At 63.3% G+C, this 113,994-nt stretch carries 106 protein-coding genes, 2 tRNA genes and 1 riboswitch (1 of these 109 only partly in view); of the genes, 53 read left to right on the top strand and 55 right to left on the bottom strand.

Annotation, left to right across the window (positions count from 1 at the left end):
• The 5 genes from OQZ28_RS10325 to OQZ28_RS10305 all read right to left on the bottom strand — a co-directional run.
• A protein-coding gene (locus tag OQZ28_RS10325; RefSeq protein ID WP_458136042.1) for an EAL domain-containing protein crosses the window boundary here: on the bottom strand, positions 1–1,942 show its 5' portion. It extends 281 nt beyond the left edge of the window; the window shows 1,942 of its 2,223 coding nt (coding positions 1–1,942); its start codon is at positions 1,940–1,942; its stop codon lies beyond the left edge, outside the window.
• A 74-nt stretch (positions 1,943–2,016) separates the two neighbouring features.
• A complete protein-coding gene (locus OQZ28_RS10320; protein WP_458136041.1) occupies positions 2,017–4,215 on the bottom strand; it encodes a sensor domain-containing protein in 2,199 nt (732 codons plus the stop codon).
• Between the two features lie 98 nt (positions 4,216–4,313).
• A complete protein-coding gene (locus OQZ28_RS10315; protein WP_458136040.1) occupies positions 4,314–6,389 on the bottom strand; it encodes a putative bifunctional diguanylate cyclase/phosphodiesterase in 2,076 nt (691 codons plus the stop codon).
• Between the two features lie 398 nt (positions 6,390–6,787).
• A complete protein-coding gene (locus OQZ28_RS10310; RefSeq protein WP_458136039.1) occupies positions 6,788–7,339 on the bottom strand; it encodes a cytochrome b in 552 nt (183 codons plus the stop codon).
• A gap of 61 nt (positions 7,340–7,400) precedes the next feature.
• Positions 7,401–7,769: a hypothetical protein gene (locus OQZ28_RS10305; protein ID WP_130730669.1), complete on the bottom strand. Its 369-nt coding sequence runs from the start codon at positions 7,767–7,769 to the stop codon at positions 7,401–7,403.
• Between the two features lie 246 nt (positions 7,770–8,015).
• On the opposite strand from OQZ28_RS10305, the gene OQZ28_RS10300 reads away from it, so the two are divergent.
• A complete protein-coding gene (locus OQZ28_RS10300; protein ID WP_130730670.1) occupies positions 8,016–8,537 on the top strand; it encodes a hypothetical protein in 522 nt (173 codons plus the stop codon).
• A gap of 48 nt (positions 8,538–8,585) precedes the next feature.
• Here OQZ28_RS10300 and OQZ28_RS10295 read toward each other — a convergent pair whose 3' ends face one another.
• Positions 8,586–9,590 (bottom strand): ferritin-like domain-containing protein, encoded by a 1,005-nt coding sequence (locus OQZ28_RS10295; RefSeq protein WP_130730671.1) that lies wholly within the window; start codon positions 9,588–9,590, stop codon positions 8,586–8,588.
• Between the two features lie 214 nt (positions 9,591–9,804).
• The gene (locus tag OQZ28_RS10290; RefSeq protein ID WP_130730752.1) at positions 9,805–10,479 is read right to left on the bottom strand and encodes an ATP-dependent Clp protease proteolytic subunit; all 675 of its coding nucleotides are present in this window, start codon (positions 10,477–10,479) and stop codon (positions 9,805–9,807) included.
• A 211-nt stretch (positions 10,480–10,690) separates the two neighbouring features.
• Between OQZ28_RS10290 and OQZ28_RS10285 the strand changes: the two genes are divergently transcribed.
• The 12 genes from OQZ28_RS10285 to OQZ28_RS10230 all read left to right on the top strand — a co-directional run bounded on the left by OQZ28_RS10285 (position 10,691) and on the right by OQZ28_RS10230 (position 23,243).
• Positions 10,691–11,713, top strand: a complete 1,023-nt coding sequence (locus tag OQZ28_RS10285) for an OmpA family protein (protein WP_458136038.1) — start codon at positions 10,691–10,693, stop codon at positions 11,711–11,713.
• Between the two features lie 88 nt (positions 11,714–11,801).
• Positions 11,802–13,043, top strand: coding sequence for an LL-diaminopimelate aminotransferase (locus tag OQZ28_RS10280; protein ID WP_458136037.1), 1,242 nt, complete (start codon positions 11,802–11,804; stop codon positions 13,041–13,043).
• A 26-nt stretch (positions 13,044–13,069) separates the two neighbouring features.
• Entirely contained in the window at positions 13,070–14,410 is a 1,341-nt protein-coding gene (locus OQZ28_RS10275; RefSeq protein ID WP_458136036.1) for a homoserine dehydrogenase, read from the top strand.
• A gap of 64 nt (positions 14,411–14,474) precedes the next feature.
• The gene (gene recJ / locus OQZ28_RS10270) at positions 14,475–16,325 is read left to right on the top strand and encodes a single-stranded-DNA-specific exonuclease RecJ (RefSeq protein ID WP_458136079.1); all 1,851 of its coding nucleotides are present in this window, start codon (positions 14,475–14,477) and stop codon (positions 16,323–16,325) included.
• 73 nt (positions 16,326–16,398) lie between these two features.
• Positions 16,399–16,474 (top strand) — tRNA-Glu (locus OQZ28_RS10265).
• A gap of 389 nt (positions 16,475–16,863) precedes the next feature.
• Complete coding sequence (locus OQZ28_RS10260) at positions 16,864–17,868, top strand: hypothetical protein (RefSeq protein ID WP_458136035.1); 1,005 nt, start codon at positions 16,864–16,866, stop codon at positions 17,866–17,868.
• On the top strand, positions 17,861–18,463 hold the full coding sequence (locus tag OQZ28_RS10255) for a class I SAM-dependent methyltransferase (RefSeq protein WP_458136034.1): 603 nt from the start codon (positions 17,861–17,863) through the stop codon (positions 18,461–18,463). Before OQZ28_RS10260 ends, OQZ28_RS10255 begins: the two co-directional genes overlap by 8 nt.
• 247 nt (positions 18,464–18,710) lie before the next feature.
• Positions 18,711–19,040, top strand: coding sequence for a hypothetical protein (locus OQZ28_RS10250; protein ID WP_130730678.1), 330 nt, complete (start codon positions 18,711–18,713; stop codon positions 19,038–19,040).
• 87 nt (positions 19,041–19,127) lie between these two features.
• Positions 19,128–20,525, top strand: coding sequence for an amidohydrolase family protein (locus OQZ28_RS10245; RefSeq protein WP_458136033.1), 1,398 nt, complete (start codon positions 19,128–19,130; stop codon positions 20,523–20,525).
• 14 nt (positions 20,526–20,539) lie between these two features.
• On the top strand, positions 20,540–20,791 hold the full coding sequence (locus OQZ28_RS10240) for a hypothetical protein (RefSeq protein WP_458136032.1): 252 nt from the start codon (positions 20,540–20,542) through the stop codon (positions 20,789–20,791).
• A gap of 212 nt (positions 20,792–21,003) precedes the next feature.
• Positions 21,004–22,029 carry a UDP-glucose 4-epimerase GalE gene (gene galE / locus OQZ28_RS10235; protein ID WP_458136031.1) on the top strand — a complete coding sequence of 342 codons (1,026 nt, stop codon included), beginning with the start codon at positions 21,004–21,006 and terminating at the stop codon, positions 22,027–22,029.
• 86 nt (positions 22,030–22,115) lie between these two features.
• Positions 22,116–23,243, top strand: coding sequence for a hypothetical protein (locus tag OQZ28_RS10230; protein ID WP_458136030.1), 1,128 nt, complete (start codon positions 22,116–22,118; stop codon positions 23,241–23,243).
• Positions 23,244–23,628: 385 nt separating this feature from the next.
• Here the strand turns inward: OQZ28_RS10230 and OQZ28_RS10225 are convergent, their stop codons facing one another.
• Entirely contained in the window at positions 23,629–25,284 is a 1,656-nt protein-coding gene (locus OQZ28_RS10225; protein ID WP_458136029.1) for a glucosyltransferase domain-containing protein, read from the bottom strand.
• A 128-nt stretch (positions 25,285–25,412) separates the two neighbouring features.
• A complete protein-coding gene (locus OQZ28_RS10220) occupies positions 25,413–26,243 on the bottom strand; it encodes an IS5-like element IS1032 family transposase (protein WP_035366909.1) in 831 nt (276 codons plus the stop codon).
• Positions 26,244–26,503: 260 nt separating this feature from the next.
• Here OQZ28_RS10220 and OQZ28_RS10215 point away from each other — a divergent pair, with 260 nt between their 5' ends.
• The gene (locus OQZ28_RS10215) at positions 26,504–27,475 is read left to right on the top strand and encodes a glycosyltransferase family 2 protein (protein ID WP_458136028.1); all 972 of its coding nucleotides are present in this window, start codon (positions 26,504–26,506) and stop codon (positions 27,473–27,475) included.
• A 17-nt stretch (positions 27,476–27,492) separates the two neighbouring features.
• Here the strand turns inward: OQZ28_RS10215 and OQZ28_RS10210 are convergent, their stop codons facing one another.
• Positions 27,493–28,392, bottom strand: a complete 900-nt coding sequence (locus OQZ28_RS10210) for a 3'-5' exonuclease (RefSeq protein WP_458136027.1) — start codon at positions 28,390–28,392, stop codon at positions 27,493–27,495.
• Positions 28,393–28,547: 155 nt separating this feature from the next.
• Here OQZ28_RS10210 and OQZ28_RS10205 point away from each other — a divergent pair, with 155 nt between their 5' ends.
• A complete protein-coding gene (locus OQZ28_RS10205) occupies positions 28,548–29,519 on the top strand; it encodes an ion channel (RefSeq protein ID WP_130730686.1) in 972 nt (323 codons plus the stop codon).
• Complete coding sequence (locus OQZ28_RS10200) at positions 29,479–30,624, top strand: retropepsin-like aspartic protease (RefSeq protein WP_458136026.1); 1,146 nt, start codon at positions 29,479–29,481, stop codon at positions 30,622–30,624. Before OQZ28_RS10205 ends, OQZ28_RS10200 begins: the two co-directional genes overlap by 41 nt.
• A gap of 171 nt (positions 30,625–30,795) precedes the next feature.
• On the opposite strand, the gene OQZ28_RS10195 is transcribed toward OQZ28_RS10200, so the two are convergent.
• The 6 genes from OQZ28_RS10195 to OQZ28_RS10170 all read right to left on the bottom strand — a co-directional run bounded on the left by OQZ28_RS10195 (position 30,796) and on the right by OQZ28_RS10170 (position 36,717).
• Positions 30,796–31,266 carry a GAF domain-containing protein gene (locus OQZ28_RS10195; RefSeq protein ID WP_458136025.1) on the bottom strand — a complete coding sequence of 157 codons (471 nt, stop codon included), beginning with the start codon at positions 31,264–31,266 and terminating at the stop codon, positions 30,796–30,798.
• 109 nt (positions 31,267–31,375) lie between these two features.
• Entirely contained in the window at positions 31,376–33,205 is a 1,830-nt protein-coding gene (locus tag OQZ28_RS10190; RefSeq protein ID WP_458136024.1) for an ABC transporter ATP-binding protein, read from the bottom strand.
• A gap of 92 nt (positions 33,206–33,297) precedes the next feature.
• Positions 33,298–34,635: a DUF763 domain-containing protein gene (locus tag OQZ28_RS10185; RefSeq protein ID WP_458136023.1), complete on the bottom strand. Its 1,338-nt coding sequence runs from the start codon at positions 34,633–34,635 to the stop codon at positions 33,298–33,300.
• A gap of 24 nt (positions 34,636–34,659) precedes the next feature.
• A complete protein-coding gene (mntR, locus tag OQZ28_RS10180; RefSeq protein WP_130730691.1) occupies positions 34,660–35,151 on the bottom strand; it encodes a manganese-binding transcriptional regulator MntR in 492 nt (163 codons plus the stop codon).
• Entirely contained in the window at positions 35,151–36,032 is an 882-nt protein-coding gene (gene purU / locus OQZ28_RS10175; RefSeq protein WP_130730692.1) for a formyltetrahydrofolate deformylase, read from the bottom strand. The genes mntR and purU overlap by 1 nt, the downstream gene beginning before the upstream one ends.
• 4 nt (positions 36,033–36,036) lie before the next feature.
• On the bottom strand, positions 36,037–36,717 hold the full coding sequence (locus OQZ28_RS10170; RefSeq protein ID WP_458136022.1) for a peroxiredoxin: 681 nt from the start codon (positions 36,715–36,717) through the stop codon (positions 36,037–36,039).
• Between the two features lie 90 nt (positions 36,718–36,807).
• Here OQZ28_RS10170 and OQZ28_RS10165 point away from each other — a divergent pair, with 90 nt between their 5' ends.
• The 3 genes from OQZ28_RS10165 (at position 36,808) to OQZ28_RS10155 (ending at position 39,711) form a co-directional block, all read left to right on the top strand.
• The gene (locus tag OQZ28_RS10165) at positions 36,808–37,731 is read left to right on the top strand and encodes an MBL fold metallo-hydrolase (protein ID WP_458136021.1); all 924 of its coding nucleotides are present in this window, start codon (positions 36,808–36,810) and stop codon (positions 37,729–37,731) included.
• A gap of 49 nt (positions 37,732–37,780) precedes the next feature.
• Positions 37,781–39,067: an NAD(P)/FAD-dependent oxidoreductase gene (locus tag OQZ28_RS10160; RefSeq protein ID WP_458136020.1), complete on the top strand. Its 1,287-nt coding sequence runs from the start codon at positions 37,781–37,783 to the stop codon at positions 39,065–39,067.
• 74 nt (positions 39,068–39,141) lie between these two features.
• Positions 39,142–39,711 (top strand): DUF1643 domain-containing protein, encoded by a 570-nt coding sequence (locus OQZ28_RS10155; RefSeq protein ID WP_207303411.1) that lies wholly within the window; start codon positions 39,142–39,144, stop codon positions 39,709–39,711.
• 96 nt (positions 39,712–39,807) lie between these two features.
• On the opposite strand, the gene OQZ28_RS10150 is transcribed toward OQZ28_RS10155, so the two are convergent.
• Positions 39,808–40,197 (bottom strand): immunity protein YezG family protein, encoded by a 390-nt coding sequence (locus OQZ28_RS10150; RefSeq protein WP_458136019.1) that lies wholly within the window; start codon positions 40,195–40,197, stop codon positions 39,808–39,810.
• A gap of 154 nt (positions 40,198–40,351) precedes the next feature.
• Positions 40,352–41,434: a DNA polymerase IV gene (dinB, locus tag OQZ28_RS10145; protein WP_458136018.1), complete on the bottom strand. Its 1,083-nt coding sequence runs from the start codon at positions 41,432–41,434 to the stop codon at positions 40,352–40,354.
• 393 nt (positions 41,435–41,827) lie between these two features.
• Here dinB and OQZ28_RS10140 point away from each other — a divergent pair, with 393 nt between their 5' ends.
• The 3 genes from OQZ28_RS10140 (at position 41,828) to OQZ28_RS10130 (ending at position 43,929) form a co-directional block, all read left to right on the top strand.
• Positions 41,828–42,514 (top strand): YfdX family protein, encoded by a 687-nt coding sequence (locus tag OQZ28_RS10140; RefSeq protein ID WP_130730698.1) that lies wholly within the window; start codon positions 41,828–41,830, stop codon positions 42,512–42,514.
• Between the two features lie 112 nt (positions 42,515–42,626).
• Complete coding sequence (locus OQZ28_RS10135; RefSeq protein ID WP_458136078.1) at positions 42,627–43,226, top strand: hypothetical protein; 600 nt, start codon at positions 42,627–42,629, stop codon at positions 43,224–43,226.
• A 448-nt stretch (positions 43,227–43,674) separates the two neighbouring features.
• Entirely contained in the window at positions 43,675–43,929 is a 255-nt protein-coding gene (locus OQZ28_RS10130) for a hypothetical protein (protein ID WP_130730700.1), read from the top strand.
• A 76-nt stretch (positions 43,930–44,005) separates the two neighbouring features.
• Here the strand turns inward: OQZ28_RS10130 and OQZ28_RS10125 are convergent, their stop codons facing one another.
• The 19 genes from OQZ28_RS10125 to secA form a co-directional block, all read right to left on the bottom strand.
• Positions 44,006–44,449 carry a hypothetical protein gene (locus OQZ28_RS10125; protein ID WP_242621721.1) on the bottom strand — a complete coding sequence of 148 codons (444 nt, stop codon included), beginning with the start codon at positions 44,447–44,449 and terminating at the stop codon, positions 44,006–44,008.
• Between the two features lie 296 nt (positions 44,450–44,745).
• Complete coding sequence (locus tag OQZ28_RS10120; RefSeq protein ID WP_458136017.1) at positions 44,746–45,474, bottom strand: response regulator transcription factor; 729 nt, start codon at positions 45,472–45,474, stop codon at positions 44,746–44,748.
• 146 nt (positions 45,475–45,620) lie between these two features.
• Positions 45,621–46,415: a bifunctional hydroxymethylpyrimidine kinase/phosphomethylpyrimidine kinase gene (gene thiD, locus OQZ28_RS10115; RefSeq protein WP_130730701.1), complete on the bottom strand. Its 795-nt coding sequence runs from the start codon at positions 46,413–46,415 to the stop codon at positions 45,621–45,623.
• 3 nt (positions 46,416–46,418) lie between these two features.
• Positions 46,419–47,777: a phosphoglucosamine mutase gene (gene glmM / locus OQZ28_RS10110; RefSeq protein ID WP_458136016.1), complete on the bottom strand. Its 1,359-nt coding sequence runs from the start codon at positions 47,775–47,777 to the stop codon at positions 46,419–46,421.
• 51 nt (positions 47,778–47,828) lie between these two features.
• Complete coding sequence (gene folP, locus OQZ28_RS10105) at positions 47,829–48,878, bottom strand: dihydropteroate synthase (protein WP_458136015.1); 1,050 nt, start codon at positions 48,876–48,878, stop codon at positions 47,829–47,831.
• Positions 48,879–49,124: 246 nt separating this feature from the next.
• On the bottom strand, positions 49,125–51,065 hold the full coding sequence (gene ftsH, locus OQZ28_RS10100) for an ATP-dependent zinc metalloprotease FtsH (RefSeq protein WP_130730704.1): 1,941 nt from the start codon (positions 51,063–51,065) through the stop codon (positions 49,125–49,127).
• Between the two features lie 132 nt (positions 51,066–51,197).
• A complete protein-coding gene (gene tilS / locus OQZ28_RS10095) occupies positions 51,198–52,475 on the bottom strand; it encodes a tRNA lysidine(34) synthetase TilS (protein WP_458136014.1) in 1,278 nt (425 codons plus the stop codon).
• A gap of 23 nt (positions 52,476–52,498) precedes the next feature.
• On the bottom strand, positions 52,499–53,260 hold the full coding sequence (locus OQZ28_RS10090; RefSeq protein WP_458136013.1) for a hypothetical protein: 762 nt from the start codon (positions 53,258–53,260) through the stop codon (positions 52,499–52,501).
• A 113-nt stretch (positions 53,261–53,373) separates the two neighbouring features.
• Positions 53,374–53,847: a peptidoglycan-associated lipoprotein Pal gene (gene pal / locus OQZ28_RS10085; protein ID WP_130730707.1), complete on the bottom strand. Its 474-nt coding sequence runs from the start codon at positions 53,845–53,847 to the stop codon at positions 53,374–53,376.
• Between the two features lie 248 nt (positions 53,848–54,095).
• Positions 54,096–55,463: a Tol-Pal system beta propeller repeat protein TolB gene (gene tolB, locus OQZ28_RS10080; protein ID WP_130730708.1), complete on the bottom strand. Its 1,368-nt coding sequence runs from the start codon at positions 55,461–55,463 to the stop codon at positions 54,096–54,098.
• 30 nt (positions 55,464–55,493) lie between these two features.
• A complete protein-coding gene (locus OQZ28_RS10075; RefSeq protein ID WP_130730709.1) occupies positions 55,494–56,486 on the bottom strand; it encodes an energy transducer TonB in 993 nt (330 codons plus the stop codon).
• Positions 56,487–56,516: 30 nt separating this feature from the next.
• The gene (gene tolR, locus OQZ28_RS10070) at positions 56,517–56,948 is read right to left on the bottom strand and encodes a protein TolR (protein ID WP_078524994.1); all 432 of its coding nucleotides are present in this window, start codon (positions 56,946–56,948) and stop codon (positions 56,517–56,519) included.
• A gap of 1 nt (position 56,949) precedes the next feature.
• Entirely contained in the window at positions 56,950–57,615 is a 666-nt protein-coding gene (tolQ, locus tag OQZ28_RS10065) for a protein TolQ (protein ID WP_130730755.1), read from the bottom strand.
• Between the two features lie 201 nt (positions 57,616–57,816).
• Positions 57,817–58,236, bottom strand: coding sequence for a YbgC/FadM family acyl-CoA thioesterase (locus OQZ28_RS10060; protein ID WP_130730710.1), 420 nt, complete (start codon positions 58,234–58,236; stop codon positions 57,817–57,819).
• Complete coding sequence (gene ruvB / locus OQZ28_RS10055; protein ID WP_458136012.1) at positions 58,223–59,284, bottom strand: Holliday junction branch migration DNA helicase RuvB; 1,062 nt, start codon at positions 59,282–59,284, stop codon at positions 58,223–58,225. The genes OQZ28_RS10060 and ruvB overlap by 14 nt, the downstream gene beginning before the upstream one ends.
• Complete coding sequence (ruvA, locus tag OQZ28_RS10050) at positions 59,281–59,901, bottom strand: Holliday junction branch migration protein RuvA (protein WP_130730712.1); 621 nt, start codon at positions 59,899–59,901, stop codon at positions 59,281–59,283. Before ruvA ends, ruvB begins: the two co-directional genes overlap by 4 nt.
• A complete protein-coding gene (gene ruvC / locus OQZ28_RS10045; protein WP_110569030.1) occupies positions 59,898–60,404 on the bottom strand; it encodes a crossover junction endodeoxyribonuclease RuvC in 507 nt (168 codons plus the stop codon). Before ruvC ends, ruvA begins: the two co-directional genes overlap by 4 nt.
• Positions 60,405–60,412: 8 nt before the next feature.
• Entirely contained in the window at positions 60,413–61,162 is a 750-nt protein-coding gene (locus OQZ28_RS10040; protein ID WP_130730713.1) for a YebC/PmpR family DNA-binding transcriptional regulator, read from the bottom strand.
• Positions 61,163–61,227: 65 nt separating this feature from the next.
• Complete coding sequence (secA, locus tag OQZ28_RS10035; protein ID WP_458136011.1) at positions 61,228–63,969, bottom strand: preprotein translocase subunit SecA; 2,742 nt, start codon at positions 63,967–63,969, stop codon at positions 61,228–61,230.
• Between the two features lie 285 nt (positions 63,970–64,254).
• On the opposite strand from secA, the gene OQZ28_RS10030 reads away from it, so the two are divergent.
• The 10 genes from OQZ28_RS10030 (at position 64,255) to OQZ28_RS09985 (ending at position 75,637) form a co-directional block, all read left to right on the top strand.
• Entirely contained in the window at positions 64,255–65,118 is an 864-nt protein-coding gene (locus OQZ28_RS10030) for a peptidylprolyl isomerase (protein ID WP_458136010.1), read from the top strand.
• A 93-nt stretch (positions 65,119–65,211) separates the two neighbouring features.
• Positions 65,212–66,447 (top strand): bifunctional glutamate N-acetyltransferase/amino-acid acetyltransferase ArgJ, encoded by a 1,236-nt coding sequence (gene argJ, locus OQZ28_RS10025; RefSeq protein ID WP_130730716.1) that lies wholly within the window; start codon positions 65,212–65,214, stop codon positions 66,445–66,447.
• A 223-nt stretch (positions 66,448–66,670) separates the two neighbouring features.
• A complete protein-coding gene (locus tag OQZ28_RS10020; RefSeq protein WP_130730717.1) occupies positions 66,671–67,273 on the top strand; it encodes an RDD family protein in 603 nt (200 codons plus the stop codon).
• A gap of 191 nt (positions 67,274–67,464) precedes the next feature.
• Positions 67,465–70,062, top strand: coding sequence for a mechanosensitive ion channel domain-containing protein (locus OQZ28_RS10015; RefSeq protein ID WP_207303412.1), 2,598 nt, complete (start codon positions 67,465–67,467; stop codon positions 70,060–70,062).
• Positions 70,055–70,789, top strand: a complete 735-nt coding sequence (locus OQZ28_RS10010) for a 2OG-Fe dioxygenase family protein (protein ID WP_130730718.1) — start codon at positions 70,055–70,057, stop codon at positions 70,787–70,789. The genes OQZ28_RS10015 and OQZ28_RS10010 overlap by 8 nt, the downstream gene beginning before the upstream one ends.
• Before the next feature lie 8 nt (positions 70,790–70,797).
• The gene (locus OQZ28_RS10005; protein ID WP_458136009.1) at positions 70,798–71,847 is read left to right on the top strand and encodes a hypothetical protein; all 1,050 of its coding nucleotides are present in this window, start codon (positions 70,798–70,800) and stop codon (positions 71,845–71,847) included.
• A gap of 160 nt (positions 71,848–72,007) precedes the next feature.
• A complete protein-coding gene (locus tag OQZ28_RS10000) occupies positions 72,008–73,198 on the top strand; it encodes an ABC transporter permease (protein ID WP_408884448.1) in 1,191 nt (396 codons plus the stop codon).
• A gap of 5 nt (positions 73,199–73,203) precedes the next feature.
• Entirely contained in the window at positions 73,204–74,007 is an 804-nt protein-coding gene (locus OQZ28_RS09995; protein ID WP_458136008.1) for an ABC transporter ATP-binding protein, read from the top strand.
• Positions 74,008–74,012: 5 nt separating this feature from the next.
• A complete protein-coding gene (locus tag OQZ28_RS09990) occupies positions 74,013–74,966 on the top strand; it encodes an MlaD family protein (RefSeq protein WP_458136007.1) in 954 nt (317 codons plus the stop codon).
• Positions 74,963–75,637, top strand: coding sequence for a PqiC family protein (locus OQZ28_RS09985; protein WP_458136006.1), 675 nt, complete (start codon positions 74,963–74,965; stop codon positions 75,635–75,637). Before OQZ28_RS09990 ends, OQZ28_RS09985 begins: the two co-directional genes overlap by 4 nt.
• A 177-nt stretch (positions 75,638–75,814) precedes the next feature.
• Here the strand turns inward: OQZ28_RS09985 and OQZ28_RS09980 are convergent, their stop codons facing one another.
• A complete protein-coding gene (locus OQZ28_RS09980) occupies positions 75,815–75,991 on the bottom strand; it encodes a hypothetical protein (RefSeq protein ID WP_458136005.1) in 177 nt (58 codons plus the stop codon).
• Positions 75,992–76,040: 49 nt separating this feature from the next.
• Between OQZ28_RS09980 and OQZ28_RS09975 the strand changes: the two genes are divergently transcribed.
• Positions 76,041–76,478, top strand: coding sequence for a hypothetical protein (locus OQZ28_RS09975; protein WP_458136077.1), 438 nt, complete (start codon positions 76,041–76,043; stop codon positions 76,476–76,478).
• Positions 76,479–76,586: 108 nt separating this feature from the next.
• Here the strand turns inward: OQZ28_RS09975 and OQZ28_RS09970 are convergent, their stop codons facing one another.
• Positions 76,587–77,045, bottom strand: coding sequence for a hypothetical protein (locus OQZ28_RS09970; RefSeq protein ID WP_458136004.1), 459 nt, complete (start codon positions 77,043–77,045; stop codon positions 76,587–76,589).
• Between the two features lie 73 nt (positions 77,046–77,118).
• Here OQZ28_RS09970 and OQZ28_RS09965 point away from each other — a divergent pair, with 73 nt between their 5' ends.
• Positions 77,119–77,430: a hypothetical protein gene (locus OQZ28_RS09965; protein ID WP_458136003.1), complete on the top strand. Its 312-nt coding sequence runs from the start codon at positions 77,119–77,121 to the stop codon at positions 77,428–77,430.
• 120 nt (positions 77,431–77,550) lie between these two features.
• Here the strand turns inward: OQZ28_RS09965 and OQZ28_RS09960 are convergent.
• Positions 77,551–77,624 (bottom strand) — tRNA-Gly (locus OQZ28_RS09960).
• A 118-nt stretch (positions 77,625–77,742) separates the two neighbouring features.
• Positions 77,743–77,823, top strand: a riboswitch (SAM riboswitch).
• A gap of 120 nt (positions 77,824–77,943) precedes the next feature.
• Here OQZ28_RS09960 and metZ point away from each other — a divergent pair.
• The 3 genes from metZ (at position 77,944) to folE (ending at position 80,305) form a co-directional block, all read left to right on the top strand.
• Positions 77,944–79,146, top strand: coding sequence for an O-succinylhomoserine sulfhydrylase (metZ, locus tag OQZ28_RS09955; RefSeq protein ID WP_458136002.1), 1,203 nt, complete (start codon positions 77,944–77,946; stop codon positions 79,144–79,146).
• Positions 79,147–79,231: 85 nt separating this feature from the next.
• Positions 79,232–79,642: a Co2+/Mg2+ efflux protein ApaG gene (gene apaG, locus OQZ28_RS09950; protein WP_110569993.1), complete on the top strand. Its 411-nt coding sequence runs from the start codon at positions 79,232–79,234 to the stop codon at positions 79,640–79,642.
• 57 nt (positions 79,643–79,699) lie between these two features.
• The gene (folE, locus tag OQZ28_RS09945; RefSeq protein ID WP_130730725.1) at positions 79,700–80,305 is read left to right on the top strand and encodes a GTP cyclohydrolase I FolE; all 606 of its coding nucleotides are present in this window, start codon (positions 79,700–79,702) and stop codon (positions 80,303–80,305) included.
• Positions 80,306–80,404: 99 nt separating this feature from the next.
• Here the strand turns inward: folE and OQZ28_RS09940 are convergent, their stop codons facing one another.
• Positions 80,405–80,986, bottom strand: coding sequence for a DJ-1/PfpI family protein (locus OQZ28_RS09940; protein ID WP_458136001.1), 582 nt, complete (start codon positions 80,984–80,986; stop codon positions 80,405–80,407).
• 93 nt (positions 80,987–81,079) lie between these two features.
• Positions 81,080–81,631: a molybdenum cofactor biosynthesis protein B gene (gene moaB, locus OQZ28_RS09935; protein ID WP_130730759.1), complete on the bottom strand. Its 552-nt coding sequence runs from the start codon at positions 81,629–81,631 to the stop codon at positions 81,080–81,082.
• Positions 81,632–81,893: 262 nt separating this feature from the next.
• Between moaB and OQZ28_RS09930 the strand changes: the two genes are divergently transcribed.
• The 3 genes from OQZ28_RS09930 (at position 81,894) to OQZ28_RS09920 (ending at position 84,885) form a co-directional block, all read left to right on the top strand.
• Complete coding sequence (locus tag OQZ28_RS09930; protein WP_130730727.1) at positions 81,894–83,372, top strand: carbohydrate porin; 1,479 nt, start codon at positions 81,894–81,896, stop codon at positions 83,370–83,372.
• Between the two features lie 45 nt (positions 83,373–83,417).
• Positions 83,418–84,401, top strand: a complete 984-nt coding sequence (locus OQZ28_RS09925) for a phosphotransferase enzyme family protein (protein WP_458136000.1) — start codon at positions 83,418–83,420, stop codon at positions 84,399–84,401.
• Between the two features lie 298 nt (positions 84,402–84,699).
• Positions 84,700–84,885: a hypothetical protein gene (locus OQZ28_RS09920; RefSeq protein WP_130730729.1), complete on the top strand. Its 186-nt coding sequence runs from the start codon at positions 84,700–84,702 to the stop codon at positions 84,883–84,885.
• 58 nt (positions 84,886–84,943) lie between these two features.
• On the opposite strand, the gene OQZ28_RS09915 is transcribed toward OQZ28_RS09920, so the two are convergent.
• The 5 genes from OQZ28_RS09915 to budA form a co-directional block, all read right to left on the bottom strand.
• On the bottom strand, positions 84,944–85,375 hold the full coding sequence (locus OQZ28_RS09915; RefSeq protein WP_130730730.1) for an NUDIX domain-containing protein: 432 nt from the start codon (positions 85,373–85,375) through the stop codon (positions 84,944–84,946).
• 91 nt (positions 85,376–85,466) lie between these two features.
• Positions 85,467–87,161, bottom strand: coding sequence for an alpha-keto acid decarboxylase family protein (locus OQZ28_RS09910; RefSeq protein ID WP_458135999.1), 1,695 nt, complete (start codon positions 87,159–87,161; stop codon positions 85,467–85,469).
• A 129-nt stretch (positions 87,162–87,290) separates the two neighbouring features.
• A complete protein-coding gene (dld, locus tag OQZ28_RS09905; protein WP_458135998.1) occupies positions 87,291–89,024 on the bottom strand; it encodes a D-lactate dehydrogenase in 1,734 nt (577 codons plus the stop codon).
• A 200-nt stretch (positions 89,025–89,224) separates the two neighbouring features.
• A complete protein-coding gene (gene alsS / locus OQZ28_RS09900; protein WP_130730733.1) occupies positions 89,225–90,916 on the bottom strand; it encodes an acetolactate synthase AlsS in 1,692 nt (563 codons plus the stop codon).
• Positions 90,917–90,992: 76 nt separating this feature from the next.
• Positions 90,993–91,796 (bottom strand): acetolactate decarboxylase, encoded by an 804-nt coding sequence (gene budA, locus OQZ28_RS09895; protein WP_408884450.1) that lies wholly within the window; start codon positions 91,794–91,796, stop codon positions 90,993–90,995.
• A gap of 226 nt (positions 91,797–92,022) precedes the next feature.
• Here budA and OQZ28_RS09890 point away from each other — a divergent pair, with 226 nt between their 5' ends.
• A complete protein-coding gene (locus OQZ28_RS09890; RefSeq protein WP_242621724.1) occupies positions 92,023–92,430 on the top strand; it encodes a hypothetical protein in 408 nt (135 codons plus the stop codon).
• A gap of 50 nt (positions 92,431–92,480) precedes the next feature.
• Here the strand turns inward: OQZ28_RS09890 and OQZ28_RS09885 are convergent, their stop codons facing one another.
• Complete coding sequence (locus OQZ28_RS09885; protein ID WP_130730734.1) at positions 92,481–92,810, bottom strand: chaperone modulator CbpM; 330 nt, start codon at positions 92,808–92,810, stop codon at positions 92,481–92,483.
• Positions 92,807–93,724 (bottom strand): DnaJ C-terminal domain-containing protein, encoded by a 918-nt coding sequence (locus tag OQZ28_RS09880; protein ID WP_458135997.1) that lies wholly within the window; start codon positions 93,722–93,724, stop codon positions 92,807–92,809. The genes OQZ28_RS09885 and OQZ28_RS09880 overlap by 4 nt, the downstream gene beginning before the upstream one ends.
• Before the next feature lie 279 nt (positions 93,725–94,003).
• On the opposite strand from OQZ28_RS09880, the gene OQZ28_RS09875 reads away from it, so the two are divergent.
• Both OQZ28_RS09875 and OQZ28_RS09870 read left to right on the top strand, forming a co-directional pair.
• A complete protein-coding gene (locus OQZ28_RS09875) occupies positions 94,004–95,773 on the top strand; it encodes a Na+/H+ antiporter (RefSeq protein ID WP_458135996.1) in 1,770 nt (589 codons plus the stop codon).
• 57 nt (positions 95,774–95,830) lie between these two features.
• On the top strand, positions 95,831–96,187 hold the full coding sequence (locus OQZ28_RS09870; RefSeq protein ID WP_458135995.1) for a hypothetical protein: 357 nt from the start codon (positions 95,831–95,833) through the stop codon (positions 96,185–96,187).
• 36 nt (positions 96,188–96,223) lie between these two features.
• Here OQZ28_RS09870 and OQZ28_RS09865 read toward each other — a convergent pair whose 3' ends face one another.
• A complete protein-coding gene (locus OQZ28_RS09865) occupies positions 96,224–97,222 on the bottom strand; it encodes an aldo/keto reductase (protein WP_458135994.1) in 999 nt (332 codons plus the stop codon).
• A 219-nt stretch (positions 97,223–97,441) separates the two neighbouring features.
• Here OQZ28_RS09865 and OQZ28_RS09860 point away from each other — a divergent pair, with 219 nt between their 5' ends.
• Positions 97,442–98,371: a DUF2272 domain-containing protein gene (locus OQZ28_RS09860; protein ID WP_130730738.1), complete on the top strand. Its 930-nt coding sequence runs from the start codon at positions 97,442–97,444 to the stop codon at positions 98,369–98,371.
• Positions 98,372–98,463: 92 nt separating this feature from the next.
• Here the strand turns inward: OQZ28_RS09860 and OQZ28_RS09855 are convergent, their stop codons facing one another.
• Positions 98,464–98,874, bottom strand: coding sequence for a rhodanese-like domain-containing protein (locus OQZ28_RS09855; protein WP_130730762.1), 411 nt, complete (start codon positions 98,872–98,874; stop codon positions 98,464–98,466).
• Positions 98,875–99,026: 152 nt separating this feature from the next.
• Between OQZ28_RS09855 and OQZ28_RS09850 the strand changes: the two genes are divergently transcribed.
• The 6 genes from OQZ28_RS09850 (at position 99,027) to OQZ28_RS09825 (ending at position 104,683) form a co-directional block, all read left to right on the top strand.
• Positions 99,027–100,049: a cysteine synthase A gene (locus tag OQZ28_RS09850; protein WP_130730763.1), complete on the top strand. Its 1,023-nt coding sequence runs from the start codon at positions 99,027–99,029 to the stop codon at positions 100,047–100,049.
• A 77-nt stretch (positions 100,050–100,126) separates the two neighbouring features.
• On the top strand, positions 100,127–100,846 hold the full coding sequence (locus OQZ28_RS09845; protein WP_130730739.1) for a response regulator: 720 nt from the start codon (positions 100,127–100,129) through the stop codon (positions 100,844–100,846).
• Positions 100,847–100,854: 8 nt separating this feature from the next.
• Positions 100,855–102,432, top strand: coding sequence for an ATP-binding protein (locus OQZ28_RS09840; RefSeq protein ID WP_130730740.1), 1,578 nt, complete (start codon positions 100,855–100,857; stop codon positions 102,430–102,432).
• Positions 102,433–102,472: 40 nt separating this feature from the next.
• Positions 102,473–102,952 (top strand): OsmC family protein, encoded by a 480-nt coding sequence (locus tag OQZ28_RS09835; protein ID WP_110569971.1) that lies wholly within the window; start codon positions 102,473–102,475, stop codon positions 102,950–102,952.
• A gap of 40 nt (positions 102,953–102,992) precedes the next feature.
• Positions 102,993–103,571 (top strand): YqaA family protein, encoded by a 579-nt coding sequence (locus OQZ28_RS09830; RefSeq protein WP_130730741.1) that lies wholly within the window; start codon positions 102,993–102,995, stop codon positions 103,569–103,571.
• Positions 103,572–103,696: 125 nt separating this feature from the next.
• A complete protein-coding gene (locus tag OQZ28_RS09825) occupies positions 103,697–104,683 on the top strand; it encodes an SDR family oxidoreductase (protein ID WP_458135993.1) in 987 nt (328 codons plus the stop codon).
• 110 nt (positions 104,684–104,793) lie between these two features.
• On the opposite strand, the gene OQZ28_RS09820 is transcribed toward OQZ28_RS09825, so the two are convergent.
• Entirely contained in the window at positions 104,794–105,723 is a 930-nt protein-coding gene (locus OQZ28_RS09820) for a 4-(cytidine 5'-diphospho)-2-C-methyl-D-erythritol kinase (protein ID WP_458135992.1), read from the bottom strand.
• Positions 105,723–107,555 (bottom strand): tetratricopeptide repeat protein, encoded by a 1,833-nt coding sequence (locus tag OQZ28_RS09815; protein WP_458135991.1) that lies wholly within the window; start codon positions 107,553–107,555, stop codon positions 105,723–105,725. Before OQZ28_RS09815 ends, OQZ28_RS09820 begins: the two co-directional genes overlap by 1 nt.
• Before the next feature lie 18 nt (positions 107,556–107,573).
• Here OQZ28_RS09815 and OQZ28_RS09810 point away from each other — a divergent pair, with 18 nt between their 5' ends.
• Together OQZ28_RS09810 and OQZ28_RS09805 are read left to right on the top strand one after the other, a co-directional pair.
• The gene (locus OQZ28_RS09810) at positions 107,574–108,515 is read left to right on the top strand and encodes a uracil-DNA glycosylase (protein ID WP_458135990.1); all 942 of its coding nucleotides are present in this window, start codon (positions 107,574–107,576) and stop codon (positions 108,513–108,515) included.
• A gap of 181 nt (positions 108,516–108,696) precedes the next feature.
• Positions 108,697–110,682: a lytic transglycosylase domain-containing protein gene (locus OQZ28_RS09805; RefSeq protein WP_458135989.1), complete on the top strand. Its 1,986-nt coding sequence runs from the start codon at positions 108,697–108,699 to the stop codon at positions 110,680–110,682.
• Positions 110,683–110,777: 95 nt separating this feature from the next.
• Here OQZ28_RS09805 and OQZ28_RS09800 read toward each other — a convergent pair whose 3' ends face one another.
• Positions 110,778–112,067, bottom strand: a complete 1,290-nt coding sequence (locus OQZ28_RS09800) for a hemolysin family protein (protein WP_130732956.1) — start codon at positions 112,065–112,067, stop codon at positions 110,778–110,780.
• A gap of 131 nt (positions 112,068–112,198) precedes the next feature.
• On the bottom strand, positions 112,199–113,380 hold the full coding sequence (hpnH, locus tag OQZ28_RS09795; RefSeq protein WP_130732957.1) for an adenosyl-hopene transferase HpnH: 1,182 nt from the start codon (positions 113,378–113,380) through the stop codon (positions 112,199–112,201).
• A 445-nt stretch (positions 113,381–113,825) separates the two neighbouring features.
• Between hpnH and OQZ28_RS09790 the strand changes: the two genes are divergently transcribed.
• On the top strand, positions 113,826–113,994 hold a 169-nt coding region (locus OQZ28_RS09790), incomplete at its 3' end, for a 1-deoxy-D-xylulose-5-phosphate synthase N-terminal domain-containing protein (protein WP_458136076.1).

Raw genomic sequence — 113,994 nt, 5'->3', positions numbered from 1 at the left:
CGATCTTGATCTCGGTCAGCGGCAGGCGCGTCAGCCTTGAAAGCGACGAATACCCCGTGCCGAAATCATCCATCGACAGCGCCACGCCAAGGTTGCGGATGGACTGGAGGACCATGTTCGTGTCCTCGTTTTCAGTCATCATCACGCTCTCGGTAATCTCGACCGTCAGGCGATGGGGCTCGAGCTTGCTGTCACTGAGCAGGCGGGCAATGAAGCCGGGCAGGTTGCGGTTGCGGAAATGACCGGCGGAAAGGTTGACCGCCACCGTGGGCACGTAAATGCCGTGGGCGTCCCATTCCAGTATCTGCCGCACGGCGCGCTCGAGCGACCAGGTGCCGATGGCCTCGATCTGCCCGGTTTCCTCCGCCACGGCAATGAAGCGCGAGGGGTAAATGTTGCCCAGCGTGGGGTGGTTCCACCGCGACAGCGCCTCAACGCCATACAGCGTGTTGTTGCGCACGTCGACCTGCGGCTGGTACTGCAGGTTGAGCAGGCCCTGCGCCAGCGATTCACGCAGCGCCGAGCCCAGCAGCAGCCGGTCCTGCGCGGCCTTGTTGTCTTCCGAGCGGGCAAGGTGGGTCATGCCCAGCCCCGAGCGCTTGGCCTGCCGCATGGCCTGCTCGGCATAGCTGAGCAGGGATTCACCATCCGGCCCGTTCTCGGGGAACAGGCTGATGCCGATGCCCAGCGTCGGCACGATCATGTTGCCGCCGATCTCGATGGGCTGCTTGACGCAGCCATGCAGGATATCGGCAAATTTGAGCGCATCTTCCTGGCGCGTGTTGGGCACGATGATCAGGAACTCGTTCGGACCGGAACGGCTGAGCACGTAATTGCTGCGCGAAGCACCCTTGAGCCGCTCGGAAACGGATTTCAGGAAGCCATCGCCATTGATATGGCCCAGCGCATCGTTAATATCGCGGAAGCGGTCGATATCGATCATGTACAGCGCGAAATGATTGTCACCCGGCTGGCCGATCAGCGAGCGGATGACCTTGTGCACCGCCGTGCGGTTGAGGAAGCCGGTCAGCGGATCGTAGTTCGACAGCTGCGAGATGTGCTGGCGCGCCTCATGCTGCTCGATCAGCACGCCACAGAACGGCACGCAGCTGTTCACGATCTGCGCGGGCCAGCCGCCCCGGTTGCGCTCGGAGCGCGAATACAGCGCGAAGATGCCGGTAATGCGCCCGTTGCGCGTGCGGATGGCCGAAGCCCAGCAATGGTGCAGCCCCAGCGAGATGCCAACCGAGCGGTAGCTGTCCCACACGATGGTCGTCGCCTCGTTCAGGTCATTGGCGAGGGCGGCAATATCGGCCTCGGTCAGGCGCATGTCTTCCAGGGCCGCGGCAAAGCGGCGCGGCATGCCCGGGCCCGAGAGGATGCGCAGGCGGCTCTGCTCATCGAGCAGGATCAGCACGGCAACCGTATTGGGCACCAGCGTCTCGACCTCGCGGCAGACCATGTCGGCCACGTCCTGGATCTGGATCTCGCTCGACAGCGAGCGGAACACCGTATTCTGCAGTTCCACCACCCGGCTGCGATGGCCCGCGCCGGTAATGCCGCGCACCATCATCAGGCGGTAGCGGCGCCCGTCGGCCCCCACGCGCGCCGCGGTCAGGCTGACCTCGGCGGAGATGTAGTCGCCGCTGCGGTTCTCGAACGTGACCTCCCCCGACACCGGCTCAATCGCCTGGATCGAGGCATTGATGTCAAAGGGTGCCGCCCCATTCTCCACCGATGCGGCCATGAGTTCCCCCACGGGTCGCCCCGTGAGCTGGCCCGGGTCATAGCCCCATAACGTCTCGGCTGCCGGGTTGGCATAGAGGATCGTGTTATGGTCATCGATGATGACCATGCCATCTTGCGCCTGATGCAACAGTTCAAAACTGATCTCAGGAATGGCCACAACAGCTGGCGAAGGGGTGGGATTCTGCGTTTTCATAGGGATCCAAGGTTAAGCAGGCCTGTTTCCAACCAGGCATGGAGACAGCGAACAAGCCAGAAATTGTGGCGAGCCTATTTCTTCGTTTTGCTTTCGGACTCTTCAGAGGCGATCAGTTCGAGCGCAAGGGTCTTGGCTGGCCCCTGCGACCATTCAAGCAGTTCCGCCGGCGGCATCGGCCGTGCGAACAGATAGCCCTGCACCACATCGCAGTTCAGGTCCTGCAGCAGCTTGAGCTGGGCCTCGGTCTCGACGCCCTCGGTCACGACGGTCATGCCCAGGCGGTTGCCGATGCCGATCACCGCCGTGGTCACGGCCTGGGCGTTGGGGTCATGATCAAGGTTCATGATGAAGCTGCGATCGATCTTGATCTCGGTCAGCGGCAGGCGCGTCAGCCGCGAGAGCGACGAATACCCGGTGCCGAAATCATCCATCGACAGGCCAACGCCAAGGTTACGGATGGCGGCGAGGCCTTCCATCGTATCCTCGTTCTCGTCCATCATCACGCTTTCCGTAATTTCCACGCACAGGCGGTCCGGCGAGATCTGGCGCTCCTTGAGGATGCGCTCGATCAGAGCGGGCAGCCCGCGATTGCGGAAATGGGCAGCCGACAGGTTGACCGAAACGGTCGGCACGTAAAGCCCGGCGCGCTCCCAGTCGATGATCTGTTTTGTCGCCTCTTCGAGCGACCAGGTGCCGATCGTCTCGATCTGCCCGGTATCCTCCGCCACCGCGATGAAGCGCGAGGGGTAGATGTTGCCCAGCGTCGGATGCTTCCACCGCGAGAGCGCTTCCACGCCATACAGCTTGCCGGTCTTGATATCGACCTGCGGCTGGTAGTGCAGGTTGAGCATGCCCTTGGCCAGTGAGTCCCGCAGCGCCGAGCCCAGCAGCAGCCGGTCCTGGGCGGCGCGGTTATCAGCCGTGCTGGACACGCAGTAGCCGCCGCGCGCCTCCTTCTTGCACCGGCGCATGGCAATCTCGGCATGGCCAAGCAGAGATTCGCTATCCGGCCCGTTCTCGGGAAACAGGCTGATGCCGATGCCAAGGGAGACGACGAGCAGGTTCCCCGCGATCTCGATGGGTTCCTGCATGGCCTTGATCAGCGTTTCGGCAAAGGCCACGGCCTTGGCTTCATCACTGTCGGGCATGACGATGACGAACTCGTCCCCGCCCGATCGGCTGAGGATGTAATTGCTGCGCGACAGCTCCTTGAGCCGCTGGGCCACCGCCTTGAGGAAGGCATCGCCATTCATGTGGCCAAGCGTGTCGTTGATATCGCGGAAACGGTCGATATCGATCATGAACACCGCGAATTCGTTGTCACCCGGGCGGTCGATCATCGACTTGATGACCGTGTGGATGGCGGTGCGGTTATGGAAGCCGGTCAGCGAATCATGGTTGGCGAGCTGGGCGATATGCTGCTGCGCCTCATAGTTCTCGATCACCACGCTACAGAAGGGCACGCAGCCCGACACGATCTTCTGCGGCCAGTCGCTCAGCTTGTACTGGTTGCGCGAATACAGCGCGAAAATGCCCGAAATGCGCCCGTTGCGCGATTTGATGGCCGAGGCCCAGCAGTTGTGCAGCCCCAGCGAGATGCCGAGCGAGCGGTAGCTGTCCCACACGATGCTGTTGGCTTCCGACAGGTCATTGCCCAGCGCCGCAAGGTCGCCTTCGGTCAAGGACATATTCTCGAGTGCCGCGGCATAACGGCGCGGCAGGCCGGGACCGGACAGGATGCTCAGGCGGTTGTTCTCATCAAGCAGGATGATGACCGAGACCGTGTTGGGCACGAAGCTTTCCACCTCGCGGCACACCAGATCGGCCACGTCTTCGACCAGCATGTCGTTGGAGATGGCCTGGAACACCGTATTCTGCAGGTCAAGCAGCTTGCGGCGGTGGCTCTCCTCGGTCACGCCTTTCATGAAGGCCATGTAATAGCGCTTTTTTTCCGGCCCGAGCAGCGCGGTCGAGATCGACATCTCGCCCGAGATGTAGTCACCCGCCTTGTTCTCGAACGTCACCTCGCGCGAGGTGCCGACAATGCGGTTCACGCCCGTCTTGCGGTTCTTGTAGATATAGCTGTCATGATCGCCACGATAGACCGAAGGCACGAGGCAGCTCACGTTGCGGCCCAGCACCTCGTCCTCGGAATAGCCCCAGAGTTTCTCGGCCGCCGGATTGAAAAAAACCACCTCGTTGCGTTCGTTGATGATGACCACGCCATCGGTCGCCTGCTCGAGCAGCTGGAGGCTGACATCAGCATTCATGTCAAGTTCGCGCTTCGGAGTTTGGGCAGACGTCATTGCGGGGGCATCGTGAGGGTTCATTACATGCTCTTGCTGTTTCATGAGAAAATTCGCGCCTCTCAGGTACAGGGACTGGCTACGGGAGAAGAGACGGCGCGTATGGAACGGGCGGGAGCCCCCGCCCCTGTCATGGCTGCTGCCTGGGCCGACTGCGCGGGGTGGCCGATCAGGTAGCCCTGGCCTTCGTCACACCCTTCGGCGGAGGCGATGCTGAACTGGCCTGTGGTTTCGATTCCCTGTGCCAGAACCGATATGCGCAGCGCGTGACCCATGAGCAGGATGGAGCGCACAAGCTGCGCCGCCACCGGGTCGGTATCGACCTGCTGCATGAGCGAACGATCGATCTTGAGCTTGGTGAAGGGGAACACACGCAGCATGTGCAGCACCGACTGGGCGCCCCCAAACTCATCAAGGGCGAGGCGCACCCCAAGGGCCTGCAGGCTGTTGGCCATGGCCAGCGCACGGTCGGGATTGCGCTGCACGGTTTCTTCCGTGATCTCGATGACAAGTCGGTCAGGCGCCAGCCCGCTACTGGCAAGGTTTTCCTGCACGGCCACGACAAAGCGCGGCTGGAGGAACTGGGCGGCGGACATGTTGACCGCGATGCGGATGTTTTCATCCCACCCTGCCGCGGCCTTGCAGGCTGTCTGCAACACCCATTCGCCGAGCTTGATGATCAGGCCGCTCTCATCGGCAAGCTGCAGGATCTCGCGGGGGGCTATGGCGCCACGCTCGGGGTGCTCCCAGCGCAGCAGCGCCTCGTAACCCGAGATCTCGCCCGTGGCCACCACGGTCTGCACCTGGTAGAACAGCGAAAGCGCCCCGTTGGCCATGGCGGTCTTCAGGTCCTCGCCCAGCGCACGGCGTTCGCGCATGTTCTGGTCGAGCGTGCTTTCATAATACCAGATGGTGTGGTGCGGGTCGGTTTTGGCGCGATACATGGCCATGTCCGCGCGCGAGATCAGGGTCTCGCTGTCGGTCGCATCCACGGGGTAGACCGCAACGCCAATGCTGCCGCCACTGGTCACCACGTAATCCTCGATGGGGATCGGCTGGTTGAGCGCCTGCTGGATCCGCTCGACAAAACCGTGCAGCTCGGCGCTGTCGGACGTGCGGTGGATGGCAATGAACTCGTCACCGCCAAGGCGGGCCACGAACTCGCCATCCGCAAGCAGGGCACTGAAGCGCTCGGCCAGCGTGGTCAGCACGATATCGCCTGCGGCATGGCCACGGGTATCGTTGATTTCCTTGAACTTGTTCAGGTCGATGCCAATGACGGCAAACTGCTCGCCATCGCGGTTGGCCCGGCTGACCTCGTTTTGCAGCCGCTCGTTGAAGCTGATGCGGTTGGGCAGGCCGGTCAGGCCGTCCGACATGGCCATGCGATGCAGTTCCTCATAGGATTCCTGCCGCACGCTGCCATCAATGACGAACGAGGCGATACCGGCAATGAGCATGAGCATCGTGCCCCCGATAACCGAGAGCCCCAGCACCAGGAACTGCCCGTTATCATGCGCGGCCAGCATGTGCTGCGGCATGGCCACCACATGCATGGCCTCCATGCCGGTAAAATGCAGCCCGGCAACCGCGCCCACCAGAGCCAGCGTCGTCTCGACCTCGCGGCGCGGATTGACCGGCCGCAACGCCAGCAGCAGGGCGGTGGCGGACAGGGCAATGCCGATTGCGATCGACACCGCCACAAGCAGGCCGCTCCACGCCACGGGTGCTTCGAGCCGGTAGGCAGCCATGCCGATATAGTGCATGCCAGCGATGCCTAGCCCGAGCACGACACCACCCAGCATGCAGCCACCGCGCCCATACAGGCGCACGGCCAGCATCATGGCAAGCGGCATGGCGCCCAGCACGACCAGCAGCGAAAGCCCCGTGCGCAGCGGGTCCAGATGCACCTGGGCATTGCAGTGATAGGCCAGCATGGCGGCAAAATGCGTGCACCACACGAAACTCGCCCCGGCCATGCTGGCAAGGCAGTACCAGCCCAGCCGCTGGCGGCCGTGGGTCTGCGCTACCCGCGTTACCAGCCGCATTGTAATCCACGCGCCTGTTACGCAAACGATCAGCGCACCAGCGAGCAGGAAGGGATCATACACCCTCAGTTCATAGATATGATTGCTCATGACTTCCATTTTTGAGCGCCGATACCATGCGTTTACGAAAACAGGTTCCAACAAACACCTGGCTCCACACGGAGCATTGTGGAAACCTTCTGGCATCAACCGCTTGCAATAAGGGCATCCAACGGGAAATCAGCCATTTGTTTTTATATTTGCTGAGATTAATCAGATATTAGTAAACATTCATTGATAATGCAACAAAAAATTATCCTAAGGAAATTTAATGAATACCTTGGAGCATCCACAGCTCTGACAGTTAAAGATATTTCATATTTTAAAATCGTAACAGACGAATTCCAGAATAAGAAAATATAGGCTTATATTCCTATTTTTTTATTTGCAGAGAGGTAATCTCTACCATTACCGGACATCATCAGGACAAACATCCTTGCCCATGTCCGTCAGGGTAACATCCGCTGAAAAATTCGGTCACGATAAACGAACAGGTGGTAAAACCCTGCAAAGCCATGAAAGAGCGCCACGCAAAACAGTAACCATGCATTCCAGTGATGTAATCCTGAAAAAAAGGAATGCGTTCCACGCATAAGCATGGGCAGGGGGGAGTTGATCGGCACGCCAAACGCCATGACGGGCCGCCCGGTTGACCAGCGCGCCATGTAGCCAAACACGATCTCGCCACCGAGCAGCATATAGAGCAGGCGATGCACGCTGCGCGCCACGCGATCCTGCATTGTCACGATAGGGAAACGAATGGCCCGGCCGCCGGTCAGGGCCCATACCACGCGGATGATGAACACCGTGGCCAGCACCACGCCAAGCGAGGTATGAGTCGCGACCAGAAAAGGCCGCCATGCCGCCGTGCGGGCCATGAGATGCCAGCCGACCTGCCCCACAATGAACTGCTCGAGCACCAGCACGGCGGTCAGCCAGTGCAGCCACCGTGTCTCCCAGCTGTAATGCGCAGGCGGCGAGGGAAGAGAAGATGCTGTCATCCGGCGGTCTCTAATCAAAATTACCTATAAGTAAGGCCGTGGTTTACACCCCGACCCGCCGTCAGTTGACGCCTGGCAGAATCGCGCTGTCCTCGCCACCAATGTTCATATTGGTGTAGCTGCCATCGGTCATGCCGGGCGCGGCACTGCCGGATGCGGAGCCGGGCATCATCATCGCGCCGCTCATCTGGTCGGATTCCGCATTATCGTTGCGGAACTGCGGCACGCCACCACCGGTGCCGGTCTCGGGCGCGCTATAGGCAGGCGGCATGTCCGCCCCCGCACCATCATCCTGGCCTGCCGCATAGTCGCCCCCGCCTGAAGCGGCACCTGCCGGGTGGCTACGCGCATGGGCCGCACCTGCCGGTGCGCAGGCCAGCAACATGCCAAACGCCGCAACCGCCAGCCCCTTCGTGATATGACCTGCCATGTGGTTACCCTCCCTTTATGGAGCATGGAGCTGTTTCCATGGCCCCCTTTCAAATTGGGGCAATGACCCCATATTACCAATGTTTATCACGCATGCATGAACGGCGGAACATTCGTGCCACGCATGGGGCATGCGCGTACCATGTAGCATGTAACAACCGCAGGGCTGCATGGTTGTCATGAAACGTAACGGGGCGCACAGTCCTTCCCCGTCATCCCCTGGCAACTGCCGCGATGGAGAATGAAAATGACCAGACTCGCCACCCTTCCCCTGTCAGACCTCATCGTGGTGCCTGACCTGCTGGCCGCGCCGCCTGGCACCGTCATGCTCGCCTCGGAAGTTTCGCGCGATGACCAGAAGATCGTCATCCGCAGCCGCCTTGTCGGCCCCGATGGCGCAACGCCGGGCCTGATCCTGATGACGGCGGATGCCCGCGGCTACTTTGCGCCAGATGATGCCTGCACCGCCTTCGTGCGGACGGCCATTGACGTCACTGCCGCCATGCCGCTGCTCCTGACGAAAATCGTGCCCGGCTTCCGCTACAAATACGATGCCGTGGTGCGCGGCGATGTGTGGCAGCTCAAGGATGCGCAGGGCAAGCCTTTCACCGGCCTCGCCATTGGCTCGTCGGATGAGGAGGAAAGCAAGGTCTTCGCCTATGCGCGCATCGAAGGCGGCCGGATTGGCGATATCGTGCCCGGCGAGCGCGTGGCCTATCTGGGGCAGCTTGATTTCGGGGCAGGCCCCGTCGCGCCCACGTTGGGCTGACCCCTTCCCCGCCCGCCTGCAGCGGGCGGGGAAAACCACAAGCGCGGGTCATGCCGCGCCGGGCTGGCTTTCAAGGCTGGCCGAATTGGGCGTGCGCGGCAGGAAGAAGCGGATCATGCGCGCAAGATTGGGCGCAAGCTTCGGCCGCACAAGGCGCGGGTCATAGCCCGAGAAGCGGCGCTCGTTCTCGATCAGGCAGATATCGATCATGTCGCGCAGCTTCACATCGACATCGGCCACTTCCTTGGTGCCGTTGACGGTGAAGTTGTTGTCCTGCTCGTGCTTGTTGCCATCGGCATCAAAGGTGGTGACCATGCCCAGCCGTTCATAGAGCAGGAAGAACCATACGCCGATCACGCGCGCCTCGAACCACGGGCGCTTCCACCACGGCATGGTGGCGCGGTGCCAGGCCAGCCAGTTGGCGAACAAAAGGATGTGGCGGCATTCCTCCTGCATCACCGGCTCGAACGTGTCGATCAGTGCAGGCGGGAAGAAGGCGGATTTCTGGGCAATGGCAAACAGGCCAAACGCGAAGAAGCTGTCCACGCATTCCGAAAACCCGGTGACCATATAGGCCCATTCCACATCGCGCGGCTCGATGTAGGGCGGCTCGGATGCGAGCGGAATGTTGTAGGCCGCCACCATCTTGGACAGCACTTCCTTGTGCCGGTTCTCCTCCCACGCATTGCGTGACAGGGCGTCCTTCATGTCCGGGTCATCGATCAGGCGGGCGTAGGCTGCCATGCGCAGGCGGGCCTTGCCTTCGGTCTGGACCGCGATGTCCCAGATCGGCAGGGAGGTGACGCGCTGCAGCGTCTCGGCATCGAGTTCGGGCCACTCGATGACGGATGGCTTGTAGGGGTTGAAGGTCTCGCGGAACATGTCCGCCACGGCCTTCTTGTGCGCGGCCGAACCCGGCTTGAGCGGGCCGGCAACCGGGCTGGACCAGTGCCGGGCGTTGAAATCGGCCTTCGCCACGGCATCCGGCGTGGCGGCACCCGGGTCGCGGGCTTCAGGCAGGGATGTATAAATGTCGGAAAGTGATTTCGTCATGTCGGCTCGCTGTTCGGAACGGTGTCGCGTGAATACGCCGGCCGATGAGGCGTTCATTCAAACTGCCTGACACCCTCGTTGCCGGTTCCCATATCATAAGTCCATGCAAAGTGCAGAACTGTTATCTGAAATCCGCAGAAGAGGTTTTTTACCCTCTCCTGCGGAACGGAACGCCAGCATTATGGGCGAGCCCGAAACCTTGCCTTGCCCTAGATCAATGCAGGTCCGAGATCTTGTCGATCACGCGCGTCACCAGGCCATAGGCAATCGCTTCGTCAGCGGACATCCAGTAGTTGCGATCGGTGTCCTTGCACACCTTCTCGTAAGGCTGGCCGGTCTCGCGGGCGAACAGGTGGTTGAGCCGCGCGCGCATCTTGACGATCTCGCGGGCCTCGATGTCGATATCGGTTGCAGGCCCGCGCACGCCGCCCATGGGCTGGTGCAGCAGGAAGCGCGTGTTGGGCAGGCAGTAGCGCCGTTCCTTGTTGCCGGCGGCAAAGATGAGCGCGCCAGCGGAGGCGACCCAGCCGGTGCCGATCATGTTCACCGGCGCCATCGAATCGACAAAGCGGATCATGTCGTGAATGGTGTCGCCGCTCTCCACATGGCCGCCGGGCGAGTTGACGTACACATCGATCGGCTTGTCGGATGCACCGGCAAGGGCGAGCAGGCGGCCGGTCACGTCACGGGCGATCTTGTCGTTGATCGGGCCGAACACCAGCACCTTGCGCTGGTCGAACAGGCGGCTTTCAAGCTCGCCAATGGGCGAGGACAGCGTGCGGTTCTTGTCGGGCTCCTCGGTTTCCGGGCCCTGGGGTTCGGGGATATCGGGATCTCTCGGGTCTTCATCATCCATGCGGATGCGGTAGTTCGGCTGCATGCCGTTCATCGGGTTCTCCCTCTTCTCCGGGACTGTCCTGGTCATGCCCTTATCCTGCGCTGCCTTGCGCCCGGTGCCAAGTCCCGACCTTGCAATCGGGTGGAGAGGGCGCCCGCGTCATGACGCAAGTGACGCAACCCCTCTCGCTAAGAGCGGCATAGCAGGCTAGTTTGCCCCGGTCATGTCGTGTGCAGGCCACAAGGGCCATGGGAGCTAGAGATTGGGAAAGCGGGTACCATCGCCAAGTCCCGGAAGATTTTTTTTTCCGCCATCATGCAGCGCGCGTGCCGCACGGCCCGCCATCGTGGCCCTGTGCGCGGCGGCGCTCGCGGGCTGCGTGCACCACCAGGACACGGTCGATACCGTGGCGCAGTGGTACCACCATTACCAGGGTGGCGTGATCAGCCACCAGCGCCCCCCGCCGCCGGGCACCCACCAGCCCTACCCCAAAATCGGGCTTGGCCCGCGCAAGGCGCCTGAACTCCCCTCACCCGACCTGCGCGAGGACATTACCGCCGACCTCGAGGCCCAGCACGAGCTCAACGAGCGCCAGGACGCGATCATGGGCACCATGCCCAGCATAGCGGATATTCCGCCCATTCCCTCGCGCACGCAGTTCGGCACGCAGTCCGCCTCGCTCAAGGCGGCGGACAGCCCCGACACGCCTGCCACCAGCGGCACTGGTACTGGCACCACGCCTACGGCCACCGAGGCGCCGGACAGCACCACCCCCCAGACCGGCCCGGACGGCCGCCCGCTTTATGGCAGCAACGGCCAGCTGCTCATGCCCGAGGTCTCGACAATGGTGAGCGAACACCCCGAGGCCATTCCCGCCAACCTGCCCCCCATAGCCCAGGAAGCGCCCGCCCTGCCCCAGGTTGGCGGCATCAGCCTGCCTGACAACGCGGCGCGTGACGGGCTGGACCTGCCAAGCTACCACCTTGCCAGCGCCGATGACGGACCAACGGTGCACTTCCTCCCCGGATCGGACCACATTGCCGATGGCGAGGATGAGGTGGTGGACAACGCCGTGAAGGAACGCGGCGACAATTTCGTAATCGTGAACGGCTACGGCAACGCCACCAGCGCCACGGCGGAAGGGCAGACCGCCGCCCTCAACCTGGCCATCCTGCGCACCCGCACCATCACCACCATGCTCGTGGCGCGCGGCGTGCCTGCCAGCCACATCGTGGTGCGCGCCCATGCCTTTGGCAATGGTGCAAGAATTGCCGTGCTGCGCTAGAGTGCCATCCGCAGGCCCGGTACGCGGGCCTGCATGAGCTGATTCGCAACCCGGCGCGCCTTCCCGCGTGCCCGTAACAGAGCGTCCCATGACCGAAGAATTCCATCGTATCCGCCGCCTGCCGCCCTATGTCTTCGCTGAAGTCAACAAGGCCAAGGCCGCCGCCCGAGCGCGGGGGGAGGATATTATCGATCTCGGCATGGGCAATCCCGACACGCCCACGCCGCCGCATATCGTGCAGAAGCTGGTCGAAACCGTGTCGGACCCGCGCGCGCACCGCTATTCGGTCAGCCGGGGCATTCCCGGCCTGCGCCGGGCGCTGGCTGGGTATTACGAGCGCCGCTTCAACGTGAAGCTCGACCCCGAGACCGAGGTGATCGCAACCCTTGGCTCAAAGGAAGGGCTGGCCAACCTCGCCTCCGCCATCACCAGCCCGGGCGACACCATCCTGGTGCCCAACCCGTCCTACCCCATCCACCAGTTCGGCTTCATCATCGCGGGCGCCTCCGTGCGCTCGATTCCGGCCACGCCGGATGATGAAATGCTCGAGGCCCTCGACCGCGCGGTGCGCCATTCGGTGCCCAAGCCCACGGCGCTGATCGTCAATTTTCCGTCAAACCCGACCGCGTACCTGGCTGATCTCGATTTCTACCGCAAGCTCGTGGCATTCGCCTGCAAGCACGAGATCTGGATCCTGTCCGACCTGGCCTATGCCGAGATCTATTTTGGCGACAACGTGCCCCCCTCGATCCTTGAAGTGCCGGGAGCGAAGGATATCGCGGTCGAGTTCACCTCGCTGTCCAAGACCTATTCCATGGCGGGCTGGCGCATGGGCTTTGCCGCGGGCAACCCCAAGCTGATCTCGGCGCTGACGCGCATCAAGTCCTACCTTGATTACGGCGCGTTCACCCCCATCCAGGTGGCGGCGGTGGCGGCCCTGAGCGGCCCGCAGGACTGTGTTGCCGAAATCCGCGACATCTACCGCAAGCGCCGCGACGTGCTGATCCAGGGCCTGCACGCGGCAGGGTGGGACGTACCCTCGCCCGAGGGCTCGATGTTCGCCTGGGCGCCAATTCCCGAGCGGTTCCGCGAACTCGGCAGCGTCGGCTTCTCCAAGCTGCTGCTCAGGGAGGCAGGCGTTGCCGTGGCGCCGGGCCTTGGCTTTGGCGAGCATGGCGAAGGCTTTGTGCGCATCGGCCTGGTGGAAAACACCCAACGCCTGCGGCAGGCCTGCCGCTCCATCCGCCATTTCATGACGGAACATGGCGGCCTTGCCCCCACCAGCCAGCAGGCCACCCCCCTGCCGGATGAACAGCCCGCCCATTCATGACTGACCCTTCGCTTGACGGAAAACAGATGACTTCTACCCCTTGTTGCACGCCCGCCCCCAAACCGCCCCTGCGCATCGGCATTGCAGGGCTGGGCACGGTTGGCGCCGGCGTTGTCAAGCTGCTGCGCGAGAATGCGGCCCTGATCCGCGCCCGCGCGGGGCGCGAACTGGTGGTGACCGCCGTGAGCGCGCGCGACCGCACGCGTGACCGCGGGGTCGACCTGTCGGGTATTGCATGGTGCGACACGCCCGAGGAACTGGCCACCCACCCGGACGTGGACGTGGTGGCCGAACTGATTGGCGGCGCCGAGGGCGCTGCCCGCCTGACCGTGACCCGCGCACTGGAAAACCGCAGGCCGGTAGTGACCGCCAACAAGGCGCTGATCGCCATCCACGGCGCGGAACTGGCCTGCACGGCACAGGCGGCGGGCGTGCCGCTGATGTTCGAGGCGGCGGTGGCCGGTGGCATTCCCGCCATCAAGACCGTGCGCGAGGGGCTGGCGGCGGACCGCATCCTTAAAATCGGCGGCATCCTCAACGGCACGTGCAACTACATCCTGAGCGTGATGCACGAGACCGGCCGCGACTTTGCCGAGATCCTGGCCGATGCCCAGAAGCTGGGCTACGCCGAGGCCGATCCCTCCACCGATGTCGATGGCATCGACACCGCCCACAAGCTGGCCATCCTGGCGGGGCTGGCCTTCGGGCGGCCGGTGGTGTTCGCCTCCGTCTTCATCGAGGGCATCCGCCGCATTGGCGCGCTTGACCTGCAGTTCGCGCGCAAGATGGGCTACCGCATCAAGCTGCTGGGCCTTGCCCGCCAGCATGAAAACGGCATCGAGGCCCGCGTGCATCCGTGCCTCGTGCCGCAGGATGCTCCGATCGCGCAGGTCAATGGCGTATTCAACGCCGTGGTGGCGGAAGGCGCGTTTGTCGGCCGCCTCATGCTTGAGGGCCGGGGCGCAGGCGAAGGGCCAACGGCCACCGCCGTATGCGCCGACCTGATCGACATCGCGCGCGGGGCCGCCATTCCCGTATGGGGCTGCGATGCCGACAGCCTGACGCAGGCCGTGGCCCTGCCCGCCAAATCGTTCGTGGGCGAATACTACCTGCGCCTGAACGTGGAAGACCGCCCCGGCGTGATTGCGGACATTACCGCCGTGCTGCGTGACAATGGCGTCTCGCTGCGCAGCATGCTCCAGCATGCCGATGCGCATGAAACCCGCCCCGACGGCACCCATGCCGTGCCGCTGGTGCTGCTGACCCACAAGACCGACGAGGCAGCCATGCAGCACGCCCTGCATCACATTGCCGAACTGACCGCCGTGCTGGACGAGCCTGCCCTGATCCGCATCGACGCGGGCTAGGAACGGCGCGGGTGGGCGCCCGTCCATCCGCGCCCCGTCGCTGCCCCGGCCCCCGCACAAGGACCTGCCCGTGCCCGTTACCGACCTGACATCGCCCGCCCCTGCCACGCAACTGGCAAAAAACGGGGCAACGCCCGCCGTGCTGGGGGTCACCCGCAGCGTGACAGGGCGGCGATGGACATGGCGCGCGGGCAGCCAGGCCAGCCATGCCGACCGCATGGGCATGGCCATTGCCCAGCAGACCGGCCTGCCCGAGATCGTGGGCCGGATGCTGGCGCTGCGCCATATCAGCCCCGAACAGGTGGCGGACTACCTCAGGCCCGCCATGGGCCAGATGCTGCCCGACCCCTTGACGCTGGTGGACATGGACGTGGCCGCCGGGCGGATGGCGCGCGCCATCCGCAATGGCGAAACCGTCGGGCTGTTTGGCGATTACGACGTGGATGGCGCGTGCTCGACCGCACTCCTGACCACATTCCTGCGCACGCAGGGCTGCACGGTGCTCACCCACATCCCCGACCGCATGACGGAGGGCTACGGCCCCAACATCCCTGCCATCGAAGCCATGCAGGAGCAGGGTGCGAGCCTGATCATCTGCCTCGACTGCGGCACGGCGGCAGTCGATGTGCTCGAGCATGTCAGCCAGCGCTGCGATGTGATCGTGCTCGACCACCACCAGGTGCAGGGCGCGCTGCCCCGCGTGCTGGCCACGGTCAACCCCAACCGGCCCGACTGCCCCTCCGGCCTGCGCAACATCTGCGCCGCAGCGGTGACCTTCCTGGCCGCAGGGGCCACCACGCGCCTGCTCCGCAGCGAAGGGTGGTTTGGCACCCATCCCGACCCGCAGCTCAAGCACAGCCTCGACCTGGTGGCGCTGGCCACCGTGTGCGACGTGATGCCGCTGACCGGGCTGAACCGCGCCTTCGTGATTCATGGGCTGAACATCATGGCGCAGCGCGGGCGCACGGGGCTTGCCGCCCTGCTTGAGGCTGCGGGCGCGCGTGACCCGCTCTCCGCCTTTACCTGCGGGTTTGCGCTGGGGCCACGCATCAATGCCGGGGGGCGCATTGCCGATTCCGGGCTGGGGCTGCGCCTGCTGCTGTCAGATGATGCGGCCGAGGCACAGGCGCTGGCCGACAAGCTCAATTCCGTCAACCACAACCGCCAGAGCGTGGAGGCGGGCATTCTGGACCGCGCCATGGAACTTGCCGCCGCCCAGCGCGAACAGGGCCATGCCGTGCTGGTGCTGAGCGGGCGCGACTGGCATCCCGGCGTGGTGGGCATCGTAGCCGGGCGCATAAAGGAAAAATTCAACCGCCCCGTGCTGGTGGGCGCGGAACTTGATGATGGCAGCGTGAAAGGCTCGGCCCGCTCCGTGCCGGGGCAGGATCTGGGGGGCGCCATCATTGCCGCGCGCCAGGCAGGGCTGCTGACATCGGGCGGCGGCCACGCCATGGCGGCGGGCTTTGGCCTGCCCGCCGAAGGGGTTCCCGCACTGCACGACTTTCTTGACCGGTACTTGGCCTCCGCCGCCGACCTGCCCGATGCGGTCGACCTGACCATCGATGCCGTGGTGAACGTAGCCGCAGCCGACGTGGCGCTTGCAACCGACATGGACCGCCTCGCCCCCTTTGGCGCGGGCAATGACGAGCCGCTCATCGCCCTGCCCCGCGTGCGCGTGGCCTATGCCGAGCGGATCGGGCGCGAGGGCAACACCCTGCGCCTGACACTCCAGGGTGAAGGCCGGGGCCCACGGCTCAAGGCGCTGGTATTCCGCGCCAATGAAAGCCCGATCGCCCCGGTGCTGGAAGATCGCGACGCGCCCCCGCTACACCTTGCAGGCTGGCTGCGGGCCGAGAGCTGGAACGGGCGGACATCGGCCACGTTCTTCATCCGCGACGTGGCGATCGCTTAATAATTTCAGTCTTTTTTGCATCAGGGGGGTTGACCCGCACCCCGTGGCGGGATAGTTACCGCTCACGCCTTTAGTCCCGTTCGTCTAGAGGCCTAGGACACCGCCCTTTCACGGCGGCAACACGGGTTCGAATCCCGTACGGGACGCCAGCTACTTTACCGCAGTTTACTGCAGGTCTTGGCTGATTACAGGCACTTTCCTGATTTCCAGTTTGTTGGACTCTGAGCCAATTCTGAACCGGACGGATTTCCGTCAGGCAGGAATGGCGCGGTGATATCAGGGTTTCGCATGCGCGAATCACAGAAAACAAATATTGATCCCGCCACGGGCAGGCCGCTGCCCAAGGGTGTGTGGCATCGCGGCCCATCGCCATGATGCCAGATGGCGTAACCAGACACACTCAGGACCGCATCAGAACAATCAGGATGATGACCGTCACCTTGCGTGGCGGTTACTGGCCGGGCAAAACTGGCCCAATGCGCTGGCCACATCATCACCCCTGCACTGTCCGGCCTTCTTCCCTGTCTGGTTGCGCAGCATGACCCCTTTTCTATCCGATCGCCCGAAACCGGATACATCATGGCGTGCGGTCGTGCTGTTCGGGCGCAATGTCGCGTCCTATAAATTCGCGCTCGCGCAAAGCCTGCTGGAAATGGCGGAGCGGCCTACGACCAGAGTCCTGCTGAGCGATCTGGCGGAACCGTTTTCGCGGCATCTGTGCCAGCATCTGGCTCGTGTGGACCGGCAGGGCACATCGCGATCCAGTCGGTTTCTGGATACCTGCCGCGCATTCAACCGCGACGAAATTACCGCAACGCAACTGCGCGATGCCACGATCAAGCTGGGGTTTGTCAACGTGATCGATGCCTTCCACATGGTCGGCAAGGGTCCAGTGCCGCACCGCTTTTTCATGGATGAACGCACAATCGGCGGGCCGCCTGCCATCCGCCTGACGGATGAACTCTATAAATTGCGCGAACGGTTCCGGGCCAATGATCTGGCGGAAGAGACGGAAGCCCGGTGGCGACTGGTGGAAGGCGCATGGCAGTACGACCTGCCGCGCGCCAATGTGGCCGTGCAACTGGACAGCGAAACGCAGGAACTGTTTGTACAGAAAGTGCGGCGGGTCTCGCTCAGCCGCGTCCGTCCATCGCTGAATGGCTACCAGAAAGGCCACTGTTTCTATTGCGGGTGCGACATGCCACTGGCGACAGCGGACGTGGACCATTTCTTTCCGTGGATGCTGCGGGAACGCGGCCTGATGCCGGATGCTGACGGGATATGGAATCTTGTCCTGGCCTGCCGGGGCTGCAACCGGGGCGAAGGCGGCAAGTTTGCCAGCGTGCCATCCGACAGGCTTGTCGCGCGGCTGCACGCCCGCAATTCATGGCTGGTGGAAAGCCATCACCCGCTGCGTGAAACCATCCTGCTGCAGACAGGCCAGAGCGAGGAGGCCCGGCGCAGCTTCCTGCGCTCCCGGCAACAGATCGCCCATGACGCCCTGATCCATACATGGGAACCAGCCGAGGAACATCATGACTGAGGTTCCCGATACGCTGGCATGGTATGATCGAAACGCCAGCAGTTTTGAAGCGCGTACCGCCAGCGTGGACATCAAGGCGATCCATGGGCTTTTCCTGCCCGACATTCCCCCCGGCGGACATATTCTGGACGCCGGCTGCGGAGTGGGGCGCGATGCGCTGGCCTTTGCCCATGCCGGGCATCGCGTTACCGCCATGGATGGCAGCGCCGCCATGGTCAGGCTGGCACGTAAAAGAACAGCGGGGCATCCGGTTTCGGTGCATCACATGACGTTTGCGGAACTGGACTGGACCAACCGGTTCGATGGTTTCTGGGCCTGTGCCGCTCTCCTGCATCTGCCCCCGACAGAACTCGAAACGGCTCTGACAAGACTGGCACAGGCGTTGAAACCCTCAGGGACGGGTTATGCCTCGTTCAAGGCAGGAACAGGTAGAAGGGTTGAAAACGGTCGTTATTTTTTTGATATGACCGAAGAGAAACTACAAAATACAATCAGGAACACCCCATTGAGGCTACGGCTCTGTTCCATCACGACAGACCAGGCGGGAGATCGGCCATCAGTAACGTGGCTGAATGCGATTTTTGACCTGAAGTGAAGGCAGGCCGTGTTCATGCCCGCCCGCTTTCATGAACTCTTCCCGTTCCAGACATGAACAGCCTCGTATTGCGTGCATGATGGCTGGCGGATGGCTGGTTTGCGGCCGGCAAGCGGCATTCGGAAACTTCTGTTTTCCATCGCGTTTCACACCCCGCCCGCATGGCTGGCAGGCCCTGCATCACCTTTCCACCATCATGGTGAAGTATGGCATACTCTGTCCTGCTACCGAGGGAGGTAACAGGCTTATGGAACCGTGGAATTCATTCACGCTGTTTGGAAAATCCGGCACGCTCTACCAGTTTCATCGCGTGCCCTCGCCCCTGCCGGACCAGGCGGGCGTGTTTCTGCTCACCACCGTCATGGGGTCAACGGCCAAGGGTGGGTCGTGGCAGTTTGTCGAACCCGAAATCGGCACGGTCACATCCCTTTCGCGCCAGTGGGAGAGCGTGGTCAAACCCGCGCGCGAGGCGAAAGCGGAAAGCGATGACGTTCTTGTCTGCTTTCCTGAAAGTGGCGACGTGCAGGATGCCTTTGCCGACCTGATCGAAGGGGGTGCTACGCGCCTGCCCGGCTGAACCGCCTGACCGGCACGGACGTGAATGGACGCAGGCGCACCCGATGGTCAACACTGCATCATTGCCCGTGCCTGATGGAGGTTCTGCATGCCCCGAATCCGCCCTGCCCTGATGGCCGCCCTGGCCAGCCTGCCCGCCCTGTGCGGCACCGCCCATGCTCAGGCGGCAAGACCCGTGCTGCTGCGCCATGCCACCGTCATTGACGGCACGGGCCAGCCTGCGCAGGCCGATACGGATATCCTGATCGAAAACGGGCAGATCGCCGCCACGGGGCATGGACTGCAGCCACCCGCCCATGCCCGCACGCTTGACCTGTCGGGCGCAAGCGTGCTGCCGGGGCTGATTTCGGACCACAGCCATGTGGGCCAGGTCAGCGGCACCCATAACGGGGCGGAAAACTATACCCGCGCCAATATCCTCTCCGAACTCGCGCAGTATGAACGGTACGGTGTGACGACGGTGGTCGCACTCGGGCTGAACCGCTCGCCGCTGTTCGATGACCTGCGCCGCGAACAGCATGCGGGCCTCAACCCCGGTGCCGACCTGTTTGGCGTGGATCAGGGCATTGGGGCCCCCGATGGCGTGCCGCCTGAAAACATGTTCCATCTTGGCCCCGACCAGGTCTTTCGCCCCACCACGCCTGCCGAGACGCGTGCCGCCGTCAACCGCATGGTTGATGAAGGCACGGACCTGATCAAGCTGTGGGTGGATGATTTCCGCAACGGCGTGCCCGGTGCGCGCCCCCTGCCCAAGATGCGGCCTGCGATCTACCGCGCCGCCATTGCGCAGGCCCATGCGCGGGGCAAGCGGGTTGCGGCCCATATTCATGACCTGGCCGATGCCCGCGCGCTGGTGGCGGCGGGCGTGGACATTCTGGCCCATGGCGTGCGCGACCGGCCCATAGACCCGGCACTGATCAACGCCATGCACGCGCAGGGCACGGGCTATATCGCCACGCTCTCGCTTGACGAGGCCGGTTACATCTTTGCCGAGCACCCGGAATGGCTGGATGATCCCTTCCTGTCCTTCGGCCTCTCGCCCGCGCTGCGCCAGCAATTTGCCGACCCCGCCTGGCGGGCCAGAACGCTGGCCGCCCCGCTGAGTGCCGCCGCCCACCGGGCGCTGGCCATGAACATGCAGAACCTGATGGCGGTGTACCGCGCGGGCATTGCCACAGGCTTCGGCACGGATTCAGGGGCCACGCCGGTACGCATTCCCGGCTTTGCGGAACATCGGGAAGTGCGCCTGTCCATCATGGCGGGGCTGACGCCGCTCCAGGCCATTACGCTGGCCACGGGCGATGCCGCACACCTCATGCACCTGACCGACCGGGGCACCATAGCCCCCGGCCAGTGGGCCGACCTGCTGGTGGTGCAGGGCAACCCCACGGTGGAGCCTGCCGCGCTGGACCGGATCCGGCAGGTCTGGCATCGTGGCCAGCCAGTTACAGGCCCACTGCCCGGCCAGCCCCTTCCCCCCAAATGACAGGACCCCGCTTCATGCCCGCACGCAAGACCGCCCTGCGCCTGAGCCTGCTCCTGTCGCTGCTGGGGGCCCTGGGCGCCTGCGCGGGGCCTCAGGGCCCCCAGCTTTCCGGCCCGGATGGCCCGATGATTGCGAATAATGACTGGAATGAACATGATTACGGCATGGGATATTATTCCGGCCCGTATAATGATGGCTTCGAGGCTGAAGGGCTGGACGGGGGACCGCCTGACTACATGGGAGATGCATTCTTTGGTGGCCCTTAAACATAATAAAGGCTTCCAGCTTCCGCCTTTTTTTAAAAAAGCAGTACTCTTCAAAACTTTCTTAAAAATCCAAGGCTGACATAAGGCGAGGAATTCAGGGGAGAGCCCCAGACGGGAAATCAGTTCCTCAATATTTTTTTGCCTTTACAGCATATCACTGCAATGATATTGGACATAAAGTAACATAACGATACATTTTTCCTAAGGTTTATATGCGGTTTTTTGTAACAGGGGGAGCTGGCTATATCGGGAGTCATATTGTCCTGCTACTGCTGGACTTGGGACATGACGTTGTAGTACTCGACAATCTCAGTAACGGACACAGGCAGGCCGTGCCTGCGGCCGCAACGTTTATTTTGGGCGATGTTTCCGACGTAAGCCTGGTCGATGACGTGCTGAGTGATGGCCCCTGGGATGCCATTATGCATTTTGCCGCAAAGTCTATCGTTGCGGAAAGCATGATTGAACCTTTTTCCTACCTGCAACAGAATTTCTCGGACAGTCTCTCTCTTATCGATCTGGCAGTCCGCCATAAAGTGCCCGCTTTCATTTTCTCTTCAACAGCGGCACTCTTCGATAACAAAGACGGTTCAATTATTACCGAAGATTATCCTATCATGCCCTGCTCTCCCTACGGGGAAAGCAAATTCATGACCGAGCGCGCCCTTTACTGGGGAGAGCGCGTGCATGGGCTGCGTAGCGCCTGCCTGCGTTATTTTAATGCTGCGGGAGCCGACCCAAAAGGCCGCGCGGGAGAAGATCATCGCCCGGAAACGCATCTCATTCCCCTGGCCATAGAAGTCGCGCTGGGCAAACGGCCCTATCTGGAACTTTTTGGCAATGATTACGATACACCTGACGGGAGCTGTATTCGTGATTATGTGCACGTAACCGACCTTGCACAAGCCCATCTTGCCGCCCTGGGCACGATTGGCCAGGAAAGTATGGTCTATAATATCGGGAATGGGAAAGGATATTCCAATCTCGAGGTCGTCCAGAGCGTCGAACGCGTTTCCGGGCGGCGGTTAGACTGGCGCTGGGCCCCCCGTCGGGAAGGTGACCCTGCTATTCTGGTCGCCAGTTCGGATCTTCTTCGCAAAAAAACGGGATGGAAAAGCGAATTCCACGATCTCGATACCATTGTTGAAACTGCATTTGACTGGTTCGAGAAGCATCCCAATGGTTATGATTCATTCCCTTTTCATAATCCCCACAGCCGTTCTTTTGCTCTCTCGTAAGAGGTTACGTCACACTTACATTTGTTGATATAACGCTATGAGATTCATGATTTCTGTATAATAAGAAGTAAAAAGATGAGGGAATTATGGATTGTAATAAATTAAAAAGCAACATAGAGAGCAATAATTTATACTTCTTTGTTTTTATTTGTGCTTTATGCTGCCTTAACTTTGGGCTACTGGTTTTACTGGCGCATCACCGTTCGATAACAGATGCAACCTGTCAATGGGACTGCTTCTGGTATACGGATATCGTTAAAAATGGCTATGCCACGCAGCCATTTTGGTACGATCAAAGTCGACTTGCCGAGGGCAACTGGGCCTTTTTCCCGCTTTATCCTGCCATTGCCTATGCCTTTCATAGTGCTTTAAGCATCCCCCCTCTGGCAGCAGAATTGCTAGTCAATGTAATACTATGGCCAATACTGATATATCTGTGCCATATGCACCTGCGTGATCGATCCATCACGCTAGATAGAATAAAATTTGCCATATTTTTTGTTATTTTCCCCTTTAATTTGTGGTACACGTCCGAATATTCAGAAGGCGTATATGGCACGCTGCTGATATTGATACTGATACTCCTGCAAAAAAATTATCTTAAATGGGCTGCTTTTTTCTGTTTCCTTATTGGCCTATCCAGGCCGACAGGATTTATATCGGTTGCCTTTATAGCAGCATGGCTGTTTTTCATTAAAACTTACGTAAAAAACCAATCCCTATCCTGGAAAAACGTATTCATCCGTCTACAGGAAAGTACCCTGCTGGTTTCAGCGGCGGGTGCCGGTCTTTCACTCTATGTCCTGTATCTTTTTCATCTTACGGGAGATGGGTTTGCATTCTCTCATGTAGAGGTTGCCTGGTTCAGAAAATTTGATTGGCTTCCCGTACAGTTTGTGCACGCTCTGAAAGAGAAAAACCAAAGGTCATTTGTTGTTTTTTCTATTTTTGTTATGTACGTTCTTTATAAAATGTACAAAAAGAAGTGGTATTTTGAAGCTTCCTTTATGACTTTTATCGCGTTCATCGCAGCATCGACCGGTTTGCAGTCTATTGAAAGATATGCACTGTCGAACCCTCTGGTGATGGAATTTCTTGCGCTATCAACTCTTTCTCAGCCACCAGGCCGACAGAAAAAAATATTAGCACTTCTGTTGGTTCTACATATCGTTGCAATAAAAATATGGTTCCATGGGAAGATATGGTTCGTTTAAATGAAAAAATATACCTATATATCGATCATACTCTTGGTTTTTGACGTAATTTCCTTCTGGGTGGGTATACACCCTCATGTCACTCCGGAGTACCGACATTACTTTATTGATCATTCGATGAGCCGGGATACATATTTAAAGATCTCCATCCAGAATGACAAAGAACACAATAAATAGTTTGAAAATTTCAGAGGGTGTCCATTGAAAAATGGACACCCTCTGAAACTTTTTGCATCTGTTGGCCTGCCCCAGTGCTGATCACACAGACACACGGCAGAAAAAGGGTAAAGCCGCAATAGAGGGCAATTTTGACATGGCACCCTACCCACCGCACCAGACCATGCCCGGAAGCCGGACATGGGGCATTTCTTCCCCGATAGTGTAGTTACTCGATTGCCCTGCCCCGGAAAACGCTCGTCCGGGTAGAGGGAGCATGCTCATATTTATTGCCGTGTAAGACACAGCTCTTGTCGTAATCGGCGATAAGGAAAGCCCCGATCCGATAAGTGATAAACGGGCCATGCTCGCGGCTTCCATCAATGGCGCAGTTCTGGAGGTCGGTCTCCAGCGCTTCCCACATCCATTTCCCTTCATCGTGCTCACGGGCCGTAGAAGGGAAATTTTTTGGCAAGCCCTGGGCCAACATGATCGAATGCATCATCCATGGAGATGGCAAAAGAGGCTTCTCGGTAGGAAGCACCATGTCCGTCAATACCTGATATTTAAACAGGGTACGCAGGGCCAGTGGAGCGATTGGCTCATTGCCGCGGGTACTCCACCAAAAGGATTCCCCATCCGGTAGATTGGCTTCACGTGCCAACTGAACGGCATCATCAACCATGGCCTGTGCCATCTGATCCCGAAAACGGGACTGGGCCGCAAGGGCATTGGCATAGGCAGCCGACATCGTCATTTCTGACCACAGGCCGAACCCCACAAGCACACATGGGATGTAGGATACATGCCGCCTGAAAGAAGGCGCAGGCCCCAGGAGAAACGTGAAGAAACAGGCGCAAACCGCTCCAAAGCCAGTCATGACCCGCGCAGCATAGACGGGATGGGCAAGCAGCAGCAGGATGCCAGGTATGCACAAGGGCAGGACGGCAAGGCAAAAAATGACAAGGGCGCCAGAAGCTGGCGTCAGATCACCCTTACGAAGCATTCTTATGACACGCAGCACAAGGCTTATGCAGCCCAGCACAAGAATGACCGAGAAAATTATACTCTGCACGCCTTTTATCAAGGCCGGGGCAATCACAAGACTGAAATCTGGTATATTCTTGAAAATCTCGGCAACAGAATGAACAACCTCTTTATGGGCATCTGCATAGTGGTCACCGCCTGGCAGTACACATGTCTCCAGTTTATAAGCAAACAATCCCAATCCTAATATAATAACATTATAAAAAGCTTCTCTCAGAACCTTACTTGCATCTTCTTTTTTTATTAAGGACAACACAACCGTAAGTAAAATTAAAGACAGGTATATATTTATGGCGGACTGATACAGATTAAGGCATGCGATAATTGAAGAAAATTTCCATAAATATATTGATTTACGGTCAAATCTTTTTATGAATAAGTCTATGGAAAACGGCATGATACTACAAAAAACTGCCATCTCCATTATGATGCTGTCAAACCGGTATGAAATATTCTCCATGAAAAATGGATTACATACAATCAAAGACAGGCATATTATGGAAGATACTCTACTATATCCCCATCTGATACTGAATGCCGCAAGTGCCATGGCAATAAATGGCAACCCGAACAGTTGGGGAAGAGGTGCATAATCAACAATCGAGAATCTTCCCATCAACAGGATCAGCAACTGACCCAATGGGCGCCCATCGCGTTCCCAATGTATTCCATACAACGTATGTGGCGTATCATCGGCGTAATATACGCTGGCATGAATGATCGGATAGGAAAATACAAGAAAGACAAAAAAGAATAACAACGAACGTATAGTGAATTCTTTATTCAAAAGGCATGAAGATGCGGCATTGCCTTTCGAGGCCTCGAATGGAAAAATCATAATGTAATCTCAATGCCCTCAGCAAAAAAGTATAATACTTTATAAAATAAATTTTGTATCCTTGAAAATCCCCTCCAAAAAAAATACCGGCAGGCATCAATCATTCCAACCATGCCTCAGAGCCTGAATCAGAAAGCGGTTTGATTGATTTTTCGCAGAACTCTGCGGATATGGGCAATCATCAACCACGCGTGGGATGACGAGATTGTTGCCTCGACATCCTTCGTGAGGCGACGGCAGCGTCCGAGCCATGCAAAGCTGCGCTCCACGATCCAGCGTTTGGGCAGGACGACGAAGCCTTCGGCCCGATCGCTACGCTTGACGATCTCGATCGTCCATCGGCCGAGTTCAGCCAGCGCACCACGCAACTTCTCGCCGGCATACCCGCCGTCACCGATCAGATGGCGAAGCCAGGGAAACAATGAGCGTATTCTGGTCGCTACCAGCGGCGCGCCATCACGATCCTGAATGTCGGCGGGATGCACGACGGCTGCCACGACATGACCCAGCGTATCGGTCGTGATATGCCGCTTGCGGCCCCTGATCTTCTTGCCCGCGTCATAACCGCGTGGACCGCCGTTTTCAGCAGTTTTAACCGACTGGCTGTCAATAATGCCTACCGAAGGCGTGGCGTCTCGCCCGTCCTGCTCACGCGACAGGATCACGAGAATATGGTTTATCGCTTCCCATCGTCCCTCGCGGATCCAACGGTAGAAATAGCCCTGCACGGTCGTGAAGGCGGGAAAATGACGAGGCAATTGTCGCCACTGGCAACCCGTAGTGACGATATAGAGGATCGCCTCCATGACCCGGCGCAAATCCGTACGTCGTGGTCTCCCCAGTCGTTTCTTCTCGGGCATCAAAGGCGCAATCAGCGCCCACTCCGCATCGCGAAGGTCGCTTGCATACTCCAGGTCGTCCCGGCGATACTGCGCGCGGGTGATTTCAGTCCAGGCCATCTTGATCTCATCAGGTTATCGCAAACCCATGAATCATAATCCACTGAAATCACTCAACTCATTTTCGGTCAGACACTCAATCAAACCCGAGAAAACCGCATTAGACTGAAAACAATGCAGGCAGACCTGATGCATCCGCCTTCCGCACGATACCGAAGATATCCCGCATGACGGTGCCTGCCCTGGCAGTTAGAATATCGGGCGTTTTATGATAAAATCGGCGATAAAATTCTTCCTGCCTTCCTGAAAGTGTCTTTCTGATGACTGTATTACGTTACCCTCCGCCCCGGCTTGCGATTGTTGTGCCATGCTACAATGAGGCAGAAGTATTTACATACTGCCAGCAGGAACTGGGAAAGCTGCTGGATGAGATGAAAAAAGATCTGTTGATCCAGGCTGACAGTTATCTCCTGTTTGTAGATGATGGCAGCAAGGACACCACATGGGAGCAGATCGCGGCGGCCAGTTCACGGATACCCTGCGTTCAGGGACTGAAACTTTCCCGTAATGTCGGGCACCAGTCAGCCCTTCTGGCAGGACTTGAGGCCGCCCGGCCCGATGCGGACGCCATCGTCAGCATTGATGCCGACCTGCAGGACGACATAACCGCCATCCCGAAAATGGTGCAGGCCTATCGGGAGGGATATGACGTTGTGTACGGCGTGCGCGCTTCCCGTGAGTCGGATACGTGGTTCAAGCGCTCCACCGCCGAAGGATTTTACCGCCTGATGAGTGTCATGGGCGTAAAGCAGGTCTTCAACCATGCCGACTTCCGCCTTCTCAGCCAGCGCGCCCTGAGTGGATTGCTGGAATATTCCGAACGCAATGCCTATATCCGTGGCCTTGTCCCGCTGGTCGGCTTTCCTTCGACGGAAGTCTATTACGCGCGCGGCCTTCGCACGGCGGGGGAATCCAAATACCCGTTACGCAAGATGCTCGCCCTGGCCGTGGAAGGTATTACCTCCATGACCATTTCCCCCCTGCGCATGATCGCCTATCTCGGCTTCTGTATTTCCATCCTGTCGCTTGGCGCAACAGCTTATATTCTCGTTCTGAAACTGACCGGCCATACAATCGCGGGGTGGTCCTCGGTCATGCTTTCCATCTTCTTCATGGGCGGCGTCCAGATGCTCTCGCTGGGCATTATCGGGGAATATGTCGGCAAGATCTACATCGAAGCCAAGCAAAGGCCCCGCTCCCATATCGAAAACCATGTCAGGCATGACGGGTAAAGCCGTTGCATTCCCCATCAGCAGCGTGTTGAAAACCGGTCCCACGGTGTAATCCGCGTCACCGGCAGGTCCACCGGGCGGGCAAAGACCTCCGCCTTCAGATAGGCCAGTTCCGCCTCCACCTCCGCCTCGGGCAGCGAGATGGACCACGCGCGCGGATTGCCATCCGTGCCGTCATTCCACCGGTAACCGCGCTGGCGCAACTGGTCCTTGAACTCATAGGGCGCATTTTCCGCCCAGATGCGGCAGCGCACCTGCCGGGCATTTTCCAGCAACGCCGCAAGGGCAGGCTGGCCTGACACCGGCAGCACCCGGTCGAGAATGGCAATGCCCGCCTGGCAGTCATCCACCGCGCGGTGCCCGTCAAACCAGAACCCCGCCTGCATGCCCAGATAGGACAGCTTGCGCCCTTCAAAACCTTCCGCCGCCCAGTCCACGTCCTTCATGGAGCAGGCCCAGGGCTTGGTCGTGAAGGCGGGCGTGAAACGCTCGGCAAACTTGCGGTCAAAATCTGCATTATGTGCGATAATCAATGAGGCCGGTGCCACGAAACTGGCCACTTCCTCAGGCGTCACCGACTGGCCCGCCACCATGGCCGGGGTAATGCCGGTCAGCGCGGTGATCTGGGGCGGAATGGGGCGTGAGGGCTCGCGCAGGCGGCTGAACGGTTCCAGACTGCCCAGAATCCGCCCATCCAGCGTGTAAACGAAAGGCACGATGCCGAATTCAATGATCTCGTCCTTCGCGGCACTCAGCCCCGTGGTCTCGAGGTCAAGGAACATGCCCAGCCGCGTGCCCGCCTCGGGCGGGTACTCAGCCAGCACGCGCGGGGCAAGCGGGCGCAGCACGCGGTAGCGGCCCGTTCCTTCCAGCGTGGTGGCCATGTGTTCCATCTGGTCGGGGGTCAGCTCTGTCATGGGGTCTCCTGCCGGGCGAGGCGCATGGATATGCGAAGGGTGCACGCCCCTCTCTACCACGAGGGCCGTTGCCCCGCCGGGGCGCTTGACATATTACAAAGTTTGTCAGGCCAATCCGTCCTGGCCCCACACCACACGCGCAGGCAGGACACGCCATGGCACAGGACGCCGGGCCGCAAACACCCCCACGCCCCAGCCCCCCGGCAGGCAACAGGCCGCAATCCTTTCACAGGATCGAAGACCAGGGGCATGATACAATCGTGCGCGTGGGGCAGGTGGACCGCATCTGGTCCGATTTCTACCACCATGCCCTCACCGCGCCATGGCGCACGTTCTTTTACAGTTCGCTGCTGGTTTACGTGGGAGTCAATCTCCTTTTCGCGCTGCTGTACATGGCTGACAGCCAGGGCGTTAAGGGAGCCGACCCGCACAGCTTCGCTGATTTCTTCTTCTTCAGCGTGCAGACCCTCTCGACCGTGGGCTATGGCGGCATGGTGCCCGTGAGCCGCACCGCCAACATGATCGCCACCGTGGAAGTGCTGGGCGGCATGATGATCAACGCCCTGGCCACGGGCCTCATCTTCGCGCGGTTTTCGCGCCCGCGCGCACGGGTGATGTTCAGCGACAAGGCGCTGATCCTGTCGGAAGGTGGCCACCTTCACCTTGATATCCGCCTTGCCAACTGCCGCCGCAGCCCCATCCTGTCGGTGGATGTGGAGTTTGCGCTTGCCCGCCTCATCCACACGCCATCAGGCCGGGTGGTGCGGCAGTTCGACCCGCTCACGCTCCAGCAGTCGCATGTGCCGGTGCTGCGCTTTGCCTGCACGCCCACCCATGTGATTGATGAACGCAGCCCCCTTTATGGCCTGACGGAACACGACCTTGCGGCGCAGGAGGCGGAAATCATCGTCAGCCTGACCGGCACGGACGAGGCCTCGGGGCAGACCGTTTTCGCGCGTTCCGCTTACGGATTTGACCGCATGCTGTATAATCACCGCTTCGTCGATATCATCAACGCCGGGCCGGATGGGCGGATCACCGTTGACTACACCCGCTTTGACCAGACCGAATCCCCCCTCGATGAAAATGCCGAGGTGGCGGAATACCTCGCGGACCAGCCGGACTGACCCGCGCGCGGCACGGCTGGCCCGCGCGGGCGCCGCGCTGCTTGCCCTTGCAGGCGGCCCGCCCGCCCATGCCGCCCGGCATGCCCCGCCTCCCGCGCCCGCGCTGCGCTATGGCCTGCCCGCCGCCTGCCTGACCCATGTCATCGCGGCCCCGCTGCTGACCAATAGCGGCAGCCCCATCATTCCCGCCACGTTCAATGACATGACCGGACTGGCCTATGTCAGCGTGACCCAGGACCAGGTGGGCGTTTACGCGCCCAATCCCACCGCCTTTCCCGTTCTGTCAGCCATCAGCATCCAGACCATCGCAGGCGTCGACACCACCTACACCACGGTGCTGCATGACCTGCGCATCAGCAACGGCCACGCCGATGACGTGCCCGCCCTGCTCGAGGGCACGCGCCAGCCCCGTCTCAATGAACAGCCCGTGCTCGGCGTAATCGGCTACGACATCCTGGGCAATTACGACGTGCTGTTTGATTTCCCCGCCCGCGTCATGGTGCTGTTCGTCGCCACCGCGGCCCCCGGCTGCCCGCCATTGCAGGACTGGCTCGGGCCGGACAGCGCGGCCCTGCCCCTGCAGCCCGACCGCCGGGGGCGCATGACCGGCATCCGCATGCAGGTGGGTGCGCAGGCCACGCGCATGGAAATCGAGCCGGGGGCGGACATGTCCTCCCTCTCGCGCAAGGATGCCAGGGCGCTGGGCCTGACCCCGGCCATCCTGCATGAGGATATTCATGTACGGACCAATGCCGGAAAGATCCTGAACGGACGCAGGCACCATTTTGACAGCATTGCCCTTGGCGCGTGGCACGACCTGCCGCTGGACGTGAACGTGGAAAAAACCAGCTACAGCGTGCTGGGCATGAACTTCCTGCAGCGCAGGCGCGTGCTCATGGCCTTTCCGCAAGGCATGATGTACATGACCCCCCAGGCCGACATGCCCAATGACCACGGCCAGGCGGCCCACGGCATGCTCACCACCCGCACGGCCATTGCCCGATTGACGGACACGCCGCCCGCACCCTCCACGCCAGGCGAGCTGATGCAGGTCCCACCCGGTCCCGCGCCCCATCCCGCCCTACGGACTGACGGAAAACAATGAACGTGACCGGCGACCTGAAAAGAACGCCTGGAAACAACGCATTGATAAAAGTTTTCGGGTGCCGCCTTTTTTCAAAAGGGCGGCATTCTTCGAAGCTTTTTTGAAAAAAGCGTCACCAAAAACTTCCTTAGATTTAATGTTCTGGTGGGCACGCAGGGCATGCCTGCCTGATCAGGGCGTGATCCTGGCCACCAGCAGGCCAACGACCTGTTCGAGCCTGTGCTGGTCCGATGGGGTGAAACGGTTGGGGCGGGGGCTGTCAACATCTAGCACGCCCACGAGCCGCTCCCCGTGCAGGACCGGCACCACGATCTCGGCGGCAGAGGCCGCGTCACAGGCGATATGGCCGGGAAAGGCATGCACGTCAGGCACGATTTGCGTCCTGCGCTCACGCGCGACGGTGCCGCACACACCACGCCCCGGCGCAATACGCGTGCAGGCCACCCGCCCCTGAAAAGGCCCCAGCACGAGCATGCCGTCCTTCCACAGATAGAATCCGGCCCAGTTGAGGTCTGGCAACGCCTCGAACACCAGGGCTGCGATATTCGCCATGTTGGCGATCAGATCCGTCTCGCCCGCAAGGGTGGCGGCCACCATGGGCACGAGGTCTTCGGGGCCTATGCGGTGGGTTGGGGCCTGCATGGGTTTTCCTTGTGGCTTGATGAGAGACTGGAAGAACGCCGCCTTTTTTCAAAAAGGCGGCACCCGAAAACTTTTATCATTTTTATCAATGCGTTGCTTCGGGCACTGTTCATGACAGGGGCGAAAAACCCGGCACGGGAGCCTGCAGGTCGCCTGTTGCCAGCAGCCGGTCACGATACGGGCCGGGCACGGCCTCAAGCTCGGCCATGGTGCCCGCCTGGGCAATATGGCCGCGCTCCATCACCACGATCCGGTCAAACCCGCGCAGGGTAGAGAGCCGGTGGGCTACGGCAATAACCGTGCGCCCTACCATCAGCCGCTCGAGGGCAGCATGGACATGGCGCTCGCTTTCCCCATCCAGCGCGCTGGTCGCTTCATCCAGGATCAGGATGGGCGCATTGCGCAGGAAGGCGCGCGCAATGGCCAGGCGCTGGCGCTGCCCGCCCGAGAGCATGACCCCCCGCTCGCCCACCACGGTAGCGAACCCCTGCGGCATGGCGTTGATGAAACGGGTGCAGCCCGCCGCTTCAGCCGCAGCCTTTACCTCCTCATCGGTGGCGTCTGGGCGGCCGTAGCGGATGTTCTCGCCCACCGAGCGGCGCAGCAGGTACACCTCCTGCGGCACCACGGCCATGGCGGCGCGCAGGCTGGCCTCGTCGAGTTCAAGGATGTTGACGCCATCAAGCTCCACCGCCCCTGCCTGCACGAAGCGCTGGCGCTGCAGCAGGGCCAGCACCGTGCTCTTGCCCGAGCCCGAAACCCCCACCAGCCCCACGCGCGTGCCCGCGGGAATGTCGAGGTTGAAATACGACAGCACCGGCGCGCCACCGGGGTAGGCAAAACTGACATCACGCAACTGCACATGCCCGCGCAGCATTGCGGGCGGCAGCACTACCGTCTCGGCCACGCCGCTGCCTTCATGCGGCACCAGCAGGTGGCCCAGCGTCTCGGCCAGGCGGGTGACATGCTTCATCGCCTCCACCATGGAAAAGGCCAGGTCGCGCGTGCAGTTCAGGATCAGGAAGCCCAGCGTGGTCACCATCACCACATCGCCCGTGGTGGCGCGGTGCATGCGCCACAGCAGCACGGCCCACAGCAGCAGCCCCGTGGTCATGAAGGCGGTGACCACGGAATGGATCATCCGCAGCTTTTCCATGTAGCGCAGCGAGCGCGTATGCAGCCCGATCTCGCCACGGATGCGCTGGCCCATGCGGCCATGCTCCACCCCCATCATGCCGTACGCGCGCACCAAGGGCAGGTTCTGCATCACGTCCAGCATCTCGCCATCCACCTCCGCCGCTTCCGCCGCGTAGGCGAGGTGCATCTCCTGCCCGTGGCCTGCCAGCAGGTAGATGCACAGCCCCAGCAGCAGCGTCATGCCCACCAGCACCAGTGCCATCAGCGGGCTGACCGTGCCCAGCGTGATGATGGCGAGGAACAGGTTCAGCACCGAAGGCAGCAGGTTCCACGCCGCCATGTTCTCCAACGCCACCACCGCCCCTGCCGCCGCCGAAACGCGGGCCGCGAGCGCGCCGGAAAGCCGGTCGGCAAAATAGGTCGCGTCATGCCCGCTGAGGTAGCGGAACAGATCGCCGCGCACATCGCCCCCCACGCGCACGAACACGCCCGAGGCCATCCACCCCGCCACCCGCCAGGCCGCGTTGTCGCAGATGATGGTGGCGCAGAACAGGAAGATGGACACCCAGACGGCCCCCATGCCCCGCCCGCCCTCCGTCATGCCATTGACCAGGTGGCGGATGATAGCCGACATGCCCACGTTGCACGCCACCGCAATCGCAATCGCACCGACAATGATGGCATGCCACCGGCCATGCAGCCGCACGTAATGGAAAATGAACCCCAGCGGGCGCATACGGTACCGCGCCAAGGCGGGCGTGGGGCGCGTATCGGGGGGAAGAGCGGAGTCTTTCACGTTCATGCGAGGATGCTGCCTTGAGGACATGGCGGGGGAAAGGCTCCGCACTTATGCCGCATTTGGCCCGGTATCATGCCTGCATGACAGATGCACCCCTATCCCGCGTTGCGGGACGCCTCGCCTTCGTGTCCCTGCTGGTCGTGTGGCTGGCCATCATGGCGCATGATCCCGTTCCGCTGCCCTTCTGAAACCCGGCCGGCCGGTGGCGGTTCATAACCAAATACCGAGCGCCCGCCATAATCATGCGATCGGGCGCGTTCCTCGCCCATAATCGCGGAAAAAGACGGGCCGCGCGCATCGCGCTCCAGCCTGCGGGCAGCGGAATCAAGCCGGCGGATGGCATCGAGCCGTTCCTCGCGCCCCAGTTTCGCAGCAGCCACTGCCGCCTTCATGACCGAGAGCGTGCGGTCATACACCGCCACCGGCACGGGATAGGGGTGGCGGTCCTTGCCGCCATGCGCCAGCGAGAAGCGGGCCGGGTCATCAAACCGGCACGGCGCGCCATGCACCACCTCCGCCACCAGCGCGAGCGCGCGCACCGTGCGCGCCCCCACGCCGGCCACGCGCAGCAGGTCGGGGAAGTCACGCGGCCCCGCCTCCTGTGCCGCCGCCAGCGCGCCGTGCAGGCGGCGCATGTTCACATCCTGCGGCTGCACGTCATGGTGGGCGGGCATGCACAGATAGGGCAGTTCGCCCTGCGCGGGGGGCTGCGGGGGCGCATGGCCCTCGATGCGCATGAGCTCGCGCGTCAGCCGGTCCGGCCCCATGGCGTGGAGCAGTTCGACCTGCCCCGCGCGTGAGGCACCGGCCCGGCGGTCGGTCAGGTTCATGATGGGGCGGCCTGTCGTGCGGCCATCAATGGCGGCATGCGGCGCCTCGACAAAACTGCTCACGTCATCGGACAGCCAGTGATAGCGCCGCGCAAGGCGCTGGCCCGCATGCATGCCCTGCTGCACCACGGCCCATTTGCCATCCGCCGCCACGATGAAACCATGCAGGTACAGGTCGAATCCATCCTGCACGGCAGCGCTATCCACCTTGGCCACCATGCGGCTCGTGGCCACGAGCGGCGTGGCGTCCAGCCCGGTGACCTCGCCCACCGCCAGCAGCTCATCAGGCGTACGGCGCGAATGGCGGCCACGGCCGCCGCACACATACAGGCCCAGCTCATCCTGCAGGGGCGCAAGCCCGCGCTTGAGCGCCCCGATCACGCTGGTGGTGATGCCGGAGGAATGCCAGTCCATGCCCATGACCGCGCCAAAGGACTGGAACCAGAACGGGTGGGCCAGCCTGCGCAGGAATTCGTCCCGCCCGTAATGATGCACGACCGCCTGCGTGATGACCGCCCCCAGCCGCGCCATGCGCTGGCCCAGCCACGCGGGCACGCGCCCGGTATGCAGCGGCAGGTCGGCGGAGCCCGCGCGTCGGGTCATGGGGCGTTCCCTTCCCTTTGTGGGTCAGTCGTCGTGTCTTTTGCCTGCCTTGGCCATGAAGGTGGCAAGCCCCGCCTCGAGCGCGTGGCGGAAGGCGCGCAGCGTTTCCGCCCCCACATAGTGTTCCATGCCCTCGGCATCAATGCGGGCACTCGCCTCGCTCACCCCAAGGGCGCGCAGGAACTGCTCGACCGTGTGGTGGCGCGCCCGGCTGGCCCGCGCCATCTCCTGGCCTGCCCCGGTCAGGAAAATGCCGCGATAGGGCCTGCGCGTGACCAGCCCGTCCGCCTCGAGGCGGACCAGCATCTTGGCCACGGTGGGCTGCGATACGCCAAGCCGGGCAGCGATATCGACCTGGCGCGCCTCCTGCCCGTCATTGAGCAGGTCATCGATCAGTTCGACATAATCCTCGATCAGGGCCGTCTTGCGCGCCAGCCGCGCCTGGCGGAAGCCCGCGCACTGCGTATCGGCATCGGGCATGGGGGCTGCTGCCGGCCTGTGCTCGGGGCCGGGCATCAGGGATTGAACACGATGGTCTTGCGCCCGTTGGGAATGACGCGGCACTCGGTAAAGTAACGCACGGCGCGCGCCAGCACCCGGCGCTCGATATCGCGCCCCTTGCGGATCAGGTCATCAGGGGTATCGGCATGGGTAATGCGCTCGACATCCTGCTCGATGATCGGACCTTCATCAAGGTCGGGGGTCACGAAATGGGCGGTCGCACCGATCAGCTTCACGCCGCGCGCAAACGCCTGGTGATAGGGCTTCGCCCCCTTGAAGCCGGGCAGGAAGGAGTGGTGGATGTTGATGCACCGCCCCGCCAGCCACGCGCTCATGGAATCGGACAGGATCTGCATGTACCGCGCCAACACCACCAGCTCGGCCCCTGTCCCGCGCACGATCTCGGCCATCCTGGCCTCCTGCGCAGCCTTGGTGGCGGCGGTTACGGGCAGGTAGTGGAAGGGGATGCCGTCAAGGTCGATATGGGCATAGGTCTCGCGCGGGTGGTTGGCGATGATGGCCACCGGCGCAATGGCCAGCTCGCCAATGCGCCAGCGGTACAGCAGGTCGACCAGGCAGTGATCGAAGCGCGAGACCATGATGACGGTGCGCGTGGGCCGCAGGCTCTCGCGCAGCGACCAGTGCATGTCGAACCGCGCGGCCAGCGCGGCCAGCGCCTGCTCGAGCATGCCGCGCTCCACCCCGCCTGCGGGCACGCTGAACACCACGCGCATGAAGAAGATGCGGCTTTCACGCTCATCGAACTGCTGGGCACCCGCGATGTCGCCACCAAGCTCGAACAGGGCCTGGCTGATGGCCGCCACGATGCCGGGCCGGTTGGGACAGGACAGCGTGAGCACATAGGACAGGCGCAGCCCCTGGGCAGGATCAGACATGGCGTTACTGCCCGCGCTTGCGGCCCGTATCGGGCACGGGGTTGTAGAACCAGCAGCCATTGCCCCCGACCTTGCGCAGGGCGGCCTGCGTGGTGGGCACGGGGCGCACCACGTCGCAGCCCGGCGTCCAGCCCTCCGGCGTCATGACCGCGTTGCCCTCGCTGCGCCGCAGGGCCTCGACCAGGCGCAGCAGTTCCTCGACCGAGCGCCCGACCGACATGGGGTACCACACCAGCGCGCGGATCACGCCATCGGGGTCGATCACGTAGGTGGCGCGCACGGTGGCGCTGTTCTGCGCGGTCAGGTCCAGCATGCCGTAGGCGCGGCATACCGCCATGGAGGGGTCTTCCACCAGCGGGAACGGAATCTCGACGCCAAAGCGCTCCTGTATCGTCTCGAGCCAGGCCAGATGCGCGTACAGGCTGTCGACCGACAGGCCCAGCAGCGCGCAGTCAAGCTGCTCGAAGCGATCGACCGCGCGGGCCAGCCCCATGAACTCGCTGGTGCACACGGGCGTGAAATCCGCCGGGTGCGAGAAAAACAGCAGCCAGCGCCCGCGGAAGTCCGACAGGCGTATTTCCCCCTTCGTGGTCCGGGCCTGAAAGTCTGGTGCCACGTCCCCGATCCGCAACGGGCGCGTTCCGATCGCGCCATGGTTTGCGGATATGCTCGCCTCTGTGCTCATGCCCTGCCCTTTTGCATCTGCCGCGCCTTGACGCAAGCCATCTCATAACATACATTTATTATGTAATTCATAAACTATGGATGACATTTCATGTCCGACCCCGCCCTTGAAGCCGCTGCAAGCCAGGTAGTGACATGCCGCGCCACCGGCCAGGCGCCGGTTGTCCGGACCTTTTTCGACCTGCCCACCTTCACCGCCACCCATGTGGTGCACGACCCCGCCACCCGCGCCTGCGCCATCATAGACAGCGTGATGGATTACGACCCTGCATCAGGCAAAACCGACCACGCCATGGCGCAGGACATCGTGGACTACGTCACGGCGGAAAAGCTGGAGGTGGAATGGCTGCTTGAAACCCATGTCCATGCCGATCACCTCTCGGCAGCGCCGTGGCTGCAGGAGCGCCTTGGCGGCAGGCTCGGCATTGGCCATGCCATCCTGAAAGTGCAGGACATCTTCGGCAAGCTGTTCAACGCGGGCACGCAATTCGCGCGCGATGGCTCGCAGTTCGACGCGCTGTTCGAGGACGGGGCACGGTTCACGCTCGGCACCCTGCCCGTGACCGCGCTGCACGTGCCCGGCCACACCCCTGCCGACATGGCCTATGTGATCGGTGAGGCCGCCTTTATCGGCGATACGCTGTTCATGCCCGATTACGGCACGGCGCGGGCCGATTTTCCCGGCGGGGATGCCCGCATGCTCTACCATTCCATCCGCCGCCTGCTCGCCCTGCCCGCCGAGACGCGGGTTTTCCTGTGCCACGACTACAAGGCCCCCGGCCGCGACACCTTTGCATGGGAAACTACCATCGGCGCGGAACGCGAGAACAATGTTCACGTTCATGATGGCGTAAACGAGGACGCCTTCGTGCAGATGCGCACCGCGCGCGACGCCACCCTGTCGCTGCCCAACCTGATCATGCCCTCAGTGCAGGTCAACATGCGTGGCGGCCATTTGCCCGAGCCCGAAGATAATGGTGTAAGCTACATCAAGATACCACTCAGCCGTTCCTGACGCCCATCCAGCGCAGCCTTATCTACAAAGAGTCATACGGAGACCCTTCATGACCGATACCCCCCCATCCACCCCGAACCTCGCCAGCGCGGCGCGGGGCCTGACCTATGATGTCGTCGTGGTTGGCGGGGGTGCGGCCGGCCTGTCCACCGCTGCGAGCATTCTCAAGCGGCGTGGCGGCATCACGCTGGCCATCATCGAGCCGTCGGGCTCGCATTTCTACCAGCCGGGCTGGACGCTGGTGGGCGGCGGCGTGTTCAAGCAGTCACAGACCCGCCGGTCGGAAAAGAAGCTGATCCCGGCCGGCGCCGACTGGGTGCAGGCCGCAGCCACGGGCTTCGAGCCGGAAGCCAATCTCGTGCACCTGTCCAACGGCTCATCCATCCGCTACGAGGTGCTGGTGGTGGCCACCGGCCTGACGCTGGACTGGGATGCGATCGAGGGGCTGAGCGAGACCCTTGGCCGCAATGGTGTCACCTCAAACTACCGCTACGACCTTGCCCCCTATACCTGGCAGATGGTGCAGACGCTGGGGCGCGGCAATGCCGTCTTTACCCAGCCGCCCATGCCCATCAAGTGCGCGGGCGCGCCGCAGAAGGCGATGTACCTGGCGTGTGACGCGTGGCGCAGGCGGGGCCTGGCCGACAACATCAACGTGTCCTTCCACACCGCAACGCCGGGGCTGTTTGGCGTGAAGGAATTCGTGCCGCCGCTGATGGACTACATCAACCGCTACCATATCGACCTGTGCCTCAAGTCCAACCTGACGAAGGTGGACGGCAAGGGCCGTATCGCCACCTTCGAGAACGTGGCGCAGGATGGCAGCAAGACGACCTCGGAAGTGGAATTCGACATGCTGCATGTCGTGCCGCCCCAGCGCGCGCCCGACGTGATCCGCAACAGCGCGCTTGCGGGTGATGCGGGCTGGGTGTCGGTTGACCCCGCGACCCTGCGCCACACAAAATTTGCCAATGTGTTCGCACTCGGCGACGTGGCGGGCACCTCCAACGCCAAGACCGCCGCCGCCGTGCGCGTGCAGGCCCCGGTCGTGGCCGTGAACGTGCTGGCAACGCTGGACCACAAGCCCGCCGTGGCCGATTATGACGGCTATGGCGCCTGCCCGCTGACTGTCGAGCGCGGCAAGATCGTGCTGGCCGAGTTCGCCTATGGCGGCAAGCTGGCCCCCACCCTGCCCACATGGCTGCTCAATGGCCGCAAGCCCACGCATCTGGCCTGGTTCCTCAAGGAATGGGTCATGCCCGCGCTGTACTGGGATGGCATGCTGCGCGGCCATGAGCTGATGGTGGCCCCGCACAAGATTGGCACGCCGCGCTGATCTTTCGCACAAACTGCAATGCGTGATGGCCGCGCGGGGTAGACCTCCGCGCGGCCATGCGTATGTTTGGGGCCATGAACACCAGCAGACAGGGCCAGCACCATGTGGGCTCCAGCCGCCCGCTCCGCCTGGCCGATGACGTGGTCAGCCATGCCATTTATGGCGGCCCGGACAAATGCTACCGCTATGAACTGACCCGCACCTGGAACCCGCAAGGGCCCGCGGTGATGTGGCTGATGATGAACCCATCGGTTGCAACGGAAGACGGCGATGACCGCACGGTGGCCAAGTGCCAGCGCTATGCCCGCGCCTGGGGCTACGGCACGCTGCTGGTGGGCAACACCTTCGCCTATCGCTGCACCGACCAGAAGCGCCTGACTGAGGTACCCGACCCGGTCGGCCCCGAAAATGACCGCCACCTGCTGGCCATGGCGCGGCGGGCCGATCTGGTGGTGGCGGCCTATGGCTCGCCGCAGATCAAGAGCCTGCTGCCCCGCGGGCCGGAGGTGATCCGCATGCTGCAACAGCACGGCATTACGGTCAGCGCCATGCGGCTGAGCAAGGGTTCGGGCCGCCCCGAGCATCCGCTTTACCTGCCCAGCAGCCTGAAGCCGGAACCCCTGCCACCTTTTGCCCCGGCCTGACTGGCCTACGGGGCCTGAAAAAAGTTTCTGGCAGCGTCATTTGAAGCTTTTAAAAAAAAGCTTCACCAAAAACTTTTATTATTTCAGGACAGGATCTTAGTAGTCGAAATCGACCGAGAAAGACCCTTCGGCCATTTCCACCCGCAGGGTCAGCCCGGTCCAGACCGGCTGGTCACGGGCCGGGTTCTCGCGCCAGAAGGCGGTGCGCAGTTCCAGCAGTTCATGCTGCAGGTCGTGCAGGTAGCGGATATGACCTTCGGTCGATTCGTCCTCGAAGGGGCTGAAATTGACCTTTTCTCCCTCCTGCGTTTCGTAATCGAAGCCGAAATACACATTCGTGTCGCCCAGTTCGACATTGCCGGTAAAGGCCATGTGCATCTCGATGGCGCGGCAGGTTTCTTCCTCCTCTTCCGGCACGGCGATCAGCACGAGTTCGGCAATGGCGTTGAGAATGGCCTTTGAGCCGGGAGGGGCTACGTTGTTCATGTTATCCTGCCTGCTGTGGGGGAAGCCATCCCATGGCCTCAATGCGATCTGCCTACAATCGATAAAGAGTTTTTGGTGAAGCTTTTTTCAAAAAGCTTCGAAAGATGCCGCCTTTTTGAAAAAAAGCGACACCCGAAACCCTTCCATTCATTCATCAGCCAAACAGCGCAAGCTGCCGCGCGGGTGGAACAGCGCCCGGCACGCGCAGGCCCGATACGGTCACGCCGAGCAGCCTTATGCCCCGTGGCGGCGGAAAACACGGGGCCAGCAGCGCCAGCGCCCGCCGGGCCAGATCGGCCCCATCCATGACAGGCTCCGGCGCCGTGCGCCCGCGCACGATCTGGCGAAAGTCATTGTATTTCACCTTCAATGTCACGGTCACGCCCGTCAGGCCACGCGCCACGCAACGCCCCCATACCCGCTCCGACAGGGCCAGCATGTGGTCACGCGCGGCGGCCCAATCGTGAATATCGGCATCGAAAGTCTGCTCGCCGCCAATGGAGCGACGCGGGCGGTTGACCTCCACGGGGCGGTCATCAAGCCCACGGGCAATGCCGTAATAGAAATCTGCCGCCTTGCCAAAATGCCGCAGCAGGCGTGAAAGCGGCTGCGCGCGCAGGTCCAGCCCCGTGCGGATGCCAAGGGCGTGCATCCGCGCCGCCGTGGCCGGGCCAATGCCATGAAACTGCCCGACCGGCAGGCTCGCCACAAAATCCGGCCCCATGCGCGGTGTAATGACAAACTGACCATCGGGCTTGCGATAATCGGAGGCCAGCTTGGCCAGGAATTTATTGTAGGACACGCCAGCCGAGGCGGTCAGTGACGTCTCATCGCGGATCCGGGCGCGGATGGCCGTGGCGATTGCCGTGGCGGAGGGATAATCCAGCAGGGGCCGGGTTACATCCAGATACGCCTCATCAAGCGAAAGCGGCTGGATGATGGGGGTAAAACAGGCAAAAATGGCGTGAATTTGGGCGGAAACCGCGCGATAGACATCAAAACGCGGCGGCACGAACACAAGGTCCGGACATTTGCGCTGCGCCACAACCGAAGGCATGGCCGAGCGCACCCCGAACCGGCGGGCCTCATAACTTGCGGCAGCGACAACGCCCCGGCGGCCCGCGCCGCCTACGGCCAGTGGCCTGCCCCGCAGGGCCGGATCATCACGCTGCTCGACCGAGGCATAAAAGGCATCCATGTCAACATGGATGATACGCCTGTGCCCCGCCCCGCTCACGGCCCGGACCGCACCAGGGCCATGCCCGCAGGGGACATGACCGGCACGGCGTGACTGCGCGAGATCAGTCGTTGCACTTCTTTTTCTTAAGGAAAAACGCGATAACGCCGACAATCGCACCGAAAACCAGGATGCCCTTGAGGCAGGGAGACTTGGAAGGGCACTTGGTTGCACATTCAGACATGATTCATTCCTTGATAAACAGCGCCACCCCAGACGGGAGCAGCATGGCCCATACTAGCGCATGCATGCGCCGTGACCAGTGGGGTTTTGGCACGCAGGCGCCCGGGCGGGCCTGACATGCGGCAGCAGGGCAGCCGCATTGCGTTGCCACATCTTTTGTTACAGATGGCGTCGGGCAATGATACCGCTACCAAGACCGGAGAATGAACCATGAAGAAATATGCATTCCTGCCCGCAGCCCTGCTCATGCTGGGCACGGCAGTCGGCGCGGCGCATGCCACCCCCTCGGCCGGGCGTGCGGTCAATCGTGATTTCGCCAAGCTGTCGGCTGATGGCAGCCGCGCGTTTGATGATATCGAGATGGCCCGCACGGCGCTTGCCAACAACGACACCGCTGGTGCCGTCAAGCTGCTGACCGATGCCAACAACGCCCTGACCCGCGCCAAGAGCGACAACAAGGTGTTCATGAAGGCCGAAGCCCAGCTGACACCCCCCAGGAAAGCCCCGGCTGGCGCGCCCGCACCCAAGGCCGCCCCCTCCACCCAGCCCGTGGCCTGGCTGCCGGTTGATGGCCAGTACATCGTGACCGAGGACCTTGTGCCCTCCTCCCCCCAGGGCACGGCGGTGGCTTCGGCCAATACCAGCCTGAACAAGGGCAAGCCCGCGCAGGCCGCTCAGAACCTGCAGGTTGCCGCGGTGGATGTTGACTTCGTGCTGGCCATCGCACCGCTTGATGCCAGCGCCAGCGATGTCTATCGCGCCTCCAACCTGCTGGCGGGTGCAACACCCAACACCAAGGATGCGGACGCCGCCCTGCTCGACGCCCAGAACAGCATCCGCTTCGTATCTGAAGACATGGTCGGCACGCCTTCGGGCAAGAAAGCCGCCGGGAACTGAGTTCCGGTTGTTTCCGGTCGGTACCATGCCGCACATAAGGACAGCCCGCCCCCCATCGCCCCCGGCGCAGGGGGGCGGGCTGCCCATACGGCGGGGCATCTGGCTGCTGGTCATGACCGGACTCTGCCTTGCCCTGGGCGCACACCCGGCCCGGGCGGGCGGGCAGATCGAACTTTGCCTGGCCCGGCACCCTGTTGAAAACAGCTTTGTGCAGAATGCCGCGGCCCATGGCCAGGTTCATGTGCCCGCAGGCACCGCGCTCAATTACGCGGGCCATGCCTTCGGCCCCGCATCGGACCCGCTCGACCGCGCCCACGCGGCCCCCGATGGCGATGGCTGGCGCAACATCCCGCCTGCGGAGGAATCGCGCCGCCGCGACCTGCAGATGGAAGATATTGGCGGGGACAGCCGCTACCACCGCCCGCAGGCGGCCCTCATGACGACAGCAGCCGTAACCCTGTCACCTACGCACCCCTGCGCGCAGGTGGGGGCGACAGCACTCCTGTCCGATGACTGGACATGGACAATGGATACCATACCCGCCCGCCCCGACATGTATTTTCAGGCCTATGGCACGGTACGGGGCGACCAGCTTGACCCGACCTTCAATAACGATGCCGATCCCTTTCAATGGACAGCGGCACATGGCGCGCTGAATGCAATTGTTACACAAACAGTTGACCAGTCGCTGACCCTCCGCTCCCCAGACTAAAAGATGTTATTTCCAGTTATATACTGCACCCATTAGGATCACGGGCATGATAAAGGCGGATTTAATGGGCAGTCCGTTCCGTAAAGCGCCCAGACTGACAAGAAATTTTTATTATTGTTATAATAAATAATTTCAAGATAAATGGAATACATTATCAAACTTATATATTTGCATTTATTATGTTCCTGATTATTTCAATGCAGGTGAAACAGGACCATAAATTACATTTTACATTGCAGGGCATGAAAAATTAAATTCTTTACTGAAAAACATATTGGCCTGGAACAGATGCCCTCATAAATAGTCTGTCTGCCGCCGCATCGGGTCAATACCCACCGGCCAGAGCATAGCACGGGAATATGGAAAGCGGCATGTGGGGATGGATGTGCCACCGTGTAAGATGCATGCTAGAGGTTATTTTAACAGCTCAGCCAGCCGATGAAAAACAATGGAGAACGGGATGGCCCTCTACCAGTCCGCACAGTTTATAGATACGTGGACCGATCCTGAATTCGACAAGCTTCATCCGCCCCGCACCGTCGCCCCCCATTCCGGTATTTACCGTTGTGCCGGCTGCGGCGTGGAAATAGCCGCAAGCGAGGGGCAGCTCCTGCCTGCCATCCATGCCCACCCCCACCGGCTCGGCACGCGCGAAGCCTGGCAGATGGTGGTCTATGCGGACCACCGCCCCAAATTTACCTGAAACGCCGCCTTTTTAAAAAAAGGCGGCGCCCGCAAACTTCTATTACTTTATCAATGCGGTGCCTGCAGACAGCGCCTTACCACCATCCGCCGCCCCATGGGCCGCCCCAGCCGCCACCACCCCAGCCCCACATGCCCCAGTTCCAGGAGGCATCTTCGTACATATCCGCCGTCATCTGCTGCTGATCAGCCAGATTCTGGGCCTGCACATAGGACATGTAGCGCCCATAGGCAGCCTGGTTGCCCACATACAGGCAGCTGCACACCTTGGGGTCGGAATAGATGTAGAGCATGTGGTCTCCAAACGATTTCTGGAGGAACCGGTTGGGGGGAAGTTTCTGCAGCATCAGCTGCCGTTCCGGGTTGTTGGCGGGGCGCGCCACGAAACCGGCTGCGGCAAGGCTGTTTTCCTTATCCACGATCTGGTCATGCACGCTTTCACACGCGGTCAGCCCGGTGGATATGGCAAGCAGCAACGCGCCACCTGCGTAAAGATGCCTCAGCGCTTTCTTGTTTCCCATCGACGTGCCGCCTGTTTCCATCCTGTTAATCAGCGCATCCTGTCCCATCAACGAGCCGGAATAAAGATGCGCGGAAAAAAACATATGAATTATTTCAGCCGAGTTTGATTTATCTCATGTTCGGGATCGGCACGACAATGCGATAACCATCAGGCGATGGGGGCATCGCATATCGAATCATCACTTTAAAACTTTGGCAGGCTCACCTTGCGGGGTGAGCCTGCCATTTTTCTTTGCACGGTCATTTCAACGACAGCGGGCTGGTTCCGGTTGCACGCCCCCAGGCCCCATAGGCATCACGCCACTGTTACCTGAGGCATCGGATGACCAAACGGTGCCGGGGCCAGGGTCGGTGTCTCGTCGCGCAGTACATAGCCCTGCCCCCACACGGTGGCAATAAGCTGCCCCGCGCCCGCAACCTGCAATTTCTTGCGCAGCTTGCAGATAAACACATCGATGATCTTCATTTCCGGCTCATCCATCCCGCCATACAGATGGTTGAGAAAGGCATCCTTGGTCAGGACCATACCCTTGCGCAGCAGGAGCAGCTCCAGGATCATGTATTCCTTGCCGGTCAGATGCACGCAGTGCCCCTGCACGCTCACCGTACGGCTATCGAGGCACAGCTCAAGCGGCCCCGCGCGCAGGGTCGGCTCGCTATACCCCTTGGAACGGCGGATTACCGCCTGCATCCGCGCTGTCAGTTCCATCGATTCGTAGGGGCGGGTCACGTAATCATCCGCCCCGGTGGAGAAGGCCCTCACCTTGGTGGCCGCCTCGCGCTCCTCTGACAGGACCAGCACGGGCGTGGGCACCCTTGCTGCCCGGCTGACCCGAATGACCTCGAACCCATCGAGATCTTTCAGCCGGATCTCCATGACTGCAAGGTCATAATTATAGGATTTTAACATTCCCAGTCCATCATGCCCTGTATCAACATGATCTACTGTAAATCCGGCTTTTTCCATATGCCGGGTGGTCTCTTCGGCTTTCCGGGCATTGGGTTCTATAAGCAAAATCCGCATATCGACCATCCAGTAGATATTTTGACTACGTCTACCTATAAGTGCGCCTCATGCATTAAACAACCTAAAGTTGTCTATATATTACCATTCTTCCATAGAAATAATAAATATAATGACATTTATTTTATTAATGAATTATTAATGCGCTATCCTATACCGCCCGCACCATGGTTCAGCGGGCCGGCCCCCGCGCCATAGCCAGGCGCGGCCGCAATGGCGCGCAGCACGTAGGCCCGCGCCCGGGTCACGGCATCCGGCAGGTTCATGCCCTGCCCCAGCCCGGTGGCAATGGCGCTGGCCAGGGTGCAGCCGGTACCATGCGTATGCCGGGTGTGAATGCGCCGGCTTACGAATTCCTGTACCGTGCCATCGGCCTGCACCAGCACGTCGAGCAGTTCATCACCTTCCATGTGCCCACCCTTGAGCAGCACGGCACCCGGCCCGAGTGCCAGCAGGGCACGGGCCGCGGGCACCATGTCCGCGCGCCCCGCAATGCCGTGGCCGAGCAGGGCCTCGGCTTCAGGAATGTTGGGGGTCAGCACGGTGGCCAGCGGCAGTAGCCGCGCCTTCAGCGTGGCCAGCGCACGCTCCTGCAACAGCGCAGCTCCCCCCTTCGCCACCATGACCGGGTCGAGCACGTAGGGAATATCGGTCGTGGTGAGCAGCACATCGGCAATCGCCTCGATCACCTCCGGCCGGTCCAGCATGCCACTCTTGAAGGCATCAACCCCCAGATCATCCATCACGCAGCGCATCTGGGCCACGATAAAGGCCGGGGAAACCGGCATGACCGCCTGCACGCCAAGCGTATTCTGCGCGGTCAGGGCTGTAATCGCGGTCATGGCGAAGCCGCCCAGCACGGTCACGGTCTTGATATCGGCCTGGATACCGGCCCCGCCCCCGCTATCGCTGCCCGCCATGATGAGGATGCGCCCATGCATGGCTCAGCCCGCCATCTGGATGGCGGTGATCGCCTCGCACATGTCATCGACGACGGCATTGACCAGCGCCTCGTCCTCCGCTTCCGCCATGACGCGCACCAGCGGTTCGGTGCCACTTTCACGCAGCACGAGTCGCCCGCGCGTACCCAGCCGCTTTTCCGCCGCCTTGCGCGCATCCTGCACCTGCGGGTCATGCAGCGGACTGCGACCGGCAAAGCGCACGTTGCGCAACAGTTGCGGATAGGGCTTGAACATGCGGCATACCTCGCTTGCGGGGCGACCGGACTCCACCACTTCGGCCAGCACCTGCAGGGCGGCCACCAGCCCGTCGCCCGTGGTGGCGAAATCGGACAGGACCATGTGCCCCGACTGCTCGCCGCCGATATTGGCGCCAAGCTCGCGCATCTTCTCCACCACGTAGCGGTCGCCCACCGCCGTGCGCACCAGTTCCAGCCCCTGTGTCTCGAGATAGCGCTCAAGCCCCATGTTGGACATGACGGTGGCCACGATATGCCGCCCCGACAGTCGCCCCTGCCGCGCCCATGAGTGCGAGATCAACGCAAGGATCTGGTCGCCATCGATCAGCCGGCCCTTCTCGTCGGAGATCAGCACGCGGTCGGCATCCCCATCAAGGGCTATGCCGATATCGGCCCGGTGGCGCTGCACCGCGGCGCACAGGGCTTCGGGCCGGGTGGAGCCGCAGCCTTCATTGATGTTGATGCCATCGGGGTCGCAGCCAATGCGCACCACTTCGGCGCCCAGCTCCCACAACGCCGTGGGCGCCACGCGATAGGCAGCGCCATTGGCGCAGTCGATCACGATACGCAGCCCGTCAAGCCGCAGGCGGCGGGGGAAGGAGGACTTGGCACTTTCAACGTACCGGCCCGCCGCATCATTGAGGCGCGAGGCCCGGCCGATCTGGTCGGGGGCGGCGAGCATGTGGGTCAGGTCCTCGCCCATGGCCGCCTCGATGCCCGCTTCCGTCTCATCGGAGAGCTTGAACCCGTCGGGGCCGAACAGCTTGATGCCATTATCGCCATACGGATTGTGCGAGGCCGAGATCATGACACCCAGATCGGCGCGCAGGGAGCGGGTGAGCATGGCAATGGCCGGGGTGGGCATCGGCCCCACCAGCGTCACGTCCATCCCGGCTGAAAGAAAGCCCGACACCAGCGCGCATTCGATCATGTAGCCCGACAGGCGCGTATCCTTGCCCAGCAGCACGCTGTGGCGGTGCGTGCCCTGTATGAAGCGCAGGCCCGCGGCCTGGCCCAGCTTCTGCGCCACTTCCACCGTCATGGGAAAGCGGTTGGCCATGCCCCGAATTCCATCAGTGCCGAACAGCTTTCTTGTTTTTACCATGACTGGAGATCTCCGGATACGTTCTGGTCGGACACCGACCTACCTTACCTGTTACTGCCGATCCAGCCCCTGCTGCACCCGCATGGCCTGGATCATGGCTGTTGCATTGTGAACCCGAAGCACCACGCCGGGAAAGACCATTCCGGGCAGGCTGGCCGCAATCGTGCCCGGATCACGCGCTGCCGCGTCGGGTTCGTGGGCCAGTTCGCCAATCATGCGCTTGCGCGACGTGCCCAGCACCACCCGGCACCCCAGATTGGCCAGCAGGGTCAGGCGGGCCAGCAGGGTCAGGTTGCCATCCAGCGTCTTGGCAAAGCCGATGCCGGGGTCAACCAGTATGCGCGTGCGTTCAATGCCCGCCGCCACAGCCTCCTCCACCCGCTGGCCGAGTTCACGCACCACATCCACCGCCACGTCGCTGTAAGTCGTGTGCGCGCGCATCGTTTCAGGCGTGCCACGCATGTGCATGAGCATGACGGGGCAGCCATGCCGCGCCACGACCGCACGCGCTGCGGGGTCATGCGTCAGCGCCGAGACATCGTTGATGAGCGTGGCCCCGGCCGCCAGCGCCTGAGCCATGACCGCTGCGTGCCGCGTATCAATCGAGAGATGCAGCCCATCAAGCGCGGAACAGGCCCGCACCGCGCGGATGACCGGGCCGACCCGCCCCCATTCGGCCTCGGCAGACATGGCGGGCGCGCCGGGGCGGGTGCTCTCGCCACCAATATCCACCACCCGGCACCCGGCGGCATGCAGCGCCTTTATGCGTGCGAGCGCCGTCTCCACGCGGTCATGCTGGCCGCCATCACTGAAACTATCCGGGGTCACGTTGATGATGCCCATGACCTGCGGGCCCGGCGGCAGCCCCGCATCGGGCGCAGGCGCACTGACGCGCCGGGCCGCTTCCTCCCACGCGGGCGGAAGGGCCGTAACCGGCAGGATCGTCTCCTTGCGCCCCTGCCCGACCAGGCGGGCGAGCGCATAGGCCTGCGGGCCACCCGCAAACCAGTGCGCAACACCCAGCGCCACCGCCTGCCGGGCCGCCTTGCCATGCAGCAGGGCCAGTGGCTCAATCAGCGGCTGGCTGGAAACATCACCCATGAAATACCGACCCGATCATGAAAATATTATAGCACCCGGAAATTTTTATTATCTGTTTTTCATGCGTCCATCATGCCCTGCCCGCTGGCGCAGGGCTGGATACAAACATGGCGGAACAGCCTGAAGCTGCCCCGCCATGTTTATATTGGGAAACTGTTTAAAAACCCGCCAGCTTAAAAAGAATGCCGCCTTTTTGTAAAAAAAGGCGGCACCCGGGAACTTTTACCGTTTTCTCTCAAGGTATCCCTAGCCAGCCGGGGCAGCACCCACCCCACCGCCACCTTCTGGCGTAGGCAGCGGCGCCACGGGGGCGGACGGGGCTGAAGGCGGCACGGACGGGCGGCGGTTCTCCGGCATCGGATCATCCACCACCACGCGCTCGATCTTCTCGCCCCGCAGCACCTGGCGGATTTCCTCACCGGTCAGGGTTTCATATTCCAGCAGGGCCGCGCCAAGACGGTGAAGCTGGTCGATATGCTCAAGCAGCAGGCTGCGGGCGCGCTCATAGGCGGCATCGATCAGCTTGCGCACCTCGTTATCGATCTCGCGCGCCGTTTCCTCCGACACGTTCTTGTTCTGGGTTACGCTATGGCCAAGGAACACTTCCTGCCCGTTGCCGCCATAGGCCACCATGCCCAGCTTTTCGCTCATGCCCCATTCAGTCACCATGCGGCGGGCCACGTCGGTCGCCATCTTGATGTCGCCCGAGGCACCGGTCGAGACATTGTCCGCCCCGAAAATGATTTCCTCCGCCGCGCGACCACCCATGGCCAGCGTGAGCTTGCCGATGCACCACGAGCGGCTTTCGGAGTAGCGGTCCTTCTCCGGCAGGCTCATCACCATGCCCAAAGCCCGGCCACGGGGAATGATGGTGGCCTTGTGCACCGGGTCGGACCCCGGCGTGAGAATGCCCACCAGAGCATGCCCGCCTTCGTGGTAGGCGGTCATCTTCTTCTCATCCTCGCTCATGACAAGGGAGCGGCGCTCGGCGCCCATCATCACCTTGTCCTTGGCGTTCTCGAACTCGAGCATCGCCACCGTGCGCTTGCCCAGGCGGGCGGCCATCAGCGCTGCCTCATTGACCAGGTTGGCCAGGTCCGCACCCGAGAAGCCGGGCGTGCCACGGGCAATGACCTTGGGGTCCACATCGGAGGCCAGCGGCACCTTGCGCATGTGCACGCGCAGGATCTTCTCGCGGCCCGCCACATCGGGGTTGGGCACCACCACCTGGCGGTCGAAACGGCCGGGGCGCAGCAACGCGGGGTCGAGCACGTCGGGGCGGTTGGTCGCAGCAATCAGGATCACGCCCTCATTGCTGTCAAAGCCATCCATCTCGACCAGCATCTGGTTGAGTGTCTGCTCACGCTCGTCATTGCCGCCGCCAAGGCCCGCGCCACGATGGCGGCCGACAGCGTCGATCTCGTCAATGAAGATGATGCAGGGTGCGGCCTTCTTGCCCTGCTCGAACATGTCACGCACGCGCGATGCGCCCACACCCACGAACATCTCGACAAAGTCGGAACCCGAGATGGTGAAGAACGGCACGTTCGCCTCACCCGCGATGGCGCGGGCGAGGAGCGTCTTGCCGGTGCCCGGCGGGCCCACGAGCAGCACGCCCTTGGGGATCTTGCCGCCAAGGCGGGTAAACTTCTGCGGGTCGCGCAGGAAGTCGACGATTTCCTGCAGCTCGCCCTTGGCTTCATCAATGCCGGCCACATCATCAAACGTCACGCGGCCCTGCTTTTCGGTCAGCATGCGGGCGCGTGACTTGCCAAAGCCCATGGCCCGGCCACCACCAGACTGCATCTGGCGCATGATGAAGATCCACGCCCCCACCATGAGCAGAAGCGGCGCATAGTTGATGAGGTAGCGCAGGATGGGGTTGGTATCCGCCTCGAGCGGCTTGGCCACGACTTCCACGCCCTTTTCCGTCAGGCGGGAAATCAGGGTGGGATCCTGCGGGGTATAGGTATCGAACGACGTGCCATCCGTCAGCGTGCCGGTGATGTTGTGCTCCTGCACCACGACAGAGCGAACATGCCCGCTGTTCACGTCTCCGATGAAATCGGAATACGCCAACTGCTGCGATGCATGCTGCGTGCTTCCCGGCTGGAAGACATTAAACAGCAACAGCAGCAGGACGATGATGATAACCCACAGGAGCAAGTTCCGGCCGAAATTGTTCATCTTGTCCACTGTTCCATCCGCTGGCCCCCTCGCCCCTGCCCCACAGCGGGCAGGCGAACGGATGCCACGTTCACTACGTCCTAACATACATAGGACGATCAGGGGATATTCACACCCCCACCCGCCAACCTTTTATGCCCGCCCGCCCGGGTGGTAGTGCCCGGAGCCGCCAAATACGGCGCAGTCGAGCACGGGATGGGGGGGCTGGTTCATGAAAACCGCATGGGCAGCAAAAGGTTCCCGCGCGCGCAGGCCCATATGGGGCACGGCCTTGACCTGCCCATCATGCCATAGCGCGGGCAGCGTGCGCAACAATCGCGCAGGCCAGCAGGAGCGCCGCCCACCCTGCGGCCACCACGCCGCCACCGGCCCCGCGCCCCCCACGCGCCAGCCCGGCGGCAGGGCGGGCGTGCGCAGGATGAAACGCCGGTCCCATATGGCCCCGGGTGCGGCTTCCATGGAGGGCGCGAGGCCTGCTTCCTCACGGGCCACGAGCCATTGCCCATCACGCCACGGCATGAGAGCCACCCCGGCCAGGGTTGCCGCCCGGGGCCGGGCCACAAGCGCTGCCACCGCCTCGCGCGCCGGGGCATAATCCCGCCCCCCCACCACGCGCATCAGGGCTGATAGCAGCCGTGGCGGCGCAAGATCAGGGGGCAGCACCACCCAGCCACCGGAGTGAAAGCGGGCATGGGCGGCCAGCCAGCGTGCATCCTGCATATCGCGCGCCTTGCGGGCCTGCCCGGCCTGCCCGGCATCGGCCAGAAGCGTGCCTGTCAGGGCAGAATCCGCTGCCAGCGCATGACGCGCCCGGGCGCGGGCGGTGCGCAGGTCGGAATTGGAGGGATCTTCCACCCAGTCCACCCCCGCCGCCCGCACCGTGGCGTAAAGGGCCTCCTTGCCTACACCCAGCAGCGGGCGGACAAGGCGCACATCCGCCATGTCCGTCGCCACCGCCATGGCAGCCAGCCCGTCATGCCCGCTTGCCGCCTGCTGGCGCATGAGCACGGTTTCCGCCTGGTCGCCCGCATGGTGGGCCACCAGCAGGTCAAGCGCGCCAAGGTCGCGGCAGGCAGCAAACAGGGCCTGGTAGCGCATGCGCCGGGCGCGTTCGGCCATGCGGGGGCCACGCGCCAGCCCTTCAAGCACCAGCAGCCGCGCCGGCATGCCAAGCTGGGCAAGGCGCGCCACCGTCTGCTCGGCCTCAACCCGCGACTCGGCACGCAACCCATGGTCTACCACCAGCCCCGTCACATCAGGCCGCCACCCCCGCGCCAGAATGGCCAGCGCCATGCTGTCCGCCCCGCCCGATACCGCAACACAGACAGGCGCGCCCGGCCCCGGCCACGGGCCCAGTGCAGCCATACGGGCAGCAAAACGGGCCGGGCTGACTGGCTGTGAAAGCTGCATGCGCCCTATGCCCCCGCAGGCGATCAGCTACATTTGGCGCGCTTGCGGTAGACCAGCTCGGCGGATTTGATGCGCGGCGCAGGCGTAGGGAATTCACTCGAAAGCTTGTCCAGCGCCTGGCAGGCGGATGCCTTGTCGTTCAGTGCCATCAGTGTTGCGGCAACACCCAGCAGGGCGCTCGGCGCGCGCTGGCCATGCGGTGCGCGGTTATAGGTATCGTAATAGGCAAGGGCGGACTGACGATACTGCTTCTGCCCCGCCAGGGACTGAGCCATCAGGTACTGCGCATCAATCTGTCTGGGGGATTTGGGGCCGGAGAGCACCTGCTGCGCATCAGCCTGCGCCGTGGCGTAATCATGCTGCAACAGCGCATCATTGCCCGCCTTGAGCACATCATCGAGGCTGCGCTTGGCCGTGGCGGGGGCTGGGACTGAGGCTGGGGCTGCGGGCGTCACGCCACCTGCCGCGGCCACCGGAGCCGCCCCCCCCGCCGCAGCATGGCCGCGCTGCTGCATGGCGAAATTCATGTCATCGATCTGCTTGCTCATGGCGGCATTCTGCTGCTGCACCTGATTGGTCAGCTGATCGATCTGGCCGCGCATCTCGCGCGTCTGTTCCTCGAGCGTATTGACCCGGTCAAGCAGTTGCAGGGTCAGGTTGCCGCTGTCATTCGCGTGCGCGCTACCCAGACAGGCCAGCGATACGCCACCTGCCAGCATGCCAGCCCGCCCCCACCGTGAAAGCCGGCCAGGAACCGAAAGGAAACACGACATAACAGAACGCATGGACCATACCCTTCAAGCAACACGACGCACGTCTATCTAAAACAAAACCGGCCGGGCGATAAGCGCCCGGCCGGTTCCATACTGCCACATTCCGTAGAAGTGCTGGCAGAAACTTACTGCACCGCCGTGATGGCGTTACGGTTCTGGGCCCAGGAAGCCTCATCATCGCCAACGGCGGTGGGGCGGTCCTTGCCATAGGAGATGGTGGTGATGCGCGAAGCATCGACACCCTTGGCCACCAGGTAGTCATGCGCCGCATTGGCACGACGCTCGCCCAGCGCGATGTTGTATTCCTCGGTGCCGCGGTCATCGCAGTTACCGGCAATCTGCACATGCACCTGCGGGTACTTGGCCAGCCATGCGGCCTGCTTGTCGAGCGTTGCCTTCGCATCGCTGGACAGCGTGTTCTGGTTCAGCGCGAACAGCACGCGGTCACCTGCAGTCGCGACCAGATCGGCCTCGCTGCCGGGAACAGGGCCAACCTGCTGCTGCGTTGCAGCGCCGGTGTTCGCGTTCTTGTTCGCGTGGTCAGAACAGGCCGCGAGGAAGAGAGCCAGACCGGCCGCACCAAAAAGCTTCAGTTTCATTACTTTGGATCCTGGATCGGTTTCTTGTTTCGAAACCATTTGTTGAATTTCCGGATTTAAATATAGAACGGTCCCGAGTCTCGTTGCGCCCTGCCAAACAAATTGTAAAACAGAAACTCGCGATCGCTGGAAACCGCCACAAGCATAGCTGTCAAATCCGGTTTCAGTCAACGCGGAACAAACACATACCCGCCATTTGCCAAATGAGTGGGTTCAGGCGGCGTGTTTGCCCAACGCATTGAAAACAATTACTTATTCAGGCCAGACCATGCCGGGTCAGAGGCGCTGCCCGCAGGCAGGGCACGTTCATGGAAGCCGGTGATGTCAATTGTGCTGATACCTGTTGCAAATCCGGCACCATTCGCCCCGGCCGAACTCTGGCGGCAGAACGCCAGCACCCGCCCATTGGGGCAGAAAGTCGGGCTTTCCACCGTAAAGCCCTGGGTCAGGATTCGCTCGCCCGTGCCATCGGGCGCCATCACGCCAAGCGAGAAGCTGCCATTGGCAATGCGCGAGAATGCGATCAGGTCCCCGCGCGGCGACCACACGGGCGAGCCATAGCGCCCGTGCCCATAGGAGATCCGCTTCGCCTCGCCGCCCGATGCACTCATGATATAGAGCTGCTGCGAGCCGCCACGGTCGGAGTTGAACACGATCTGCGACCCGTCGGGGCTGTAGGACGGACTGGTGTCGATCGCCCCGGAAGAGGTGATCTGCCGGCGCGCCATGGTGGCAAGGTCGACCACGAAGATGTCAGACCCGCTGCCGCGCGTGACCGACAGGATGACCGACTGCCCGTTGGGCGCAAAGCGCGGCGCAAATGAAATACCCGTAAAGTCACCCAGCAGGCGCTGCTGCCCGGTATTGAGGTTGAACAGGTAAACACGCGGCCTGTAGTTGGCATATGACATGAATGCCAGCTCACTATTGGCCGGGTTGAAGCGCGGCGTGAGCGTCAGCCACTGCCCGTTGGTCAGGTAGCGGCTGTCCGCTCCGTCCTGATCCATGATGGCGAGCCGCGTGACCTGGCGCGCGCGCGGGCCGGAACGGGCAATATAGGCGATGCGGGAATTGAAATAGCCCTGCTCGCCCAGCAGGCGGCTGTAGATCACATCGGCAATCACATGCGCGATGCGGCGCCAGTCCTGGCTGGCGGCGGTATAGGCCGTGCCCTGCAACTGTTTGCCGGTCAGCACATCCCACAGGCGGAACTCGACGCGCAGGCTGCTGCCCTGCTCGACCACCTTGCCGGTCATGACCGCGCGCGCGCCCATTGACTTGTAGGTGGCGAACGGGGGCGTGCCCTGCGGCATGCTGGCGCTGATGGGGCGAAACAGGCCGCAATTGCCCAGGTCGGCCGAGATCACATCCGTGATCTGCTGGGCCACGCCACTGCCAAGCGCGGGCAGGACGATGGGAATGGGGGCGGTCCGCGCCTGATCGACCGTAATCTCGGCAGCCCCCGCATCCTGTGCGTGGGCGGCACCCGCGGCGAACAGCGGCGTGGCCATGAGCCCGCCCGCAACACCCGCGCCCATGAAACCACGCCGGCTGAAGGCCGATGCCAGCCGTGCGGCATCATCATCCGGGATCAATGGCTTTACGCTTGACATCATTTTCCTCTCCTCGCCTTCGTCCGCTTTGTATCAGGGACGGAATACGAATTTCAGTTGCCGGGTCTGGCCCAGCAGGTTCTGCGGAATGGGCAGCTTGGCACAGGTCGGGCTGAGCACTGCATCACGCGCGCGTTCGGCCAGCGCGCGGTACGACGGATCAGCCGCCATCTGCGCCTGTGTCTGCGGCGCGAACTCCACAAGCCGCGCCGTGCCGGTGCCATCCACGGTCACGACCAGATGCGCCACGAACTGGGCATAATTACGGGCCGCCGTATCTTCCGAGTAGCAGCGCCGCACGGAATTGCCGATCGCCTTCTGCTCGGTGGCGGTCATGGAACTCGTTATGTCGCCATCAGGCGTGCCACCGCCATCAGGCGCACCACCCTGCTGCGGGTTGGGCCGGGCCTTGGGCGGGTGGGTCTGCTTCTGGTCCGCGCGGAAGGCATCAAGCGTTGCCAGCAGCGAGTGCGTATCGGGCACATGCTTCTTGGCCTCGTTGGGCTGCGTGGTGCGCGAGGGCTCCTGCACCTTGGGCGCTGCCGTGGGGTCCGGCTGGGCCGAGGGCGGCACGGGTGCATGCGCCTGCGCAGGGGCTGCCTTGGGCGGCGTGGGCGGCAGCTTGACCGCATCGGGCGAGGGCGTCTGCTCGCGCGGTGGGGTTGGCGCGTCCGGCACGGGTTTCGACACCTGCTGCGGCGGCGGCATGGGCGGCGGTGGTGGCGGGGGGGGCGCTGCCTCCTCGTTGGGTTCCTTTTCAGGCGGCGTGGGCGAAGGCGGCGCCTCCTGCTTTACCGGCGCGGGCGCAGGCGCGGGCTTGGGGGCCGGCCTGTCGCCCTTGTGGGGTGTTGACGTGCCTGTATCGGCTGCGAATTCCATCTCGATGGTTGGCGGGGGCGGCGGCTCCCTGGGCACCGGCACGGGCAGCTTGAGCAGCACGGCCACCAGCAGGGCAAAATGCAGCCCGCCCGAAACCAGGATGGAACGCCGCATGAGGATGCGTTCGGAACGACGCGGTGGGACCACGATCAGACGGCTCCTGGCATCAGATTCTGTTTAGTGACCGGGTGGCTGCTGGGCCAGCAGGGCCACATGCGTAAAGCCGCCCGCGGTGATCTGCCCCATGATCTGCATGACACGGCCATAATCGATATGCTGGTCGCCGCGCACGAAAATACGGTGCTCGCTGTCATTTTGCGCGGCCGCCCTGAGCTGGTCCACCAGCTGGTCCTGCGATACGGGTTCATCACCCAGGTACAGGTCGCCATTGGAGCGGATCGACACCGTGATGGGCTTGGTGTCGGTATTGACCGGGGCCGCATCCGTCTTGGGCAGGTCCACGTTCACGCCGCTGGTCATCATGGGGGCTGTCACCATGAAGATGATGAGCAGCACCAGCATCACGTCCACCAGGGGCGTGACGTTGATCTCGGCCATGGGGCGCCGCTTGCGCCGCCGCCCCCGCAGGTCGCCCAGGCTTGCCCCCATGTTACGCGCCCCTTTCTTCCGACTGGCGCGACAGGATGGCGGCGAACTCGGTGCCGAACGCATCCAGCCGATCCTCGAACACGCCCATGCTGTTGCTGACCACGTTATAGGCGATCACGGCGGGAATGGCCGTGACCAGGCCGATGGCGGTGGCAAACAGCGCCTCGGAAATGCCCGGCGCCACAACCGAAAGGTTGGTGTTGTGCATGGCCGCGATCGAGCCGAATGCATGCATGATGCCCCACACCGTGCCGAACAGGCCGATGAAGGGCGCCACCGGCCCGATGGTGGCGAGGAAGATGATCCAGCGGTTCAGCCGGTCCATCTCGCGCGTAATCGTGATGGCCATGGCCCGGTTGACGCGGTCCTGCACGCCGCCATGCACCAGATCGATGCCCGAGATGCGCGAGGAACGCCGCCATTCGCCCATGGCCGCGCCAAAGACGGCGGCCATCGGGTGCACGGGCTTGGCGCCATCGGATTCGTACAGATCCTCAAGGCTGCCACCGGCCCAGAAGCGCTCCTCGAAATCGTTGGCCTGCCGGTTGACCCGACGAATGGTGGTGAATTTATCAAAAATGATGGCCCAGACAATGATGCTGCTGGTCACCAGCCCGATCATGACGAGCTTGACCACAATCGAGGCGTGCATGAACAGCGCCCACATTGAAAGATCACCCGCTGCAGCACCCAGATTCGCTGCATTAACCGCTTGGTCCAAATACGCCTCCTGCCCACCTTGGCCGTTCGCTCAAACACGAAGATTGCCCGTTTGGCAAGCTACGGCCAACCTGCTTTCCGCACAGCCCTGCATCGTGGTCAACCCATGACACAAAAAGAACACACGCCGTGCATGGCTCAGTGGCACTCAGCCGACCAGCCCGCGCAACAGATCACGCCATAACGGCGGAAATCGGGCCGCGCGCCCATCGGCTGCCCGCACGCAGGCCAGCCGCACATCCAGCGTGCCACAATCAAGTTTTTCAGCCGTCCCCGCCCGATGGAAGGTCTGGAGCAGCCTGCAGCTCGCAGCTCCCAGCTCGGTCAGGCGAGTCGTCACGCGCACGATGTCATCGAGCCGCAGGGGGGCACGGTAGTCCATGGCGGCATGGCGCACCACGAAGGCCAGCCCGAAATCGTCCAGCAGGTCGGCGGCAGAGTGCCCCTGCGCGCGGATGGCCTCGGTGCGGGCGCGCTCGCCAAAGGCGAGGTAGCGGGCGTGATAGACCACGCCGCCCGCATCCGTATCCTCGTAATAGATGCGAAAATCGATACTATGCTGAACCATCAGTCCCTTCTCCGAGCAGGTCGCCCTGGCCGGGCACGCGGGCGGGGGGTTGCAGGCCCAGATGCCGCCAGCCCCGCTCGCCCAGCATGCGGCCACGACTGGTGCGTAGCACGAGCCCCTCCTGAATGAGGTAGGGCTCGATCACGTCTTCGAGCGTGTCACGTGCCTCGGCCAGGGCGGCGGCCAGTGTCTCGACCCCCACCGGGCCGCCATGATGGTATTCGGCAATGCGGCGCAGGTAACGCCGGTCCATGCCATCCAGCCCCATCGAATCGACCTCGAGGCGGGAGAGCGCCGCATCGGCCAGCGCGCGGTCAACCGGCCCCCTGCCCGCCCGCGCCACGGCGGCGAAGTCGCGTACCCGGCGCAGCAGGCGGCCCGCGATGCGCGGCGTACCGCGCGAGCGACGGGCGATTTCCCCCGCCCCTTCCGGTGTCAGGTCGAATTCCAGCTTGCGCGCCCCGCGCACCACAATCTGGCACAGCTCCTCGGGCGTGTAGAACACCAGCCGCAGCGGAATGCCGAAGCGGTCGCGCAGCGGCGTTGCCAGCAGGCCCGCCCGCGTGGTGGCGGCGACCAGCGTGAATGGCGAGAGGTCGATACGCACCGAGCGCGCGGCCGGCCCCTCGCCTATGATCAGGTCAAGCTGGAAATCCTCCATTGCCGGGTACAGCACTTCCTCGATGGAGGGATGCAGGCGGTGGATTTCATCAATGAACAGCACGTCTCTCGGCTGGAGGTTGGTCAGGATGGCGGCCAGGTCGCCCGCGCGCTGGATGACCGGCCCCGACGTGGCCCTGAAGCCCACGCCCAGTTCCCGCGCCACGATCTGCGCCAGCGTGGTCTTGCCCAGACCGGGAGGGCCGTGCAGCAGCACATGGTCCAGCGCATCGCCACGCTGGCGGGCGGCGGCGATGAAGATGGCCAGGTTCTCGCGGCTGGCCTTCTGCCCGGTGAAGTCATCAAGCGTCTGCGGCCGCAGGCTGCCTTCGCCCGTGTCTTCCTCCGCCCGGCGGGCGTCGATCTCGCGCTCGGGGTGCTCACTCATCGGGCCAGTTCCTTCAGCGCGTCACGGATCACGACATCGAGGTTCACATCCCCCTCAAAGCGGTCGATCACGCGCTCGACCACAGGCTGCGCCTCCGCGCGCCTGAAGCCAAGGCCCGACAGCGCCAGCACGGCATCCGCCGCAATGCTGCGCGGCGTGGGCAGCGTAATGCTCACGCCCGGCACGCCCCCGCCCGCCGGTGCGCCCGTGGGCATGCCCTCACATTTGTCACGCAGTTCGGTCACGATGCGCTGGGCCAGTCGCGCGCCCACGCCACCCGCGCGGGTGAGCATGGCCTTGTCGCCCCCGCCTATGGCCATCATCAGCTCGGCAGGCGGCAGCACCGACAGGATGGCCAGCGCCACCTTGGCGCCCACGCCCTGCACCGTGGTGAGCAGGCGGAACCATGAGCGCTCCGATGCCTCGGCAAAACCGTAGAGCAGGATGGCGTCCTCGCGCACCACGGTCTCGACCAGCACGAGGGCGAGTTCCGGCGGCTGCGGCAGGGCGGCGAGCGTGCGGCTCGAGGCCTGCACAAGATAACCCACGCCGCTGACATCAATCACGCAGCGATCGGCCTCGACCTGTGCCAGCAGGCCGCGCAGCTGCGCGATCATGCCATCCTCGTGGCATTGGCAATGTGGGCGGCAGAGGCGCGATGATGCGCGTGGCAGATGGCCACCGCCAGCGCATCCGCCGCATCAGCACGCTTGAGCAGGGCGGTGGGCAGAATACGGCGGACCATCATGCTGACCTGCTCCTTGGTGGCGGCCCCCGTGCCCACAACCGCGCGCTTGACCGTCTTGGCGCCGTATTCGGCTACGGGAATGTCGAGCAGCATGGGCACCAGCAGCCCCACGCCACGGGCATAGCCCAGCTTGAGCGTGGCAGCGCCATTGCGGTTGACGTAGGTTTCCTCCACCGCCGCTTCATCGGGGGCGAAGTTGCGGGCCAGCTCCAGCAACGCATCATGCAGGTGCCGCAGCCGCTCGGGCACGGACAGCGCCGAATCGGTCGCGATCACGCCATCGGCCACATGGCTCAGCCGGTTGCCCTGCGCCGTGATCACCCCCCAACCCGTAAAGCGCAGGCCGGGGTCGATGCCCAGGATGCGGACCACAGCCCGGGTCAGGCCGAGAGCTTTTCGGCCACGTCGTCCGGCACGTCGAAATTGGCGTAAACGGCCTGCACGTCGTCATGGTCTTCAAGCGTATCGATCAGCTTGAACACGCTGCGCGCCTTGTCCTCATCGAGTTCGACGGTGTTCGACGGCCGCCAGTCCAGCTTGGCGGAGGCAGGCTCGCCAAAGCGGGTTTCCAGCGCATCACGCACGGCAAAGAAGGATTCGACCGGGCAGGTCACTTCATGCATGCCGTCCACGGTCTCGACATTCTCGGCCCCGGCTTCAAGCCCCGCCTCGATCAGGTCATCCTCGCTCGCGGCATCGAGCGGATAACTGATCACGCCCAGACGGGTGAACATGAAGGAGACCGAATTCGTCTCGCCCAGCGAGCCGCCATGCTTGGAAAACGCGGCCCGCACGTCGGATGCCGTGCGGTTGCGGTTGTCGGTCAGCCCTTCCACGATCACGGCAACGCCTGCCGGGCCGTAACCCTCGTAGCGGACCTCGGTGTAGTCATCGCCGCCGCCTGCGCCGCTGGCCTTCTTGATCGCACGCTCGACCGTGTCCTTGGGCATGTTGACTTCACGCGCGGCCGAGATGGCTGCACGCAGGCGCGGGTTCATGGCCGGGTCGGGCATACCCTCGCGCGTGGCCACGGTAATTTCACGGATGACCTTGGCAAACTGCTTGGCCCGCTTGGCGTCCTGCGCGCCCTTGCGGTGCATGATGTTCTTGAATTGGGAATGACCTGCCATCGTTCGTCCCTGATCGTGCTGTTCTTGTTACTGTCTTGTGTATCGGCCCGGGTAGGGCTGGCCGTTCAGACCAGCCGCCCGTGGCAATGCTTGTATTTCTTGCCCGACCCGCACGGGCAGGCCGCATTGCGCGAGACCTCGCCCCAGCTTGAGGGGTCATCGGGCATGATGGCCGCGGCCCCGATCGGCCTGCCCATTGCGGGGTCGGGCAGGTTGCCCGCCGCATCGGGCATGAGGCCGGGACCCGGCTCGTTCTCCAGCCCCGGCACTTCGGGGTCGGAATGGATTTCGGCAACGCCTGCGAAGGGGTTGTCGATGGGCGGCGGTGCGATTTCCACCCGCGCCATGGAGGAGGTGACGCGCGCGCGCAGGTGGTCGAGCATGGCGTGGAACAGCTCGAACGCCTCGTGCTTGAACTCGTTGAGCGGATCTTTCTGCCCGTAGGCGCGCAGGCCAATGCCCTGGCGCAGCTGGTCAAGGGCGAGCAGATGCTCCTTCCACACCGCATCGAACGTGGTCAGCAGCACCTGCTTTTCCACAAACCGCATGACGGACGGACCAAAATTGGCGGCCCGGCTGGCCTGCGCCTGGGCGGCCGCCTGCTCGATGCGCTCGGTCACCACCGCGGCATCCACCCCATCTTCCTGTGCCCATTCGGCAATGGGCAGGGTCAGGTTGAGCGCGGTCTGCACATCATGGGCCAGTTCCTCCTTGAGCCACTGCTCGGGGAAGGATTTCTCGGGGATGCGGCGGGCCACGATCTCGTGGATCACGTCCTCGCGCATTTCGGTGATGATGGGCGAAAGGTCTTCCGCCGCCATGTATTCACGGCGCTGGGCGTACACTTCCTTGCGCTGGTCGTTCATCACGTCGTCATATTTGAGCGTGTTCTTGCGCATGTCGAAGTTGCGGGCCTCGACCTTTTTCTGCGCGCGCTCAAGGGCCTTGTTGATCCAGGGGTGAACGATCGCCTCCCCTTCCTTCAGGCCCAGCTTCTGCAGGATGTTGCCCATGCGGTCGGTGCCGAAGATGCGCATGAGGTCATCTTCAAGCGAGATGAAGAAGCGTGAATTGCCCGGATCACCCTGCCGCCCGGCGCGGCCGCGCAGCTGGTTGTCGATGCGGCGGCTTTCATGACGCTCGGTGCCGATCACGTACAGGCCGCCCGCCTTGCGCACGATGTCGTGATCCCGTGCCACGGTCGCGCGCAGGGCCTCTTCCTGCCGGGCACGCTCCTCGGGGTCCTCGATGCCGCCAAGCTTCTGGCTTATCAGCATGTCCACATTGCCGCCGAGCTTGATGTCGGTGCCGCGCCCGGCCATGTTGGTGGCGATGGTGATCGCCCCCGGCGCGCCAGCCTGCGCCACGATCTCGGCCTCAAGCTCATGGAAGCGGGCATTGAGCACGTTGTGCTTGATGCCGTTCTTGCGCAGCAGCGAGGAGAGATGCTCGCTCTTCTCGATCGAGGTGGTGCCGACGAGCACCGGCTGGCCCGAGGTCGCGCTGATTTCCTTGATCAGGGCGGCAACCGCCTCATACTTCTCGCGCGCGGTGAGATAGACCTCGTCATCATCGTCCTTGCGGGCGACGGGCAGGTTGGTGGGGATCTCGATGACGTCGAGCTTGTAGATATCGGCGAATTCATCCGCTTCCGTCATGGCGGTGCCGGTCATGCCCGACAGGCGCGGATACATGCGGAAGTAGTTCTGGAAGGTGATGGAGGCGAGCGTCTGGTTCTCCTGTTGCACCTCCACGTGTTCCTTGGCCTCGAGCGCCTGGTGCAGGCCATCGGAGTAGCGGCGGCCTTCCATCATGCGGCCGGTGAACTCATCGATGATGACCACCTTGCCGCCGCTGACGATGTAATCCACATCGCGCGTGAACAGCGTATGCGCGCGCAGCGACTGCTGCACGTGGTGGATGACCGCCACGTTCTGGCTGTCATACAGCCCGCCCTCATGCAGCACGCCTGCGCCGCGCAGCAGGTCCTCCACCTGCTCGGCACCCTTTTCGGTCAGGATGACGGAGCGGAACTTCTCGTCCTTCTCGTAGGCTTCGGGGTCGGTCACGAGGGCGACCATCACTTCATCGACCGAGCGGTAAAGGCCGGAACTGTCCTCTGCGGGGCCGGAGATGATGAGCGGGGTGCGGGCCTCGTCGATCAGGATCGAATCGACTTCATCGACGATGGCATGGTGGAAGGGCCGCTGAACCATGTCTTCCACGCGGTATTTCATGTTGTCGCGCAGGTAGTCGAAGCCGAATTCGTTGTTGGTGCCGTAGGTGATGTCGGCGCGGTAGGCGGCGCGGCGCTCATCCTCGGGCATGTTGGGCACAACCACGCCCACGCTCAGGCCAAGAAAGCCGTACAGCTTGCCCATCTGCTCGGCATCGCGGCTGGCGAGGTAGTCGTTCACGGTCACGACATGCACGCCCTGCCCCGCAAGCGCGCTGAGATAGACGGCAAGGGTGGCGACAAGGGTCTTGCCCTCGCCGGTGCGCATTTCCGCAATCTTGCCATCATGCAGCACCATACCGCCAATGAGCTGCACATCGAAGTGGCGCATGCCCAGCACGCGCTTTGCCGCCTCGCGGCACACGGCAAAGGCTTCGGGCAGCAGGGCGTCAAGGCTTTCGCCCTTGGCGATGCGGGCGCGGAATTCCGGTGTCTTGGCGGCAAGGGCGGCGTCATCGAGCGCCTGGACCTGCGGCTCGAGCGCGTTGATTGCGGGCACGCGCCGCTGATACGATTTCAGCGCCCGGTCATTGGCGGTTCCGAACAGGGCGCGGGCAATACTGGCGAACATGAAGACCTTCCCGGAATGACATTCCCGCACGCCCGCAACACAAGAACTGGCGGGGGCGGGGCAGGCGTGCGGATAAAATTCTCGCGCGGAGACATGAGATAGGACCCACGCCGCCACGGGTCAACCGATGGACCGCAGCGCCATGGAAAAAGCGGGGGAAAACGGCCATCCGCCATACGGCCCTTGCAGGCAGGGCCGCCCTTCGCCATGATGCCTGCCGAACGCGTTCATAACTAGGGTTTTTTGCACATGCGGACTATCAGTCCGGCAAAGGCTGTCGCAACGATGGCCCTGCTTGCTTCCTCTTTCATCATTCCTCCTGCAATGGCGGCCTCCCCCGCGCCGGCGGCGCCCGCCGCGCCGGCCACGGCGGACCAGAATCCGCTGCTCGCCAGCGTGAACGGGCAGGACATCCGCCTCAATGACGTGCGGCAGGCCATGGCCACGATGCCCGAGCAGCTGCGCAAGCTGCCCGACAACATCATCGTGCCGATCCTGCTCAACCAGCTCGTTGACCAGCGCGCCATCCAGCTTGCCGCCACCAAGTCCGGGCTGGACAAGCAGCCCGACGTGCAGCAGCAGATGCAGCAGGCCTCGCAGGGCGCGCTGCAGAATGCCTACCTGTCGGCCCAGGTCGCCCCGACCCTGACCGATGATGCGGTCAAGGCGTATTACGACAAGAACTACGCCAACAAGCCGGGCGCTGAAGAAATCCATGCCCGCCACATCCTGGTCCAGACCGAGGCCGAGGCCAACGACGTGATCAAGCAGCTCAAGGGCGGCGCCGATTTCGGGCAGCTGGCCACCAAGCTGTCGAAGGATCCCGGCTCGGCCAAGCAGAATGGCGGCGACCTGGGCTGGTTCAAGAAGGGCGACATGCTGCCGACCTTCTGGGATGCAGCCTCCGCCATGCAGCCCAACAGCTACAGCCAGACCCCGGTGCACACCCAGTATGGCTGGCACGTGATCCAGGTGCTGGGCAAGCGCACCGCGCCCACCCCCACACTTGACGCAACGCGCGACCAGATCCGCCAGAAGCTGATCCAGGACGGCGTGCAGAAGGCGGTTGCCAATGCGCTGGCACAGGTCAAGGTCGTGCGCTACGGCCCTGACGGCAAGCCCCTGCCTGAAAACCAGCCCGCCCACTAAAAGCGGCCTGCCGCGCGGCGGGGCCCCGTCCATGCCCCGCCGCGCCACCTGAGTTCTTTGTCTCCCCGCCCCTGCACCGGAAGCCGACCGACCATGGCCAAAGCCCTGCCCGTCTCCCCCCTTGCCCAGCCTTTGCCCGAACTGCCGCCGCTGGCTGGCGTGCGTTTTGGCGCGGCCGAGGCCGGCATACGCTATACGGGGCGCACCGATCTGGTCATGGCTGAGTTCGCACCAGGCACGACGGTGGCGGGCGTCTATACCAAAAGCAAATGCCCCGGTGCGCCGGTGGACTGGTGCCGCGCCGCCATGGCCGATGGCCGGGCCCGCGCGCTGGTGGTCAATGCGGGCAATGCCAATGTCTTTACCGGCCGGGCCGGGTTTGAAGCGACGCAGGCCAACGCGGCCGATGCCGCGCGCCTGGTCAACTGTGCTGCCAGCGAGGTGTTCCTCGCCTCCACCGGCGTGATTGGCGAGGTGCTGCCCTACCAGAAGATTTCGGCCGCCCTGCCCGGCCTTTACGCCACCCTCTCGGCTGATGGCTGGGCCGATGCCGCGCGTGGCATCATGACCACCGACACCTTCCCCAAGGCCGCCACCCGCACGGCGAAGATCGGCGGGACCACGGTGCGCATCCAGGGCATTGCCAAGGGCAGCGGCATGGTCGCCCCCGACATGGCCACCATGCTCTCCTTTGTTGCAACCGACGCGAAGCTGCCCGCGAGCGTGCTGCAGTCCTTCCTGACCGAGGGCGTGAACCGCAGCTTCAACTGCATCACGGTGGATTCGGACACCTCCACCTCCGACATGGTGCTGCTGTTTGCCACAGGCCAGGCCGGCAATGCCGAGATCACCGATCCGGCCTCGCCCGAACTGGCCCATTTCCGCGCGGCCCTTGATTCGCTGCTGCTGGAACTGGCCCTGCTCGTCATCCGCGATGGCGAGGGGGTGACGAAGGTGATGCATATTGTCGTAACGGGCGCGACCTCCGATGAATCGGCCCACAAGGTTGCCATGGCCGTGGCCAACTCGCCGCTGGTCAAGACCGCCGTGGCGGGTGAGGACGCCAACTGGGGCCGCGTGGTCATGGCGGTGGGCAAATGCGGCGAGCCCGCCAACCGCGATACGCTCTCCGTCGGCATTGGCGGCACGTGGATCGCCGAAGGGGGCACCGTGGTGCCCGACTACGATGAAGCCCCGGTCGTGGCCCACATGAAGGGCAGGGAAATCGAGATCACGATCGACCTTGGCCTGGCCAACGGCACGGCGCAGGCGTGGGGCTGTGACCTTACGCATGGCTATATCGACATCAACGGCTCCTATCGCAGCTGACCGGCGCTGATAATAATATAGAGCTTTTGGGTGCCGCCTTTTTTTAAAGGCGGCGTTCCTTTCGAAATTTTTTAAAAAAGCTTCACCAGGAACTTTTTGCTGTTTTCATACAGTCACCGGGCCTGGCTGGTGGATGGCGTGTTTTTTCCTGCTTCCGCTGCGCACCGAGCAATGGCATTGCTGTACGGGTGAACCCCTTGGCAGCCAGACAGGAATGCCCTGCATGACGAACCCGTTTTCCCGCCCTGCCTCCCCCACCGAGATCTGGACCTATGCCGGGTTCTGGATGCGCGTGGTCGCCCATGTGATCGATGGCATCGTGCTGTGGGCGGTGCTGGGGCTCATGGGCCTGCTGCTTGTGCCGCCGAGCCTCTCGGTCTCGATCTTTGACCCGCAGGCAAGTGGCGGCAGCGGCGGTGACTACCGCATCTCCTACATCGAGCCTGCAGGCTACACGCAGGCTGACTACACCATCGTCTCGACCATGCCGCACCTGCACTGGAGCGGGAACGGCCTGTTCGAGCTGCTGTCCATCGTGCTGCCCGCGCTCTATTTCATCGTGTTTGAATCCTCGCGCCTGCAGGCCACGCCCGGCAAGCTGGCCTGCCAGATGCGCGTGACCGACCTTTATGGCAACCGGATCACGCCACTGCGGGCTGCGGGGCGGTATTTTGGCAAATATCTCTCGGCGCTGCTGCTGGGCATCGGCTTCCTCATGGTCATGTGGACGCAGCGCAAGCAGGCGCTGCACGACATTCTGGCCGGCACCTGCGTGATCCGGCGCGAAGCCCGCGCCCTGGCTCCCCAGCCCCCGCAATGGGGCTGAAAAACGCAAAAAAGGCATGCCAAGAATGCAACCATGCAGGCTTTGGCAATCTTTTGTCCTGATATTGCATGCTTTCAGGCGTTAAGGTGGCACCCCCCGCACAGCGATGGGCGGGGGTGCTATGCCATTCGACAGGGGAGCCTGAACCCGCTCCGGCGGGGTTTATATTTTCAAGGAGGTGAACAATCGGCATGTCAGCCCATTTCACGACGCGCGCCCATCCCGTATCCAGACAGTCCCGACGGGGCGGCATCCTGACAGTGCTGGCGGCTTTCCTGCTCGCCCTCCTGCCCTGCATTCCCCACGCCCATGCCGCCGATCCCGGCACGGCTGCCGCCCAGGCCACGGGGCAGACCATCACCGCCCAGCAGGCCCAGCAGGTGCTCGCGGTGATGAACGACCCGCAGAAGCGCGAGGAATTCACCCACACCCTTGATGCCATTGCCAAGGGCCTGCCCGCGCCGACCACCCCTGCTCCCGCTCCTGCGCCAGCCCCGGCCAAGAAGGCTGCCGCCGCCAAGTCCGACGTGGAAGTCGAGCCCGGCAGCATCAGCAGCGAAACCATGAACGAGCTGGGCCATATCCGCGATGTAGCACTCAAGCAGGGCCAGAACTTCATGGCGCTGTTTGCCGATCTGGCGTTCGTGGGGCGGTGGGTGCACTCCATCCTGTCCAATGCGGATTCGCGCCAGATCCTGCTTGATGCGATGGGGCGCGCGGGCATCATCTTCATCCTTGGCCTCGTGGCCGAGCGTGGCCTGTCCATCGTGCTGCGCAAGCCGCTGGCCAGCGTGACCGCGCGCGCAGTGGCCACCGAGCAGCGCCTGAACCAGCGCCTCGCGCGTGAGGACGCGGCCGATGCCGACCAGCCCAGCCCGCCGCCCGCCACCGCCGCCGATGCCCAGGCCGAGCAGCAGACCGAACAGACCCGCGAGCAGGATGACCGCCAGCAGCATGAAACGCTGCGCATCATCACGCGCATTCCCTTTTCCCTGCTGCATTTCCTCATCAAGCTGCTGCCGGTCGCCCTGTTCTTCGGGCTGGGCTATGGCGCCTCCGCCCTGTTCGCCACAACCCACCAGGCGGCGATGGTCACCATCACGCTCACCAATGCCTATGTCATCGCACGCGTGATCTACCTGCTGCTCGAGACCGTGTTCGTGCCGCACTCGCCCACCATCCGCCTGTGCAGCGCATCGGATGCCACGGCGCGCATGGTCACGAGGTGGTGGAACTTCCTGGTGGCGGCACCGTCCATCGTGGTCTGCCTGTCCACGCTGGGCGGCGTGTTCGACATGCCGGCCCGTGGCACGGAAGCCATCATCCGTGCCGTGGTGCTGATCGAGCACATGCTCATCGCCATCTTCATCTGGCGCATCCGCCACCATGTGGGTGCTGCGCTGCAGCCTTCGGGCCGCCTGCGCGAGAAGCCGTTCTGGATGTTCGTGGGCAAGATGGTCCGCTTCTGGTGGATCCCGGCCATGTTCTTCGACTTCGCGCTGTGGCTGGTCTGGGCCACCCAGATCCAGGGCGGCTATGCCTGGATCCTGCGCACGCTGTCGCTGACCATCGTGGTCATCCTGGGCGCGCGCCTGCTGTCGGTGCTGGCGTTCAGCGTGCAGAACAAGCTCTTCCACGTGCCCGAGGCGACCGAAAAGCGCTATCCCGGCCTGCAGGCCCGCGTGGACTACTACTACCCCATGGCGCGGCGCACGCTGTCGGTGCTGCTGGTGTTCTTCACCGTCGTGCTGCTGCTCCAGTCCTGGGGGCTGCCGGCCATCCGCTTCTTCGTGCATGGCTCGCTGGGCACCAAGATCGTGGGCGCGATGCTGACGATCATGATCGCCTACACCATCGCCATCGTGGTGTGGGAAGTGGCCAACGCCACCCTGCAGAACCAGATCACCCGTTTCGAGACATCGGACCAGGCCTCCCGCGCGACGCGGCTGCGCACGGTGCTGCCCATCATCCGCACGGTGCTGCTCACCTTCATCATCATCATCGTCACCGTGACCACCCTTTCGCAGATCGGCATCAACGTAGCGCCCCTGCTCACGGGTGCGGGCATCATGGGTGCGGCCATCGCGTTCGGTTCCCAGAGCCTGGTCAAGGACTTCATCACCGGCTTCTTCATGCTGGTTGAAAACGCCATGCAGGTGGGTGACTGGGTCACGGCGGGCGCCGTGTCGGGCACGGTGGAGCACCTGTCCATCCGCACGCTGCGGCTGCGCGCGGTCAATGGCGACCTGCACATCATCCCGTTCTCGTCGGTCACCTCGATTGCCAATACCTCGCGCGACTACAACCTCGTGGTGGTCAGCTTCATGCTCGACCTGTCGGAAGACCCGCACCGGGTGGCCGCCATCCTGCAGGATGAACTGGCGATCCTGCGCAAGGACCATGTGTATGGCCCGCTCATCAAGTCGGACTTCTCCTTCCTTGGGCTGGAGCAGGCCGATGGCAATGGCTCCAAGTTCCTTGGCTCCATCCGCACCTCGCCGGGGTCGAAGTGGAAGGTCTACCGCGAGTATTACAGCCGCCTGAGCGCGCGCATGGTGAAGGAACAGGTCAAGTTCCCCACCCCCACCTCGCTCAACCTGCTGGCCAATGGCCCCACCGGCACGCTGCGCATGAACATGGAGGAGAACTTCCCCAGGGCCGCCCTCGCGAAGCCCGCGCAGCCTGAAGCCGGGGATGGCGCACCCGATGCGCCCAAGACTGAAGGCGCAAAGGACGCGGCCCCCAAGGCCGACCCCGCCCCAAAGGGAAATGACCCCACCCATGGCTGAGGATACAGCGGACGTACTGGCCAACCTTGAGGCCCCCCTGCGCACGGATGGCTTTGCCTTCGTACCCGCGGGGGCCATGCGCGCCCTGCTGGGCCAGCAGGCCGTGGCGGACTGGGCCAGCTTTGCCGCAAGCTGGAACCGGCTGGGGCTGGACCGCTACATGGCCGATGGCGGCCGCTACCGCCGCCGCCGCCATGCCACCTTCGCCATCAGCGCCGAGGGCATAAGGCGCAAGAAGCACCAGCCCCACTACCAGAGCCGCGACTACAACGAGCTCAATGGCGGCATCGAGCGCTGGTTCCGCGCCATTGAACCCGAGATGGGTAGCCATCCCGTGCTCCTGGCCATCCTGCAGCTCATGCACCGCATCGTGACCGACCTGAGCGAGCCCGCGCACCAGCCCGATGTGTGGCACACCGAGGTGCACCAGTTCCGCATCGAGGCGCTGGAGAACAGCCCCGGCCAGCCCACGCCCGAGGGCCTGCACCGCGATGGCGTGGACTGGGTGATGGTGATCATGGTGCGGCGCGAGAACGTCATGTCGGGCGAGACCTCCATCCATGACCTGCAACGCACCCTGCTGGGCGGGTTCATGCTCGACCAGCCGCTTGATACGGCAGTGGTCAATGACAACCGCGTCTATCATGGCGTGACGGCGGTGCGCCCGCTCGACCCCACCCGCCCGGCCTACCGGGATGTTCTGGTCGTGACATTCCGCCATCAATGAAGCAGGCCATGCGGGAGGCGCCAGCAGCCCCCTGGCGGCGCTTTGCCCTGCTGGCCGGGCTGGCGATGGCGGTGGCGGGAGGTGGGCTCTACCTGTTCATCGTAACCGTTGACCCGTGGAACATCCTGCCCTTCTCGCCGCCTCTTGGGCGCATACCCGTTACCTCGAATGCCCGCTACACCATGCCCGCGCTGGCGCGCGCACCGCAGTTTGACTCCGTCATCATCGGCACCTCGACCAGCCGCCTCATGCAGCCTGCCGTGCTGGGGCCGCCGCTGGGGGCGCATTTTCTCAACATGGCCATGAACAGCGCCAGCCCGTGGGAGCAGTCGCGCGAACTCGACGCTTTCCTGCGCGCGCACCCGGCCCCGCGCATTGTCCTGATCGGCATCGATGCCGCCTGGTGCCACCCCCGGCCCGGCAGCTTGAGCGGACCCAACCGCCCCTGGCCGGAATGGATGTACGGCCACCCCGCATGGACGGGTTACCTGCACATGGCCAGCCTGTATGCCCTGCAGGAGGCGGCCAATGAATTCCTGTGGCTGGCCGGGCGCAAGGCCCAGCGCTTTGGCGCGGATGGCTATACAAGCTTCGTGCCACCTGACAGCCAGTACGACCCTGCCCGCGTGCAGGCCATCTTCAGCCGCTGGGCACCGGCGGACAACACCCCCGCCCCGCCCGGCATGGCCATGACCCCGCCTGCGGGCATGGACCTGCTGGCCGACATGCTGGCGCGCATGCCTGCCATCACGCGGCGTGTCGTGTGGTTTCCGCCTGCCTCCACCTTCCTGCACGGCGCGCCGGGCAGCGTGGCCGATGCGCGGCTGGAGGCCTGCCGACTGGGCGTAAGCCAGGTCACGGCCCCCCGCCACGACACGCTCGTGCTCGACTTCAACCACGACACCACCCTGACCGCAGACCGGGATAATTTCTGGGATCCGCTGCATTACCGCCAGCCCGTGGCCCGGCGCATCATGGCCGATATCACCGCCGCCATCACGACCGGCCACGTGGACGACCCGGCGGTAGTGATGCCCCCCGCCCCCGCGCCGCCCTGAGCACGGCCGCGCCAAAGCCATGCGCTGCCATCGCGGAGCCTTCACGGCAGCGGGGCTTGTGCCGGGCGGGTCATCTGGTATGGAAAACAGAACACCGTGAGAGACCCGCCACCTGCCTGCTCACAACAGGCGGATGACGACAACGGGGATCGTTTTGTGCATGCCGCCCCGCAACCGGGTGGGCGAGGTTGCGGCACTGAGGTTGGAGAGGCTGGTGAAAACGTCCGTCAATGGTGCGCCGCAATGGCATCTGCAGCCCGAGGCGAACCGGACCCTTGTCACATTGTCCGGGGACTGGATTGCACAGCAGGGCCATCTTCCCGACTTTCCGGAGTCCGGGTTCAGGGATGTGCCGCATGGCGAACCGGTTGAATTCAGCACCGACCAGCTTGGCAAATGGGATACCTCGCTGATCAGCTTCCTGTGGGAGCTCAAGCGCACCGCCCGTGAAGACAACGTGCAGCTGCGCATCGACACCCTGCCGGAATCCGCGCGCAAGCTGCTCGACCTGCTACCCGAGATCCCGCCCACGCCCGCGCCGCTGCCGCCGCATAAATTCCAGCCCGTTACCGCCGTGGGCCAGTTGACGCTCGATACGCTCAACGAGGTCGGCTGCGTGAGCGAAATGGGGGCCGCCGCCGCAAAGGGGGGGCTTGCCGCCCTGGTGGGGCGCGGCATGATGCGCACCGTCGACCTCATGTCCGACCTGAGTGCGGCGGGGCCTGCGGCGCTGCTGATCGTGGGCGTGGTCAACTTCCTTGTCGGTGCGATCCTGGCCTTCGTGGGGTCGGTGGAGTTGCACAAATTCGCGGCCGATATCTATGTGGCGAGCCTCGTGGCCATTGCCATGGTGCGCGAGATGTCGGCGGTGATGACGGCCATCATCATGGCGGGCCGCACGGGTGGCGCCTATGCCGCGCGCATCTCCACCATGCAGGCCAATGAGGAAATCGACGCGCTGCAGGTGTTCGGCATTCCGGTTTCGAGCTACCTGATCCTGCCCTCGGTGCTGGCGCTCGCCTTCACCATGCCGCTGCTTTACCTCTATGGCTGCCTGATCGGCATGCTGGGCGGGTTCTTCGTCTCCTACATCATGCTCGACGTCTCGCCGCTGGGCTATTTTCATGAAACCCTGCAGGCCCTGCCGCTTGACCAGTTCACCTTCGGCTTCATCAAGAGCCTCGTGTTCGGCACCTTCATCGGGCTGACAAGCTGCCGCATTGGCCTCAAGGCCGGGCGGAGTGCGGCCGATGTGGGCATCGCGGCCACCAAGGCCGTGGTGGTGGGCATTGTGGGCGTGATCGCGCTTGATGCGGTATTCGCGGTTATTGCCAATGTTATCGGGATCTGATCGCCATGAATAACCAGATGCCCTCCACCGATGACCGCCCCGTCATGATCGACGTCAACGACGTGACGCTGGCCTTCGGCTCGCGCGTGATCCAGCATGATGTCTCCTTCCAGGTGCGGCGCGGCAGCATCTTTGCCGTGATGGGTGGCTCGGGCTGTGGCAAGAGCACGCTACTCAAGAGCATGATCGGCCTGCTGCGCCCCACCCACGGCACCTACATGGTGCAGAAGGACAATTACTGGTCCGGCGATGATGAAAGCCGCGTGCGGATCGGGCGGCGCTTTGGCGTGCTGTTCCAGAGCGGGGCGCTGTGGAGCTCGATGACCGTGGGCGAGAACGTGGCCCTGCCCATGCAGATGTTCACCAAGCTTGAACCGCATGTCATCCGCCAGCTTGTTGAGCTCAAGCTGGGGCTCGTGGGCATGCTGCACGCCATTGACCAGTATCCATCCGAACTCAGTGGCGGCATGCGCAAGCGCGCGGGGCTGGCGCGCGCCATGTCGCTCGACCCCGATATCCTGTTTTTCGATGAACCTTCTGCCGGTCTCGACCCCATTACATCGGCAAGGCTGGATGAGCTGATCCTGAACCTGCGCGACGGGCTGGGGGCGACGATCATCATCGTCAGCCACGAGCTTTCGAGCCTGTTCCATATTGCCGATGACGGCATCTTCCTTGATGCCGACCAGAAAACCGCCATTGCCCATGGCTCGCCCACCTGGCTGCGCGACCACTGCACCGACCCCACGGTGCATGCCTTCATGCACCGTGAACAGCTGGACAGTTCCAGCTCCCATGGAAACGGGTAAGGCGGATGCCCGGCAGGCAGACACTGATCGGCGCGGTCGTGCTCGGGGTGGCGGCCGTGGGGCTTGGCGTGCTGGGGTTCAAGGGCGACCTGCCCCTGCCCGGCCGCAGCAGCGAGGCGGTAGTGGTGTTTGAAAGCCCCACGAACGGGCTGGATATCGGCTCGCCGGTCAATTTCCGCGGGGTGCCGGTGGGTGCGGTCGAGCGGATCACGGTCAAGGTGGACCCGGTCGATCACCATACCTACATGCCGGTCTACATCCTGTTCGACCCGGCCCATGCGCCGGGCCGGGGCGACCTGCCGCCGCTGCCGCAACTCGTGGCCAACGGGCTGCGCGCCGACATGACGCTGCACAGCCTGGTCACGGGCCAGACCGAACTTGACCTTGACCTCGACCCCGAAACACCCGTGCGCCTGCACCCGAACCTGACCGACCTGCCGGAAATACCGATGGGCCAGACGGCGCTGCAGCAGCTTGAAGCGATGATGGTTTCCACCTCCATGGAGGGGCTACGCCATGACCTGGCCACCGCCCTGACCAGCGTGCATAAACTCGTGGCCGACGTGAACGCCACCATGCCGGGCATGATGACCAGCATTCATGACACCTCGGCACGCAGCGAGATGGCGGTGCGCCAGATCCGCGCCACCGTGATCGATGCGGAAAACCGGGCCAGCGTGACCATAAACAAGCTGGACCAGCTGATTGCCACCAACACCCACCAGTTCGAGGGCCGCCGGGCCGAACTGCTGGCGCTCATCGCCAACACGAGGCAAACCATGGTGCAATCGCGTGAAACCCTTGCAGGGCTGCGCGCACTGCTCAACCCGCAGTCCCGTGACATGCTCAACCTGAATGATACGATGCGTGACGTAATGGAAGCCGGCTACGGGCTGCGCGGATTCGCCAATGAAGTCGAAAGTAATCCGCAACTTCTGCTGATGGGACGCAATCAATGAAAACGCGCCAGCCCGCTCTCTCCCTTTCGCGCCTGTATCCGGCCCTGCGGGCGGGTGGTGGCCTGCTGCTGTCAGCCATGGTGCTGTCGGCCTGTTCCTCGGCCCCCGTGCGCTTTTACACGCTGGGCGCGCCTGCCATCGCCACGGGTGCGGAAACCACCTCGACCACCCCGATTACCGACAGCACGCCGGTCATCGAGGTCGAGCGGACCCGCCTGCCTGATTACCTGGACAGCCAGGACATCATGGTGCGCAACGGCCACGAGATCGAGCGCAGCGGGCTGGGCCGCTGGGCCAGCCGCCTTTCCGTAGGCGCGACCGACCTCATCACCGCGCGACTGGCGCAGAAGTGGCCGAACCTGTTCGTAACCGACCAGCCCCAGCCCGACCGCCCCACCTGGCGGCTGCAGCTCAATATCAGCCGCCTTGATGTGAGCCGCGATGGCTCCTCCGCGCTGAATGCCGACTGGGCCATCATTCCGCAGGATTCACGCCAGCCCATCCAGCGCAACCGCACCATCATCCTGGGCAGCGGGGCCACTGGCAGCAATGACAACATTGCCAAGGTGACCGAGGGCCTGCTGAACCAGCTCAGCGACCGCATCGAGGCAAGCTGGCCCACGACGGCAGCGCAACCTGCTGCCGGCACTGGCCATCATGGACGGAACTGAGGCCTGTTTTGGGTAAAGCCTGTTTTCAGCAGGCTTTAAGAAACGCCGCCTTTTTGAAAAAAGGCGGCACCCAAAAACTTTTACCTGTTTTAATTCAGTTCACCGTGAATCGTTTCCGGGCGTCCATTCTGGTGCTCAGAGCCGTAGTATTGACGATGGCCGTTAGCGGTAACTTTCTCAGCTCATCAGTAATATCAAAACGTTTTTGGTGAAGCTTTTTTCAAAACACTTCAGGAAACGCTGACCGTTTGAAAACGCGGCTTTTGCCACGGGCAGGAAGACGGCACGGAACCTTGAAGGATGCCACGCATTAGGTTCGCAATGGTTCTGTCCTTGCGGGAGTATGCCCTTCATGCCGTGTATCCGTTACCTGCTGCGCGCCCTCGTGCTCCCTGTCGCGATCATGGGGGTGACGGGCGTGAATGTGGCGTGGGCGGAAGGCGGGCCGGTGATTCTGGCGCAGCATCCCGGCACCGAGCTCGACCGGCAGGCCCGGCTGCTGGTCTCGCCCGACCTGCATGATGCCGCCATGCAGAATGAACGCCCGGTGCTGCTGACCGGCTCGGGCCGCCTGTCGGATGATCCGCCGCGCACGGCGCTGTTCGTGCAGTTGCAATCGGCCAGCCTGTGCGGCTCGGCGGGGTGTTCCACCTCCGTTTACCTGCCGGACGGGCGTAAATGGATACAGGTTCTGGATTCCGTCAGCGGCCCGATCACCATCATACCCGAGATGCATGAGGGCATGCACGACCTGCTGGTCGATGGCACGGATCGATGGATCTGGAACGGCACGACCTATACCGACACGCAGGCCACGACCGAACCGGCCCCGACCCAATAATAAAGACCAAAGTTCTTGGTAAAGATTTTTTCAAAAAGCTTTGAAAGACGCCGCCTTTTAAAAAAAGGCAGCACCCAAAACTTTTGTTATTTTAAATTATAGTCGATTTCACCATGGATCGTTTTCAGGGGTCCATCCATTTTCTATTTTGTCGATCAGCGCTATACCATTAACGATTATTTTCATCGGCAATTTTCTCTGCTCATCAGTAATATTTTCAACAGGCCACTCTTTTTCTCCATCCCAGAAACACCATACCGGTACTTTTCTGGTGCTGAAGTCCGGTATTCCATAACGAAACACCGGCATTTCCCTGGCTTTTTCATCAAGTGGCACATAGCCACATTTATGAACGACCCTGCGCCGGTCCGCCGCACCCACTGGAAAAAATATGATGAAGGAGACAGGCGATTTCACGATTTCCGTCACATCCTGCTCGCCTTCATCAGGGTAAAAGCCGGAAAACACCCTGATCATGTATGAAAATTTCGGTATTTTCCTAATATATTGAAGGTAAGACCTGCCCTTCTTTGTCTTGATGTAAAATACATCCCCTATTTTTACCATTTATCAATACCTACCCAAATACCTGCTATCGTATCAAATATGAGCACGATATTAATAAGTAAGGCTACAGACAATGTCAGCGCGCAACGGCAGTTTTCGTGAACGGGTGGCAAACTGGTCTTATCAGCACATCGCCTGGAACATTCCCCTGCGGATACGCGACCCGAGACGCCATTACGTGCAACTTCACGCCATAAAACGCTTCCTGCCCGGCACCATTATTGAAGACTGCCGTTACCGGCCAGCCATCATTCTTGAAAACGACCAGGGCGACCCTGACATGCTGGGATATGTGCGAAGGGAGCTTCGAGTGAATGCGCCCTGTTCCACTGCGGCATTGAAAAACTCAGGCCAGACTATGCTTCTGAAGTCGCAAAGCCGGTGAAATTACAAAGGAAACCCTTAACCCCGATCACACTGGCCCGCACCCGGGCCGCCATGCCCGCAGCACAGGCACAGCCGGAGCGTTATGGCCGCAATCAAAATAACGATTTGCAAGGGAAGCTGGAGCGGGTGAAGGGAATCGAACCCTCGTATGCAGCTTGGGAAGCTGCCGTTCTACCATTGAACTACACCCGCAGGCCCGCCCTCTATACTGCACAAGCATGGCAGATGCAATCACCCCTTTAAGGGTCAGGCCAGCAGTTGACGCACCCGGTCCTGATCCGCAATAAGCATGCATGCCCGGGCAATGTTGCGCCCGGACCCTCGTGATTTGATACGGCCGGCTTGCGGCGAGGTAAAACATACGCGCTAAAGAGGCCTGATCCCGCCGGTGACAGGGCGCGGGCATCATGGTTTCCACGGTCGCGCACCGCGTTTCGGGCCAGGCTGCCGGGCATCAACCGGCAACTGGCCTGCCTTCACACCACCCTGTTTGCAGGAACTGCCACCCACCATGACTGACCAGCCCGACCCCAAATCCTTCCGCCCCGCAACGCGCCTGATCAACGCGGGCCTCGAGCGCACCCCCTATGGCGAGACCAGCGAGGCGATGTTCCTGACCTCCGGCTTTGTCTATGACAGCGCCGAGCAGGCCGAAGGTACCTTTACCGGCGATGTCTCGCACTACCAGTACACCCGCTTCGGCAACCCCACCGTGGCCAATCTCGAGCGCCGCCTGTGCGACCTTGAGGGCGCGGAAGCCTGCGCCCTGACCTCCACCGGCATGGGGGCCGTCTCCTCCGCGCTACTGGCCCAGGTGCGCGCGGGCGACCGCGTGGTGGCCTCGCGCGCGCTGTTCGGCTCGTGCCACTGGATCGTCTCCGAACTGCTGCCGCGCTACGGCGTGGAGACGGTGTTTGTCGATGGCGGTGACATGGCGGCATGGAAGGAAGCACTCGGCAAGCCCACCCGCGCCGTGCTGCTCGAAAGCCCGTCGAACCCCATGCTCGACGTGCTCGACATCCGCATGATCTGCGACCTTGCGCACAAGGCGGGGGCGACCGTGGTGGTCGATAACGTGTTCGCCACCCCACTGTACCAGAAGCCGCTCGAACTCGGGGCCGACGTGGTGGTGTATTCATGCACCAAGCACATCGATGGCCAGGGCCGCGTGCTGGGCGGCGCCGTGCTGGGCACGGAAAAATGGATCAACGAGGTGCTGCGCCCCTTCCAGCGCAATACCGGCAACAGCCTCTCGCCGTTCAATGCGTGGGTCATGCTCAAGAGCATCGAGACCCTGGCCCTGCGCGTGAACGCCATGACGCAGAACGCCGCCAGAGTGGCCGACTTCCTGGCCGAGGCCCCCGGCATTGCCCGCGTGTTCTACCCCGGCCGCAAGGACCATCCGCAATACGAACTGGCCAAAAAGCAGATGGCGGCGGGCTCCACGCTGGTGGCCTTCGAGGTCGAGGGCGGCAAGGCGGGGGCGTTTGCCTTCATGAACGCGCTGCGGCTGATCTCGATCTCGAACAACCTTGGCGATGCGCGCTCGCTGGTCACGCATCCGGCCACGACCACCCACATGAAGCTGGCGCCTGAAGAACGCGCCCGCCTTGGCATTACCGATGGCGCGATCCGCTTCTCGGTCGGGCTGGAAGATGCCGATGACCTGATCGATGACCTCAAGCGCGGCCTCGCGGCGCTGGCCAACCGCTAAACGCAGGAGCGTCGCCACCATGAGCAAGAACCGGCCTTTCCTTCCCCCCGGCGGGGAAGGTGCTGACGCCGCACTGGGCGAGACACTGGATAACACGCCGTGTTTCGAGGCGACGACCGACAGGGTGCGCGTGGTGGTCCAGACCTTCTGGCTCGATGACCAGTCCGAACCCGATGAGCACCGCTATGTGTGGGCTTACCGGGTGCGCATCGAGAACCACGGCGATACGGCGGTGCAGCTCCTGCGCCGTAGCTGGCGCATCGTGGACGGGCAGGGCCGGATCGAGCGCGTGGAAGGCGAAGGTGTTGTGGGCGAGCAGCCCCTGATCGATGCCGCCGCCAGTTTTGAATACATGTCAGGCGCGGCCCTTGAAACGCCAACCGGCTTCATGGGCGGGCAGTACCACATGGTCCGCCCGGCCAGTCGGGAGCATTTCGATATCAGCATCCCGGTCTTCAGCCTCGACAGCCCGCACCACCCGACCATCCTGCATTAAGTTTTCCTTCCGTGGCCTGTCCCTGCCGGGCGGGCCCCTGCAACAAGAACCCACAGCATGACCCCCATCGATTCCCGCCCCACCCGCACGGAAGCAGAAGAAGCCGTACGCACCCTGCTGCGCTGGGCGGGCGAAGACCCCGACCGCGAAGGCCTGCGCGACACGCCAACCCGCGTAATCAAATCCTATGGTGAATTCTTCGCAGGCTATGCCGAAGACCCGGTGGACATGCTGCGCCGCACCTTCTCCGAGGTGGATGATTATGACGAGATGGTGCTGCTGCGCGATATCCGCGTGGAGAGCCATTGCGAGCACCACATGGTACCCATCATTGGCGTGGCACACGTGGCCTACCTGCCGCGCAAGCGGGTGGTGGGCATTTCCAAGCTGGCCCGCGTGGTCGATGCCTATGCCCGCCGCTTCCAGATCCAGGAACGGCTGACGGCGCAGATCGCCAACACGATAAACGAGGAACTGCAGCCCTATGGCGTGGGCGTGGTGATCGAGGCGGCGCACCAGTGCATGACCACGCGCGGCGTGCACCGGCCCGGCGTGTCGATGGTGACCAGCCGCATGCTTGGCACGTTCCGCACCAACTCCGACACGCGGCGGGAATTCCTGTCCATTCTCAACCGCCCGGCCATGAGCAGCGCGGGAATCTGAACACAATCAGAAGTTTTTTGGTGAAGCTTTTTTCAAAAAGCTTTGAAAATAACGCCGCCTTTTAAAAAAAAGGCGGCACCCAGAAACTTTTATCCGTTTTTAGCCAAGCGTAACCTTCGCCCCCAGCACGGCAATGAACTGCGCAAGCCATGCCGGGTGCGCGGGCCAGGCGGGTGCCGTAACCAGCATGCCATCGGTCACGGCAGCCTCTATGGCAATATCGGCATAGACGCCGCCCGCCAGTTCTACATCCGGGCGGCAGGCGGGATAGGCGGAAACCCGCCTGCCTGAAATGATGCGGGCCGCAGCCAGCAACTGGGCGGCATGGCAGATCGCGGCCAGCGGACGATCGGCAAAGGCGCGGACGAGTTCGATCACCCGCGCATCGAGTCGCAGATATTCCGGCGCGCGCCCGCCGGGCAGGATCAGGCCGGCGTAATCCGCGTGGTTGACCGCATCAAAATCGGCATTGAGCACGAAGCGGTGGCCCGGCTTCTCGCTATAGGTCTGCGCACCCTCGAAATCATGGATGGCGGTCAGCACGTAGTCGCCCTTTTTCTTGCCGGGGCAGACCGTCTCAACCGCGTAACCGAGCATGGTCAGGGCCTGGTAGGGCACCATGATCTCGTAATCCTCGACATAGTCACCCGCCAGCAACAGCAGTTTTTTCGTGCCCGTCATACCGGTTCTCCTCAGCCCGTTTCACCCCGATGCCGCCTTTTTGAACAAAAGCGGCACCCACAAACCGTTATCCTTTTCCCTGCGCCTTCCGCATCAGTCATGCTGGCCGGGAGGCAGATGCTCACGCAGGCGGGGCATGAGCTCAACAAAATTGCAGGGCACATGACGGCTATCGAGTTGCCAGACCAGAATGTCATCCCACCCGTCCTTCACCGCGCCGGTCGATCCGGGCAGGGCGAACAGGTAGGTGCCGCCCGCAACGCCTGCGAGTGCGCGGGACTGGATGGTGGAGGTGCCGATCTTCTGGTACGACAGCATGCGGAACAGCTCGCCAAACCCTTCGATGCGCTTCTCGATCACCCGGTCGAAGGCTTCCGGTGTGACATCACGGCCGGTCACACCCGTGCCCCCGGTGGAAATGACCACATCGACCTGCGGGTCGGCAATCCAGCCCGACAGCGTGGCCGCGAGCTGCGCCGCATCATCAGGCACGATGGCGCGTGCGGCCACTTCATGGCCCGCCGTGGTGATGCGCGCGGCCAGTATATCGCCCGACCTGTCGGTTTCCGGCGTGCGGGTATCGGATACCGTGAGCACGGCGATGCGGACGGGCAGGAAGGGTTTTTTCATATCAAGGCGTGACATGGGGGCCATGTTCAGCATTCCCGCGGGGTTGCGTCAACAAGAGGCTGGGCGGGGTACGCCATCATGGGGCCGGACAGCGCAAATGAGTAATATGTGAGAACAAACACGAACTTCTGATGTATTTGTGCATTGCACAAAAAAATGCCCCGAGGAATAGTGACATTTTACATCAATCTATTGATATAACAAAAAAAACATCTTTACCAATATTTTGCAAAATATTAGTTTTTACACAATTCCCCTGCCAAGGTTTATATTCGGCATGAAATATGCTACCGATATGCGAATGACCCGAAGATTTATCCGCTCTTTTGCGCTGTTCCCCCTGTTTCTTCTTGCCTTTTTCACCTGTGGCGAAGGCGCACGGGCACAGGCCATCCCGGGGGAAGGCCAGGGCGTTGTCGGCGCGCAGCCCAGCCTCAACATCAACTCGCGCCGTAATGTTACGGTGCAGGATCCCGGGCTGTTTTACAGCGCACCCTACGGCAACCAGCACTTTTTTGGCGACTGGGCGGGTATCCAGCCCTATCTGCAGAAGCACGGCGTGCATATCGAGGCCGACGTGCATGAGGAATTGGCAGGCAACTTCCACGGTGGCGCGCAGAAAGGCGTGACCGATGCAGGCCAGGTCGGTGTGGAAATCGATATCGACTGGCACAAGCTGGCTGGCGCGCCCAAGAATTTCTGGACCCATACCATGATCGTGAACGGTCATGGCCGGAATGAAAGCACGGACAACATCCACGATTCGCTTGGCGGCGTGCAGCAGATCTACGGTGCGCGTGGCAACGTGGTCGCCCACCTTGTGTACATGTATGCCGAGCAGTCGCTGTTCCATAACCGGCTCGACATCAGCGCGGGCTGGATTCCGGTGGGCAGCTTCTTTGCCGCCTCCCCCCTGTTCTGTGACTTCATGAACGTGTCGATCTGCGGCAATCCCGCGCCGGGCAAATACGTGCCGGGCGGGCGTGACTGGCCCTCGGGCAACCTTGGCGTGGTGATGCGCGTCATGCCCACGGTCGATACCTACATCATGGCCTCGATGTTTGCCGTATCCCCGCATTCCTATAACGGTGGCATCTCTGGCTGGGCCTGGGCGCAGAGCGGACTGGGCAAGTTCTCCACCCCGGTGGAATTCGGCTGGCTGCCGGAATTCGGCAAAAACCACCTCGCCGGTCACTACAAGGCGGGTTATGGCTATGACAACTCGCAGTACAGCGACCTGTATTCCGACATCAACGGCAACTCCGCCGTGCTGACGGGCCAGCCCTTCCGCAAGCAGTCCGGTGTCAGCACCGCGTGGTTCCAGGCCGACCAGATGTTCATCCGCAACGGCAAGGGCCCGACCAACGGCCTGATCGCGCTTTCAGGCTTCATGTATACATCGGGCAAGGTCTCGGCGATGAAATACCACGCCTGGGCCGGCATGGTGGAAACGGGCGCCGCATGGGGCCGCCCGCTTGATACGGTGGGCGCCATGTTCCATTATTTCGAGATGAGCCGCGCCTCGGTGCTGCAGCAGGAATCCTCGGTGCTGGCGGGCACGCCCTTCCTGAACAACCAGTGGGGCAAGGTCTGGGGCATCCAGACGCATGAGGATGTGTACGAAGTCTTCTACAACATCCATACCGCGCGCGGCATGAGCTTCCAGCCGGATTTCCAGTATATCAACCGCCCCGGCGGCACCACCACCTATCATGATGCGGCGGTGATGGGCCTGCAGTTCAACTGCATCCTCTAGCCCACCCTTCATCGATACGCGTCCAGGCGGTATGGAAGAGGGATCATGACCGATCCCGCCTCCCTTTACCGGCTGGCCCACGCAGCGCTGGCCCAGTACCCGCTGCGTGACGCGCAGCCCAGCCTGCTTTCCATTTCAGAAAACGTCGTCTTTCGCATCGATACGCCATCCGGCCCGCGCCATGTGCTGCGCCTGCACCGGCCCGGCTATCATACCGCCGCCGAGATTGGCAGCGAACTGGCCTGGCTCGATGCCCTGCACGCAACAGGGCTGGACGTGCCCCGGCCCCGGCCCGGCCTTGATGGCGGGCGTATCCGCACCCTTTCGGGCGCCGATGGCGTGCCCCGCCATGCCGTGCTGTTTGACTGGATGGAGGGCACCGAGCCCACCACCGATATCGACCCTGCCGCCTTCGCCCGGCTGGGCCGCGTGACGGCCCGCCTGCATGCCCAGAGCCGCCACTGGCAGCGCCCGCCCGGCTTTACCCGCAAGGTCTGGACCCCCGCCACCATGACCGGCCCCGATGCCCTGTGGGGCCGGTGGCCCGATGCGCCGGGCATGACCGCTGCCGGCCGCGACCTGACTGCAGGCTGCCTGCGCACGGTTGCGGCGCAACTGGCCGATTACGGCACCAGCCCTGCACGATTCGGGCTGATCCATGCCGACCTGCGGCTGGCCAACCTGCTGGTCAGCGGCACGCATACGCGCCTGATCGATTTTGATGACTGCGGCATCAGCTGGTTCATGCACGACCTGGCGGCCGCGCTGAGTTTTTATGAAGACCATCCGCAGGCCCCGCGCTGGGTTGAGCACTGGCTGAGCGGCTACGGCGCCACGGGCGACCTGACGCAGGCTGACCTTGATATCCTGCCCGCCCTCATCATCCAGCGCCGTATCCAGCTTCTGGCGTGGACAGGTACCCACGCCCAGACCCAGCAGGTACGCAGCCTGGGCCAGGACTGGACCGCGCGCACATTCGCCCTGTGCCAAGCATGGAAGGACGGGCAGTTCCTGCGCCATGTCGGCTGAGGGCGAATGCGCGCCGCCCGTTTTTTTAGCCAGCGGACACAATTTAGATAATTTTTTAATTCCTGTGGGTCGATAAAGCGCCCAGATTACTTTTCGGAAAGGTTCAGGGAGGAACGTGGTCCTATTCCTGAGTTTCATATGATAAATTAAATGTGAACGAAAAAACGAGCTTTTCGGATCAGTATGTCTTTTATGCCTCAATTCTGACATGTATGAACATTAGGTAATGTGTCGTTCGGTTAATAATTCCGACTCACCGGAGCTTGTCCTGTCCTTGGCACATAACGGAAAAACAGCAATGACCCCTGCAGTTGATACGATCGCCCCGTCTGCCGCAGCTTCGCCCATCGCAGCCGGTGCCCTTCCGTTAGTTACGGATGAAATCCCGACCCGGTCCCTGACCACGCGGATGATCCATGCCCGTCACCGCCGTGCCCTGCTCGATTATGCCCGCACGCTCGACACGGCAACCGATCCGTCCTGACCCTTCGCCTATCTGAGCCCGAACCGCGCCCGGCAACCACGACAAAAATCAAACTTTGTCATTTTTTACAATTCAGGGTTGCCCGAAGCGCCAGTTCTTCCACCGCGTAACGGGTGGGGGTTGTCAGGTTTTCCGGCAGGGCATCGCACGCGAACCAGCGCGGCCCCTCATGCTTGTCCGGCTCCATCAGCCGCGGCTCGCCCTGCCATGACGTGACCAGATAAACCGGGGAAACCCAGAAATGCCCCGCCGTGGTGTCGCGTTCCTCCACCAGGCACAGGAATTCAGGGGCCTGTACAATCAGCCCCACTTCTTCCGCAATTTCCCGCGCCATTGCCTGGCAGGTCGTCTCGTTTGCATCCACCTTGCCACCGGGCAGGCCCCAGCACCCCGCCTGTGGCTGGCGCAGGCGTTTGAGCAGCAGAATTCGCCCTTCCCCATCAATAATGGCAGCGCCACAGCCCACGCGCGGGCCGGTCTGTCCGGTCATGTCAGCCATCCTCTTGCGGTTGATGCGTGGCCCATACAGCAAGGGGCACCCGCAGGCACCCCCGTTTTACTGCCGTAAAGGCGTAAATGGTTCAGCGCGCGGCAGGCGGCCGGGCGTTGGCGGAAGCAACCCGCCGCCCCCACGAGATCAGGTCGCTCGTGCAGTCATCACGGTCGATCTGGCATTCGATCAGGGTCGGACCTTCCTTGTTGGCAAGGGCGGCTGCAATGGCCTTTTCCATCTCCGCACCCGTGGTGGCACGGAAGCCCAGGCCATGGCCGTCCTCGGCGTTGAACACCTTCATCAGCCCGGCATAATCCCAGTTCTTGACGTTGTTGTACGGGCCATCATGAATCTGGACTTCGATGGTGTAGCCCCGGTTATTGACCAGGAAGATGATGACCGGCAGCCTGAGCCGCACCATCTGGGCCACTTCCTGCGCGGTCAGCTGGAAGGAGCCGTCGCCGATCATGGCAATGATGCGCCGCTCCGGCTCGGCCACGGCGTAACCGAAGGTGGCGGGCACGGACCAGCCGATATGGCCCCACTGCATTTCCAGTTCCACGCGCGCGCCACGCGGCAGCTTCATCTGCATGGCGTTGAACCAGGAATCGCCCGTCTCGGCGATGACCGAGGTGTTTGATGTCAGCAGCGCCTGGATCTGGCGCGCCATCTCGGCGCGCACCAGCGGGGCATCGGGGGCGGCAGGGGCGACCGGGGCTACGGGCGCCTTGATGCGGTTGTATTCAACCAGCGTCGCATCCTTTTTGGGCTGGCCCTTGATGCGGGCAATCAGCGCCTCGATCACATCGCGCAGGTGCACGCCATCATAGGTGGTGCCAGCCGCCTCGATATGCCGCGCCTCGAGCAGCGCCACGTTGTCGCCCCTGGGCCACGCGGTCCAGCCAACGGTGGAGTAATCATTGAACACCGGGGTCAGGCACAGCACGCCATCCGCCCAGTCAAAGATCTGCTGCGCGCCGGGGCTGCTCACATCACCCCAATAGGTGCCGACATAGGCCGGATGGTCCTCGGGGAAGAAGCTCTTGGCCGCCGCCATGCTCACCACGGCGCAGCCCAGCGCATCGGCCAGGCGAATGGCCGCTTCCTCGCAGCCCGCGGCCCGCAGGCGGCTGCCAACCAGAATGATGGGCTTCTTGCGGGCATCAAGGAAACGGGCCAGCGCGTCAACTGCCACTTTCAGCGTGGCGGGGTCGGACGGTACATCGGCCAGGATGGCGCTGACCGGGCCGGGGCGCGAACAGGGCTGGGAGGCAACATTGCACGCAATCTCGATATAGGCGGGCTTCTTCTCGCGCAGCGCCGTGCGGATGGCATGGTCGATCTGCACCGGCGCATGCTCGGCCGCGGTGATGGACACCGCCGCACAGGTCAGGCGTTTGGCAATTTCAAGCTGATAGCCATAATCCGGCGTGCCGGTGGTATGGTGCAGGATGTGCCCGCTGCCGTGGTCGTTGGAATTGGGCGCGCCTGAAATCAGGATGACCGGCAGGTTCTCGGCATAGGCACCGCCAATGGCGTTGAGTGCTGACAGCGCACCCACGCTGAAGGTGACAACCGCAGCGCCCGCCCCGTTGGCGCGGGCGTAGCCCTCGGCGCTGAAGCCGCAGTTCAGTTCATTGCAGCAATAGACCTGGCGCAGGCCCTCGATTTCGAGAAGCTGGTCGAGCAGGACGAGGTTGTAGTCACCCGCCACCGCGAAATGATCCTTGAGCCCGATCTGCGCCAGGCGCTCACCAAGGTAATGGCCAACTGTATATGTCATTATGACGACTTTCCTTCCCTTGCGTGGCGGGCGCGGCAGGCCGCGCCCCTCCCCCAACGGGGGGAAGATCCACATGACTGGCCCGTGGCCGGACCATCATGCCAAAAGCACAGTAAGGCCGTTCGCGCCTTACCCTACGCTTTCGGCAACCCAGTTCCGGCGCTTGGTCGCCTGACCAATGCCGGGATTGAAGCAGTTGCACGGGTCAAGCTGGCGGTAATGGGCCAGCACGTCCTCGGGTGCCTGATAGAGATGACCGAAATTATGCTCCGCCGGGTAGCGCGCGCCGCGCCTGTCCAGGCCAGGCAGCATGCGGTGCTCGAGCGCGATACAGTCATAACCCTTACGCACCACGTAATCCTGATGCATCACGTGGCACAGGAAATGGCCATAGTACAGCTTGACGATGATCTCGTCATCAATGTCCTTGGGCAGCACCTCGAACCACTCGCGGTCATTGCGGCGCAGCGCCACGTCAAGCGCCACGATGTTCTCGGTGGTGTCGGTATGGACATTGCGGTACCGCACGGCCGCACCGGCAGCGGCAAAACGGTGCAGGAAGGCCTTGGCCCCTTCATCGGGCGTGCATTCGAAGAATTCGCCCTCATGCGTGGCGAAATGGCTTTTGAGGAAGTCACGCGCCTCCTGCGCGCCCGAGGCGCTGACCTTGAGCATGAGGTGATGCTCGAAGCGGTCACGGTAATCGCGCATGCGCGCGGGCAGGTGCTGCGGAAAGAAATGGCTCATGAACTGCATGAACCGGTCGCTGAAATGCTTGGGCAGGAAGCCGATCCTGTCCGCAATGCGGTCAAACGCATTTTTCATGGCGAACATGGCAGGCAGGCGGCTGGTGCCGATCATGCGGATGATGACGAAGGTGTCCTTGCCGTATTTCTCGGCAATGTTGAACGCATCGCGGTGCAGGTATTCGCCTGCTATCGGCAGTTCCTTGAATTCCGACAGGATATGGCGGCGCACATCTTCAAGCACATCGGTCTGGTTGGTGCCCATGTAGAAGACGACCGGGTCCTTTTCCGCCTCGAACGTATCAAGGCGCACGGCAAACAGGCCGAGCTTGCCCGCGCAGCCCGACCCTTCGTGCAGGCGCTGCAGGTCGGCATTGTAGCGCGCGGGAGTATCGGCGTTCACGTCGCGCACATGGGTGGCGTAGCCATCATCATGCCCGCGACCAGCCTGCCAGTTGATGCTGGCATCGGGGAAGTTGCCTTCCTCCGCGCGCCTGAGGATCTCCTCGGGGTCGGCGCCGAGCTCGATGCCAAGGTGGTTGACGAGCTGCAGCTCACCCTGCGGCGAGACCTGGGCGAACAGCGCCATGTCGGTATAGGCCGGGCCACGGCGCACCAGCGCGCCACCCGAATTGTTGCTGACCCCGCCGAACACCGAAGCCCCGATGCACGATGAGCCAATGACCGAATGCGGCTCGCGCCCGATGGGCTTGAGCATGGTCTCGAGCTGGTCGAGCGTGGCACCCGGCAGGCACACCACCTGCTTGCCGCCGCCAATGAGGTGGATCGTGCGCATGCGCATGCTGTGCACGATCACGATATCACGGTCATAGGTATTGCCATCGGGCGTGGAGCCGCCGGTCAGCCCGGTATTGGCCGCCTGCATGATCACGATCACCCCCGCCTTGACGCAGACCTGCAGCACGCGCCACTGCTCCACCAGCGAGCCGGGCATGACGACCGCAAGGGCACGCCCCTCACCAAAACGGAACCCCCGCCGGTAAGGAAGGGTCGCGCCATCCTCGGTCAGCACATGGTGGTTGCCCACGATCTGCTGGAGTTCCGTAACCAGTTGCGCGCCCGTGGTGGATGCCGTGTCCTGTGCTGTTTGCAGCATTTTTACTTTCCCTCGATGCCATTTCCTCACGCCCGCATGCCTGTCACGGCCTGGGGCATTCATGAAATGATGTTTTGTAGTCTGGCATGTTCCGCATCGGGCGACGTGCGCATAAAATGCTGAGGTCGCATGCCCAAACAGAACGGCCCGCCCGCCTGTAAGGGCGTGGCGGGCCGGTTTGAAGTGCGCCGGGCGGGGTTTTACGCCGCGGCCGAGGTCTCGCCCAGGGTTGCCAGCGGCTTCATGAGCAGGTGGTTCTGCGAATAATCCACCGGCACCGAGATCACCACCGGGCCTTCAATGTCCATGGCCTCGCGCAGCGCACCCGCCACGCCATCAGCGGAATGGACGGCAATGCCGTGCGCACCGCACGAGCGGGCGAACATGGCGAAGTCGATCGGCCCGAAATCCACGCCCGAGCCACGGCCATACTTCTTCTTCTCCTGCATCTCAACCATGTTGTAGGCCTGATCGACCCAGACCATGTGGATGAGGTTGCACTTCAGCCGCACCGCCGTTTCCAGCTCCATGCACGACATCATGAACCCGCCATCGCCCGAGATCGAGATGACCTTCTGCCCCGGGTTGACCAGGCTTGCGGCAATGCCCCACGGCAGGCCCACGCCCATGGTCTGCTGGCCATTGCTGATCAGCATCTGGCGCGCGCGGAAGGAGAGGAGGTAACGCGCCAGCCAGATATGGAAGGTGCCCATGTCGAGGCACATCGTCACGTCAGGGGTCACGAACTGCTCGAGCTCGCGCACGATCTGCAGCGGGTGGACTGCCGTGTTCGACGTGCTGCGCGCGCCCGACAGGGCGGCAAGGCGGGTGGCGTGATACTGGCTCAGGATCTCTTCAAGCTGCGGGGCACGCGCAAGCTTGCCTGCCTGCGCCGCCAGCGCCTTGACCGAAGCCGCGATATCACCCACCAGCTCCACCGCCGGGTCATAATGCGTGTCGAGCTCGGCGGGAACCACATCGACATGCACGATCTTGCGGCCGTTATCGACATTCCACAGCCACGGATCATATTCGATCGGGTTGTAGCCGATCGAGATCACGAGGTCGGCCTCATGCAGCAGCTGGTCGCCCGGCTGGTTGCGGAACAGGCCCACGCGGCCGCCAAAGCGGTCGGACAGTTCCTGCGACACCGCACCCGCGGCCTGGTAGGTGCCGATGACCGGCACGCCCGTGGTCGCCACCAGCGCACGCACCGCATCGGACACGTCGGGGCGGCTGGCCAGCAGGCCCAGCAGGATGACCGGGCGCTGCGCCTTGCGGATCAGGCCCAGCGCCTCGTTGATGGCCTCGACCGGGGCCGCGCCATTTTTGGGCAGCTCGCGCCCGGCCAGCACCTTGCCTTCCGCCGGCATGGACAGGATGTCCATCGGCGTGCTGACGAAGGCGGCACCGGGGCGACCGCTCTCGGCAAAGCGCAGCGCGTTGGCGATGGATTCGGACACGGCGGCAGGCGACGTGATTTCCGCGCTGTATTTGGTAATGGGCTGGAACAGGGCCACCGTGTCCATGCTCTGGTGGGTCAGCTTCAGGCGGTCGGCCAGCTTCACCGCGCCACCAATGGCCAGCACCGGGTCGCCTTCGGAGTTGGCGGTGGCAAGGCCGGTCACGAAGTTCGAGGCACCGGGGCCGGATGTTGCAATGGCAACGCCCGCCTTGCCGGTCAGGCGGCCAATGCCACCGGCGATGAAGGCGGCATTCTGCTCATGGCGGGTCACCACCGTCTCGATCGGGCTGTCGACCAGCGCGTCGAACAGGCGGTCCACCTTCGCACCCGGAATGCCGAATACATGGGTCGTGCCGTGCGCCACGAGGTTGCGCACGATCATGTCCGCCCCGCACTCAGGCGCGGCCGATTGGGTCTTGTCAGTCATTGTTCCAGCTATCCTGAAAGATTATGCGCCGCAGCCTTGGCTGCCGGGCAGGGAAGTGGCGGGAGGGGTCGCCCCCTCAACCGCCCTCGGCCACGCGAATGGCCTCGTGAATGTTCTCGGGTGAAAGATTGGCCTTCGCGAACTGCTCGGTGCGGGGCAGCTGGATCTCGACATCGGAGATGATGCCCACCTCGAGCTTGCCCTTGAGCACGGCGTAATCGGTCAGGTGACCGCCACGGCGGCTGTCTTCGGTCAGGAAGTGCAGGTGGTAGCCCGCCACGTTCACGCCCTGCATGTAGCCCGGCGTGCGGAAGCCGAGCATGGTGCCGGTGGAGGCACCGAGCTGCATGGTGGGCTGGCGCGCCACGACCTCGAGCATGGGCGGGTAGGGCTGGCACTGGCAGAACACGGTGCGGGTCTCGACCCGCTCGAACAGGCCGGTAAAGCGCACGGCGGCGAACAGGTTGGGGTTGTTGACCAGGCGGTCGACAATCGCCTCGAAGCCTTCCTTGTCCTGGGCGGTGTCGATCATGTACTCCTTCTCCGGGTTGAAGAAGGTCACGCAGGCGAACGGGGTCTTGAGGTCACCCGGCACGCGGCCGGCCTGCCCGTCGGCACGGAACTGGTGGATGACGCTGTCATTGACGATCATCTCGCCATCGAGCGCATTGAACGTGCCCAGGCCGAAATTGCCGTGCAGCAGCAGTTCGTCCAGCGTGGTTTCCCCATCATAGACGGCATCGAGCAGTGCGGCCATGGTGGAGGTCTGGTACAGGCGGTTCATGCGTGGACGCACACCCGTCGCGTCAGCAGCGCTGGAGCGGGTATCGATATCGCCTACCGAGTAGCATTTCAGCTTCAAGACCTGGGTCTCCTGCAACGGGGCGGCGGCGCAGCGTGGCACGGCCTGCTTCCCGATCATGTGTAGATGGCACGATGATGGTGAGGCAGGTTGTTCAGTACGTCCAATATATATTCAAGGCTATTTCCATATATAAAATATATGGACTGGCGCGGGCCGCAGGGCGGCCACACGGGGCTTGCCGCTTGCCCTGTCCGCGCGCCGCCTGCATTGTGAACGGTCAATGAACAGGCAGGATGACCCGATGATGAAACCCCTCCACATGGCGATCGCAGCCCTCGGCCTGACCGGCGTGATCGCGGGCGCCAGCGTGGCCCATGCCGACCAGCCCGACCCCAAGCCCCCCTACGGCCCCGGCGCCTATACCGGTGACTGGACGGCGCTTGGCCTCCAGCCCGTTACCATCACCGCCAACAAGGCCGTTGGCCCGGCAGCACGGCTTTACCTGAAGCTGCCGGATTCGCTGGGCAAGATCACGGGGCTGACAGGCCGCACCATCGAACTGAAGGTGCAGGATGAGACCTCGCTGCGCTCGGTCAATGACGACCCGCGCACCGTCTTCCGCCTGACCTCGCCCAATGCCGCCGACCTGCAGATGCAGGGCGCCAAGCCGGGCCAGAAGCTGGACCTGCCGCTCAGCCGCGCGGACTGAGCCATGAAAAACCCCCGTGGCCGGATGCGGGCACGGGGGTCAGGCTGTTTTCAGTCCTGCGCGCTGGTGAGCAGGGCGCGCAGGCGGGCGCGCAGGTCGCTCTCGCGCGGGGTGCTGATCACCTCGCGCAGGCGCAGCATCTGGCGGCGGGCGGCATAAAGCTGGTCGAGCAGCGACAGCACCACCGGCATGCCCTCGTCATTGATGCCCATGTCATCGCGCAGCTCGACGATCAGCCGGGCCCGCGCCTCGTCTATATCGCGAAACAGGTAGTGCCCGCGCGCGCCCTCGGGCCGCAGCCAGTCGCTATCAATCCATGCCTGCACGTCCCGCTCGGGCACGTTGCCGATGCGCAGGCACAGGGTCTCGATCGTAATCATGCCTGACCCTCCGCAGGCTCCGGCTTCTCGCCTGTCGCACCATTGCGCAGGAATTCCTCCAGCGCCGGGTCAACCTTGCCCAGCGTCACGACCAGCTTGACATACAGGTTGCCCGCCTCGGTCTTGCCATGCGCCTTGACCCCGCGCCCGCGCAGGCGCAGCACGCTGCCACTGTCGGAATGGGCGGGCACGTTCATCTTCACCGACCCCGCAGGCGTGGGGATGGTGATGCTGCCGCCAAGCACCGCCGTTTTCAGGTCCACCGGCAGCGACATGCGGATGTCGTTGCCATCGCGCGTGTAGGTGCTGTCAGGCGCCACGGTGATGGTGATCAGCGCATCGCCCGCGGGGCCACCCTGCTGCCCCGGATCACCCTTGCCGCGCAGGCGCATGACCTGGCCATCGGCAATGCCGGGGGGGATCTTCACGTCAAGCTGCGTGCCGCCGGGCAGCGTGATGCGTTCCGTGCCGCCATTGACGGAAACAAGGAAGCTCACGGTCAGGGCATACTGCCGGTCCGCCCCCTTCATCGGCCCCTGAGGCCTGCGGCGGAACCCGCCGCCGCCACCGCCGAACATGCCGAAGATGTCGCCCAGATCATCTTCCGAGAACTGGCCGCCACCGTAATGGAAGCCCTGCGCTCCTTCGGCATAGTCGCGGTAGCCGCCACCGCCACCAAAACCTTTTTCCTGCCCGGCCTCATCAATCTCGCCCCGGTCGTAGCGCGCGCGCTTCGCCTCATCGGACAGCAGGGCGTTGGCGGCACCTATGGCCTTGAAGCGCTCCTCGGCCGCCTTGTCGCCGGGGTTGAGATCGGGGTGGTACTTCTTGGCCAGCTTGCGGTAGGCCTTGCGGATATCATCCTGGCTGGCCGAGCGCGTCAGGCCGAGTACTTCGTATGGATCCTTGCTCACTTAAAAATCATCCCTCCATCAGGAATGGGCCGGCCCGGCCATGCGCCACGCCCGTGCCCCCTGAACACCATCAATACAGCCTTGCGGCCTTTCATGCTTTGATAATGGGAAGTGAGAAGAGCAGGGTCAATGAAGGGTGGGGAAATCTTCGATCCGCGCATGGCTGGCAGAAGAAAATAACACGACAGGAACTTCAAAATAACATCTTTTGTATTTTTAATTCATGCAAAAATGAAGTATTTCCGCAGTGCAATAGAACTATAAAAAAGACCACGCCAGATGCATGCCGTTTTCATCACCCTTGCATTACTGACCGTTACCGGGATCAGCAGCCTGATTTCGCGCGTGGGGCGCATTCCCGTGCCCCTGCCACTGATCCAGATCGCGGTTGGGGCCATCGCGGCCCTTGCAGGGCTGAATATCGGCTTCGACCCCGACATGTTCCTGCTGCTGTTCATTCCGCCGCTGCTCTATGCCGATGCCTACCGCATGCCGATGCGCGAGTTTGGCGAACTGCGCAACATCATCATCATGATGGCGCTGGGGCTGGTGGTGTTCACCACGCTGGCCTGCGGCTACTTCATCCACTGGCTCATCCCCCCCATCATGCTGCCCGCAGCCTTCGCGCTTGCCGCCGTCATGTCGCCCACCGATGCGGTCTCGGTGGGCAGCATGATCGAGGGCGGGCGGGCACCCGCGCGCGTGGTGCACATCCTGCATGGCGAGGCGCTGCTCAACGATGCCTCGGGGCTGGTGTGCTTCAAGTTTGCGGTGGCGGCGGCCATGACGGGGCTGTTCTCGTTCCAGCAGGCGCTGGGCAGCTTCATCTTCATGGCGGCGGGCGGCATCGTGATCGGCATTGTCGTGGCGTGGGCGGCGTGCCGGGCGGAGCACATGCTGCTGGTACGCGGCTATGACGACCCGCCCACCCACATCACGCTGGCCATGATGCTGCCCTTTGGCATCTACCTGCTGGCCGATGCGGTGCAGTGCTCGGGCATCCTCGCCGCCGTGGCGGGCGGCATGACGGTCAAGTTCACCGGCGTGATGAACGAGGCCCGCACCGAAACCCGCCTCAAGGCCACCACGGTGTGGGACATGGTGAACTTCACGTTCAATGCCGTGATCTTCCTGCTGCTGGGGCTGCAGCTGCCCGATCTGGTGACCGGGGGGGCCGCGATCGCGCGCGCGGGCGGCATTTCGCCGTGGTTCCTGATCCTGGCCATCGTGGGCATCCAGCTCATGATGAGCCTGATCCGCTTCGCGTGGATCTGGATCTCCATTTCCGCCCGGCGGCTGTTCGCCCATCTGCGCCACCGCAACGCGGTCATCCCGTCCGCGCGCAACGTGCTGCTCATGACCGTGGCGGGCACGCGCGGGGCCATTACGCTGGCGGCCGTGCTGTCGCTGCCGGTGGCAACGCTGGCAGGCCCCGGCTTTCCTGGTCGCGACCTGCTGGTAACCCTTGCGGCGGGCGTGATCATCTGCTCGCTGGTGCTGGCGAGCGTGGCCATTCCGCCACTGCTGCACGGCATGAGCACCGATGAGGACGACCCCAGCCTGCACGAGCTGGACATGATGCGCATCGAACTGGCGCAGACCGCCATCGAGGCCCTGCATGCCGAGCAGGCGGTGCTGGCACAGCAGGAACTCGACACCATGCCCGATGGCTCGGAAAGCGTGGACCTCAAGCAGGAAGCCATTGGCCGCCTGCTGCACGAATACCAGGACACGCTGCGCAGGCTGGACAATTCCCGCGCGGCGGAAGCCAGCATCCGCGCCACCGCCATCCGTGAAAAGCGGACCGAGCTCGCGCTGCGCTTCCGCCTCATCCGCCACATGCGCGAGCGGCTGCACATGCGGGTGGTGCAGAAACTCATCAATGACGAGACGGAACTGACCATCAACCAGGAGCTTGATTTCATCGAGCAGGAACTCCAGATCGAGGCCCGCTCCCTGCCCCGGCCCGATGGCCTGCCGCATGCCAGTACCCATGATGGCGCAGCCCTGCCTGAAACGGGCTGCATGGCACCCGCCCTGACAGACTGATACAAGGAGCACCGCCCCGCGCCACCGGCAGACCGCAACCGCAAGAGGAACCACCCCATGCCGCGCATCCGTATCCTGCTGGCCTGCCTGTGCCTTGGCACCGTCGGGGCCGCGGGGGCACAGGCCCGCTCACATCACTTCAACGTGCGTGAACATCACCCGCACGGCAACTCGCCCTATGGCGACATCAGCGGCTTCGTGCCCGCCATCAGCGAAAAGGACCCCCGCTACGTCGCGGCCTCACAGCGGTGCCAGAGCAAGGCTGGCGTTGGTGCGATGGGGGGCGGAAACAGCGGCAGCGCCCAGACATGGGTCGGGTCCGGGCACACCAGCTTTTACGCCGAATGCATGGTCGAGACCGGGGCATGGGCCCCCCGCTACAACACCAGCGTGGGTGACTCGGTCGACCCCTGAGCCCTGCGCAGGGCGCAGGGCACGGGGCCGCACGCCTCAGCTACCCGGAGGGGCCATGAAGCCGGGGCCGACCGGGTCGGGGATGCAGCGCGCCAGGATCGCATCGATCTCGCGCCGGTCATCAGCGCTCAGGTGCCAGCCCATCGCATCGGCCACGGCGGCGATCTGGTCGGGGCGGCGCGCGCCCCACAGCGCAATGGTCGGCCCCTGGTCGAGCACCCAGCGTATGGCCAGGGCGAGCAGCGACTTGCCATGCCTTTCGCGGGCGAAGTCCTGCAACTCACGCACCGCCTGCAGGTAATGCGCGAAGCGGGGCGGCTGGAATTTGGGGTCGGCGCTGCGCAGGTCATCGGCGCCGAATTTCGTCTCCGCCGTCATCTTGCCCGACAGCAGGCCACGGCACAGCGGACCATAGGCCAGAATGGCCAGGTCATGCTGGCGGGCATAGGGCAGGATGTCATGCTCCATCGCGCGCTCGAACAGGTTGTAGGGCGGCTGCACGGCACAGAGCGGGGCGAACTGCCGGAAGGCATCCATCTGGGCAATGGAGAAATTGCTCACCCCCAGCGCCAGCACCTTGCCTTCGCGCACCAGGGCCTCGAGCGTGCGGGCAGTCTCTTCCATCGGCACCGAGGAATCGGGCCAGTGCACCTGGTAGAGATCGATGTAATCGGTGCGCAGGCGGCGCAGCGAATCCTCGATTTCCTTGCGGATGCGCGCGGGTGACGAATTGCGGAAGGGCTTGTGGTCATCCTTCCAGTCCAGGCCCACCTTGGTGGCGATGGCCACCTTGTCGCGCCGTCCGGCCAGGGCCTGGCCCACGATTTCCTCCGAATGGCCAAAACCATACACGGGCGCGGTATCAACCAGCGTTATGCCTACATCGAGGGCTTCATGGATGGTGGCGATGGCATTGCGGTCATCCGGGCCCCCCCACATCCACCCGCCAATGGCCCACGTGCCCAGCGCGATGCGCGAGACGGGATTCTTGAGCCCCCGGATCTGGATGGTTTCCGTAACAGGCGCCTGCGTCATGAAATGCTCTCCCTTGTGGTAAAACGGTCGTGGCGATGGGGCGACCGCCCGCCATACTGTGCCACGGCACGGTACGCGGCGTTACCCACCCCGATGGAGCGGAGGCATGCGCGCCCCTCACCCGCTCCTGCCCCCCACAACACGAAGCGCGTGGCGGCGTTGCGTTCTTTTTGCGGCCGGGAGGGGGCGCACCCCTTCCGCAAGGCCGGTCCGCGCCGTATGGGTAGAGGCACATTACCTGTTACGGAGTGCCCCTTGCGCAAGACAGTCCTGCTCGCCCCCCTGCTCGTGCTGGCTGCGTGCGCGCATACTCCGGCCAACCAGGCCCACCGGGCCACCACACCGGTCGCGCAATATGCCAACGGGGCCGGGCCGCTGGCGGTCAACACCCACGTGCCCGATTTCGCCACCCGTAACTACGAGCCCTTCAACCGGCAGGACGTGATAGCCATCGCGCTGCGCGAATGGCGGCTGTTCGGCCAGCCGGTCAGCGATGACGACCCGCTGCTGCGCCCCGAACCCACCACGCCGGTGGTCAAGCCCGAGCGCACGGCCGGGCTGTGGCAGCGCGTGGGCGAATACTGGTGGATTGGACAGGACCCCGCCGAGACCGAATCCTCATGGGATGGCAAGCATGATGCAAACGGCCACATCACCGATTTCGTGCATGATGGCTATTATGCTTGGTCGGCGGCGTTCATCTCGTACGTGATGCGGGTGGCGGGTGCGAATGACCGCTTCGCCTATTCGCCCAACCACGCCACCTATATCAACGCCGCCGCCTCCGGGCAGGAAAAGGGCGTAAAAGCCCGCAACCCCGCCCGTTACGCGCCAAAGCCGGGCGACCTGATCTGCGTGGGGCGCGGGGCGAGCAAGTCGGTGCGCTTTCGTGACCTGCCCACGCCGCAGGGCTTTCCCGCCCATTGCGGCATCGTGGTGGCCGGGCCGCATGATGATGCGCCCTTTGGCCACGAGATCAGCATCATTGGCGGCAATATCGACGATGCCGTGGCCCTGACCCACGTGCCCGTAGGCCCCAATGGCCGCCTGACCGACAGGAATGGCAAAAGCCTCGATCCCCGCTATCCGTGGTGCGTGGTGCTGCAGGTGCACTACGATGCGGACCGCGAGCCGCAGGCCGATCAGTAAGGCAGGTTTTCAACTGCAAGCGTCAAAAAGAACGCCGCCTTTTTGCAAAAAGGCGGCGCCCAGAAACTTTTACTTCAATTCCGCAAGGCCACTCAGCCACGCGTCCATGGCAGTTCGGATGCCTGCCAGCCCGCAAGGCGGCCTCGGCTGCCCGTCGCATCTTCCGGCCCCTCGAAGCCGTCGGCCACGTTAAAAACATTGTGATAGCCCGCGTCATACGCCGCATGGGCAGCAGCCATGCTGCGCGCGCCGGAGCGGCAGATGAAATAGATCTCGTCGGTCTTGCCAATCCCGGCCTTTTCCAGCGTGGTCAGGAAGTCCGGGTTGACCTGGCCCGCAGGCGGCAGCTGCCAGCTGTCGCGCACCAGTTCGCGCCCCGCGCCGGAAAGGTCGGGCACGCCAATATGTTCCCATTCCATGGGGGTACGCACATCCACCAGATGGGCGTTGGGGCGGCCACTGACCGCAGCCCACGCGGCGGCGGGCGAGATATCGTCAATCATCATGTTTCCTTTCGGCTGGAAAAACCTGTGCAGCGGGGATATGCCAGCCCTGCCCCATTCCTGATAGTAAGGATGCAACAGGCACTGCATGGCCACCACCCCGGCCTGCGGTGCCGCATGGTACGACCCAGATCAAGCGAAGGTGCTGCCTTATGGCCGAAAGTGCAAATCCCGTCTCCTCCCCCAGTGCTGATATGCCCGCAGCCATCGGCCATACGCCGCTGATCCGTCTGCGCCATGCGTCAGACATCACGGGGTGCGAGATCTACGGCAAGGCGGAGTTCATGAACCCCGGCGGCTCGGTCAAGGACCGCGCGGCGCTGGCCATCATCGATGATGCCGAGCGCCGCGGCACGCTCAGGCCCGGCGGCACGATTGTCGAGGGCACGGCCGGCAATACCGGCATTGGCCTCACCCTCGTGGCCAATGCGCGCGGCTACCGCTCCATCATCGTCATGCCCGAGACCCAGAGCCGCGAGAAGATCGACTTCCTGCGCATGATCGGCGCCGACCTGCGCCTCGTGCCCGCCAAGCCCTTCCGCGATCCGGGCAACTACGTGCATGTCTCGCGCCGCCTGGCGGAAGAGACCGGCGGCGTGTGGGCCAACCAGTTCGACAACACCGCCAACCGCGAAGGCCACCGCCACACCACGGCGCCCGAGATCTGGCAGCAGATGGGCGGCAGGCTCGATGCCTTCACCTGTTCATGCGGCACCGGCGGCACGCTGGCGGGGGTGACGCTGGGGCTGGAGGATGAAGCCCGCAAGGCCGGCGTGGCCCGCCCGCGCATCGTGCTGGCCGACCCCGAAGGCTCGGGCCTGTATGGCTGGGTGAAGTCGGGCGACCTTTCGGTCAGCGGGTCTTCCGTGACCGAGGGCATCGGCCAGTCCCGCGTGACGGGCAACCTCGAGGGGCTGCATTTCGATGATGCCGTGCGCATCCCCGACCCCGAGGCGCTGGAGCAGATCTACAGCCTGCTGATCCATGAAGGGCTTTCGGTTGGCGGGTCGGCGGGCATCAACATCGCCGCCGCCATCCGCGTGGCCCGCGCCATGGGGCCGGGGCACCGCATCGTCACCATCCTGTGCGATGGGGGGGCGCGCTACCAGTCCAAGCTGTTCAACCCGGAATTCCTGCGCGGCAAAAACCTGCCCGTGCCATCCTGGCTGGCCTGAAAAGGCTGCGGTCACAGGCATTGAAACGGAGTGAAACACCGGGTGCGGGCCGCTGCGCCATGGTGTAGGATAAGCGCATGAACCCGCTGCCGCATATCCTCATCATTGATGATGACCGTGAGATCCGTGACCTGCTGGCACGCTTCCTCGAACGCAACGAACTGCGCGTCACCACCGCGCGTGACGGGCAGGAGGCCCGCCGCCGGTGGGGGGAAGGGCATTACCAGCTGGTCATCCTCGATCTCATGCTGCCGGGCGAGAGCGGGCTGGACATCTCGCGCTGGCTGCGCACGCAGGCCAACGTGCCCATCGTGATGCTCACCGCCATGGGCGATGATACCGACCGCATCATCGGCCTTGAACTCGGCGCGGATGACTACGTGCCCAAGCCCTTCAACCCGCGCGAGCTGCTGGCGCGCATCCGCGCCGTGCTGCGCCGGGCCAGCGACACGCCCGACCCGCGCAGCGTGCCGGTGCTGCACACGCTGCGCTTTGCGGGCTGGTCGCTCGATACCGGGCGCCGGCGGCTGCACAACCCCGAAGGGGTGGAAGTGCCCCTGACCGGCGGCGAATACGACCTGCTGCTTGCCCTGCTCGAACGCGCCAACCGGGTCATGACGCGCGACATGCTGTTCGACCTGCTGCGCGGGCGGCAGGCCGGTCCGTTCGATCGCGCCATTGACGTGGCCATCAGCCGCCTGCGCCGCAAGCTTGAAGATAACGGCCGCAACGCGCAGCTGATCAAGACGGTGCGCGGCGGGGGCTACGTGCTCGCAGCAGAGGTCGAGCGCAGCTGACCCGCCCCATGCAGCCGCTCTCCGGTTCCTCCTTCCTGTCCGCGCCACCACCTGAGGAAAAGCCGCCGGGTGCGTGGCCGCGCCTGTGGCGGCGCCTCCTGCCGCAGTCGCTTGCCGCGCGCACCACGCTGCTGCTGATCGGGGGCCTGGGCATCATCCAGATCATCGGGCTGACCATCCACGCGCTGGACCGGTTCGATTTTGACCAGCGCATGATCTATGAGCGCGCGCGCAGCAAGATGTTCACCTATTACCGCGCCATCGTGGAGACCGCGCCCTCGGACCGTGACCGCGAGCTTGCGGCCCTGCCCCTGCCTGATAGCGTGCACATCACGCTGACCCCCGGCCCCGAGCCGGACATGATCAACGCCATGGCGCTGCCGCCCCGCCCCCAGCACCACATGCCGCCGGGTGAGTGGAACGGCGGCCACATGCCCGATGACATGGGGCCGGTGCCCTTCAGCCACGGTGGCCCGCACGGGCCGGGTGGCCCCTTTGGCCCCGACAGCCCCGGCGGCCCGCATGGATTCGGCCCGGAAAATGACCCCGGCATGGGGCCGCTGCCGCAATCGATGCGCCCCGAGCAGGTGCTGATCTCGCCCGCATCGGGGCGCAGGCGGGCGGTGGCCTTCCTCCTGCCCGATGAGCGGCGGTGGGTCACGATCCATTACATCCTGCCCCGGCCCAGCCCGTTCCGCTCGCCCACCTTTCCCATCGCCTTCCTCATCATGACCTTCGCAGGTGGCATCCTGATCCTGTGGGGCGTGCGCAGGCTGATCGCGCCGGTCAGCACGCTCGGCGCCGCCGCCGAGGAGCTTGGCCGCAACGTCAACGCGCCCCCCATGCCCGAGGACGGGCCCAGCGAGGTGGCGCGCGCCGCCCATGCCTTCAACACCATGGCGCACCGCATCCGCCGCTACCTGACCGACCGCACACTGATGCTGACCGCCATCGGCCACGACCTGCGTACGCCGATCACGCGCCTGAAGCTGCGCGCCGAGTTCATCGAGGATGACGAGATGCGGACCAAGATGCTGGCCGATCTTGATGAACTCGAGGCCATGGTGGCCGCCACCCTGGCCTTTGGCCGCGATGCCTCGCAGCGCGAGCCGATGGGGCAGGTCAACCTGACCGCCCTGCTGCAGACCATTGCCGATGAAGCCGCCGAGACCTATCTCGATGCGGCGGACAACATCGCATTTTCATCGGAAATGCCCGACGTGCTGGTGCGCGCGCGCCCCATGGCGCTCAAGCGCGCGCTGAGCAACCTCGTGACCAACGCGATAAAATATGGCGATGGCGTGCGGATCGTGCTGCTGCCGCCCCACAAGGGCACGGGCGAGGACGACGCTGAATCGACCGTGACCATCCTGATCGAGGATGACGGCCCCGGCCTGCCCAGCGAGGATCTCGAGCGCATGTTCGACCCCTTCGTGCGCGCCGAGCAGAGCCGCAACCGCGAAACCGGCGGCACGGGGCTGGGCCTGTCCATCTCGCGCAATATTATCTGGGGGCTTGGTGGCGATATCCGGCTAGGCAACCGACACCCGCATGGATTACGTGTGACGGTCACACTTGTCTGCTAAGGTCCGATTCCAGTACGGACAATTCAGGATATAGCGCTCGATGCCGGACAGAACACACCGTTATCAGGTCTCCCTTCTCTGGACCGGAAACGGCGAACATGACGGGGCTTCCCGGCAGGCCCATCATCAACGCAGCTACGAGCTGCACTGCACGGGCCGGCCGGTCATTGACGGCTCGGCCTCCCCCGCCTTTCGCGGCGACTCCCAGAAATGGAACCCCGAAAAGCTTCTGCTCGGCGCGCTGTGCGCGGATCACCAGCTCTGGTTCATCCACCTGTGCACGGCGATGGGAATCGGCATCCTGTCCTATGCCGACCATGCCGAGGGCATTCTGGAGGAGTTCGAGGACGGGTCATTTTCCTTCACGCAGGTGATCCTGCGGCCCCACGCCGCGCTTTCCACCGCGCATGACGTGCAGCAGGTGATCGACCTGCACCATGATGCCGCCATGCGCAGCTGCATCGCGCGCTCGGTACGCTTTCCCGTGACGTGCGAGCCACGCGTGACCAGCGCGCAATAATTTCTTGCCGCAAGCAGGCGGTTGATGGCATTGCCCGATAATGCTTGATCGTCTGTATGCCCGCGTCACTGCCCTCGCCGCCAGCCGGCATGCCGTTATCTGGCTGGCAGTGCTCGCTTTTGCCGAGGCCAGCGTCTTTCCGCTGCCGCCCGACATCATGCTGCTGCCCATGGTGCTGACACAGCGCGAGCGGGCCTTCCGGCTGGCCGCCATCTGCACCGCGGCCTCCGTGGCGGGGGCGGTGCTGGGCTGGTGCATCGGCTCGTTCCTGCTGGAATACGCGGCCATGCCAATCGTGCATTTCTATCATGCCGAACACACATTGCAGACCCTGCAGGACCGCTTCCGCGAATGGGGGGTGTGGATCATCCTCATCAAGGGGCTGACGCCCATCCCGTTCAAATTCGTCACCATTGCCAGTGGGGCCGCGCATCTGTCGCTGGTGCCGTTCCTGCTGGCCTGCGCGGCAACACGCGGCGCGCGCTTCTTCCTGCTTGCAGCCCTGCTGCGCCGCTATGGCGCGCCGATCCAGGGCTTTATCGAGCAGCGCCTGCCGCTGGTGGCCGGGCTGTTTGCCGTCGTGCTGGTGGGTGGCATCGTGGCGCTGAAATACATCTGAGGGGCACCCCTGCCCGCGTGATGGTGTTCGCCCGCCGCAGGCCGTGATAGGGTGCCGATCGTGATTTTCAGCCCGCGCGGCGTTGCCCGCGCGGTTCTTGTTACCAACGGGTGGGAGCATCATTCATGCCGCAGCAGGTTGCCGTCATTACCGGAGCGGGCGCGGGAATCGGCCGCGCCACGGCCCGCACACTGGCCCGGGCCGGGTGCGATGTCGCCCTGCTGGGCCGCAACCGCGACCGGCTCAATGACGCCGCCGCCGAACTGCGCGAACTCACCGTGCGCACCCATATCGTCTGCGCCGACGTGGCCGATGCGGCGGCAGTGGAACAGGCAGCCGAGGAAATAGAGGAAAAGCTCGGCCCCATCACGCTGTGGATCAACTGCGCGGGTGCGACCGTAACCGGGCAGGTCGCAGCCCTTGAGGCCGATGAGATCCGCCGCGCGACCGAGGTCACCTATCTTGGCACCGTCAACGGCACGCGCGCGGCCCTGACGCGCATGCGCCGTCGTGGGCATGGCACCATCGTCAACCTCGACCGGCTGGCCAGCCTGCGGCCGCCGCCGCTGCAGGCGGTGGAAAACGGGGCGCGTGCCGCCGTGCGCGCCTTCTCCGAGAGCATCCGGCCTGAAATCCTGCATGATGGCGACCGCATCCATATCGCGCTGGTGCACCTGCCCGCCATCAACACGCCGCGCTTTTCATGGACACGCAACCACACCGGCAAGCGCCTCAAGCCGATGGGGCCGGTCTATGAGCCTGAAATCGCCGCCGAGGCCATCTGCCGCGCCGCCTTCGGGCGCGAGCGTGATATCTGGGTTGGCCTGTCGGGCGTGTACAACTGGGCGCTGTCCACCTTCCTGCCCGGCCTGTCGGACCGCTGGCTGTCGGGCAAGGGCTACGCGAAGCAGCTGGAAAAAACCCCGGTGGCTGGCAATGAGCCCGATGACCTGTATGAAACCGTGCCCGGCGCCTATGCCGCCCATGGCCGGTTTGACATGGTCACGCGCAAGGCCATGCCGTTCCTGCTGACCAGCCGCCACGCCCAGTTTGCCACCGTAACGGGGCTGATGGGCATCGTGCTGCTGGCCCTGCGCCACAAGAAAAACTGAAACAAGACAAAAGTTTCTGGTGAAGCTTTTTTCAAAAAGCTTCAAGGAACGCCGCCTTTTTGCAAAAAGGCGGCACCCAAAAACTTTTATCTGTAAAACGCCCTTCCCGCTCAGGCGGGAATGGACGTGCGTGCCTCAGTCGTGCTGCGGCACAGATCACCCGCCCACACCCACCAGTGCGCACCAGCCTGCTGCACGACGGCCTGCGCCGCACGGGCGACCTCGGGGCTGTCGAACAGGGCAAAGCACGTGGCGCCCGAGCCACTCATGCGTGCAAGGCGGCAGCCGGGTGCGGCCCGCAGGGCATCGAGCACGGTCACGATTTCCGGGCAGATGGCGCAGGCGGCCTCCTGCAGGTCATTGGTCTGGGCATCAAGGTCGCGCACCATATCGGCCAGCGTGGCCCAGGCGGGCGGCAGCGTGGCGCGGGGGGTAAAGACCGGCGCGCGGGCCCTGAACACCTGCGGGGTGGAGACGCTCTGCCCGCAATTGACCAGCATCATGCCACAGGGCGGGAGATGGGGCGCGGGTGAGAGTTCCTCACCGATTCCCTCCATGCGCGCCGCACACTGATCGAGGCAGACCGGCACATCCGCGCCAAGCCGCGTGGCCAGCGCCATGAGTGTTGCGCGTGGCAGGTCAAGATTCCACACCCGCAGCAGCAGCCGCAGGGCCGCAGCCGCATCAGCCGAGCCACCGCCAATGCCCGAGGCCACGGGCAGTTCCTTGTGCAGCGTGATCGCGACATCCGGCAGGGCACGCGCGGCATCCGCGCCAATCTGTTCGCGCAGGATCGCCCCTGCGCGCACGATCAGGTTATCGGCACAGTCCTCGCCGCCCAGCCCGGCGGAAAACCGGCCCTTGATGTCAAGCGCCACATGGCCGCCGCGCCCGCTGCCCGTTGTCAGGTCCAGCCGATCCGCAGCGCCTGCGAATACGGCAAGGCTGTCAAGCAGGTGATAGCCATCCGCCTGCCGTCGCCCCGTGACATGCAGGTACAGGTTGATCTTGGCATGAGCCAGTTCGTGCAGCGACGACATCAGTGACGGGTTCCATTTGGCTGGGAAGGAGAGGAAGGCGGCATTGCCACCGGCTTGAGGTCGGCGGGCAGGGCCATGGGCCTGTGGGCCTGCCAGGCATGGGCATAGTCCAGCGCCGCCGTGATCTTGCGGCGATCCATCGGGTCGGGCTGGAACTGGATGGCGTTCTGCCATTCATTGACCGCCTCCAGCCTGCGGCCCGCCATCCAGTAGGCCACGCCAAGGTGGTAGTTGATGGCCGGGTCCTGCGGCATCTGCTCCACCGACTGCTCGAGCAGCGGCAGGCCCTCCGCTACGTGGCCCAGCCGCATGAGCACCCAGCCCACGCTGTCGCGGATCTGGTTATCAGACGGGGCAAGTGCGAGCGCGCGGCGCAGGTAAGATTCGGCCAGAGCCGGGTTCTCGCCGTGCTCGACCATGGAATAGCCAAGGTAGTTCAGCAGTTCCGCCTCGTTGGGCGCAAGCTGGAGGGCATGCTGCAACAGCACCCGCGCCTGCGGCCAGTGGTTCTGGCGCTCCTGCGCTATGGCCTGGCCAAACAGCAGCCGCCAGTCATCGCCTTCCAGCCGGTGGGGGGTGAGTGCGGTGGCATGCTGGTAGGCATCAAGGGCTTCGGGCCATTTCTGCTGGTCGAGCAGGGCATCGCCAAGGCTGCTCCACAACGTGCGGTTATCGGGGGACTGGCGCAGCAGGTCGCGCAGTTCCTGCGCCGCCTGCTCCTTGTGGCCCAGCACCACGTCAAGATCGGCCTGCTCGGCGCGGTAGACGGGCAGCAGCGGGTCACTGGCCGGGGCGCCATCAAAGGCGGCGCGCGCCTGGCGGTCCTGCTTGCGGGCATGCAGCATGGAGGAGAGCAGCAGCCGTGCCTCCGAATCCGCGGGGTCAAGGGTAAGCGCCATGCGCAGCATCATCTGCTCGGTGCCGCGCAGGGTGCCGATTTCCATCGCGGCATCGCCCGCCGCGCGGTCTTCATCCGCACCCTCATGGGCATAAAGCTGCTGGTCGATCAGCAGCGCCACCAGCCCGTAAGCCTGCGCCAGGCCCTGAGTCGCGTGGCTCACCACCGGGTGCTGGAGCATGGCCATGATGTTGCCGCGCGCCGTTTCCAGCACCGGCATGGCCGCGATGCGCTGGTTGATCAGGTCGCGCGCCGCCGCCTCCTGCCCCTGGGTGACGAGCCAGCGCGCCATGACGATTGTGGTGAACAGGTCGCCACTGCCCTTTTCCGCCGCCTGCCGGAACAGCGTATCGGCACGCATCTGCATGCCGCCAAGCTGGGCGATCAGGGCCGAGTGCAGGGTATAGTAGCCGCCCAGCCGGGCATCGACCTCGGCTGGCGCAAGGGCGGCGAGGGCCTCGTCCGTCTTGCCCGCGCCCTGCAGCGCCCAGGCGCGCAGCAGTGGGCGCAGCAGGCCCATGATCTGGTCGGCCGGCGCGTTCTGGTAATGCGTCACCGCCTCATCCCACTGCCCCGCAAGGGCTGCAGCATTGCCCATGATCAGTTCGGGCATCACGCCGGGGGGCTGCGCATGGGCAAGGGCTGCCGCCTGCGGGCTGCCTGCAAGGATGCTGTAGAAAAACGCCCGCTCGCCAAACAGCCGGAAGGTGGGCGCAAGCCCTGCCGCCACGCCATAGGCCCGCGCAGCCTCGGCATTGTCGCCCTCGGCCGCGGCCACGTTGCCCACGAGCAGGTTGGTGGCCAGATCCTGCCTGCCCGCCTCGATGATGGGGTCAACCGGCGGGGCGGCCCGCATTTCACGGTTGGGAATCCCGGCAAGGAGCGGTACAACAAGGGAGGCCACGACCATGCGTGACAGACGAGGTAAGAGCATGACGCCAGAATCTATCGCGTGCGGCGTCCGCTGCCAAACCCTGAGCGGGGAGGCAGGACGGCGCGCGGCTGCATGGCCCGTGCCCGTGCGGGATATATCCATCCGATGACTGATTCCCTGTCCCTGTTACGCCTTTATGTAGAGTGGGGCGCGGATGACGCGCTGGACCCCGCCCCGCATGACAGGCTCGCGCTTCCCACGCCGCAGCACAACCCTGCCCCTTCTGCACAGCCCCTCCCCATACAGCCAGATGCGGGGAATGGACACCCAAAACCCGCCCGCAGGCCCCGCCCGCCCCCGCCGCCCTCGCGCGCCACGCTGATTGACGAGGCGGTCGCAGCCGCCCACGCGGCGGCGGCGGCGGCCGATACGCTGCCCGCGCTGCGCGCGGCCATAAACGGCTTCGAGCCCTGCGGGCTGCGGGCCACCGCCACCCATAGCGTGTGCGTGGAAGGCCCCGAACAGGCCCCGCTGATGCTGATTGGCGAGGCGCCGGACGCGGATGAGGACCGCAGCGGCCATCCCTTCGCGGGGGAAGGCGGCGCGCTGGTCGCGACCATGTTCGCCAGCATCGGCATTGACCGCGCCGACCTGCTCGCCGCCCCCATCATTCCGTGGCGGCCGCCCGGCGGCAGGCCGCCTTCGGTGGCGGAGGCGCGGATCTGCCTGCCCTTTATCCAGCGCGCCATCGTGCTCGCGCGGCCGGGGCGGGTGGTGCTGCTTGGCAACCTCGCCGTCTCCCTCATCACGGGGCAGGACACCACGGCCGCGCGCATGCGCGGGCGGTGGCGCGACATCACCCTGCCCACCGGCCCAGATGGCACCCCCGCCACCACGCTGCCAGCCCTTTGCATGCGCCATCCCTTCCAGTTGCGCGCCAGCGCCACGGCACGGCGCGATGCGTGGAAGGACATGCTGCTCATACGCGAAACAATCGGAAACATGCCCTTGAAATCATAAAGGGTATTAACATAATCATTCCGGCATATTAGCCTGCGGAAATTAGCTATTCATTGCTGTTTGCGCATAAGTTTTACGGCGTTTACATAAGTTCCCCCATTCTGTTCTGAAAACTTATTTACCGCCACGAAATGCGTTAGCTATTGCTTTCCCCGCGCGCACGGCTTACATCCGCTTCGCCATGCGAGGGACAATCAATACCCCCCATCACGCGGTGGCAGCCTTTCTGGCTGGCGCCGCATTTCTGGCAGGAGCGGCGTTCGCGCCGTTGCGTGCCCAAACAGTGGCGCCCGGCCGGCTGGACGATGATCCAGCCAGCCATGGCGACCATAACGAGGAAACGGCGCTCGCCCTTCCACGCCTGCACGCGCATGGTAACGCCGGGATGCCACGCCCGCTCTCGCCCGAGGATGTCAGCCACATCCGCCGGGTGTTCCGCCTGCAGGCCGATGGCAAATTCGATGCCGCCATCCGCGAGACCGCTTCCATCCATGATGACACCCTGCTGGGCGACATCCTGGCAGCCCGCTACCTCAACCCGGCCTATCACCCCAATGCGGGGCAGCTCCGGCTGTGGCTGCGCACGTTCTCGGGCCTTGCGGATTCACCGGCCATCTATTCCATGCTGGCCGCCATGCCCGCGACAGTGCGTGGAGGCCCACTCCCCCCCGCCCCCGCGCATGACATGCTGGACAGCAGCCGCCCGCCGCAGCACATCCACCTGCCGGAGGAGGATGACCCCTCGCTGCGGGTGTTCACGCGCAACAGCATGCTCGACCGCACCGTGCGCGAGCGCGCGGCCCAGGGCGTAAAGGGCGCGCGCAGCGCCCTGCACCTGATTGCCATCACACCGGGCATGAACGACCTGTATGCCGCCCATCTGCATGCCGAAATTGCCATGACGCTGTTCAGCAGCGGCGCAAACCGGCTTGCCATGTCAATTGCACGCGCTGCGTTTGAAAAATCCGGCCAACGGCTCGGGCTTGCGGGCTACGTGGCCGGCCTGGCCGCCTGGCGGCAGGGCCGCGCCGACATTGCCGAGCCCCTGTTCGAGGCCGCATCGCGCGCCAGCCTGACGCCAGGCAGCATCCGCGCGGGGGCGGCCTACTGGGCGGCCCGCGCGCACCAGGCGACAGGCGATGTGGCAGCCTATCGCCCTTGGCTGCACCGGGCGGCGGCGGCGCCACATACTTTCTATGGCCTGCTGGCCTCACAGATTCTGGGCCTGCGGGCCTCACCGGCCAACCGGTCGGCCCACACGCCCGATACCATCAGCACCGATGCCGACATGACGCTTGCGGCAGCCCAGCAGACCATCCATGCGGGCAGCCCGGTCCTGGGTGAAATCGATATCGAGGCGGTCGCCGCGACCCCTGCCGGGCGCAGGGCGTTTGCCCTGATGCAGGTGGGCGAGCGCGAGCGGGCGGAGGCCGCGCTGCGACGGCTGTGGCCCGACATCCAGAACGACGCCGCCCTGTGCCATTCCACCCAGATGGTGGCTGATGCCATGGGGCTTAAGGACCTGGCATCGCAGATGCTCATGCTGATCGACACGAACGAGAGCGAGCACAGTACCCACGCCGCCCGCTTCCCGCTGCCGCCGCTCCAGCCCGAGCATGGCTTCCGCATGGACCCGGCACTCGTCTATGCGCTGACCCGGCTGGAATCCAATTTCGACAGCAATGCCGTTTCCGGCTCCGGGGCGCATGGGCTGATGCAGGTCATGCCGGTTACCGCCGGTTTTGTGGTGCATGACAAGGACCGCTTCACCCGCCGCCCCGCCGACCTGCACGACCCCGCCACCAACCTCGACATAGGGCAGCGCTACGTGCTCTACCTTGCCCAGCTTTCCACCCAGGCGGGGAGCACGCATGTGCCCGCGGGCGGCGACATGATCCGCATGCTGGCCAGCTATAACGCCGGTCCCTCGGCCATCTCGCGCCGGAGTGCGACGATGGACGAGGATGAAGACCCGCTGCTCTATATCGAGAGCCTGCCCAATGGCGAGACGCGCGACTATGTGCGCCGGGCCTTTACCTATCTGTGGATCTATGCCGACAGGCTCGGTGTTGCCGCCCCCTCGCTCGAGGCGATGGGCCGCAATGAATGGCCCGGCTTCGGGGCCGAGATGGCCATGGCCGGCCATGCGGGCCATACAATCCATTAAGATGAGAATTTTGGGCGCCGCCTTTTTTAAAAGGCGGCGTTCTTTTTGAAGCCTAAAGCCTTACCAAAAACTTCCTTACGTTCCGGCTGGCCGCTTCAGTTCTCGGCCAGAAGCTGGCGGCTGGCCTGCACGCGCACCACGCGGCGGCCTTCCATTTCCAGCACCTCGAACAGCCAGCCCGAGAATACGACCTTGTCCCCCTTCGCGGGCACGCGGCGCAGCAGGGCCAGCACAAGCCCCGCCAGCGTGTGGTAGCTGCCCTCGGCTGGCAGGTCGGACAGGCCGAGGCGGTCCTTGACCTCATCAGCGGGCATGGCGCCATCGAGCACGAGCACATCGTCATGCGCCAGGCGCTGTGGCGGGGTATTGCCCGGTTCGTGCTGCTCGCCCACGATCGCGCCAAACAGGTCGGATGAGGTCACGATCCCCTCGAACGAACCATATTCATCAAGCACCAGCGCCATGCCCAGCGGTGAGGCCCGCATGCGCTCGAGCATGTCAAAGGCGGAGAGCGTGTCAGGCACCGAGATGGGGTGGCGCAGCCCGATCTCGACCGAGGGGCTCTTGCCATCAAGGAACCGATCAAGCATGTCCTTGGCTAGGATCACGCCCACGGGATTGTCCACCCCGCCTTCGCACACCACGATGCGCGAATAGGTAGTCGAGCGCAGCACCTGCAGCAGTTGCGCACGCGGCACATGGCGTTCCACCCAGCACAGTTCGGTGCGTGGCGTCATGATGGCGCGGACCGGGCGCTCGGCCAGGCGCAGCAGGCGCTCGATCATGTCGCGCTCCTCCTGCTCCAGCACGCCCGCCTGGGCACCCTCGGCAATATAGGCGCGCAGTTCCTCCACCGAGACCGACTGGCGAATCGCATTGCCAATGCCCATCAGCCTGAGCACCAGCTCCGATGAGCGGCCAAGCAGCCACACGATGGGGCGCGTGAACCAGGCCATCCACTCCAGCAGCAGCGACAGGCGGGCGGCAATGAGTTCAGGCTGGCGCAGCGCGATCTGCTTGGGCACCAGTTCGCCCAGCACCAGCATGACCGCCGTAATGGCGCTGACCACGAGGAACATGGCCAGTTCATCGGCAATCGAGCGCAGGGCCGCTATGTGCGAAAGCCACCGGCTGACACCGGCCTCGATGCTGTTGCCGCCAAACGTGCCCTCGAGAATCGAGACCAGCGTCATGCCGATCTGGACGGTGGGCAGAAAGCTCTGCGGGTCGCCCGCCAGTTTCAGTGCGCGGTCCGCCCCCTTGGTGCCATCACGCGCAAGAATGGCAAGCCGCGCCCGGCGGGCGGAAATCAGCGCCAGTTCGCCCATGGCAAAAAGCCCGTTGAGCAGAACGAGGCACAATATGACAATCAGGGAAACAAGCATGATCCCACGCTCTTACAGCATATTCAGCCCGGCGGGCATATTTTGCCCCCAACCCGCGCGCAAAAGAAAAGGCGGAGCATATGCCCCGCCTTCCCTTAACCATCCGGTCGATGTGATGCCGGAATGCGTAATCAGTCGGCTGCGTCCGCCGTCTCGGCCGGGGTCGCGACCTTCTTCACGCGCGGCGGGGCCGCAGGCTTCTTGCGGGCGGCAAGCTCGGCCATCTTGGCATCGACGTGCTGGGTAAACACGTATTCAGCCGGGCGCTGGTGGTCGAGCGAGATTTCCGGCGCCATCGGCTTTTCCGTCTCGGGACCGAACAGCGCAACCTTGGCGATGTGCCACGGGCGGCGCACCGCATCCATCACAGCAGTCGACTCGTAGCCCGAATGGACCATGCAGTCGGCGCATTTTTCGTAATTGCCGGTGCCGTAGGCATCCCAGTCGGTATCGGTCATGAGCTCGTTGAAGCTCTTGGCGTAACCTTCACCCAGCAGGTAGCACGGGCGCTGCCAGCCAAACGGGTTGCGCAGCGGCTTGCCCCACGGCGTGCAGTGATACTGCTCGTTGCCCGCCAGGAAGTTGAGGAACAGCGGCGACTGCGTGAAGCGCCACTTCTTGCCCTTGCCCAGGCGGAAGATGTCGCGGAACAGCTGCTTGGTCTTCTGCCGGTTGAGGAAGTGCTCCTGATCGGGCGCACGCTCATAGGCATAACCCGGCGCGGTCATGATGCCGTCCACGCCCATGGCCATCACTTCATCAAAGAAGGTGGCGATGCGCTTGGGGTCGGCCCCATCGAACAGGGTGCAGTTGATCGACACGCGGAAGCCGCGCGCCTTCGCCTTCTTGATCGCGGCCACGGCGCGCTCGTACACCCCGTCCTGGCAGACGGAGGCATCGTGCATCTGCGGGTCGCCATCAAGGTGCACATCCCACGAGAAGAACGGATTCGGCTCGTAATCGTCCATCTTCTTTTCAAGAAGGAGGGCGTTCGTGCACAGATATACGTACTTCTTGCGCGCGATCAGCCCGCGGATGATCTCGGGCATTTCCTTGTGCAGCAGGGGCTCGCCGCCAGCCACGGCAATAACGGGCGCACCGGCCTCGGTATCCGCATCAAGGCATTCCTGCACGCTCAGGCGCTGGTTCAGGATCTGCGCGGGGTAGTCGATCTTGCCGCAACCGGCGCATGCCAGGTTACAGCGGAACAAGGGCTCGAGCATAAGCACGAGCGGATAACGTTTACGCCGCGTGACATGCTGCTTGACAACATAGGCGCCGACGCGGACTGCCTGCATAATAGGAACGGCCATGAAACCTCTGCTCCTGCACCGGCCCAACCGCCGGTCTCATATTTCAAGTCTGGTAGGTCGGACTATGGACACATCCACCTACAAGAAAACAAGCCCAACATCACTCAGCCGTGCACACAGAGCATGCCGAGAATGCGAACTTGTACGACACATGAAGCCTTTCGCGAGGGTATAGGACAGAAACCATCCTGTATTCAATTGCTATTGCCTTCAGTGTTGCCAATTAACAACAGTCAGGGAATTAGAGACTGTATTTGCACGCCTAACCGGAGTAACACATCGCGATTACGCTAAGGTCGCCATGGTCTGTTTGCCATGAGCCGCCATTCATCGCCGCCGGGGCAGCCCCGCCCGGCCCCTTGCCGGGGCGTGGGGCCTAACCGAAAACCGGGTCGGTTCCTCCCATATGGGCAAGGGCCGACACAGAACAATGGACGCGAACATCATGGATCAGACCAAACCCGCGATTCCGACCCTTGGGCGCTACGCCCAGCTTGACCGGGTGCAGTGGCCGCACGACATGCGCAACCTCTCGGTCGAGCAGCTCAAGCAGCTTGCGGAGGAACTGCGGTCGGAGACGATCGATACCGTGTCCACCACCGGTGGCCATCTTG

This window comes from Komagataeibacter sp. NFXK3, from assembly GCF_054182245.1.
The sequence above is the reverse complement of the archived record's forward strand: the minus strand, read 5'-3'. Positions and strand labels throughout refer to the sequence as shown.

Coding starts and splice junctions, on each gene's coding strand:
- OQZ28_RS10320 (WP_458136041.1), bottom strand. CDS start 4,215: ATGAATGCTGATGTCAGCCTCCAGCTGCTCGAGCAGGCGACCGATGGC.
- OQZ28_RS10315 (WP_458136040.1), bottom strand. CDS start 6,389: ATGAGCAATCATATCTATGAACTGAGGGTGTATGATCCCTTCCTGCTC.
- OQZ28_RS10310 (WP_458136039.1), bottom strand. CDS start 7,339: ATGACAGCATCTTCTCTTCCCTCGCCGCCTGCGCATTACAGCTGGGAG.
- OQZ28_RS10305 (WP_130730669.1), bottom strand. CDS start 7,769: ATGGCAGGTCATATCACGAAGGGGCTGGCGGTTGCGGCGTTTGGCATG.
- OQZ28_RS10300 (WP_130730670.1), top strand. CDS start 8,016: ATGACCAGACTCGCCACCCTTCCCCTGTCAGACCTCATCGTGGTGCCT.
- OQZ28_RS10295 (WP_130730671.1), bottom strand. CDS start 9,590: ATGACGAAATCACTTTCCGACATTTATACATCCCTGCCTGAAGCCCGC.
- OQZ28_RS10290 (WP_130730752.1), bottom strand. CDS start 10,479: ATGAACGGCATGCAGCCGAACTACCGCATCCGCATGGATGATGAAGAC.
- OQZ28_RS10280 (WP_458136037.1), top strand. CDS start 11,802: ATGACCGAAGAATTCCATCGTATCCGCCGCCTGCCGCCCTATGTCTTC.
- OQZ28_RS10275 (WP_458136036.1), top strand. CDS start 13,070: ATGACTTCTACCCCTTGTTGCACGCCCGCCCCCAAACCGCCCCTGCGC.
- OQZ28_RS10260 (WP_458136035.1), top strand. CDS start 16,864: ATGACCCCTTTTCTATCCGATCGCCCGAAACCGGATACATCATGGCGT.
- OQZ28_RS10255 (WP_458136034.1), top strand. CDS start 17,861: ATGACTGAGGTTCCCGATACGCTGGCATGGTATGATCGAAACGCCAGC.
- OQZ28_RS10250 (WP_130730678.1), top strand. CDS start 18,711: ATGGAACCGTGGAATTCATTCACGCTGTTTGGAAAATCCGGCACGCTC.
- OQZ28_RS10245 (WP_458136033.1), top strand. CDS start 19,128: ATGCCCCGAATCCGCCCTGCCCTGATGGCCGCCCTGGCCAGCCTGCCC.
- OQZ28_RS10240 (WP_458136032.1), top strand. CDS start 20,540: ATGCCCGCACGCAAGACCGCCCTGCGCCTGAGCCTGCTCCTGTCGCTG.
- galE (WP_458136031.1), top strand. CDS start 21,004: ATGCGGTTTTTTGTAACAGGGGGAGCTGGCTATATCGGGAGTCATATT.
- OQZ28_RS10230 (WP_458136030.1), top strand. CDS start 22,116: ATGGATTGTAATAAATTAAAAAGCAACATAGAGAGCAATAATTTATAC.
- OQZ28_RS10225 (WP_458136029.1), bottom strand. CDS start 25,284: ATGATTTTTCCATTCGAGGCCTCGAAAGGCAATGCCGCATCTTCATGC.
- OQZ28_RS10220 (WP_035366909.1), bottom strand. CDS start 26,243: ATGGCCTGGACTGAAATCACCCGCGCGCAGTATCGCCGGGACGACCTG.
- OQZ28_RS10215 (WP_458136028.1), top strand. CDS start 26,504: ATGACTGTATTACGTTACCCTCCGCCCCGGCTTGCGATTGTTGTGCCA.
- OQZ28_RS10210 (WP_458136027.1), bottom strand. CDS start 28,392: ATGACAGAGCTGACCCCCGACCAGATGGAACACATGGCCACCACGCTG.
- OQZ28_RS10205 (WP_130730686.1), top strand. CDS start 28,548: ATGGCACAGGACGCCGGGCCGCAAACACCCCCACGCCCCAGCCCCCCG.
- OQZ28_RS10200 (WP_458136026.1), top strand. CDS start 29,479: ATGCCGAGGTGGCGGAATACCTCGCGGACCAGCCGGACTGACCCGCGC.
- OQZ28_RS10195 (WP_458136025.1), bottom strand. CDS start 31,266: ATGCAGGCCCCAACCCACCGCATAGGCCCCGAAGACCTCGTGCCCATG.
- OQZ28_RS10190 (WP_458136024.1), bottom strand. CDS start 33,205: ATGAACGTGAAAGACTCCGCTCTTCCCCCCGATACGCGCCCCACGCCC.
- OQZ28_RS10185 (WP_458136023.1), bottom strand. CDS start 34,635: ATGACCCGACGCGCGGGCTCCGCCGACCTGCCGCTGCATACCGGGCGC.
- mntR (WP_130730691.1), bottom strand. CDS start 35,151: ATGCCCGGCCCCGAGCACAGGCCGGCAGCAGCCCCCATGCCCGATGCC.
- purU (WP_130730692.1), bottom strand. CDS start 36,032: ATGTCTGATCCTGCCCAGGGGCTGCGCCTGTCCTATGTGCTCACGCTG.
- OQZ28_RS10170 (WP_458136022.1), bottom strand. CDS start 36,717: ATGAGCACAGAGGCGAGCATATCCGCAAACCATGGCGCGATCGGAACG.
- OQZ28_RS10165 (WP_458136021.1), top strand. CDS start 36,808: ATGTCCGACCCCGCCCTTGAAGCCGCTGCAAGCCAGGTAGTGACATGC.
- OQZ28_RS10160 (WP_458136020.1), top strand. CDS start 37,781: ATGACCGATACCCCCCCATCCACCCCGAACCTCGCCAGCGCGGCGCGG.
- OQZ28_RS10155 (WP_207303411.1), top strand. CDS start 39,142: ATGAACACCAGCAGACAGGGCCAGCACCATGTGGGCTCCAGCCGCCCG.
- OQZ28_RS10150 (WP_458136019.1), bottom strand. CDS start 40,197: ATGAACAACGTAGCCCCTCCCGGCTCAAAGGCCATTCTCAACGCCATT.
- OQZ28_RS10140 (WP_130730698.1), top strand. CDS start 41,828: ATGAAGAAATATGCATTCCTGCCCGCAGCCCTGCTCATGCTGGGCACG.
- OQZ28_RS10135 (WP_458136078.1), top strand. CDS start 42,627: ATGACCGGACTCTGCCTTGCCCTGGGCGCACACCCGGCCCGGGCGGGC.
- OQZ28_RS10130 (WP_130730700.1), top strand. CDS start 43,675: ATGGAGAACGGGATGGCCCTCTACCAGTCCGCACAGTTTATAGATACG.
- OQZ28_RS10125 (WP_242621721.1), bottom strand. CDS start 44,449: ATGGGAAACAAGAAAGCGCTGAGGCATCTTTACGCAGGTGGCGCGTTG.
- OQZ28_RS10120 (WP_458136017.1), bottom strand. CDS start 45,474: ATGCGGATTTTGCTTATAGAACCCAATGCCCGGAAAGCCGAAGAGACC.
- thiD (WP_130730701.1), bottom strand. CDS start 46,415: ATGCATGGGCGCATCCTCATCATGGCGGGCAGCGATAGCGGGGGCGGG.
- glmM (WP_458136016.1), bottom strand. CDS start 47,777: ATGGTAAAAACAAGAAAGCTGTTCGGCACTGATGGAATTCGGGGCATG.
- folP (WP_458136015.1), bottom strand. CDS start 48,878: ATGGGTGATGTTTCCAGCCAGCCGCTGATTGAGCCACTGGCCCTGCTG.
- ftsH (WP_130730704.1), bottom strand. CDS start 51,065: ATGAACAATTTCGGCCGGAACTTGCTCCTGTGGGTTATCATCATCGTC.
- tilS (WP_458136014.1), bottom strand. CDS start 52,475: ATGCAGCTTTCACAGCCAGTCAGCCCGGCCCGTTTTGCTGCCCGTATG.
- OQZ28_RS10090 (WP_458136013.1), bottom strand. CDS start 53,260: ATGCGTTCTGTTATGTCGTGTTTCCTTTCGGTTCCTGGCCGGCTTTCA.
- pal (WP_130730707.1), bottom strand. CDS start 53,847: ATGAAACTGAAGCTTTTTGGTGCGGCCGGTCTGGCTCTCTTCCTCGCG.
- tolB (WP_130730708.1), bottom strand. CDS start 55,463: ATGATGTCAAGCGTAAAGCCATTGATCCCGGATGATGATGCCGCACGG.
- tolR (WP_078524994.1), bottom strand. CDS start 56,948: ATGGGGGCAAGCCTGGGCGACCTGCGGGGGCGGCGGCGCAAGCGGCGC.
- tolQ (WP_130730755.1), bottom strand. CDS start 57,615: ATGTGGGCGCTGTTCATGCACGCCTCGATTGTGGTCAAGCTCGTCATG.
- OQZ28_RS10060 (WP_130730710.1), bottom strand. CDS start 58,236: ATGGTTCAGCATAGTATCGATTTTCGCATCTATTACGAGGATACGGAT.
- ruvB (WP_458136012.1), bottom strand. CDS start 59,284: ATGAGTGAGCACCCCGAGCGCGAGATCGACGCCCGCCGGGCGGAGGAA.
- ruvA (WP_130730712.1), bottom strand. CDS start 59,901: ATGATCGCGCAGCTGCGCGGCCTGCTGGCACAGGTCGAGGCCGATCGC.
- OQZ28_RS10040 (WP_130730713.1), bottom strand. CDS start 61,162: ATGGCAGGTCATTCCCAATTCAAGAACATCATGCACCGCAAGGGCGCG.
- secA (WP_458136011.1), bottom strand. CDS start 63,969: ATGTTCGCCAGTATTGCCCGCGCCCTGTTCGGAACCGCCAATGACCGG.
- OQZ28_RS10030 (WP_458136010.1), top strand. CDS start 64,255: ATGGCCCTGCTTGCTTCCTCTTTCATCATTCCTCCTGCAATGGCGGCC.
- argJ (WP_130730716.1), top strand. CDS start 65,212: ATGGCCAAAGCCCTGCCCGTCTCCCCCCTTGCCCAGCCTTTGCCCGAA.
- OQZ28_RS10020 (WP_130730717.1), top strand. CDS start 66,671: ATGACGAACCCGTTTTCCCGCCCTGCCTCCCCCACCGAGATCTGGACC.
- OQZ28_RS10015 (WP_207303412.1), top strand. CDS start 67,465: ATGTCAGCCCATTTCACGACGCGCGCCCATCCCGTATCCAGACAGTCC.
- OQZ28_RS10010 (WP_130730718.1), top strand. CDS start 70,055: ATGGCTGAGGATACAGCGGACGTACTGGCCAACCTTGAGGCCCCCCTG.
- OQZ28_RS10005 (WP_458136009.1), top strand. CDS start 70,798: ATGCGGGAGGCGCCAGCAGCCCCCTGGCGGCGCTTTGCCCTGCTGGCC.
- OQZ28_RS10000 (WP_408884448.1), top strand. CDS start 72,008: ATGCCGCCCCGCAACCGGGTGGGCGAGGTTGCGGCACTGAGGTTGGAG.
- OQZ28_RS09995 (WP_458136008.1), top strand. CDS start 73,204: ATGAATAACCAGATGCCCTCCACCGATGACCGCCCCGTCATGATCGAC.
- OQZ28_RS09990 (WP_458136007.1), top strand. CDS start 74,013: ATGCCCGGCAGGCAGACACTGATCGGCGCGGTCGTGCTCGGGGTGGCG.
- OQZ28_RS09985 (WP_458136006.1), top strand. CDS start 74,963: ATGAAAACGCGCCAGCCCGCTCTCTCCCTTTCGCGCCTGTATCCGGCC.
- OQZ28_RS09980 (WP_458136005.1), bottom strand. CDS start 75,991: ATGAAGGGCATACTCCCGCAAGGACAGAACCATTGCGAACCTAATGCG.
- OQZ28_RS09975 (WP_458136077.1), top strand. CDS start 76,041: ATGGGGGTGACGGGCGTGAATGTGGCGTGGGCGGAAGGCGGGCCGGTG.
- OQZ28_RS09970 (WP_458136004.1), bottom strand. CDS start 77,045: ATGGTAAAAATAGGGGATGTATTTTACATCAAGACAAAGAAGGGCAGG.
- OQZ28_RS09965 (WP_458136003.1), top strand. CDS start 77,119: ATGTCAGCGCGCAACGGCAGTTTTCGTGAACGGGTGGCAAACTGGTCT.
- metZ (WP_458136002.1), top strand. CDS start 77,944: ATGACTGACCAGCCCGACCCCAAATCCTTCCGCCCCGCAACGCGCCTG.
- folE (WP_130730725.1), top strand. CDS start 79,700: ATGACCCCCATCGATTCCCGCCCCACCCGCACGGAAGCAGAAGAAGCC.
- OQZ28_RS09940 (WP_458136001.1), bottom strand. CDS start 80,986: ATGACGGGCACGAAAAAACTGCTGTTGCTGGCGGGTGACTATGTCGAG.
- moaB (WP_130730759.1), bottom strand. CDS start 81,631: ATGTCACGCCTTGATATGAAAAAACCCTTCCTGCCCGTCCGCATCGCC.
- OQZ28_RS09930 (WP_130730727.1), top strand. CDS start 81,894: ATGAAATATGCTACCGATATGCGAATGACCCGAAGATTTATCCGCTCT.
- OQZ28_RS09925 (WP_458136000.1), top strand. CDS start 83,418: ATGACCGATCCCGCCTCCCTTTACCGGCTGGCCCACGCAGCGCTGGCC.
- OQZ28_RS09920 (WP_130730729.1), top strand. CDS start 84,700: ATGACCCCTGCAGTTGATACGATCGCCCCGTCTGCCGCAGCTTCGCCC.
- OQZ28_RS09915 (WP_130730730.1), bottom strand. CDS start 85,375: ATGACCGGACAGACCGGCCCGCGCGTGGGCTGTGGCGCTGCCATTATT.
- OQZ28_RS09910 (WP_458135999.1), bottom strand. CDS start 87,161: ATGACATATACAGTTGGCCATTACCTTGGTGAGCGCCTGGCGCAGATC.
- dld (WP_458135998.1), bottom strand. CDS start 89,024: ATGCTGCAAACAGCACAGGACACGGCATCCACCACGGGCGCGCAACTG.
- alsS (WP_130730733.1), bottom strand. CDS start 90,916: ATGACTGACAAGACCCAATCGGCCGCGCCTGAGTGCGGGGCGGACATG.
- OQZ28_RS09890 (WP_242621724.1), top strand. CDS start 92,023: ATGATGAAACCCCTCCACATGGCGATCGCAGCCCTCGGCCTGACCGGC.
- OQZ28_RS09885 (WP_130730734.1), bottom strand. CDS start 92,810: ATGATTACGATCGAGACCCTGTGCCTGCGCATCGGCAACGTGCCCGAG.
- OQZ28_RS09875 (WP_458135996.1), top strand. CDS start 94,004: ATGCATGCCGTTTTCATCACCCTTGCATTACTGACCGTTACCGGGATC.
- OQZ28_RS09870 (WP_458135995.1), top strand. CDS start 95,831: ATGCCGCGCATCCGTATCCTGCTGGCCTGCCTGTGCCTTGGCACCGTC.
- OQZ28_RS09865 (WP_458135994.1), bottom strand. CDS start 97,222: ATGACGCAGGCGCCTGTTACGGAAACCATCCAGATCCGGGGGCTCAAG.
- OQZ28_RS09860 (WP_130730738.1), top strand. CDS start 97,442: ATGGGTAGAGGCACATTACCTGTTACGGAGTGCCCCTTGCGCAAGACA.
- OQZ28_RS09855 (WP_130730762.1), bottom strand. CDS start 98,874: ATGATTGACGATATCTCGCCCGCCGCCGCGTGGGCTGCGGTCAGTGGC.
- OQZ28_RS09850 (WP_130730763.1), top strand. CDS start 99,027: ATGGCCGAAAGTGCAAATCCCGTCTCCTCCCCCAGTGCTGATATGCCC.
- OQZ28_RS09845 (WP_130730739.1), top strand. CDS start 100,127: ATGAACCCGCTGCCGCATATCCTCATCATTGATGATGACCGTGAGATC.
- OQZ28_RS09840 (WP_130730740.1), top strand. CDS start 100,855: ATGCAGCCGCTCTCCGGTTCCTCCTTCCTGTCCGCGCCACCACCTGAG.
- OQZ28_RS09835 (WP_110569971.1), top strand. CDS start 102,473: ATGCCGGACAGAACACACCGTTATCAGGTCTCCCTTCTCTGGACCGGA.
- OQZ28_RS09830 (WP_130730741.1), top strand. CDS start 102,993: ATGCTTGATCGTCTGTATGCCCGCGTCACTGCCCTCGCCGCCAGCCGG.
- OQZ28_RS09825 (WP_458135993.1), top strand. CDS start 103,697: ATGCCGCAGCAGGTTGCCGTCATTACCGGAGCGGGCGCGGGAATCGGC.
- OQZ28_RS09820 (WP_458135992.1), bottom strand. CDS start 105,723: ATGTCGTCGCTGCACGAACTGGCTCATGCCAAGATCAACCTGTACCTG.
- OQZ28_RS09815 (WP_458135991.1), bottom strand. CDS start 107,555: ATGCTCTTACCTCGTCTGTCACGCATGGTCGTGGCCTCCCTTGTTGTA.
- OQZ28_RS09805 (WP_458135989.1), top strand. CDS start 108,697: ATGCGAGGGACAATCAATACCCCCCATCACGCGGTGGCAGCCTTTCTG.
- OQZ28_RS09800 (WP_130732956.1), bottom strand. CDS start 112,067: ATGCTTGTTTCCCTGATTGTCATATTGTGCCTCGTTCTGCTCAACGGG.
- hpnH (WP_130732957.1), bottom strand. CDS start 113,380: ATGGCCGTTCCTATTATGCAGGCAGTCCGCGTCGGCGCCTATGTTGTC.